Annotated in this window: 126 protein-coding genes and 1 tRNA gene (1 of these 127 cut by a window edge); 40 read left to right on the top strand and 87 right to left on the bottom strand. The window is 67.4% G+C overall.

The window, feature by feature from the left end; translation table 11 throughout:
- Nucleotides 1-454: the 3' portion of a sodium:solute symporter family protein gene (locus tag ACN8HC_RS14805; RefSeq protein ID WP_490075606.1), read on the top strand. It extends 1073 nt beyond the left edge of the window; only the last 454 of its 1527 coding nucleotides appear in the window; its start codon lies beyond the left edge, outside the window; the stop codon is at nt 452-454.
- A 77-nt stretch (nt 455-531) separates the two neighbouring features.
- Nucleotides 532-1308: an enoyl-CoA hydratase gene (locus tag ACN8HC_RS14800; protein WP_490075605.1), complete on the top strand. Its 777-nt coding sequence runs from the start codon at nt 532-534 to the stop codon at nt 1306-1308.
- A gap of 3 nt (nt 1309-1311) precedes the next feature.
- Here ACN8HC_RS14800 and ACN8HC_RS14795 read toward each other — a convergent pair whose 3' ends face one another.
- Nucleotides 1312-1830, bottom strand: coding sequence for a MarR family winged helix-turn-helix transcriptional regulator (locus tag ACN8HC_RS14795; RefSeq protein ID WP_490075604.1), 519 nt, complete (start codon nt 1828-1830; stop codon nt 1312-1314).
- Nucleotides 1831-1942: 112 nt separating this feature from the next.
- Here ACN8HC_RS14795 and ACN8HC_RS14790 point away from each other — a divergent pair, with 112 nt between their 5' ends.
- The 3 genes from ACN8HC_RS14790 (at nt 1943) to ACN8HC_RS14780 (ending at nt 3408) form a co-directional block, all read left to right on the top strand.
- Nucleotides 1943-2788: an aminotransferase class IV gene (locus ACN8HC_RS14790; RefSeq protein ID WP_490075603.1), complete on the top strand. Its 846-nt coding sequence runs from the start codon at nt 1943-1945 to the stop codon at nt 2786-2788.
- Nucleotides 2789-2798: 10 nt separating this feature from the next.
- Nucleotides 2799-3248, top strand: coding sequence for a TIGR02611 family protein (locus ACN8HC_RS14785; protein WP_490075602.1), 450 nt, complete (start codon nt 2799-2801; stop codon nt 3246-3248).
- An 86-nt stretch (nt 3249-3334) separates the two neighbouring features.
- A tRNA-Val gene (locus ACN8HC_RS14780) sits at nt 3335-3408 on the top strand.
- Nucleotides 3409-3601: 193 nt separating this feature from the next.
- Here the strand turns inward: ACN8HC_RS14780 and ACN8HC_RS14775 are convergent.
- From ACN8HC_RS14775 to ACN8HC_RS14650, 26 genes are all read right to left on the bottom strand, one after another.
- Entirely contained in the window at nt 3602-4126 is a 525-nt protein-coding gene (locus ACN8HC_RS14775) for a hypothetical protein (RefSeq protein WP_490075601.1), read from the bottom strand.
- On the bottom strand, nt 4119-4616 hold the full coding sequence (locus ACN8HC_RS14770) for a hypothetical protein (protein WP_490075600.1): 498 nt from the start codon (nt 4614-4616) through the stop codon (nt 4119-4121). Before ACN8HC_RS14770 ends, ACN8HC_RS14775 begins: the two co-directional genes overlap by 8 nt.
- Nucleotides 4616-5590, bottom strand: coding sequence for a hypothetical protein (locus tag ACN8HC_RS14765; protein WP_490075599.1), 975 nt, complete (start codon nt 5588-5590; stop codon nt 4616-4618). Before ACN8HC_RS14765 ends, ACN8HC_RS14770 begins: the two co-directional genes overlap by 1 nt.
- Before the next feature lie 63 nt (nt 5591-5653).
- Complete coding sequence (locus tag ACN8HC_RS14760; RefSeq protein WP_490075598.1) at nt 5654-6058, bottom strand: hypothetical protein; 405 nt, start codon at nt 6056-6058, stop codon at nt 5654-5656.
- Nucleotides 6055-6495, bottom strand: a complete 441-nt coding sequence (locus tag ACN8HC_RS14755; RefSeq protein ID WP_490075597.1) for a hypothetical protein — start codon at nt 6493-6495, stop codon at nt 6055-6057. The genes ACN8HC_RS14760 and ACN8HC_RS14755 overlap by 4 nt, the downstream gene beginning before the upstream one ends.
- Nucleotides 6492-8144, bottom strand: coding sequence for a hypothetical protein (locus ACN8HC_RS14750; RefSeq protein ID WP_490075596.1), 1653 nt, complete (start codon nt 8142-8144; stop codon nt 6492-6494). The genes ACN8HC_RS14755 and ACN8HC_RS14750 overlap by 4 nt, the downstream gene beginning before the upstream one ends.
- Nucleotides 8145-8153: 9 nt before the next feature.
- Nucleotides 8154-8354 (bottom strand): hypothetical protein, encoded by a 201-nt coding sequence (locus ACN8HC_RS14745; protein ID WP_490075595.1) that lies wholly within the window; start codon nt 8352-8354, stop codon nt 8154-8156.
- A gap of 8 nt (nt 8355-8362) precedes the next feature.
- Nucleotides 8363-9112, bottom strand: coding sequence for a hypothetical protein (locus ACN8HC_RS14740; protein WP_490075594.1), 750 nt, complete (start codon nt 9110-9112; stop codon nt 8363-8365).
- Entirely contained in the window at nt 9112-10089 is a 978-nt protein-coding gene (locus ACN8HC_RS14735; RefSeq protein WP_490075593.1) for a hypothetical protein, read from the bottom strand. Before ACN8HC_RS14735 ends, ACN8HC_RS14740 begins: the two co-directional genes overlap by 1 nt.
- 161 nt (nt 10090-10250) lie before the next feature.
- Nucleotides 10251-12641 carry a phage tail protein gene (locus ACN8HC_RS14730; RefSeq protein WP_490075592.1) on the bottom strand — a complete coding sequence of 797 codons (2391 nt, stop codon included), beginning with the start codon at nt 12639-12641 and terminating at the stop codon, nt 10251-10253.
- Nucleotides 12638-16591: a phage tail tape measure protein gene (locus ACN8HC_RS14725; RefSeq protein ID WP_490075591.1), complete on the bottom strand. Its 3954-nt coding sequence runs from the start codon at nt 16589-16591 to the stop codon at nt 12638-12640. Before ACN8HC_RS14725 ends, ACN8HC_RS14730 begins: the two co-directional genes overlap by 4 nt.
- 153 nt (nt 16592-16744) lie before the next feature.
- Complete coding sequence (locus tag ACN8HC_RS14720) at nt 16745-17110, bottom strand: hypothetical protein (protein WP_490075590.1); 366 nt, start codon at nt 17108-17110, stop codon at nt 16745-16747.
- A gap of 8 nt (nt 17111-17118) precedes the next feature.
- The gene (locus tag ACN8HC_RS14715) at nt 17119-17469 is read right to left on the bottom strand and encodes a hypothetical protein (RefSeq protein ID WP_490075589.1); all 351 of its coding nucleotides are present in this window, start codon (nt 17467-17469) and stop codon (nt 17119-17121) included.
- Between the two features lie 99 nt (nt 17470-17568).
- Nucleotides 17569-18378 (bottom strand): phage tail tube protein, encoded by an 810-nt coding sequence (locus ACN8HC_RS14710; RefSeq protein WP_490075588.1) that lies wholly within the window; start codon nt 18376-18378, stop codon nt 17569-17571.
- 70 nt (nt 18379-18448) lie between these two features.
- Entirely contained in the window at nt 18449-18898 is a 450-nt protein-coding gene (locus tag ACN8HC_RS14705) for a hypothetical protein (RefSeq protein WP_490075587.1), read from the bottom strand.
- Nucleotides 18898-19221 carry a hypothetical protein gene (locus ACN8HC_RS14700; protein WP_490075586.1) on the bottom strand — a complete coding sequence of 108 codons (324 nt, stop codon included), beginning with the start codon at nt 19219-19221 and terminating at the stop codon, nt 18898-18900. The genes ACN8HC_RS14705 and ACN8HC_RS14700 overlap by 1 nt, the downstream gene beginning before the upstream one ends.
- Nucleotides 19218-19583, bottom strand: coding sequence for a hypothetical protein (locus tag ACN8HC_RS14695; protein WP_490075585.1), 366 nt, complete (start codon nt 19581-19583; stop codon nt 19218-19220). Before ACN8HC_RS14695 ends, ACN8HC_RS14700 begins: the two co-directional genes overlap by 4 nt.
- Nucleotides 19580-19780, bottom strand: coding sequence for a hypothetical protein (locus tag ACN8HC_RS14690; protein ID WP_490075584.1), 201 nt, complete (start codon nt 19778-19780; stop codon nt 19580-19582). Before ACN8HC_RS14690 ends, ACN8HC_RS14695 begins: the two co-directional genes overlap by 4 nt.
- Nucleotides 19781-20005: 225 nt before the next feature.
- A complete protein-coding gene (locus ACN8HC_RS14685; protein ID WP_490075583.1) occupies nt 20006-20344 on the bottom strand; it encodes a hypothetical protein in 339 nt (112 codons plus the stop codon).
- Nucleotides 20337-21284 (bottom strand): phage major capsid protein, encoded by a 948-nt coding sequence (locus tag ACN8HC_RS14680; RefSeq protein WP_490075582.1) that lies wholly within the window; start codon nt 21282-21284, stop codon nt 20337-20339. The genes ACN8HC_RS14685 and ACN8HC_RS14680 overlap by 8 nt, the downstream gene beginning before the upstream one ends.
- Nucleotides 21285-21298: 14 nt before the next feature.
- Entirely contained in the window at nt 21299-21658 is a 360-nt protein-coding gene (locus tag ACN8HC_RS14675) for a capsid cement protein (RefSeq protein ID WP_490075581.1), read from the bottom strand.
- Nucleotides 21651-22910, bottom strand: a complete 1260-nt coding sequence (locus ACN8HC_RS14670) for a head maturation protease, ClpP-related (protein WP_490075580.1) — start codon at nt 22908-22910, stop codon at nt 21651-21653. Before ACN8HC_RS14670 ends, ACN8HC_RS14675 begins: the two co-directional genes overlap by 8 nt.
- Nucleotides 22894-24177: a phage portal protein family protein gene (locus ACN8HC_RS14665; RefSeq protein WP_490075579.1), complete on the bottom strand. Its 1284-nt coding sequence runs from the start codon at nt 24175-24177 to the stop codon at nt 22894-22896. The genes ACN8HC_RS14670 and ACN8HC_RS14665 overlap by 17 nt, the downstream gene beginning before the upstream one ends.
- A 17-nt stretch (nt 24178-24194) precedes the next feature.
- A complete protein-coding gene (locus ACN8HC_RS14660; RefSeq protein ID WP_490075578.1) occupies nt 24195-25718 on the bottom strand; it encodes a terminase large subunit domain-containing protein in 1524 nt (507 codons plus the stop codon).
- Nucleotides 25675-25980 (bottom strand): hypothetical protein, encoded by a 306-nt coding sequence (locus ACN8HC_RS14655; protein ID WP_490075577.1) that lies wholly within the window; start codon nt 25978-25980, stop codon nt 25675-25677. The genes ACN8HC_RS14660 and ACN8HC_RS14655 overlap by 44 nt, the downstream gene beginning before the upstream one ends.
- A 92-nt stretch (nt 25981-26072) precedes the next feature.
- On the bottom strand, nt 26073-26264 hold the full coding sequence (locus tag ACN8HC_RS14650; RefSeq protein ID WP_490075633.1) for a hypothetical protein: 192 nt from the start codon (nt 26262-26264) through the stop codon (nt 26073-26075).
- Between ACN8HC_RS14650 and ACN8HC_RS14645 the strand changes: the two genes are divergently transcribed.
- Nucleotides 26232-26627, top strand: coding sequence for a hypothetical protein (locus ACN8HC_RS14645; RefSeq protein WP_490075634.1), 396 nt, complete (start codon nt 26232-26234; stop codon nt 26625-26627). The genes ACN8HC_RS14650 and ACN8HC_RS14645 overlap by 33 nt on opposite strands.
- A 456-nt stretch (nt 26628-27083) precedes the next feature.
- On the opposite strand, the gene ACN8HC_RS14640 is transcribed toward ACN8HC_RS14645, so the two are convergent.
- From ACN8HC_RS14640 to ACN8HC_RS14505, 28 genes are all read right to left on the bottom strand, one after another.
- Nucleotides 27084-28025 carry a hypothetical protein gene (locus tag ACN8HC_RS14640; protein ID WP_490075576.1) on the bottom strand — a complete coding sequence of 314 codons (942 nt, stop codon included), beginning with the start codon at nt 28023-28025 and terminating at the stop codon, nt 27084-27086.
- The gene (locus ACN8HC_RS14635; protein WP_490075575.1) at nt 28022-28213 is read right to left on the bottom strand and encodes a hypothetical protein; all 192 of its coding nucleotides are present in this window, start codon (nt 28211-28213) and stop codon (nt 28022-28024) included. Before ACN8HC_RS14635 ends, ACN8HC_RS14640 begins: the two co-directional genes overlap by 4 nt.
- Nucleotides 28210-28443, bottom strand: a complete 234-nt coding sequence (locus tag ACN8HC_RS14630) for a hypothetical protein (RefSeq protein ID WP_490075574.1) — start codon at nt 28441-28443, stop codon at nt 28210-28212. Before ACN8HC_RS14630 ends, ACN8HC_RS14635 begins: the two co-directional genes overlap by 4 nt.
- Nucleotides 28444-28588: 145 nt before the next feature.
- Nucleotides 28589-28864 carry a hypothetical protein gene (locus ACN8HC_RS14625; RefSeq protein ID WP_490075573.1) on the bottom strand — a complete coding sequence of 92 codons (276 nt, stop codon included), beginning with the start codon at nt 28862-28864 and terminating at the stop codon, nt 28589-28591.
- Nucleotides 28857-29150, bottom strand: coding sequence for a hypothetical protein (locus ACN8HC_RS14620; protein WP_490075572.1), 294 nt, complete (start codon nt 29148-29150; stop codon nt 28857-28859). The genes ACN8HC_RS14625 and ACN8HC_RS14620 overlap by 8 nt, the downstream gene beginning before the upstream one ends.
- Nucleotides 29147-29602 (bottom strand): XF1762 family protein, encoded by a 456-nt coding sequence (locus ACN8HC_RS14615; RefSeq protein ID WP_490075571.1) that lies wholly within the window; start codon nt 29600-29602, stop codon nt 29147-29149. Before ACN8HC_RS14615 ends, ACN8HC_RS14620 begins: the two co-directional genes overlap by 4 nt.
- Nucleotides 29602-30501: a hypothetical protein gene (locus tag ACN8HC_RS14610; protein ID WP_490075570.1), complete on the bottom strand. Its 900-nt coding sequence runs from the start codon at nt 30499-30501 to the stop codon at nt 29602-29604. The genes ACN8HC_RS14615 and ACN8HC_RS14610 overlap by 1 nt, the downstream gene beginning before the upstream one ends.
- The gene (locus ACN8HC_RS14605; protein ID WP_490075569.1) at nt 30486-30707 is read right to left on the bottom strand and encodes a hypothetical protein; all 222 of its coding nucleotides are present in this window, start codon (nt 30705-30707) and stop codon (nt 30486-30488) included. Before ACN8HC_RS14605 ends, ACN8HC_RS14610 begins: the two co-directional genes overlap by 16 nt.
- Complete coding sequence (locus tag ACN8HC_RS14600; protein ID WP_490075568.1) at nt 30704-31240, bottom strand: hypothetical protein; 537 nt, start codon at nt 31238-31240, stop codon at nt 30704-30706. Before ACN8HC_RS14600 ends, ACN8HC_RS14605 begins: the two co-directional genes overlap by 4 nt.
- 101 nt (nt 31241-31341) lie before the next feature.
- Nucleotides 31342-31677, bottom strand: coding sequence for a hypothetical protein (locus ACN8HC_RS14595; RefSeq protein WP_490075567.1), 336 nt, complete (start codon nt 31675-31677; stop codon nt 31342-31344).
- A gap of 95 nt (nt 31678-31772) precedes the next feature.
- Nucleotides 31773-32105 carry a VRR-NUC domain-containing protein gene (locus ACN8HC_RS14590; protein ID WP_490075566.1) on the bottom strand — a complete coding sequence of 111 codons (333 nt, stop codon included), beginning with the start codon at nt 32103-32105 and terminating at the stop codon, nt 31773-31775.
- Nucleotides 32102-32266: a hypothetical protein gene (locus ACN8HC_RS14585; RefSeq protein ID WP_490075565.1), complete on the bottom strand. Its 165-nt coding sequence runs from the start codon at nt 32264-32266 to the stop codon at nt 32102-32104. Before ACN8HC_RS14585 ends, ACN8HC_RS14590 begins: the two co-directional genes overlap by 4 nt.
- 4 nt (nt 32267-32270) lie before the next feature.
- Nucleotides 32271-33557, bottom strand: a complete 1287-nt coding sequence (locus tag ACN8HC_RS14580) for a replicative DNA helicase (protein WP_490075564.1) — start codon at nt 33555-33557, stop codon at nt 32271-32273.
- Entirely contained in the window at nt 33554-34441 is an 888-nt protein-coding gene (locus tag ACN8HC_RS14575) for an LvrA C-terminal domain-related protein (RefSeq protein ID WP_490075563.1), read from the bottom strand. The genes ACN8HC_RS14580 and ACN8HC_RS14575 overlap by 4 nt, the downstream gene beginning before the upstream one ends.
- Nucleotides 34441-34647 carry a hypothetical protein gene (locus ACN8HC_RS14570; RefSeq protein ID WP_490075562.1) on the bottom strand — a complete coding sequence of 69 codons (207 nt, stop codon included), beginning with the start codon at nt 34645-34647 and terminating at the stop codon, nt 34441-34443. Before ACN8HC_RS14570 ends, ACN8HC_RS14575 begins: the two co-directional genes overlap by 1 nt.
- Before the next feature lie 67 nt (nt 34648-34714).
- Complete coding sequence (locus tag ACN8HC_RS14565; RefSeq protein ID WP_490075561.1) at nt 34715-37246, bottom strand: DNA methyltransferase; 2532 nt, start codon at nt 37244-37246, stop codon at nt 34715-34717.
- The gene (locus ACN8HC_RS14560) at nt 37243-37449 is read right to left on the bottom strand and encodes a hypothetical protein (protein ID WP_490075560.1); all 207 of its coding nucleotides are present in this window, start codon (nt 37447-37449) and stop codon (nt 37243-37245) included. The genes ACN8HC_RS14565 and ACN8HC_RS14560 overlap by 4 nt, the downstream gene beginning before the upstream one ends.
- On the bottom strand, nt 37446-37691 hold the full coding sequence (locus ACN8HC_RS14555; RefSeq protein ID WP_490075559.1) for a hypothetical protein: 246 nt from the start codon (nt 37689-37691) through the stop codon (nt 37446-37448). The genes ACN8HC_RS14560 and ACN8HC_RS14555 overlap by 4 nt, the downstream gene beginning before the upstream one ends.
- On the bottom strand, nt 37688-38281 hold the full coding sequence (locus ACN8HC_RS14550) for an MmcB family DNA repair protein (RefSeq protein WP_490075558.1): 594 nt from the start codon (nt 38279-38281) through the stop codon (nt 37688-37690). Before ACN8HC_RS14550 ends, ACN8HC_RS14555 begins: the two co-directional genes overlap by 4 nt.
- A 52-nt stretch (nt 38282-38333) precedes the next feature.
- Complete coding sequence (locus ACN8HC_RS14545; protein ID WP_490075557.1) at nt 38334-38636, bottom strand: hypothetical protein; 303 nt, start codon at nt 38634-38636, stop codon at nt 38334-38336.
- A complete protein-coding gene (locus tag ACN8HC_RS14540; RefSeq protein WP_490075556.1) occupies nt 38633-39205 on the bottom strand; it encodes a hypothetical protein in 573 nt (190 codons plus the stop codon). The genes ACN8HC_RS14545 and ACN8HC_RS14540 overlap by 4 nt, the downstream gene beginning before the upstream one ends.
- Nucleotides 39202-39654 carry an HNH endonuclease signature motif containing protein gene (locus ACN8HC_RS14535; protein ID WP_490075555.1) on the bottom strand — a complete coding sequence of 151 codons (453 nt, stop codon included), beginning with the start codon at nt 39652-39654 and terminating at the stop codon, nt 39202-39204. Before ACN8HC_RS14535 ends, ACN8HC_RS14540 begins: the two co-directional genes overlap by 4 nt.
- Before the next feature lies 1 nt (nt 39655).
- Nucleotides 39656-40477: a YqaJ viral recombinase family protein gene (locus tag ACN8HC_RS14530; protein ID WP_490075554.1), complete on the bottom strand. Its 822-nt coding sequence runs from the start codon at nt 40475-40477 to the stop codon at nt 39656-39658.
- Nucleotides 40477-40629: a hypothetical protein gene (locus tag ACN8HC_RS14525; protein WP_490075553.1), complete on the bottom strand. Its 153-nt coding sequence runs from the start codon at nt 40627-40629 to the stop codon at nt 40477-40479. The genes ACN8HC_RS14530 and ACN8HC_RS14525 overlap by 1 nt, the downstream gene beginning before the upstream one ends.
- Nucleotides 40626-40790 carry a hypothetical protein gene (locus ACN8HC_RS14520; protein ID WP_490075552.1) on the bottom strand — a complete coding sequence of 55 codons (165 nt, stop codon included), beginning with the start codon at nt 40788-40790 and terminating at the stop codon, nt 40626-40628. The genes ACN8HC_RS14525 and ACN8HC_RS14520 overlap by 4 nt, the downstream gene beginning before the upstream one ends.
- Nucleotides 40787-41479, bottom strand: a complete 693-nt coding sequence (locus ACN8HC_RS14515; RefSeq protein ID WP_490075551.1) for a hypothetical protein — start codon at nt 41477-41479, stop codon at nt 40787-40789. The genes ACN8HC_RS14520 and ACN8HC_RS14515 overlap by 4 nt, the downstream gene beginning before the upstream one ends.
- Nucleotides 41476-41709, bottom strand: a complete 234-nt coding sequence (locus ACN8HC_RS14510; RefSeq protein WP_490075550.1) for a hypothetical protein — start codon at nt 41707-41709, stop codon at nt 41476-41478. The genes ACN8HC_RS14515 and ACN8HC_RS14510 overlap by 4 nt, the downstream gene beginning before the upstream one ends.
- A complete protein-coding gene (locus ACN8HC_RS14505; RefSeq protein WP_490075549.1) occupies nt 41706-42125 on the bottom strand; it encodes a DUF7666 domain-containing protein in 420 nt (139 codons plus the stop codon). Before ACN8HC_RS14505 ends, ACN8HC_RS14510 begins: the two co-directional genes overlap by 4 nt.
- Here ACN8HC_RS14505 and ACN8HC_RS14500 point away from each other — a divergent pair.
- A complete protein-coding gene (locus ACN8HC_RS14500; protein ID WP_490075548.1) occupies nt 42097-43197 on the top strand; it encodes a hypothetical protein in 1101 nt (366 codons plus the stop codon). The genes ACN8HC_RS14505 and ACN8HC_RS14500 overlap by 29 nt on opposite strands.
- A gap of 48 nt (nt 43198-43245) precedes the next feature.
- On the opposite strand, the gene ACN8HC_RS14495 is transcribed toward ACN8HC_RS14500, so the two are convergent.
- The 6 genes from ACN8HC_RS14495 to ACN8HC_RS14470 form a co-directional block, all read right to left on the bottom strand.
- The gene (locus ACN8HC_RS14495; RefSeq protein WP_490075547.1) at nt 43246-43455 is read right to left on the bottom strand and encodes a hypothetical protein; all 210 of its coding nucleotides are present in this window, start codon (nt 43453-43455) and stop codon (nt 43246-43248) included.
- The gene (locus ACN8HC_RS14490) at nt 43452-43613 is read right to left on the bottom strand and encodes a hypothetical protein (RefSeq protein ID WP_490075546.1); all 162 of its coding nucleotides are present in this window, start codon (nt 43611-43613) and stop codon (nt 43452-43454) included. Before ACN8HC_RS14490 ends, ACN8HC_RS14495 begins: the two co-directional genes overlap by 4 nt.
- Before the next feature lie 67 nt (nt 43614-43680).
- Nucleotides 43681-43905, bottom strand: coding sequence for a hypothetical protein (locus tag ACN8HC_RS14485; RefSeq protein WP_490075545.1), 225 nt, complete (start codon nt 43903-43905; stop codon nt 43681-43683).
- A gap of 1 nt (nt 43906) precedes the next feature.
- Nucleotides 43907-44689, bottom strand: coding sequence for a hypothetical protein (locus tag ACN8HC_RS14480; protein ID WP_490075544.1), 783 nt, complete (start codon nt 44687-44689; stop codon nt 43907-43909).
- A gap of 65 nt (nt 44690-44754) precedes the next feature.
- Entirely contained in the window at nt 44755-45522 is a 768-nt protein-coding gene (locus tag ACN8HC_RS14475) for a hypothetical protein (protein WP_490075543.1), read from the bottom strand.
- Nucleotides 45519-45776, bottom strand: coding sequence for a helix-turn-helix domain-containing protein (locus ACN8HC_RS14470; RefSeq protein WP_490075542.1), 258 nt, complete (start codon nt 45774-45776; stop codon nt 45519-45521). The genes ACN8HC_RS14475 and ACN8HC_RS14470 overlap by 4 nt, the downstream gene beginning before the upstream one ends.
- Nucleotides 45777-45955: 179 nt before the next feature.
- Here ACN8HC_RS14470 and ACN8HC_RS14465 point away from each other — a divergent pair, with 179 nt between their 5' ends.
- On the top strand, nt 45956-46501 hold the full coding sequence (locus tag ACN8HC_RS14465; RefSeq protein WP_490075541.1) for a hypothetical protein: 546 nt from the start codon (nt 45956-45958) through the stop codon (nt 46499-46501).
- A gap of 177 nt (nt 46502-46678) precedes the next feature.
- Here the strand turns inward: ACN8HC_RS14465 and ACN8HC_RS14460 are convergent, their stop codons facing one another.
- The 4 genes from ACN8HC_RS14460 to ACN8HC_RS14445 all read right to left on the bottom strand — a co-directional run bounded on the left by ACN8HC_RS14460 (nt 46679) and on the right by ACN8HC_RS14445 (nt 51140).
- Complete coding sequence (locus tag ACN8HC_RS14460) at nt 46679-48043, bottom strand: tyrosine-type recombinase/integrase (protein WP_490075540.1); 1365 nt, start codon at nt 48041-48043, stop codon at nt 46679-46681.
- A gap of 65 nt (nt 48044-48108) precedes the next feature.
- Nucleotides 48109-49506 (bottom strand): tryptophan-rich sensory protein, encoded by a 1398-nt coding sequence (locus ACN8HC_RS14455; RefSeq protein ID WP_490075539.1) that lies wholly within the window; start codon nt 49504-49506, stop codon nt 48109-48111.
- Between the two features lie 3 nt (nt 49507-49509).
- Nucleotides 49510-50241, bottom strand: coding sequence for a CPBP family intramembrane glutamic endopeptidase (locus ACN8HC_RS14450; protein ID WP_490075538.1), 732 nt, complete (start codon nt 50239-50241; stop codon nt 49510-49512).
- Between the two features lie 5 nt (nt 50242-50246).
- Complete coding sequence (locus ACN8HC_RS14445; RefSeq protein WP_490075537.1) at nt 50247-51140, bottom strand: MerR family transcriptional regulator; 894 nt, start codon at nt 51138-51140, stop codon at nt 50247-50249.
- 61 nt (nt 51141-51201) lie between these two features.
- Here ACN8HC_RS14445 and ACN8HC_RS14440 point away from each other — a divergent pair, with 61 nt between their 5' ends.
- Genes ACN8HC_RS14440 through ACN8HC_RS14390 form a run of 11 tightly spaced genes read left to right on the top strand, consistent with a single transcriptional unit; the run spans nt 51202 to nt 60869 of the window.
- Complete coding sequence (locus tag ACN8HC_RS14440; protein WP_490075536.1) at nt 51202-51609, top strand: deoxyribodipyrimidine photo-lyase; 408 nt, start codon at nt 51202-51204, stop codon at nt 51607-51609.
- Nucleotides 51564-53018, top strand: a complete 1455-nt coding sequence (locus tag ACN8HC_RS14435; protein ID WP_490075535.1) for a cryptochrome/photolyase family protein — start codon at nt 51564-51566, stop codon at nt 53016-53018. Before ACN8HC_RS14440 ends, ACN8HC_RS14435 begins: the two co-directional genes overlap by 46 nt.
- A gap of 40 nt (nt 53019-53058) precedes the next feature.
- Nucleotides 53059-54144: a polyprenyl synthetase family protein gene (locus ACN8HC_RS14430; protein ID WP_490075534.1), complete on the top strand. Its 1086-nt coding sequence runs from the start codon at nt 53059-53061 to the stop codon at nt 54142-54144.
- A complete protein-coding gene (locus tag ACN8HC_RS14425; protein WP_490075533.1) occupies nt 54141-55094 on the top strand; it encodes a phytoene/squalene synthase family protein in 954 nt (317 codons plus the stop codon). The genes ACN8HC_RS14430 and ACN8HC_RS14425 overlap by 4 nt, the downstream gene beginning before the upstream one ends.
- Entirely contained in the window at nt 55091-56755 is a 1665-nt protein-coding gene (gene crtI / locus ACN8HC_RS14420; RefSeq protein ID WP_490075532.1) for a phytoene desaturase family protein, read from the top strand. Before ACN8HC_RS14425 ends, crtI begins: the two co-directional genes overlap by 4 nt.
- Nucleotides 56752-57105 carry a lycopene cyclase domain-containing protein gene (locus ACN8HC_RS14415; protein ID WP_490075531.1) on the top strand — a complete coding sequence of 118 codons (354 nt, stop codon included), beginning with the start codon at nt 56752-56754 and terminating at the stop codon, nt 57103-57105. Before crtI ends, ACN8HC_RS14415 begins: the two co-directional genes overlap by 4 nt.
- A complete protein-coding gene (locus tag ACN8HC_RS14410; protein WP_490075530.1) occupies nt 57102-57443 on the top strand; it encodes a hypothetical protein in 342 nt (113 codons plus the stop codon). Before ACN8HC_RS14415 ends, ACN8HC_RS14410 begins: the two co-directional genes overlap by 4 nt.
- Nucleotides 57444-57448: 5 nt before the next feature.
- Complete coding sequence (locus ACN8HC_RS14405) at nt 57449-58798, top strand: cytochrome P450 (RefSeq protein ID WP_490075529.1); 1350 nt, start codon at nt 57449-57451, stop codon at nt 58796-58798.
- A complete protein-coding gene (locus tag ACN8HC_RS14400; protein WP_490075528.1) occupies nt 58795-59943 on the top strand; it encodes a glycosyltransferase family 2 protein in 1149 nt (382 codons plus the stop codon). The genes ACN8HC_RS14405 and ACN8HC_RS14400 overlap by 4 nt, the downstream gene beginning before the upstream one ends.
- Complete coding sequence (locus ACN8HC_RS14395; RefSeq protein ID WP_490075527.1) at nt 59943-60440, top strand: glycosyl-4,4'-diaponeurosporenoate acyltransferase CrtO family protein; 498 nt, start codon at nt 59943-59945, stop codon at nt 60438-60440. The genes ACN8HC_RS14400 and ACN8HC_RS14395 overlap by 1 nt, the downstream gene beginning before the upstream one ends.
- Nucleotides 60441-60470: 30 nt before the next feature.
- Nucleotides 60471-60869: a VOC family protein gene (locus ACN8HC_RS14390; RefSeq protein WP_490075526.1), complete on the top strand. Its 399-nt coding sequence runs from the start codon at nt 60471-60473 to the stop codon at nt 60867-60869.
- A 13-nt stretch (nt 60870-60882) separates the two neighbouring features.
- Here ACN8HC_RS14390 and ACN8HC_RS14385 read toward each other — a convergent pair whose 3' ends face one another.
- Nucleotides 60883-62043, bottom strand: coding sequence for a WD40/YVTN/BNR-like repeat-containing protein (locus ACN8HC_RS14385; RefSeq protein ID WP_490075525.1), 1161 nt, complete (start codon nt 62041-62043; stop codon nt 60883-60885).
- Nucleotides 62044-62256: 213 nt separating this feature from the next.
- Between ACN8HC_RS14385 and ACN8HC_RS14380 the strand changes: the two genes are divergently transcribed.
- The 3 genes from ACN8HC_RS14380 to ACN8HC_RS14370 all read left to right on the top strand — a co-directional run bounded on the left by ACN8HC_RS14380 (nt 62257) and on the right by ACN8HC_RS14370 (nt 64773).
- Nucleotides 62257-62631 (top strand): YciI family protein, encoded by a 375-nt coding sequence (locus tag ACN8HC_RS14380; RefSeq protein ID WP_490075524.1) that lies wholly within the window; start codon nt 62257-62259, stop codon nt 62629-62631.
- Between the two features lie 23 nt (nt 62632-62654).
- Nucleotides 62655-63923: an RNA polymerase sigma factor gene (locus ACN8HC_RS14375; protein ID WP_490075523.1), complete on the top strand. Its 1269-nt coding sequence runs from the start codon at nt 62655-62657 to the stop codon at nt 63921-63923.
- A gap of 115 nt (nt 63924-64038) precedes the next feature.
- Nucleotides 64039-64773, top strand: a complete 735-nt coding sequence (locus ACN8HC_RS14370) for an alkaline phosphatase family protein (RefSeq protein WP_490075522.1) — start codon at nt 64039-64041, stop codon at nt 64771-64773.
- Between the two features lie 252 nt (nt 64774-65025).
- Here the strand turns inward: ACN8HC_RS14370 and ACN8HC_RS14365 are convergent, their stop codons facing one another.
- Nucleotides 65026-66699: an HNH endonuclease signature motif containing protein gene (locus ACN8HC_RS14365; protein ID WP_490075521.1), complete on the bottom strand. Its 1674-nt coding sequence runs from the start codon at nt 66697-66699 to the stop codon at nt 65026-65028.
- Between the two features lie 119 nt (nt 66700-66818).
- Between ACN8HC_RS14365 and ACN8HC_RS14360 the strand changes: the two genes are divergently transcribed.
- The gene (locus tag ACN8HC_RS14360; RefSeq protein WP_490075520.1) at nt 66819-67610 is read left to right on the top strand and encodes an LLM class flavin-dependent oxidoreductase; all 792 of its coding nucleotides are present in this window, start codon (nt 66819-66821) and stop codon (nt 67608-67610) included.
- 140 nt (nt 67611-67750) lie between these two features.
- Here ACN8HC_RS14360 and ACN8HC_RS14355 read toward each other — a convergent pair whose 3' ends face one another.
- A complete protein-coding gene (locus ACN8HC_RS14355; RefSeq protein WP_490075519.1) occupies nt 67751-67918 on the bottom strand; it encodes a hypothetical protein in 168 nt (55 codons plus the stop codon).
- Between the two features lie 119 nt (nt 67919-68037).
- Entirely contained in the window at nt 68038-68934 is an 897-nt protein-coding gene (locus ACN8HC_RS14350) for an SGNH/GDSL hydrolase family protein (protein ID WP_490075518.1), read from the bottom strand.
- A 229-nt stretch (nt 68935-69163) separates the two neighbouring features.
- Here ACN8HC_RS14350 and ACN8HC_RS14345 point away from each other — a divergent pair, with 229 nt between their 5' ends.
- Both ACN8HC_RS14345 and ACN8HC_RS14340 read left to right on the top strand, forming a co-directional pair.
- Nucleotides 69164-70198 (top strand): NADP-dependent oxidoreductase, encoded by a 1035-nt coding sequence (locus ACN8HC_RS14345; RefSeq protein ID WP_490075517.1) that lies wholly within the window; start codon nt 69164-69166, stop codon nt 70196-70198.
- 89 nt (nt 70199-70287) lie between these two features.
- Nucleotides 70288-70560 carry a DUF4242 domain-containing protein gene (locus ACN8HC_RS14340; RefSeq protein ID WP_490075516.1) on the top strand — a complete coding sequence of 91 codons (273 nt, stop codon included), beginning with the start codon at nt 70288-70290 and terminating at the stop codon, nt 70558-70560.
- Here ACN8HC_RS14340 and ACN8HC_RS14335 read toward each other — a convergent pair.
- Nucleotides 70557-73499, bottom strand: a complete 2943-nt coding sequence (locus ACN8HC_RS14335) for an ATP-binding protein (protein WP_490075515.1) — start codon at nt 73497-73499, stop codon at nt 70557-70559. The genes ACN8HC_RS14340 and ACN8HC_RS14335 overlap by 4 nt on opposite strands.
- Nucleotides 73500-73651: 152 nt before the next feature.
- On the opposite strand from ACN8HC_RS14335, the gene ACN8HC_RS14330 reads away from it, so the two are divergent.
- Nucleotides 73652-75016: an FAD-binding oxidoreductase gene (locus ACN8HC_RS14330; RefSeq protein WP_490075514.1), complete on the top strand. Its 1365-nt coding sequence runs from the start codon at nt 73652-73654 to the stop codon at nt 75014-75016.
- 20 nt (nt 75017-75036) lie between these two features.
- Here ACN8HC_RS14330 and ACN8HC_RS14325 read toward each other — a convergent pair whose 3' ends face one another.
- From ACN8HC_RS14325 to ACN8HC_RS14315, 3 genes are all read right to left on the bottom strand, one after another.
- Nucleotides 75037-76995, bottom strand: coding sequence for an aconitate hydratase (locus ACN8HC_RS14325; RefSeq protein ID WP_490075513.1), 1959 nt, complete (start codon nt 76993-76995; stop codon nt 75037-75039).
- Nucleotides 76996-77094: 99 nt separating this feature from the next.
- Nucleotides 77095-78258, bottom strand: coding sequence for a glycosyltransferase family 4 protein (locus ACN8HC_RS14320; RefSeq protein WP_490075512.1), 1164 nt, complete (start codon nt 78256-78258; stop codon nt 77095-77097).
- Entirely contained in the window at nt 78255-79544 is a 1290-nt protein-coding gene (locus tag ACN8HC_RS14315; protein ID WP_490075511.1) for a cytochrome P450, read from the bottom strand. The genes ACN8HC_RS14320 and ACN8HC_RS14315 overlap by 4 nt, the downstream gene beginning before the upstream one ends.
- A 176-nt stretch (nt 79545-79720) precedes the next feature.
- Here ACN8HC_RS14315 and ACN8HC_RS14310 point away from each other — a divergent pair, with 176 nt between their 5' ends.
- The gene (locus ACN8HC_RS14310) at nt 79721-80743 is read left to right on the top strand and encodes a serine/threonine-protein kinase (RefSeq protein WP_490075510.1); all 1023 of its coding nucleotides are present in this window, start codon (nt 79721-79723) and stop codon (nt 80741-80743) included.
- Between the two features lie 127 nt (nt 80744-80870).
- Nucleotides 80871-82853 (top strand): threonine--tRNA ligase, encoded by a 1983-nt coding sequence (thrS, locus tag ACN8HC_RS14305; RefSeq protein ID WP_490075509.1) that lies wholly within the window; start codon nt 80871-80873, stop codon nt 82851-82853.
- Nucleotides 82854-82939: 86 nt separating this feature from the next.
- On the opposite strand, the gene ACN8HC_RS14300 is transcribed toward thrS, so the two are convergent.
- A complete protein-coding gene (locus ACN8HC_RS14300; protein ID WP_490075508.1) occupies nt 82940-84181 on the bottom strand; it encodes a tetratricopeptide repeat protein in 1242 nt (413 codons plus the stop codon).
- A 94-nt stretch (nt 84182-84275) separates the two neighbouring features.
- Here ACN8HC_RS14300 and ACN8HC_RS14295 point away from each other — a divergent pair, with 94 nt between their 5' ends.
- Both ACN8HC_RS14295 and ACN8HC_RS14290 read left to right on the top strand, forming a co-directional pair.
- Nucleotides 84276-85535: an AAA family ATPase gene (locus ACN8HC_RS14295; protein WP_490075632.1), complete on the top strand. Its 1260-nt coding sequence runs from the start codon at nt 84276-84278 to the stop codon at nt 85533-85535.
- Nucleotides 85536-85777: 242 nt separating this feature from the next.
- Entirely contained in the window at nt 85778-86047 is a 270-nt protein-coding gene (locus ACN8HC_RS14290; protein ID WP_490075507.1) for a MarR family winged helix-turn-helix transcriptional regulator, read from the top strand.
- Between the two features lie 245 nt (nt 86048-86292).
- Here the strand turns inward: ACN8HC_RS14290 and ACN8HC_RS14285 are convergent, their stop codons facing one another.
- Both ACN8HC_RS14285 and ACN8HC_RS14280 read right to left on the bottom strand, forming a co-directional pair.
- Complete coding sequence (locus tag ACN8HC_RS14285) at nt 86293-86706, bottom strand: VOC family protein (protein ID WP_490075506.1); 414 nt, start codon at nt 86704-86706, stop codon at nt 86293-86295.
- Between the two features lie 91 nt (nt 86707-86797).
- Nucleotides 86798-88489, bottom strand: a complete 1692-nt coding sequence (locus ACN8HC_RS14280; RefSeq protein ID WP_490075505.1) for an MFS transporter — start codon at nt 88487-88489, stop codon at nt 86798-86800.
- Between the two features lie 195 nt (nt 88490-88684).
- Between ACN8HC_RS14280 and ACN8HC_RS14275 the strand changes: the two genes are divergently transcribed.
- The 3 genes from ACN8HC_RS14275 to ACN8HC_RS14265 are packed head-to-tail and all read left to right on the top strand — an operon-like array spanning nt 88685 to nt 92075.
- Complete coding sequence (locus ACN8HC_RS14275) at nt 88685-89482, top strand: glycosyltransferase (protein ID WP_490075504.1); 798 nt, start codon at nt 88685-88687, stop codon at nt 89480-89482.
- Nucleotides 89479-90972 (top strand): D-glycero-beta-D-manno-heptose 1-phosphate adenylyltransferase, encoded by a 1494-nt coding sequence (gene rfaE2 / locus ACN8HC_RS14270; RefSeq protein ID WP_490075503.1) that lies wholly within the window; start codon nt 89479-89481, stop codon nt 90970-90972. Before ACN8HC_RS14275 ends, rfaE2 begins: the two co-directional genes overlap by 4 nt.
- Nucleotides 90969-92075 carry a glycosyltransferase family 9 protein gene (locus ACN8HC_RS14265; RefSeq protein ID WP_490075502.1) on the top strand — a complete coding sequence of 369 codons (1107 nt, stop codon included), beginning with the start codon at nt 90969-90971 and terminating at the stop codon, nt 92073-92075. Before rfaE2 ends, ACN8HC_RS14265 begins: the two co-directional genes overlap by 4 nt.
- On the opposite strand, the gene ACN8HC_RS14260 is transcribed toward ACN8HC_RS14265, so the two are convergent.
- The 10 genes from ACN8HC_RS14260 to pcaH all read right to left on the bottom strand — a co-directional run bounded on the left by ACN8HC_RS14260 (nt 92045) and on the right by pcaH (nt 102381).
- Nucleotides 92045-92503 (bottom strand): MarR family winged helix-turn-helix transcriptional regulator, encoded by a 459-nt coding sequence (locus ACN8HC_RS14260; protein ID WP_490075501.1) that lies wholly within the window; start codon nt 92501-92503, stop codon nt 92045-92047. The genes ACN8HC_RS14265 and ACN8HC_RS14260 overlap by 31 nt on opposite strands.
- The gene (locus tag ACN8HC_RS14255) at nt 92500-93372 is read right to left on the bottom strand and encodes an amidohydrolase family protein (protein WP_490075631.1); all 873 of its coding nucleotides are present in this window, start codon (nt 93370-93372) and stop codon (nt 92500-92502) included. Before ACN8HC_RS14255 ends, ACN8HC_RS14260 begins: the two co-directional genes overlap by 4 nt.
- 17 nt (nt 93373-93389) lie before the next feature.
- Entirely contained in the window at nt 93390-94895 is a 1506-nt protein-coding gene (locus ACN8HC_RS14250; RefSeq protein ID WP_490075500.1) for an acyl-CoA synthetase, read from the bottom strand.
- Nucleotides 94892-95833 carry a 3-hydroxyacyl-CoA dehydrogenase NAD-binding domain-containing protein gene (locus ACN8HC_RS14245; RefSeq protein WP_490075499.1) on the bottom strand — a complete coding sequence of 314 codons (942 nt, stop codon included), beginning with the start codon at nt 95831-95833 and terminating at the stop codon, nt 94892-94894. Before ACN8HC_RS14245 ends, ACN8HC_RS14250 begins: the two co-directional genes overlap by 4 nt.
- Nucleotides 95830-97830: an acetoacetate--CoA ligase gene (locus tag ACN8HC_RS14240; RefSeq protein WP_490075498.1), complete on the bottom strand. Its 2001-nt coding sequence runs from the start codon at nt 97828-97830 to the stop codon at nt 95830-95832. Before ACN8HC_RS14240 ends, ACN8HC_RS14245 begins: the two co-directional genes overlap by 4 nt.
- Complete coding sequence (locus ACN8HC_RS14235; RefSeq protein ID WP_490075497.1) at nt 97827-98621, bottom strand: crotonase/enoyl-CoA hydratase family protein; 795 nt, start codon at nt 98619-98621, stop codon at nt 97827-97829. Before ACN8HC_RS14235 ends, ACN8HC_RS14240 begins: the two co-directional genes overlap by 4 nt.
- Before the next feature lie 76 nt (nt 98622-98697).
- Nucleotides 98698-99834 carry a bifunctional 3-oxoadipate enol-lactonase/4-carboxymuconolactone decarboxylase PcaDC gene (gene pcaDC / locus ACN8HC_RS14230; protein ID WP_490075496.1) on the bottom strand — a complete coding sequence of 379 codons (1137 nt, stop codon included), beginning with the start codon at nt 99832-99834 and terminating at the stop codon, nt 98698-98700.
- Nucleotides 99831-100964 carry a lyase family protein gene (locus tag ACN8HC_RS14225; protein ID WP_490075495.1) on the bottom strand — a complete coding sequence of 378 codons (1134 nt, stop codon included), beginning with the start codon at nt 100962-100964 and terminating at the stop codon, nt 99831-99833. Before ACN8HC_RS14225 ends, pcaDC begins: the two co-directional genes overlap by 4 nt.
- 38 nt (nt 100965-101002) lie before the next feature.
- Nucleotides 101003-101578 carry a protocatechuate 3,4-dioxygenase subunit alpha gene (gene pcaG, locus ACN8HC_RS14220; RefSeq protein WP_490075494.1) on the bottom strand — a complete coding sequence of 192 codons (576 nt, stop codon included), beginning with the start codon at nt 101576-101578 and terminating at the stop codon, nt 101003-101005.
- A complete protein-coding gene (gene pcaH / locus ACN8HC_RS14215; RefSeq protein ID WP_490075493.1) occupies nt 101575-102381 on the bottom strand; it encodes a protocatechuate 3,4-dioxygenase subunit beta in 807 nt (268 codons plus the stop codon). The genes pcaG and pcaH overlap by 4 nt, the downstream gene beginning before the upstream one ends.
- A 123-nt stretch (nt 102382-102504) precedes the next feature.
- Here pcaH and ACN8HC_RS14210 point away from each other — a divergent pair, with 123 nt between their 5' ends.
- From ACN8HC_RS14210 to ACN8HC_RS14200, 3 genes are all read left to right on the top strand, one after another.
- Nucleotides 102505-103251, top strand: coding sequence for an IclR family transcriptional regulator (locus tag ACN8HC_RS14210; protein WP_490075492.1), 747 nt, complete (start codon nt 102505-102507; stop codon nt 103249-103251).
- A gap of 70 nt (nt 103252-103321) precedes the next feature.
- On the top strand, nt 103322-104491 hold the full coding sequence (locus ACN8HC_RS14205; protein ID WP_490075491.1) for a 4-hydroxybenzoate 3-monooxygenase: 1170 nt from the start codon (nt 103322-103324) through the stop codon (nt 104489-104491).
- Between the two features lie 100 nt (nt 104492-104591).
- Nucleotides 104592-105080, top strand: coding sequence for a GNAT family N-acetyltransferase (locus ACN8HC_RS14200; protein WP_490075490.1), 489 nt, complete (start codon nt 104592-104594; stop codon nt 105078-105080).
- Here the strand turns inward: ACN8HC_RS14200 and ACN8HC_RS14195 are convergent.
- Nucleotides 105070-105513 (bottom strand): nitroreductase family deazaflavin-dependent oxidoreductase, encoded by a 444-nt coding sequence (locus ACN8HC_RS14195; RefSeq protein ID WP_490075489.1) that lies wholly within the window; start codon nt 105511-105513, stop codon nt 105070-105072. The genes ACN8HC_RS14200 and ACN8HC_RS14195 overlap by 11 nt on opposite strands.
- Before the next feature lie 89 nt (nt 105514-105602).
- Between ACN8HC_RS14195 and ACN8HC_RS14190 the strand changes: the two genes are divergently transcribed.
- The 4 genes from ACN8HC_RS14190 to ACN8HC_RS14175 form a co-directional block, all read left to right on the top strand.
- Nucleotides 105603-106145 (top strand): HIT family protein, encoded by a 543-nt coding sequence (locus ACN8HC_RS14190; RefSeq protein ID WP_490075488.1) that lies wholly within the window; start codon nt 105603-105605, stop codon nt 106143-106145.
- A gap of 29 nt (nt 106146-106174) precedes the next feature.
- The gene (gene pgsA, locus ACN8HC_RS14185) at nt 106175-106810 is read left to right on the top strand and encodes a phosphatidylinositol phosphate synthase (RefSeq protein WP_490075487.1); all 636 of its coding nucleotides are present in this window, start codon (nt 106175-106177) and stop codon (nt 106808-106810) included.
- Nucleotides 106807-107700, top strand: coding sequence for a phosphatidylinositol mannoside acyltransferase (locus ACN8HC_RS14180; protein WP_490075486.1), 894 nt, complete (start codon nt 106807-106809; stop codon nt 107698-107700). Before pgsA ends, ACN8HC_RS14180 begins: the two co-directional genes overlap by 4 nt.
- 8 nt (nt 107701-107708) lie before the next feature.
- The coding region (locus ACN8HC_RS14175; RefSeq protein ID WP_490075485.1) for a glycosyltransferase family 4 protein at nt 107709-108829 on the top strand (1121 nt) is incomplete at its 3' end.

Here is a 108829-nt window from a genome sequence, read left to right as displayed (position 1 = left end):
CAAGCCACTCTTCCCGAAGGCGTCCGAGGCGTCGGCCAGCCTGGTCGCGAAGGCGTCCGTCCCGGTGGTCGCGCTGGTCTCGCTGTTCCTGCTCTTCCAGGGTGGGCAGGCGATCGTCAACCTGCTGCTGCTCGGCTACGCGTTCGTCACCCAGCTGCTGCCGTCGATGCTGGCCAGTCTGCTCAAGAGGAATCCGGTCAGTTCGTGGGGCGCGACCGCCGGCATGGTGGTCGGCGCGCTGCTGGTGACCTGGATGTCGCTCGACAGCTCGATCTACCACAAGGGCATCACGACCTTCGGCATCCTGCCCGGGCCGTTGCAGCACATCGCGATCGGCATCGTGGCCCTGATCGCCAACGCCATCGTGATGATCGTGGTCTCGGCGCTCACGCCGGGCAGCAGGCCGGCTCCGGAGGGAGATGCGAGCGACGAGGTGGCCGCGGTCACCGTCTGACCGTGACATGATCGTGGCTGCGGCTCCGGCCGCAGCCACGAAACCGGTTCGTGAGCAACGCTTTCCAAGGAGTGACGGTGACCGACTTCCAGACGATCCTGGTCGAGCGCAACGGGCGCACGGCGACAATCACGCTCAACCGCCCCGAGGCGCTCAACGCGCTCAACTCCGCGGTGATGACCGAGGTGGTCGCGGCGGCCGAGTCCCTGGACCAGGATCCGGAAGTCGGCGCCATCATCCTCACCGGGTCCGAGCGCGCGTTCGCCGCCGGCGCGGACATCAAGGAGATGGCCGACAAGACGTTCGCCCAGGCGTATGGCGACAACCTCTTCGGCGCCTGGGAGCGCCTGACCCGCGTCCGCACGCCGATGATCGCGGCAGTCGCGGGTTACGCGCTCGGCGGCGGCTGCGAGCTGGCGATGCTCTGCGACCTGATTATCGCGGCCGACACCGCGAAGTTCGGGCAGCCCGAGATCACGCTGGGCGTCATACCGGGCATGGGCGGCTCGCAACGACTCACCCGCGCGGTCGGCAAGGCCAAGGCGATGGATCTGGTGCTGACCGGCCGGCAGATAGGTGCCGAGGAGGCCGAACGGTCGGGGCTGGTGGCGCGCGTCGTGCCGGCCGACGGCCTGCGGGCCGCGGCTCAGGAGGTGGCGGACAAGATCGCCAGCATGTCGCTGCCGATCGCCATGATGGCCAAGGACGCGGTCAACGCGGCGTTCGAGACGACGCTGGCCGAGGGCGTGCGGTTGGAGCGGCGGTCCTTCCACGCCGCGTTCGCCACCGACGACCAGAAGGAAGGTATGGCGGCCTTCGTCGAGAAGCGCGCGCCGAAGTTCACCGGGTCCTGAGGCTCACCACTCCGAAGGTTCCGCGAAATCGCCTGCTTCCTGGCGTAACCGAGCCAGGATGCGCAGCAGGGGACGCAGGTCTTCGCTGTCCAGGCCGGGGTCGCTGAAGAGCGTCTTGTTCAGTTGCTCGGTCGCGACCAGGGCGAGTTCGTGCCCTTCGGCGGTGATCTCGATGAGCGTCGTGCGGCGGTCGGTCGGGTGCGGGGCGCGGCGTACCAGGCCGACCTTCTCCAGCCGGTCGACCGCATTGGTGACGCTGGTCGGATGGACCTGCAGCCGTGCGCTCGCCTTGGCCATCGGCAGTGCGCCGGTGCGGGTGAAGTGCAGCAGGGTGAGCAGTTCGTAGCGGGCGAAGGTCAGGCCGAGCGGCCGGAGGACCTCCTCGGCGCGCGCGATGAAGATCTGCTGGGCCCGGATGACCGACGTGATGGCGGCCATGCCGTCGGCATACGCTCCCCATCCGTGGGCCGTCCACTGGCGGCGCGCCTCGGCGATCGGGTCGTGGGGGAGCGAGCTCGGCATACCGCAGATTGTTTCATCACTGCCCGGTGCGGCGTCGTGGCGCTGCGGCATCCGGACCAGCGGGTCCCCACCCTGGTGCCGAGTGACAGGATGAAGTCACCAATCTCGAGCGATGCGGAGGCGGACAATGGGCGTGCGGGTGTGGGTCGACGGGGAGTTGGTCGACGACAAGCCGAGCGTGCGAGCACTGGACCACGGAATCACTGTCGGCGACGGCGTTTTCGAGACGGCGAAGGTCGTCGACGGCAAGCCGTTCGCGATCGACCGCCACAACGACCGGCTGGACCGCTCGCTGCACGGCCTGGGGCTGCCGTCGGCCGATCGCGCTCGGCTGCAGGAAGGTTTCGACGCCGTCCTGGCCGAGCACCTGGACTTCGGCCGCCTGCGTTACACGGTGACGGCCGGCGAGGGACCGCTGGCCTCCGACCGCAGCAACGGCCCGCTCACCTACATCGTCGCGGCGATGCCGGTGGACCGTCCCGCGCCGACGACCAAGATCGTCGTGGTGCCGTGGACGCGCAACGAACGCAGTGCGGTCGCCGGGCTCAAGACCACCTCGTATGCCGAGAACGTCGTCGCCCTCGCCGCCGCCAAGAAGGAAGGCGGCTCGGAGGCGATCTTCGCCAACACCCGCGGGGAGCTCTGCGAGGGCACCGGCTCCAACATCTTCGTGGTCGTGGACGGGGAACTGCTCACGCCGAAGCTGGAATGCGGTCCGCTTGCCGGCATCACCCGCGCGCTGACGATCGAATGGAGCCGCGAAGCGGGCATCCCGGTGCGCGAAGAGGTGCTGCCGATCGACGTCCTCGACACCGCGGACGAAGTCTTCATCACCTCCTCGACACGCGACGTGCAGGCCGTGCATGCCGTGGGCGACCGCGAGCTGACCGCGCCGGGACCGGTGACGGCCGCTGCTGCCGAAGCGTTCGCGAAGGCGTCGGCCGCGGGTCGCGACTGATCGGTCGCCGATGGTCACACCGGTGCCGGAGGAGCAGGTGGAAGACGTCGAATCCGTAGAGGTGCACGAGCGATTCGCCTGGCGGCCCAGAATTCGTGCCAATCCCACGGCATACCTCTTCTATCGGGTGGGAGTGGCCGCCGCCGGCGCGGTCGTCATCGCGGCGGGCATCGTGTTGTTGCCGCTGCCCGGGCCGGGTTGGGTGATCATCTTCGTCGGGCTGGGCATCTGGGCGACCGAGTTCGCCTGGGCCAGGCGACTGCTGCGCTTCGCACGGGAGAAGGCGCGACTGTGGACGGCCTGGATGGGGCGACAGGGGTGGTTTGTCCGCGGGCTCGTCGGATTCGCCATCGTGCTGCTCGTCGTGGCGTGTTTTTGGCTGGTCTTCCAGGTGAGCGGGGTGCCCGGCTTCCTGCCGGACAGGGCCGACGAGTGGCTGGGTCGTGTGCCGGGGTTGTGAGTCCACCCGATTATGCGCCGGTGCCCGCCGTCGGCTAATGTTGGCGCTCGCAGCACGGACCGTATGACGGCCTCGTCGCGGCGCCCGGATGTGTAGCTCAGCTGGTTAGAGCGTTCGCTTCACACGCGAGAGGTCAGGGGTTCGAGTCCCTTCACATCCACCCGGAATTGCAACGCTAGAGCGAGTCGAGGTCGCTGAATTACCCAAGCGTTACCCTGCACGAAATGACGAAAGCGCCCCTCGCCTCCGAATAGGCGAGGGGCGTTCGTTCGCTGGGGACGCTCACTCGGGGTCCCAGATGACGGTGATGCTGTCGAGGTCCATGGTTCCTCCTTCCGGTGGTCGGGTGGCGGTCACCACCAGGGCGGCACGTCGCGTTCTTGGATGACCGCGCGTAAATCGTTGGGTGTGACCCGTGACGGGTCCTTGGTGCACAACGGGATTCCGGCGCGGGCGTAGCACACGGCCACGAGTTGCGAGCAGATCACCGTGTGCGGGTCGTTGAGCCTGCCCCGGACCCACCCGGAGTGGAGGCCGAGGGCGTCGAGGCCGATGGCGAGGTCGTCGCCCCAGCCGTACGGGGTGCCGATGAACTGGCGCGCCTGGGATGCGAGGTTGTCGCGTTGGGCGTTCGTGAGTGGTGCGTGTGACCAGAGCAGCCGGGCCGGCCGGGCCGGGTCGTAGGAGTCCAACTGCACGTACCCGGCGCCGTGTGGTCGGGCTTCGATGCCGCGCCCCTGGTCGACGCAAATGAGGGCGTGGTACGCGGGGCCGCGGGTGACTAGCTCGATGAGTGCGGCGCCCCAGTTGCGGTCCTGGACGGCCTGGGCGAGGGTGCCGCAGACGACGGCGAAGTCGCCGGGGCGTGGCTCAGGCACTGGCGTCCACGGCCGCGGTTGCTGCGGCGGCCCGTGCGTTGTTCTGGGCGTTGGACTGAGCGCGCACGGTCTCGATGGCGGCCTTGAGTTGCGCCTTCACCGGGTCCTCAGCCGGCGCAGGTGCAGGCTCGGGCGCAGGTGCCGGCTCCGGCGCGGGTGCCGGCTCCGGTGTGGTGTCGGCTGCGATCGTCGCGTCATCGATCGGCGCATCCGTCGGTGCGGCGGCGTCCTTGAATGCGGCGCGATCGATGCGAGGCTTCACGTCCACGTAGACGGTCCCGGCCTTCACTGCCGCCGATGCCTTGCCCTTCGCGTTCGGGGTCACCGACGCGCGCACGATCAGGCCGCCGATGATCGGCACGACGGCGGTGATGACCGCGACCAACTGGTCCTGGGTGTCGGTGCCGATGATCCCCAGCGTGGCAGCCGCACCGACGAGCGCGACCAGGACGGACGTGACGACGGCGGGTTCGTTCTTGAGCTTGTTCATCAGAACTCCTTGCTTCCGGATTTGGCGGCATTGAGCGCGCGCTGGAGCGCCTGCACGCCGGATGACGGGTGCGACCACACGCCGTCGATGGGTGTGCCGAGGTGGCGTTGCACGGCGGCGGTGGTGTGTTGCTTGGCGGTGGCGTGGGCGGTGTTGTCGAGGTCGCACACGCCGTCCACGACGAGCTTGTTGCCGTTCTCGTCCCGGCAGCCGATCCGGTTGAGGTAGGTCTGGACGGCGACGATCAGGTCGTGGCGGCCGGTGTGGGTGCCCATGACGGCGGCCCACCGGTTGACGGTGTTCTGGCCCAGGTACCCGTCGACGGCGAGCTTGCTGGGCGTGGGCTTGGGTGCCGGGTTGGCGCCGCGCATGGCCGACCACAGGTCCATGGTGTGCGGCCACGTGCCGGGGTCGCCGTGCACGTCCGGTTTCGGTGCGTGCTGGTGTCCGAGCCATCCGGAGTAGCCATTGAGCGCGGCCTGCGACAAGCGCACGCCGTTGTCTGCCCACGCCGACTTGGGGTATGCCTCCCAGGTGACGGACGACTGGATCGGGATGGCGTTGGCCTGCCCGATGATCGCGAGGGATTCGGCGATGTAGGCGAGTTCGTCGGCGCCCATCCGCTCCAGGTAGTAGGACTGCATGCCGTACTTGATGGCGTAGGCGAGGTCGCAGAACCCGACGATCTCGATCTGGACGTAGGCGTCGTTGTTGGCCATGGTGGCGCGGGAGGCGATGTCGGCGGGGACGTGCTGGTAGCGCCGTTTCCGCCACGGGTCCACGGTGAAGTTGGGGTTGACCCGCCCGCCCTGGTAGGCGGGCAGGGACGATCCTTCAGTGGAGTGGATGAGCCCGCGGTGGCCGCTGATGGGTTGCGGTCGTCCGTTGGTGTAGGCGCACGCGTAGCCGAATCTGCTTGTGTACGCGTCGAATTGATGCGTGTTGCGGGTGAACTCGTTGAGCCACTTGGGCATGACGTCTCCTTGCTGGTGCTGGCATGGGAAAGCCCCGGCCGGATCGGTCGGGGCTGTGACGGTTCAGGGGTGGCGGTCGTCGTCGTCGAGGGTGTCGGCCCATCCGGGTAGCCCGGTGAGCCAGTCGGGGCGCCTCGGTGGTGGGGGTTTCGCGCCGCCGTCGATCCAGCGCCAAAAATCCCGGATGTGCCGGACAGCGCGCGCCATCTGCTGCTCGAGGGCTTTGATCGCGTCGTCCTGGCCGCGGGAGTGTGCGCGTTCGGTGCCGAGGTCGGTTTCGAGTGACTCCACCCGTTTCTCGGCGGCGGTGAGCCGGTCCTCCATGTTGGCGAGGGTCCGCCACGCTGCAGCGCCCGGTATTTCGGTGCTGGTGTCCTGGGCGGAGCGGTTGACGTGGCGTGCGGTGAAGAACCCGACGACGAGGGCGCAGAAACCGCCGATTGCGGTCATGATCTCGGTGAGGCTCACTGGTCGGCCCCCTTCTCGAAGGTGGGCATTTCGACCGGTTCACGCCACCCCGATATCACCAGGATCAGGGCGAGGATGCCGTAGTTCACGCACCCGGACAGGACCAGGACGAGCAGGGCGCGGCCGGGTGTGCCGTTCAGGGCGGCCTCGACGGTTCCTTCGGCGACGGCGACGGCAACGAAGAACGCCATCACGTACACGGCGGCCCAACCGGCCGCGTCGTGCCCTTGCCGGCGGAACGCGGCCCAGACCGCGACGAGGCCGCTGACCGTCCACCCGGCGCACTGCAACTGCCAGCCGTGGGACAGGACCCAGAAGTGCGGGACCGGGGTGTGCGTCAGCCAGGTGAGCGCGGCCTCGCACAGCCACATGACGCCGAGGATGAGCAGGGACGCCCCGCGGCGGCCGAGACGGTGACGGGCCGGGTCAGTGTTCACTTTGCCACCCACCCTGTATTACCGGTTCCAGACTCCTTCACCCACAACGTCGACCCCGCAGAACCGTTATTGCACAAGTAAATCGACCCGACAGCCCCCGTCACAACACCATTGGGGGAACCAGCACCACTACTAATCGACGGAGACGATGAGGTCGGGCCAATGAACACCGAAGCCGGGTTACTTCCGGTGACATCCTTGAGGAACAAACGGTTCTGCCACATGTAATGGTCACCGGTCGCCGCCTGATGCCCCACGCCACCTTTGCCCAGCCACAACGACCCGTTTCCAGTGACCGACGCGGTATAAAACCGTGGCCCGTTAGCAGTCGAGTCCGACTCCCAAGACGACGCAGAATGAACCACCCGCAGATAGGAGTCGCGCCACGAGTTGGTGGTGGTCCCGGAGTTATCGATCACCGCAGGATCAGAGGCCGCCGACACCGACCCGCGCAGGTCCACGTCCACATAGTTCACGCCCGACGCGAGAGTGACATTCTTCCCCCGGTATCCCTTCACGCCGCGGATCGAATTGTACGATTGGCGCACATCCACCCCGGTATCAATGCTGTTAGTGCTCCCCCCGTTCCCAGGGATCACACCCGTGATCGTGTTGCCACCGATACCGCCAGTGGACGACCCGGTGTTGTTCAGCCGGATATAGGATGTGCCCGAAGCGCCTGATTCCTTGGCGCAGTCAAAGAACTGAATGTCAGAAATCGATGTCGAGTGCCCGCCATGGGAGATGAGCGTACCGCCGTTCGGGACGTGCAAATTCTCGAACCACCATGAGTCGATGTGGTTGTAATTGTCTGGATAGGTTGCGCCGCCCGAAATTACGATAGCGCCCGAGGGCCCAACGTCACCGGACGCCAACTGTGATCGGAAACCAAAACCGCGGAACCTGTTTCCGTTGCATTCGACCGCCCGGAAGTACGGAACGTCATTCGAGTTAGCGTCGACCGGCGTGTTGAAGATGATCCGGTCGAAATCCGACAGGTAACAGGACGAACCGTTTCCGTCTGAAAGATCCAGGCATGGACCTCCCGTCCCCTGGATGGATATGTCACTGAACGTGGCGGAACTCATCGATTTGATTCTGATTCCAGCATTATTCAAGGTCGGGTCAGGTTGTCCGCTCCCGACGACCTGGAAATGCCCGTGGAACGCCTTGCACCCTGCCCCAGGCTGTGGAGTTACCCAGCCGGTGAAGTCGATGACCGGGCCGCTCTGACTGGACGCGTGGATCACCGTCCCCGACGGTGACGAGGAACTGCTTCCGTGGGAGCCGTCACCTTGGATCATCACTGATTTCCCCGCCAGGGAAAGACCAGCACCCACGTCATAGGTCCCGGCCGGCAGATAGAGCACGGTCCCGACTCCGCGTGCCTCGGCATCCGATAACGCTGCCAGGATGGAAGCACTCGAAAATCCGTAGTTCGCTACGTTGACGGGCTGCTTCGGGCGATCGGTGTACCGGGCATCCAATGCCGCCTGAGTCTGCGACCCCGAGGCGATGATCGGCGCGATCGTGGCATCATTCGCCGTCAACGACTGCACGGTCGCCGCGGCAAGCCCCTGCTCCAGGTTGTTCAGCGCGGTCGAGTCGAGCTTGTCGTGCCGTGACCAAACATGCGGGGTGTACGTCATCGAATACCCTTACTGTGCGTTCTGGACGGCGGCAAGAATGGTGGCGCGGGACCCGCCAGCGGCGAGGAACACCGATGCAAGAGAAGCAGCCTGATTCGGCAAGCTCGCAAGATTCGACCGTCGAACCTGCTCCGTCGAAATAGCCGACCCCAAAGACGCGAGATCAGTATCCGAAAGCGTCGTCACGTCGACACCGACAACAGTGGTCACGTTATCTCCTAGTAGGGTGCGGCAGGCATCGGCTTATAGGCGGGAATCAACAAACACCACCAGTTCGACGGGGCCTTCGTGCCGTAATAGAACACTTGCCCGTCATTCGGGGAAATCCACCCGCCGATGACGTCTGTCGGGTCGGCACCAATGAACCCGTTCCAGAACTGTTCACTTTCGGGCCAGTAACCGTCGGGCATTTGCAGGATCGCCGTCTGACCGCCCGTCAGCGACGCCATGCCCGTGTTCGACATCATGCCCTTGAAATGCACCATGCCCGATGAGTCGAGCATCACTTGCGGGTCAAAACCGGCACCGTACTGGTCATCCGGGCGTTTCGCGAAACCCGAATTGATCGGCACGTCAACCCAGGCTATGTCACCGCCGGCCATACCCAACACGATGACGTTACGGCCCTGCAACTGCACCCACACGCGGCTGTAAGGCAGCATCCCGGTCGGGTCGATCAACGTGTCCGGCACCAACGGCAACGGCAGCGTGTCGCCGTCGAGGATGATCGACAACGGGGACGGGTTGACGACGGTCGCCCAATGGAACCGTGTTTCGACAGGTGAGCCGGCCGCGATTATGCCACCATCAGGGGCCGGCGCCGAAGGAACCGACATCGTCGTCCCCGGCGGACGGGTGACCGGGCCAGTATGGAAACGCGGATCAGCTGGTATCGACAGGGACGACCCCGGCGGCCGCTTCAGACCCGGCGGAAACGCGATCGGGCCAACATTGTTGAAGCCTCCCATCAGATCACCGCCTCCGAAAGGTTCGACTGACACATACCGGCCGGGTCAAGTGCCGTCGTCGTCGACGTCACATAGCAGAGCATGTCGAAATCGCCCCGCGAATCCGTGAACTGCACAGCCTGATTCATGCCCAGTGTTGGCAGCCACAGGTGCGAGATCGTGAAAGTCGACGTTACGGACATTGCCTGCGACATCAACATCAGCGCCTGCGAGTCGAGCGCGGCCTGCGACGTTGCTTGCAGGCTCGAATTGACCACCCACCGGCCAATCTGTGACGGTGCCGGGTTTGGGTTAGTCGCGACCGACGTGAGCGCCAGATTCGTCCCATCACCTTGCGCGATCGCCAACAAGAATTGTGGTATGCCGTACACGTCACAGTTGCGCGTGTAATCCGGTGACATCAACGAATCGCCGGGGGTGTCACTGAACGGGTTACGGCCGGTGAACAACGGGACACGCTGCGACGCCACCACATACGGCGTGCACTGGTACTGACCCGCACCATTGCACGACAGCGAGAAGTACCCTGACGCCGCCAAAAGGTCGTTGATGATCTGCAGGGTCGACGTGCCCAACGTCCACGCCATCGCCTTCACCAGCGACTCACTGTCCGGTTGGATCGCTTCCGTTGTGCCGCCCGCACCCTCGATCAGCGAGCAGACGGTGCCGATGACGTTTGCGCCGGCCGGCACCGCATAGGTGACCGGGTTACCGTTCGTGTCGGTCGGGATGTTCGTGTCCAACACGCCCAGCTTGTCGGTGAGCTGCACCGCCCACGACCTGCCGAAATCCGTCCATGTCTCCTGCGGTGCCGCCGGGATGAACACGCCCTGCGGGTACTCGGTGCCGTTGCCGGACGGGTCGGTCATCGTCAACACGGGACGGACCCGCACGTCAGTCCAGTCGACACCCTGCCCCAGGTCGGTGACGGTGATCGACCCCGACCCGTGGACCGCCGACGTCGAATCCTGCTGCACAGACCCACCCGGTTGCACGCCATCCAACGAACCGATGAGCCCGTCGCTGGTGTCGAGCAGGTCGAATCGGAACGAGTTCGCCCGCGGCTGCCAGAGCAGGTCGTCGGGGGTGAAAACCGGTGGCCCAGGGTAGAGCGCGTCAACCGTCTGGGGGAGCAGCATCAGCCCACCCCGCCGATCGTGTTCGGCCCCCACTGCTCGGTGAAGTTGTCTTGCGTGACGGTGAAAGACAGATCGGACCGGCCCGGGCGCGGGTCACTGACTTGCATGTCGCCGAGGTGCCCGAAGATCCGCCGCCCGGTGTAGTCCCGGTAACAGATAATCTCCGCCTCATCGGACATGTCCAGCCAGTCCGTCCCCGGAGAATCCCACACATAGTTCGGTTCAAGCGTCGGGTCTTTCGGTGTCATGGCCGAGGCGGTCACGGACACCACGCGGCTGCGGTTCTTGCCGAATTGAGCTGTCGGGTATGCCGTGCCCATCATCGGGACGGCGGCGCGCGAACCGGACCGCGTCTCCGACGTTGTCGTGTTCGTCTGGGTCGCCACAAGGTTGGAGAACGAGTCGCCCCATGAGACGAAGATCCAACCGCTGACCCACGGCAAACCGGACCCGTCCAACGTGCCCTGCGGTGTCGTCAGCGTGATCAGGTCATTGGCCCGATAGGCAGGCTCCGCGCTGATGCTGGTGATCCGGTATGTGTTGTCACCGGCAACGGTCGGCAGTGGGTCGATGAAGTCGACTGGCAACGTCAGGTCGGGTGCGAGCATCACCCACGTGTTGCCGCCGTCAAGGGACCGCTCGACGCTGGCCCCGACCGCGACGGTTTCGCCCGCCGCGGGTGTGCCGGCATCCAAGCTGATCAGCGCCGTACCGGTGAGCGGCTGATACGAGACGTCAGCGATGGTGGCAGCGGGTACCGAGAATGCCGGCGTGAAGCTGAGCGTCGCCGTTGTGACAGCGCCCAGCGCGCACGTCACCGTCAAGGTCAGGGTGTAAGCCTCGCCGTTGCCGTAGTGGGCGGGCAGCGCAACCGATGTCGCGGTGGTGCCATTGATCTGGTCAATGACGTTGCCGCTGGAATCACTTACAGTCACATCGAATTGGGACTGCGGCGACGACTCGGCCTGAGAATACGTCCACGCCGCCGTCAGGTGCCCGGTGGTGGGCGCCGCAACCGGTGACGTGATCGTGACCACCGGAGCGGATACACCCGTGAATGTCAGCGCATTCGACCACGGCCCGAAACCGGCCGACGCGACGCCCTCGTCCTGCACCTGGAGCTGGTACGTCTGCCCATTGGTGAGAGTCCCCGCCGGGAGCGTGTAGGAGGTGACGGTCGACGCCTGATTGGTGACCAGCGCCGTCCACGTCGATCCGCCGTCGGTCGAATGGCGGATCGAGAACGCGGACATGTCTGCGCCGTCGCCGCCGTCGTGGTGCGCCCAGGTGATCGTGTTGGCTTGGGATAGGTCGGGCGGTGTGCCAGCGCCGATGCTGAGGTTGTCCGGTGCGAGGGGCGCGACGATCGTGTTGACAGTGTTCGACGTCGCCCACGTCGAGAACAGGTCAACATCATCGAACGTGCCCGCCACGTGATGCGCCCGCACCTGGTACGTGTTCGAGCCCGCGCCCGGAGCGGTGTCTGTCCACCCCGTCGATGATGGCGACAGGCCAGTCTTCACGGACGCGTAAGCACCGCCATTGACGGACCGGTACACCTCGACCGTCGTCGCGCCGAGCGTGTAGCTGTTCGGGGTCCACGCCACGATGATCGACGTGCCATCGGAGCTGACGTGCGCCTTCACCGACGACGGGGCGGCCGGGATGCCGAACAGGTAGCTGCCCGATGGCACCGCCACCCATGCCGACACACCAGCGGAGTTGATGGCCCGGACGCGCGCCTGCCATGCCCGGTTAGCGGTTCCGAACGGTGTCGCGTACTTCGTCGCGCCGCCGGTAGTGGTGTACGACCCCGCCGACCCGTACCCGGTGAGCGTGGTGCCGTCCCACCGGGCAAGCTGCACCTGCATCGACGAGTACGGTGCGGCCGCAGTCGAATGCCGCGTCCACGACGTCACAACCGTGTCAGACGACCCCGACCCGTCACCCTGCCAGCCCAACGCCACGCCGGACGGTGCAGCAGGGGCCGCGAACGGGCGGGCCGGGATGTTCGTCGTCACGATCTTGTACGGCGACGACCCGTTCGAGGAGCCCGCGATCGACGCACTGAAACTGGCCGTACCCGGTGAACTTCCGTACTCGCTCGACCCGTACGTGTACGTGAAGGTGCGGGTCGCGACAAGGTGCGCTTTGCCGTCCGGGCCGCCACTGGTCCCGAAATTGTTGAAGAAGGTAGCCGACCCCGAGATCAGGCCGCCACCGAAATTGATCGTCTCGTTGTCGCTGTACCAGTAGTAGTCGCCCACGTAGTAGTTGATCGTGGCAGTCGCCGTCGACGACGAATTCGACACCGATGACCATGACACGTCAATGCCGACGCGGATTCCGTTGCCGGACACCATGTCGTACGGGGACCACTGGATGCTCACGCGAGGACCCCTCCACTGCGAGCCGTGGCCCGATTGCTCATAGTCGCCGCCATTGCCAGTTGCGCGTCGTGCTGCGCCGCGCCGTGGTAAGTGCCCTGGTACGAGCCGGCCATCACCGCGTCCGCGATCCGCTGCACGTCGGCATCAGACATGCCATGCTCATCAGCGCGAACAAGACGCTCCGGACGCCCCAGACGGTTGTCCACCACGTTCCGGCCCGGCGCCAGAACACCGCCATGATCGAACACCGGGACGGAATCCACCACACCGCCGCGGGCGTAACCCCAGTGCACGTGATTCCCGTGCTCCGCGACAGTCACCGACGGCTGCGGGTACCAGTGCCCGTCGTAGATGCCCATGTTCCCGAACGCCGGCGTGTACAGCAACTGCGTCATCGGGCCCGCGCCATAGTTCGCCGCGATCCACCGCGCAATCGTCTTCAGCAACGGCACCGACCCGCCGATGTCGATGGCGCGACCGATCGCGTGCATCGACTGCTGACCGCTCCCGGCGACGATCGCTCCGGGACGGTACGCCGACGTCAGGACCGCGCCCGGGAAGTGCGAATGGATCTGCTCCCACTGCCAGCGCCACCCCTTGCCGCCCCCGATGTTGCCCGTGCTGCCAGGGCCACCAGTCCCACCGAGACCGACAGCACCCAGGATGCTCTTACCGATCGAGCTCGCCATCGACTTCAGGCCACCATCGGCGACCTGCGCTGGCCACGAGTTCCCGATGCCGCCCAACAGGTGGCCGATGATCCGCTCCACGGCCTGCACTGGGTGCGCCAGAATCTCCGCCGCATCCTTCGCCGCATTCCACGCACCGGACGCGACACTCCCGATCGTGTTGCCGATGTTCCCGATGATGCCGCCGATCGAGAAACCGCGCTGGTACGGGCCGAGCGGCTTTCCCGACAGTGCGGCCGCGTTCACCGCGAACAGGCGGGCCCGCTCGTACGGGTCGCGCATCGCCTCGGAGACGTAGACGCCCTCACCGCGGCGCATCGGCACCATCTGGTCATCACCTTGGTGCACCCGCGACATGCCCGGCAAGATCCCGCCACGCGCCATGCCATGCGTGCCCGGCTGGTGGCCGCCACCGTGACCAACCGGCGCACTGCTGCTACCACCGGTGCTGATCTTCGGGATCATCGGCAGCCGCAGCTTCACGCCCGGCACCGACGACATGATGTTGTTGAAGCCCTTGATGAAGTGGTCGTCGATGAACCCGATCACGACGTTGATCGGCGACGCGATCACCGACACCAGCCCGTGCCAGGCGTCACCGATGCCGGACACGGTGTCGGAGAAGGCCGTCTTCAGGTTCTTGATGATCGACTGGAACGCGGAGATCACCGGGTGAATCTTCGAGGTGTACACCTGGTGTATCCCGGACCCGATCGCGTTCCACGTCGGGTGAATGACGCTGTCCCATAACCAGTTCGCCCAGTGGCCCATCGTTTTGAACCCGGAGATGATGAAATCAAGGTACGGCTTGACACCCTTGTTCCACAGCCACCCGGTGAAGTCACCGATCTTCTGGAACGTCGGCTGGATCGCGCTCGACCACAGCCACTTGCCCCAGCCTCCAACGGTTTTCAGGCCGTAACTGATCCCGTCCAGGGACGGCTTTATCGCGACCTTCCACAACCATCCACCGAAGTCGCCGATCTTCTGGAAGAACGGGTGAATTGCGCTGTTCCACAGCCACATCACGCCCCAGCCGACCAGCTTCCACTCCGCAAGCCACAGCGCGAAGATCGGACCGAGCACGTACCCCCACAGGAACTTCCCGGCGGCCGCAATGAAATCGAACGCCGGTTTGATCGCCATCTCGTACAGCCAGGTCGCCCCGGCACCGACCGCGGATATGCCCGCCTTGACCCCCGACCAGGCTGATTCGAGCGTGTGCCACACCCACAGGCCCGCGTTGCCGAGCGCGTGAAACGTCGAATCCAGTGCCGGCCACGCCGTTTTCTGCCACCAGTCGACCACAAATGAGATCGCAGTCTTTATCCCGGACCAGGCAGCATTCACCGCGTCGCGGAACCAACCGACCTTGTTGTAGGCGATCACAAGACCAGCGGCCAACGCTGCGAGACCAATCAGGATCAGCGTGATTGGGTTCGCATCCATGGCCGCGTTGAAAGCCCACACCGCCACCGAGGCCGCGAGTAGTCCGCCGGCAACCATCGCCAGGCCCTTGACCAGTGCTGGGTTCTTCTGCGAGAAACTCATCACCGCGGTGACGCCGTTCGCAATACCGGTCGTCATCTTCGTCAGGGACGGCAGGAACGCCGTCGCCATCACCATGCCGGCGTTCTTGATCGAGTTCTTCATCCGGTCCTGAGCAACCGCCGCCGTCTGCTGGGTTGCCTTCCATCCTTCGACCTCGTGCGCGTTGTCTGCATAAGACTTCGAGATCGCATCGGTGCGCTTCTTCGTCGCCTCCGCAGATGTACCCGTCAGCATCAGGGCAGTGTTGAGGCCGGTCGCGCCACCCATCATCTTCTTCATGGCCTCGGAGTACGTTTGCGACCCCGGCAGGCCCTGCTTGATGGCGTCGTTGAACCCGGTTGCCCTCTTCTGCAACGTGGCCCACTGGCTGATCTGGTTGTACTGCTCCGGCGCGAGGTTCTCCTTGGCCTCCTTGATCCAGTCCTTGTACGACTCCGACCCGTTCTTGAACGAGGTGGCAAGCTTCTTCGCTGCCGGCGAGAGGGCGTTGTACATCTGCTCAGCCGACTTCGCCGCCGACGTCGACGTGTAGAACGTGTTCAGCAGCAACTTGCCCGACGGCCCCATTTTCTTCAGGACCGTCTCGGACAACTGCTCGATGGTGCCCTGCAGGCCGCGCTTGCCCAGGTGGGTTGCCACATCCTGTGATGAGATCCCCAACGAGCCCATTTCCTTGACTGCCACCGCGTTCGGGGCAGATAGGGACCGGATCGAGAACGCCAGCTCTTGCGTCGCCTCCTGCGCGCTCGTGCCGTGCGAGGTGAGGGTGCCCAGGTCGCCGGCAATGTCCGCGAAACTGATGTGGTTCGCGGCCGCGATCGGCAACACCGTCGACAACGACCCGGCGAAGTTCTGCATCGACGTCTTCGACTGCGCCGCAGCGGTTTTCATCTCGTTCATGACCCGCACCGACTTGTCCGCGGACAGGCCGTAGGAGTTCATGATCGACGTCATCGCGTTGGTGACGGTTCCGAGGTCGGCGTTCTCCTCCTTGGCACCCTTCGCTGCGGCGTCGAGGATCTTCAGCCCGCTCGCACCCCGGTACCCGGCCTTCTCGATCGTGTACATGCCCTCGGCGAGCTGGTCCGTGGTGGTGCCGGTATCGTTTGAAATGTCAACGATGCCCTTGCGGATGATCTCCAGGTTCGACTTGGTCTCACCCGCAGCCGTCACCAGGACTGAGGTCGCCTTCTGGAACTCGGTGGCGCCCTTGATGGATTCGCCGGTGAACTTCGCCAGCTCGAACGCACCGAAAAGGCCAGCCATGCCACCGACAGCCTTCGCGAAGCCACCCAGCTTCGACGTCATCGAGGTAGCACCGCCCGAGACCGTCGCAGCCACAGCCCGGAAACGGCCGCCGGCAGTTGCGGACGCCGTGCCCATGCCCGCCGTAATTGCAGCCGCGCGCTGCTGCGCAGCCGACAACTCCGTCGACGCCGCGCCCGCAACCTCCGCAGCAGACGCCGAACGACGCTGCGCGGACGCCAACAACTCCTCCGCGCGCGCCATCTGCGACGCGGATGCGGTGCCCTTTTCCCGCAACTCTGCCAGCCGTTGCGCCGCGACACGCTCTTTCCCGTTCGCGTCCGCCAACTTCCGGGACGACGCGACCATCTTCGCGTTTGCCTTTTCGACCGCCGCCGCCGCCGCCTCGGCCGCCGCCTTTACCTGCGCCGACATAGGAGAGATGCCGGTGCGGATGGCACGCATCAGTGCAGTCGAGAACGACTCACCCGTTTCCCGGCCACGCGCCGCGACACCCGAAACTGACATTCCTGCACGGAGAGTCGCCTTGAATCGACTCATGTCCGGCAAAACGGGCATCCAGACGGCACCAGACTCAATAGGCACGGGTTCACCGCCTCACGTGTTCAGTTGGGGCACAACATTTTCCGCGAACCAGTCACGGGCCTGCACGGTCGCGGCAGCCTTCTCGGCCGCCTCACGCTCACGCTCCGCACGCTCCCACGGCCGCGGCATACCCGGCGGCATCTCCGGAACCGGATCGCCCTCGGCAATGTGCGCCCGGGCGTAATCCCAACGACCCCACAGGGATTGGTCGTAGACGGCCGCGAGCAACTCCTGTACCTGCGTCCACGCGTACAGGTGCTGCACAAGGATGCGGAGAGCGTTGAGCGTGATCTCACCGCGAGCGAACTCGGCGAACGGGTCCCGAGGCGCGTACTCCTGACACAGGGCAGCGCGCGTGTCTTCGGGCCATTCGCCCATGAGCCCGCTCAGGTGGTAGGGGTCCCCTCACCCGGTGTCTCACCCGACATGCGGTCCTGTTCACGCTTGATCGCGTACATGACGTACATCGACTGCCCGCCGGCCTCCCGGAACCGTTCCCACGATCCCTTGCCGTTGCGGGCCTCGATCATGACCTTCGCGATCTCGATCTGACCCTGCACACCGTCCAACGCTTCAACGGCGTCATCGGGTTGACCCTGCGGGTGGTAGACGAACCACTCTTCGCCGTCGTCGGACTCGAACACCTTCAGGTCGGCGAACTCTTCCCGGATCATCGCCTCAAGCTGGGCGCGGCGGTAGAAGTTGTCCTCGTTCTTTTTGCGGAGTGCAGCAGGCATGGAGATTCCTTTGATTCGTGATGGTTTCGGAGATTCCAGGGTGGTGACCGGGTGGCGGCGGGAATCTCCGGATTTTCGCCGCCACCCGGCGTTTCAGAGTCAGGACAGGCGCGTCCAGACCACGGTGCCGTCGGTGACAGTGCTGCCGACAGCCGGGTTGGTCGGCGCAGTCGAACCGGACGTGCCCTGAGTGGTGCACTCCAGCACCGCACCCGAGTTCGTCACCTCGTCGTTCACGGAGTAGGCGGTGGTCGCTGCCCACGCGTTCAGCCCGGCAGACCCGACCAGTTTCGCCATGCCCGGCCCGTTCAACGCGAGTGCGTAATCGGTGCCGTACGTCGAGTCGAGGTTGCAGTTGAACGTCGCATCCAGCTGGTACGACGTTGACCGGGCCACCGTCTCGTCACCCTGCGCCGACAAGATCCCGTTCGGGACGATCTGCGCCATGGTCACGTTGTAGTTGGTGTCTCGTGCGATCACGATCATCCGCCGCGGCGGCTGAATCCCGCTCGCGTCACGCTTGTTCGCGACCCCACCCACCGTGAACTTGGCGGCCGCGGCCGCGAGAGTCAGTCCCTCACGCAGCGCGAACGTAACGAGGTTGAACTCCTCGAACTTGCACTTCAACGTCACCTGATCGTCCGTCACATCCGTGCGGATCGTCGCCAACGTCTGCCACGCCTGCTCGTTGTCCACCGACAGCGACCGTGACCGGGTGATGCCGTCACTGGTCAGCAGGCCACCTGACGTGTACCCGGCCGGGATCGTCAGGGTGCCGTCGGCGGCGATCAGCCCGTCAGGGTCCGGCGCGGTGGCGGTCTGGTCGGCGAACAGGATGCCGCCGACCTGAAACTTGAGATCCGCCTGCGCGTTGAGAGCCTGGAGCGTCTCGACTGAGGTTCCAGTCATGTTCGTTACTCCTCCATAGGAAAAGCCCCCTCGGCGTGTCCGAGGAGGCTTGCGGTTGTTGCGTTTTGCGTCAGGCGGTCGCCTGTGCGCGGGCGGAGATTCCATACGTCGCAATCACACGACGCAGAGATGGGTTGGTGTGCTGCACGACACCCATGCAGTTGACGAGCCGCACGTCATCGAACGTGCCGACGGCTGTTCTCTGGGTTCGGGCGCGCATCATCCACGCGTGCGCCTGGTGGTACAGCGTCCACGCGTCGGCGCGGGTCGCGCCGTAGCACTGCAGGTCGACCATCATGGACTCGGTGACCGAATCGCCACCGATTCCCTGACCGGAGGTGACGGCGTTGACCAGCACCAGCGGCAGCATCATCGACGCGTCCGGGCTATCAGTGCCGAACGTGGTATTCGTCTCGGTGCGAATATTCACGCCGGGCATATTCGGCTTCAGCCAGGAAATGGTGAGCGCTTCCGGGTCAGGCCAAACATCAAGCCCGCCAGTCTGATACGGGAGAGTCATCACATTCCGACATCCGGCCAGAGCGGCACGCCAGCAGCCTTGCCAAGGATCCGGGCCGCCTCGGTGCCGGTGTCGCCGAACTCGACCGCCGTCGCGTCCGGGTGGTCGATCACGACCGCGATCTGCCCGCGACCCCTCGGCCGCACGCTCGTCACCGTCGTCGCGTCCGCCAGCTCCGGGTGACCCGACTCGACAGCGATGCGCTTCGCTTCCTCGGCGATCTTCTCCGCAAGCGCCTGAGCCGCCTTCGACTCCATCGCGAGCTGCGAAATCTCAGCGATCTGCTGATGCGTACCACCAATGAACCGGACCATCTCACTCACCCGCTCCAACGCTTCAAGTACGTCTCCGCGAACCCATCGCCGTAGTCGTCCGGCTCCCACGTCATCACGTCACCGTCGACCTGCAACTTCAAGCCGCCGAAATCGATCTCATCCGTGGGACGCACATCCGACCCGTACGGCATGAACAGCCGCCACTTCGAGATCACCACGTCCTCGGTCGGTGTCTGCGCCTCCGACGTGTTCCGCGCCACGAACGGTTGCACGTTGCACCCGTCGATCGGGGTCCTCGTCGGCGCACCCGGGACCGCGTTGCCGTACGCGTCCTCATCCCCCGACGGGTTGGCACGGACTACGATGATCGTGTCGTTGCCCAGCGGGGAGCCGTCAACGTCGCCGCTCATAAGTAGTAGGGGTTCGCCGGACCCCACCCACCCCACGGATACGCCGGGTCCGGCCAGCACTGCGCCGCCGGGAATGACCCCTGCGGCAAACCGACCGTGTTGTACCGGGCGCGCGCCGCAGACAGGATCGCCTGCCGTTTCGCCAACTCGGTCGGCTCCCACGCTGTGACCACGCCGCCGGTTTGGCGTTGCGTCATCGACTTCGGGTTATTGACGTAGCAGAGCGCCGAAAGCTCTAGGCACCATGACCGGAGATCCTCCGGGATGATGTCCCCGAGGTCAGTCGTCGGCCACGGGTCCATCCGGGTCTCCGCGAGCAACCAGCCCTCAGAGATCCGGATGGACGCCGTAGCCCGAGCATCGTCGAGAGTGCGACCCATCCACGTCCCGAGATCGTCGGGGGCGATGAGCGGCATGCCCGGTCAGCCCTTGAACCGCTCGACCAGCTGGTCCTTCGTGGACGACTCAGCCTCGTCCTGCGGGACACCCTGGGAGACGGCGTACGTCACCCACTCATCCTTGGATGCTACCTTCGCGGGCACCTTCGCGGACGGCTCCGGAACGCCAGCGTCGGCGCGACCCACGAGACCAGCCGGGGCCGGGTCTGCCTCGACCACTAGGCCGAGGTTCAGCAGGTGCTCCAGGTGCTTCTCGGCGGCATCCTCGGGGACCGCCGACCCGCGCAAACAGGTAGCGGTGGACCCGTCGGTCCGGTCGACAAGCGCCATCGGTGCGGCAACCACGTACCCCACGTCAGACACCCACCTGTGCGGTCGTCAGCAAGCAACCAGCGCCCGGCTCCACAACCATCGGCGCACGCACCAGGCGAGACTGGACGACCACGCCGTCCTTGTCGTCATCCCGGAACCGCTTCGCCTCCACGCCGCCGGAGTCACCGTCAGGGTCAGCCGACCCCTGGTAACCGCCGCCGAGGTTCTCGAACGCGATCGACCCGAGCATCGTGGAGTCCGCCACGACCGCAGAAATGCCCGACGGCATGTTCGTGGTCTTCAGATACGACACGCCCGCGATCCGGGCCATGTTCCCCGACGAGATGACGTTGTTCGCCTGCTCGCGGGGCATGTAGTCCAGCACCGCGGCGCGGGAGATCGCGTACACGAACGCGGTCGGGTTCATCGCCACCACGTTCGCGGTGTAACCCTTGTTCTGCGAGTCGATCTGCGCACCGGCGAGACCGATGTCCACGAACGGGTTCGCGGTGCCGGTGTTCCATGCAGCGACCACGTTCTGGGTCTGGGTGACCTTCGACGCAACAGCCGCCAAGGTCAGACCATCCGCCTTGAACACGAGCGTGTTGGCGATCTTGATCAGGTTCCGCATGACGGTGTCGATGCGGTTGTGGGCGATGGCCTCGTCGCTGATGATGGTCTTCAGACCATCCTTCAGCGGCTTCACCGTCGCCAGCGTGCCCGGCGTGGTCTCCGTCAGCGGGTACTCTGCCAGCGGGGCCACCGTCGCCGACTGCGAGTCCGCGAAGATGTTCTCCGCGATCTCGTAGATCGTCGCACCGGTTCCCGTCAGGTCGACACGGCCAGTGAGCAACCGGTGCCCGATGAGGCGCTGCTGCACGATGGTGTTCAGCAGCCGGTAGATCCGTCGCGGGTCCGCGACGAGCCACTGAACGGTGATCGCCTGACCATTGATGGTCGGGATCGGGAAATCGTAGGTGGTGTCAGGCATCTCCTGGTCTCCTGTCAGAACCGGAGGACCGCGTCGACCAGCGCGCCAGAAGCGGCGGCTGACCAAGCGTCCCCGATGTAGAGGTTGGCGTTGTCGGTGCCCGACACCCACGGCGCGACGGTGCCGCCCGCGGTGGCCTTGAGCGGTTGACCCGCGGTCACGGCCGCGCTCGTCTTGAGACGCTGCACGCCCTCACGGATGACCGTGAAGGGCGCCCCGGCCACGGCGTCCTGGCCGGCGACACCGGCCACGCACGAACCGGCCGCAGCGACCGCACCGTTCACGTCGACCAGCAGACCGCCAGTCACACCGCCGGTGCCGGCAGTGAAAGTGACACTGTCGCCGGGGAAATACTTCGGCAGGTAATCAGCCACGGAGGAACGCCTCCTTCGTCAGGCCGGTCATCCGGGCCAGGGCGCTCGCCTCGGCGTCGTTGATCGGCTGGTCGGTTGTGTCGTCGTCGAGACCGACAGCGGTCCCGAGTTCGTTGACGGGGACGAGACCCGGTTCCAGGGAGTTGAGGGTCGTCTCCTCCTCCGGGTCCGCCTGCAAGCGGTTCAGCCACGCTTCCCGGCGGGCCGGGGCGATGCGGCCGGTACGGACCGCCTCGTTGACGACCTGCTCCCGGTGATCGGTCTCCTGCTGCAGTCGAGCTTGGTGCCCGGCCTCAGCGTGCGCACGCAGCTCGTCCAGTTGGGCGGCGTCGATCGCGACGACCCCTTCCGGCAACTGCGTGGTGTTCTGCGGTTCCGCCCGCTCGTCGAGGGCCTCGTCCACGGCGGCGAGGATCGTCGCCTCGTCCGCGTCGTCGGCCAGACCGAGCTTCTGCCGCAGGGTTGCAGTCGATTCGTCGCTGAAAGCCACGATCGTGCTCCCTTCCTTGTCGGTTTCCTTGGTCCCGTCCGCGGATGCGGCAGCGGGGGTATCGGTGCGCGCGTTGCGCGGCGCGATGGGTGGTGCGGGCGCTTTGGAGCGGCCCGCGTAGTTGAAGATCGACAGGTCGAACCGGTTCTTCGTCGACGTGTCGCCGGTTTCCTTGGCCTGCACCTTGTCGGCCAGGCCGGCGTCGACGGCCTCCTGCGCCGAATACCATGTTTCGGCCTTCATCGCGGCGCGCCAGTCCTGCACGGTGCCGCCGGCGCGTTCGGCGTAGATCGACGCGATATTGTCACTCATCGTGTTCAGCCGGTCAGCGAACTCGGCCATGTCGTCCGGTCCGCCGATCACCAGACCCGACGCGTCGTGGATCATCAGCTCGCTATTGCGTGCCATGGTGATCGTGTCGCCCGCCATGGCGATGAACGACGCCGCGGACGCGGCGATCCCATCGACGGTCACGTTCACGGTGGCGTCGTGGTTGCGCAACGCGTTGAGGATCGCGATCCCGTCGTACACTTCTCCGCCGGGAGAGTTGATGTGCAGGTTGATGGTTCCGACGTCGAGCGCGCCAAGCTGGTTCGCGAAATCCTGTGCGGTGGTGCCCCAAAAACCGATCTCGTCGTACAGCATCACGTCAGCGGACGCGCTGGCATTGCCCGTCGCTTTGTTCACGACGATCCGACACCAGTCGTCCCCGGCGCCCTCGCGGCGGTGGCGCATCATCATGCGCTCATGCGGATTGGGCATCGTTTCCTCCTGCAGGGTCGGCTGGGACGGGGCGCGTCTCCGGGTCGGGCATCGGCAGCCCATACCGCAGGCGCACGAACTGCTCCAGCGGGAAGTCGGGGGATAGGACGCCCGCCTGGGCGAGCATCAGCAACGCTTGCGCGGTCGCGTCATGCTGGGCGCCGATGTCGTCACACACCAGCCGCGGCGCCGGCTCATCCGGACCCCAGTTCAGGGTCACGATGTCCTCGATGACATGCCGGGTCACCACGTCACAGACGTGATCCGCGATGGTCTGCAGCGACATCGCAAAGAAGTCCTGGAACGTCGACCCCAGGTTGTAGGAACCGGTCGCGCTCGACGTCTGCGTGCCAAGGTTCAGGAAGTGCGCCAGCATCGCGCGAGCGATCTGCTGGTCGTGGTAGTTGATCGGCTCCATCGCGTTCGGGATGGTGCCGGTAACGCCCATCAGCGAGAGCTTCGAACCGGCCGGGATCGCGGTGCCCGAGTTATCACCGGATCGAATACTCGTGGCCGTCTTCAACCCGGCGTCGATGTCTTGGCCGTTCATCTCCAGTGACCCCTCATACACCGGGATGCCCATGCCGTTCCGGTCGATCGCCTGCGCCTGCACCCGCAACAGGCGGTCCTTGATCAACCAATGCTTGTACGCGGGCCGCAACAATGACGTGCCGAACCAGTTAGCGCCCTCCATCTCGTGCACGTACGCAACGAGACGACGAACCGGGATCGTGGTCGACATCGACCCCGTCGCCAACGGTGCGATCTGCTCGATCGACACCAGGCCGCCGTCCGAGGCGACGTTGATCGCGTACAGGGTGCGCGGCATCCGTGGTGACAACTTCGCCAGCCGGGCCTGCCCCGTCGAAACGTCGTAGACCTGCTCGAAAAACATGTGCCCGTACCGCAGCATCAGCAACGCCTGCCGGACGTGGTCGTTCCATGAGAACGGCGCTCGTCGCCCGGTCGCCGCAGCCGGGTCACGACCCACCACCGGCAACCCGAGATCCTCCGACACCAGCCGGATGACCTCCTCGGACGCGCCGGCCGGGTCCACCCGGTACTGTGCGCGCCGGATCGGCAAGCACACGGCGCGCATGATCGCCGACACCTGCGAGTCCTCGCGGTACATCTGGTCGTAGATCCGCAGGTTGTTCGGCCACAGCAGTGCTGCGGTGATCTCGTCGGCGTCATACGAGCCCTGGTAGAAGGTCTGGCCGTAAGGGTTGACGTAGCCGATCTCGCGAGTGGGGACACGTTGCGCCATATGGTCACGCCCTCCCTTCAGAATCCTGCGGTTGCCAGATCGTCGGCCCTCACGGCGGTTGATGTCGCTGATGCCTCACGTTGCGGGGTGACCAACCTCCGCGGTGGCCGGTAACACTTCGCGTAGCCGTACCGGGCCAGCGTTGCCGCCACCAACGGCGTGATCTGCGCCTTCCCGCGCCGGTTCCACGCCCACGCGTCACCCAACTTGCGGGTATCCGCAGCAGCTACCGCGGCGTTCAATGCCGGGTCGTCCAGGTGCGCTAGCAGGCCAGCTTCAGCGTCGTCGTAGAAGCCACCGCACGCCTGCCCCAGCTCGGCCGTCGTCGTCATCGTCGGCTCGATGCCCTCAGCTTCGAGCGTCGTCTGAAATGCTGCCGCCGCGGACGCTCGATCAATCACCAAAGCGACCGGGTCGTTCGCAAGAACCAACTCCGTCAGCACGCTCGGAACCCATCCGAGGCCGCCGCCGGACGCGACGATCTCCACCTGCATCCGGCCCACGTCCGTCACGCCGGCCACCGCCACCGATGCAAACCGTCGATCCGGGGACACGTCAACGCCGATCGCGACCGTGCCGACAATCGTCGACGATCGGGGAACCTTCAGCGATCCCCACTTGGGCAGGACTCGCTCCGCGTCCTCTTCATCCCAGACGCCCATGCCCTCGCGGACGAACGACTCCGGGCCAAGCTTCTTACGCATCCGCATGATTGCTTCGAGGGGCGTGTCATCCGGGAAAGACGGGTTCGCCTTCGCGATCTGCCGTAGATCCTCGTCGCTCAGGGGCCGCGGCGCCGGTGTCGGCGTGTACCCCGGATCGGCACCCATCTCGACCCATGCCGTGTCGTCATCTTCGCCGGACAACGCCTCCGAACGCATCCGCGTAAAAACCTCGGACGGGTTCTCCGGCTTCGGGGGCGTCCCCATGTACAACTGCAGTGCGCCCGTGTCCTGGCGCGATTGGTTCGTCGCCGGCACCATGTCGTCGAGCGCGTTGTCCGTGAGGATCTGCGCCTCATCGAAGATGAGCACGTCGACCTCGTCGAAACCACGACCGAAGCCGCGTTCACGAGCACCAAACAAGATCCGCGACCCGTTGCGGAACTCGATCGCGCCCTCACCCGAACCGAGAACCGTGCGCAATATGTGGGGGGCTATCTTCTTGCGCCGCGCGAAACCGCGCATCTTCTTGAACGTCTCTTCGGCAGTCCGCAACCGGTGCGCCGTCCAGATCACAGTCAGGTTCGGTCGCAACAAACACAGCGCGAAGATGATCGCGCCGACCAGGAACGTCTTTCCCACCTGGCGAGGGATCGACAATCCCGTGCCGCCGACCGTCGCCGCATACTTCCCATCGGCGCGCTTCGCCAGAATCAACTTCCCGACTGGGACCTGCCACGGCCGGAACCTCACACCAAGATCCGCACACTTCGCCGCCACCGCCGGCCAGCCCGTCGAGACGATCCCGGCCGGCGCGACCACATGACGTGCGAACTCAGAGAGCTTCGGAGCTGAACTCCTCGTCGGCGACCGCTGCATTCTCGGCCTCCTCCTGCCGAGCGGCGGCGTCGAGAGCCTCGATCTCCTTCGCGATGTCCTGCAGCCGACGCGTCAACGCGGCGAGATCACGAGGCGGGCAATTCGGATCCGCAACAGCCTTCGCTATCCGCGTGCGCATCGCGACAAGTAGTTCGCGATGGTCCCCAAGTTCGGCAGCTTCCGAAACCGTGAATTTCCTTTCAGGAGAGCGGGTTTCATCATCCTTGACCGCCCGAATAATGGTGTTCTGTCGACGCGCCATGACGAAACCACCCCCGGATTGGCGTTGGAAAAAACGAAACGGATAGAAAACGTGACCACCGGCGGCGGTCAGTTCGTTGGCTCGCCGGATTTTTAGGCGGGGGTGTCTTTGGTAAACCAGTCGCGCGACGTGACGCCGGCCGTCCACGAGTTCGTGTCAGTCGGGACGCGCGTTCCGTTTCCGCGTGATTCGTTGCACCATGCGTGTAGCAGCCGGTCAGCTTTGGTGCCGCCGAGCGATCGTGGGATCGAATGGTCTGCTTGCAATGGTTGCGTTTTGTACATTGGTTTGCCGCAGTGTTCGCAGAGGTCGCCGTCGTGGTGTTTGGCGAGGAGTGCGCGCCGTTGCTTCTGGTGCTGCCAGCCGAGGCCGCGCTGGGTGGTGGTTGCCATCGGCACTCACCGCCTATTGACGTCGTGGCTACCATTCGCCTCATGGGACGAGACAAGAAGAGCCATGACCTGTTGCTTGCTGAGAACAGGTGGACGAGCGGCCGTAAGGATCGCCGCAACGCTGAGCGTGCGGTTGAGAACCTGGATCAGAACGACCGGATCATCGGGTTGTTGACTGAGCAGAATGCGTTGCTGTCACGGCAGAACGAGATGCTCGACTTCCTGTGTCGCAGGATTGACCCGCCGCGCATGTGAGGTTTGTCCTGCAATCATATCCATGGACGACGGCGCGGTGCTCGTGACACAAGGGCTTGATTGGGAACTGCTTCCCGCACTCGGGACAGTCCCAGCCGCACCAGCAGCGACCTGGGGTCACACGGTCACACTGAGCGCAGTCACGACGAACCCCTTGCCGGATCGCCGCAGCCTTGATGCGCTCGCCATGGTGGTGGCACACGAACAACGGTTCGTGGGTGCCCTTGCGCAGCGCATAGGCGGCCTGGCATGGGCATCCACAGTCGAGGACTGGGTTAGCCATGGTGTCGCTGGAAGGTGATGGTTGTTCGCTGGCATGACCCGCACCAGCCGGACGCGCGGACGTGGAAGCACCGGACGCACACGTAGAAGGTCACGGTCACCTCCGGGTATGAGAAACGCGCGGCCTTCCCGTGATCTTGGGAATAGCTCCGCGCGTACGCGCTCAGCGTAGCACTAGCTCGCAGCGTGTTTGTCAAGTAGGTGCCGCCTCACCTTCTCGGCGCGTCGTTTGTCGCGGCGCTCCTGCACGTCAACGACGACTGCACGAACTTGCCCGATGCGATAGACGGCAACGATGTGCGGTTGCCCATCGCGGCCGTACTCGCGTCGTGATCCCATCCTCGTCAGCAGTCCGTGCCCCGCATATTCGCGGATGCGGCGTTCTGTGACGTCGGCGCCAGCGAGCTGCCGCAGCAGCCGGGATATCTCTTTCGCGGTGCCGAGGTAGTCGTCGACGCCCTGCATCAGCGTCTTGCGGCGCTCAGCCACGTCGTGGGTGATCCCGCACCGTGGGCACGCGACCGTGTCAGAGGTGATCTTGTCGGCGTCGAGGTACAGGGATTCGGTGCACTCGCCGTCCTCGAACTCGGCTTTGCACTCACCGAGGAACAGCTTGGGCGGCGGGTTGTCGAACAGCCGGTGCAGGTCGCCGACCATGCGCCCGATGAGCGCGAACGTCTCACCCGCGGTCTCCTGGTGCCGGATGCGGTCGACCTGCGGGATGAGCCAGGGGGCGATCTGGTGCGGCGCGGGATTGTCGGGCAACCCGGCGCCCGCACGATCGCCCATCAGCTCGCGCGCGATGCCCACGAGCGCGTTCTGCACCCGGTTGGCGACGCGTGACACTCGCGGGTCGAATCCGAGCGCACCGGACGGCCGGAATGTGGGTGACGCCGCGTGCGTCAACGTCTGGTTGTCGTCGGTGCGCCACTTCCTGGCCGGCTTGGACGCGCCCAGGTTGGACACGTCCCAGTTGGACCGGACCTTGGCGCGTTTTTCGTCCAACGCCGCGGTGAGGTCGGCGATGTGGGTGAGGTTCGCGCGTGCCGTCCGGGTGCATTCGTGGCAGGCGTACGCGTCGCCGCATGGTCGGGTGCAGTCGCAGACGTTGGTCACTTGCGGCCTTTCGCTCGGAGGTCTTCGGTGCGGTAGAAGAATCGGGGTGACCGTGACAGGAGTTGGTTGATTTCTTCGCTGGTGGTGGCGCGCAGTAGCCGGCGGGTGTAGCGGGCGTTGCGGGCGGCTTCGATGGCGAATTGGATCGTGGCGAGCGACATTGCGAGCGCGAGGATGTTGGCGATCACGTGTGGTCCTTTCGGCTGACTCCTTGTTCGTCTGCGCTCAGTCGGTGCCAGTCGCAGCACCACGTTTCGATGATGTCTAGCGTCTGCAATGAGCCCCACGCTTTGATGTCAACGCTGCTGCAATGCGGTTCATGGCCCGGCTCGGGTTCATCCTTGAGTTGCGCGCGCCTGATCCGCCCGAGCATCTGCGCGTGGCCTGCGCGTTCGTCGTCGGCGCTGAACTGGTTCATTTGCGATCCTGGTTTCCGAGGATCGCGGCCCCCGCGAAGAGCGCCACAATGCCCGTGAGAAGCCACTGCCACCATTGGCCGGGCAGCCATATCGCAGCGAGTGCGGCGAGTACAGCGACGGCAACGAGGGTGTATCCAAGGGTTTTCATGAGTCCTCCGATGGTCCGGCGAGCGTGTAGTCGTCCTGTGTGTCTGGCTTGTTCGCGGCTCGCTGGATCGCTTTCAGGAGATCCGCGTATGGCTTGAGCGCTTTCTTGATCGGCGACCATGCCTCGGGCAGGTTGAGCTGGTCGTTGACGGTTGCCGCCTTGTGTGGCTGGTGCGCTGGCAGCGTGCCCTCAGGTGTCCGGCCACAGTGGTGCTCGGATGGTGTGCGGGTGATCTCATGGCAAAACTGGCAGTTTCGGTGCAGGTCATCCACGGCCGGGCTGCTTCCATGGGTTGATGACGTCCCGGTGTGTGTCGGGGATGACGGGGTTTGCGGTGCGGTGGCCGTCGTCCCATGCGTCGGCGAGGGCTTCACGGACCACCGGAATCAGGGCGATGGTCACGGTCACGTCGGCGTGTGCGCAGGCGTTGACGTCGTGCAGCCAGCCGGCGTGATGCTCGGTGCAGTACGACGTGAAGTGGTCGTCCACGACGCGTTCGCATCCCTCGCGTGCCATGTACGCCTTGGTGAGCTTGTCGCGCAGGTCGTCGTCACTCATGACGCCTCCCACAGCGTGCGTTGCACGCGCTCGGTTCCGCGAAGTATGCGGGGACGTCCGGGCATGTCCCATCCGGCACGGGCTGGTCGTTCGGCGACTACCTGCCAGCCAGCTGCGCGGAGGCTCGCACCCGACTCGCCGGATTGGGTGTAGGTGATGAGCCGGCGGTATCCGAGCGCTTTCGTCGCCCGCCATGCAGCGCCATACAACATGCTGTTGGCGTTCCGTGCGTCACCGTCGGTGACGACACACGTGCGGTTCACTTCGAGCGTCCAGCCGTCGTCGTAGTGGCGGGCAACGGGTCGGCCAACGGATGCAACGCCGACGATCTCAGCACCGGACGCGACCGCAAGACAGAACTTTGCACCCACTGGTTTCGGGTGGTGCCGGTGATGGCGCTCGACAAACTCCTGCACATCAGCCCACACCGCGGGGACGAGTACCAGGCCCATCACTGCCCACCCCCGTCGAGCGCGGCACGGAGTTCGTCGATCTCGACTCGCAGCGTGTCGGAGAGTGCGCGATCCCACTCGTCGGCCAGTTCCCGCACCCGTGCGACCGTGGCCCGCAGCTCGGCGTTCTCCTTGGCAATCACTTCGGCACCATCGACTGGATACTTCTCGTAACCCTCGACGGTTCGTTCCAGGCGACAGATGACCTTGTACTGTCGTTCCACTTCGGCTTCGGCGCTGCGTCGTGCATCCTCAGACCTGAGCCACAAGGCGTGAGCGTCTGCGTAGTGCCCCCGGAAGTGGTCACGTGCGGCACTAACGCGGGTGAGCGTCTTGCCTAGGTCTGCCAGTAGCAATTCGCATGCTGCGATCTTCTCGGGCTCCCGGTCTGCGGGGTCGCAGTGACAATCGCCTACGAGTGCAGTGAGTCGGGCAACCTCGGCCTCGGCGCGCTCAGCACGTTCACGCTCTTTGCCGGCCGCCCATGATGAGACGAACTCGTCCGGGTTGGTCAGCAGCGCCTCGTCGGCCAGTGTCTCGGCGATGGGCCGGACCTTCGCACGGATTCTGGCGCGATCGTCCTCGGTCGCATCGCGCCATAGCGGCCACTCTTGATTCGGCCCCTCCCAGGACATGCGGGCGATGATCTCGACCGCTCGAGTGACCGCATCCTCGTCCCGGCCTGCGGGGTCGGCCAGCAAGCCAGCGTCGGCCAACCGTGACACGAGCCGATCAGCGAAGGGCCAGCTCGCCTCGTCCTTCGGCGGCTGGTAGCCGCCGTCGATCGCACACCCGTAGATGGTGTCCACGAGCGGCCGCATGACCTTGGCTGCTTGCTCGATGACCTCGTTATCCACGGTGTCGGCGGGGGTCTTGTCAGTGGTCATCGGTCGCTCCATTCGGCGATGCGGCCAGAGGTAGGCCAGCGGTGTGGTCCGTCGTGTCCCTTGTCGAGACAGCAGCGGTAGAACTCATGCCCGTTCAGGCGTTGCGCGCGCTCCGGCATGGGCTTGGTCGAGTCGGCGTTGCAGCAGTGGCCGAGCTTGGTTTTGAGCGCGTCCACGATCACGGCCAGCGGGTCATCGGCGGGGTTCTCGGCGTTCACCGGCGGGCCTCCGTTACGTCGAACACGCCACGCATCGCGTAGCTGACACGGATGCCGGTTCGGTGCGATGTGCGCCGGAGGTGACAGCGCTTGCAAACCACTTCGCACTTGGCAACCTCGTCTGCGATCTGCTCGTCCGTGTAGATCCCGGTCTGGCGAATTGCCTGGCCGATCGTGAAGAGCTTCCGAAATTCCGGCAGGTGATCGAATTCGAGGATGCGCCAGTCTGTCTCGCCGCAATCGGTGCAGCCCATCCGAGACTTGTAGTCAGTCCAGTAGGCTCGCCGCTCCGCGCCGGTCATCCCATTGGGAGTGAGTCTCTCGGCCGGCTTGGCGGTACGTCCTCGCCGCGCCACGGCGGCCTTCTCCTTGGCGCTGGCGTCCCGGCGCTCGCACTTGCGACAGTCGGAGTGAAGTCGAGAATGCTCCTCGCCGGATTTCACGGTCCACCGATCGATGGTGAACTTCGCCGCCGGAAGTAGTTGTCCGCAGGTGCGGCAACGGTGGAGCGATGGAAGTTGGGTAGGCTTCATGCCCAGCCCCTCTCTGCCGTAATCAGATGAGTGGGTCAGGCCTCGGGTCGGTGTTCCACCACCATCCGGGGCCGCTCCAATTATCGCACAGGTGTCCGGCATTAGCAGTCGCCTCGACTCGTGTCATGGGTTTCTTCAATTGCTTGTGCGGGCCGCTGGCGGACGTTCTCGCCGCCGACGTCCGATTCCTCGCACCGGCACGTCTGCGCCTCACACGCGGCCAGGGAGACACCACAGGAGCGCGAATAGCCAGTAGTCGGCGCGTACACGTCCCCGCCGGCAGCCCACACGGTCTCGGGGTGGTAGTCGCGCACATGCTGGCGGCCTTCGCGGAGTGCGCCTTGCTGGGTGGCGGTCGTGTTCCAGACGATCCGCTCGAACTGGTCGTAGGTGACGCACTCGGTGCAGCGCCACTGCCAGCCGGTGATCTGCCGCATCTCCACGTCGGGAGCGGGCGCGAGGAGACCCATTAGGCCGGGATCTTTGACGAGGCACTGACCGAGAGCTCGACGCACCTTGATCCGTGGCCCTCTCATGACGTCCTCCCGCTGATGGCGTGGATCTCGCGTTGAATGACGGGCCACTGGTCGGGTCGCCAAACCCTGGCATTCGCGCCGGCCCGGTTGAGCGTGTCCAGCCACCTGTTTTGCTCAGCCGAGAGCACACCGCGGGGCGCTTTCAACTCGCGGAACAGGACACCTCCAGGGCCTGCGATCACCAGGTCACAGAAACCCTTGCTTCCCTGCAGCGGTGTCGCCCACTTCCCGGACTGCATCCGTGCGGGGCGGCAGTGGTGGACGAGGAGGCCGTGGAGTTGGGCGAGGTCGATGACGGCGCGTTGCAGGTCCGCCTCCCGGGTCATCATGCGGGCACCTGCAGCAGTTCTTCCACGTCGGTGCAGTCGCGGCACAGGGATGGTTTCCCGCGGGTCGCACGGTAGGCGCGGATGATGCCGCACCGGGCGCACACGTAGCGGGGGTGTTTGCCGTGGCTGAGGTCACGGACGGGGGTTCTGGTGCCTTTCACGGGGTCACGCTCCTAGCGCGTTGGTTGGGGTCCACTGCTGGTCTTCGATGCGGAAGTGCTTGCCGACGAAATCGAGGTCGAACCGGGTTTGCGGGCCGTGCCGGTTCTTCGCGACCGTCACGTCGAGCACACCCGGTGTCTCGTGCACGTCACGGTGCATGAGCAGCACCACGTCCGCGGCGGCCTCGATGCCGCCGGACTCGCGAAGGTCGGCCATGGTCGGTGCCTTGTCGGCCCGGGCTTCGATGCCGCGGTTGAGCTGGGCGAGCGCCAACACCGGCACGGTCAGGTCCTTCGCAAGCTCTTTGAGGCCCTGCGCGATCGCGTCGACCTGCACCCGGCGGTCGTTACGGGGCGCATCTCGGGGCGGCTTCACCAGCGACAGGTAGTCCACGACCACGAGCCCGACGGGCGCCGTCCGCTGGGCGGTTCGGACCCGCGCCCGGATCTGCGCCAAGGACAGCGCGGACCGGTCATCCACCACCAGTGGGAGGGCGGCAATGTCGCCGGCCGCCTGGGACAGGCGCTGGTAGTCGGCCTCGAACAACGCCCGGTGCTGCATCCGCTCGGCGTCCACTCCACCGACCGCGCAGAGCATCCTCTGGTAGAGGTCGGCCTTCGGCATCTCCAGCGACACCATGACCGCCTGGTGGCCGCGTTGGGCGATGTCGAGCAGGGCGCAGACCCCGAGCACGGTCTTGCCGATCCCGGGCCGTGCGCCGGCCACATACAAAAATCCGGGTGACCACCCGCTGATTCCCTCGTTGAGTGCACGCCACGGTGTGCGGGTGCCGATGGGCCGATCGAGCGCTTCGATGGCTGCGGCGACGGCTTGGGCGTTGTCCAGATCGGTGTCGTCTTGGCGGGCGAGCCGATCGAGGGTCGCGCGGGCGGCGTCCAGGGTTTCGACCGCGTCGCCGTCGAGGTCGGCGAGCGCCACCAGCTGGTCACCAATGGAGCGGATCTGCCGGACGGTGGCGGCGTCCCGGACTTTCCCGGCGTGCCACAGCGTGGACGACTGCGACGTGCCGACCGCAGCATCGGCCAGCTCGTGGAGGTAGACCAGGCCACCACAGGTGCCGAGGTCGTCTCCGAGCGCGTCCGCGACGCCGATGGTGTCTGCGGGCTGCCCAGTGGACGCCTGCCGGTCGATGGCGTCGAAGATCAACTCGTGCCGGTGGTCGCGGAACATGTTGCTGGTGAGGGTGTCGGTGGCGGCGTCGATGCAGGCGGGGTGAGTGAGCATCTGCCCGAGCACTTGCTGTTCGTGGATGGTGACCTGCCCGCTCATGACGCACCACCGGATCGGGATGCTTGTGCTTCGGCGCGGATCGCGTCCCAGTTCTTCGGGGCGGGCAAGTGGGCGTACGGGTGGTCGGTGGCGTTGCTGGTCTCGAGTTCGTCGAGCCAGCGCTGCCCATTGAGCCAGGTCGCCGGGTAGGGCACGAACTCGTCGCCCTTGGCGCTGAGGGTTGGGGCTTGTGCTCTCAGTGCGTCGAGCAGTTGCTTCGCGGATGCGTGCTTGCGCGCGGCTCGATATGCCTTCATCGCCTGGCCCTTGCCGCGCTTGCGTGGGTAGGCGAGCCACCATTCGTCGAACTCGGCGTAACGCTCCTTGTCGCGTTGTCGGATTCGTTCACGCTCACGAGCTTCGCCGTGGAGTTCGTCGTCATCTGGCTCGCGCTCGGCGTCAGCCGAGGCGCAAGAAATACCTGATCCCCTGATCCCCTGATCCCCTGTTCCAGGCGCGTAGTTTTCGGACACCTTCGGGAGCCCTCCTGAAACCTTCGCGAATGTGGCCCGGTCAACGGCTTCGGAATACTCCAAAGTGCCGTCTGGCCTGCGGAAACGTCCCCGCGATGGTTTGTCGATGCGCTGCCGCTCCGACCATCTATCGACATACAGGAGTTCTTCGCCGGAATCCTCATATCGGACGATCAGACCAAGCTCGGCGAACGTGTCGAGAGCCTGAGAAAGCCTTCGGAAGGTTTCAGGAGCACTCCTGAAAACGTCGCGAGGGAATGCATCTGCGGCGAAGAGAGTGACGTCGTCCTTACCTACTCCGTTGTCGTCAACGTAGGACTCGAGTGCTTTGAGGACGTGCCTGTCCGCCCACGACAACTCGGCGATCGTCTTGGACCGGTAGAACTCCGGCTTGGTGGATCGGATGCGCACTATGCGGCCCTCGATTCCGTTGGTGGGTATGCCCGCGTCCATGTCCGCCCGCAGCTGGCGCACCGGTAGTGGCAGCGGTAGGACATGCCGGGCGTGGTGGACGGAATGCACGCGTCGGGTGGACAGGTGTTGCCGCAGTCGCACCCGTCGGCGGTGGCCATCCAGGTGGCGAAGATCTCGCCGATGGTCTGCGGCTTGTCGGTCATGATTTGCCGCCCTGGTACGGGCACCGGTCGCACGCGAGGAACGGGCAAAACGGGGAACAGGGCTCGGTCATGACGCCTCGATCAGGTCGAACAAGCTCGGCATCGTCGCCTCGCGGTCGAACGCTTTGAGGTGCGCGACGCCGTCCATGAAGTAGCCGGTGTTGAGCTCGGCCGCCCGGCCGCGACGTCCCTTCCGCAGTGCCCGCAACGGCACGGTGAACAAGCCGCCGAACGGGTCGTACACGAGGTCGCCGGGGTTGCTGTAGCGCTCGATGAGCCGGTCGACGATGTCGAACTGGAGCGGGCAGACGTGCATCGCGAGATTGCGGCGTTTCTGGTCGCCGTTGAGCGTGAGCATCCGGTTGACGTCGTGCCACACTTCGGGGTGCCAGGAGCCGGGCGCGAGGCTCATGAACGTCGCGGGGAGTGCCCCTCGGACGTCGAGCTGCTCACCGATCCGGATGTGCGTCTCGTAGTCGTAGACCTGCTGCAGCGTCTGCTGGGTGAACAGTCGGGACCGCTGCTCGACGGGTAGTGCGGCGAGTTCTTCCGGCGTCAGTGGCCGGTCACCGGAGGACCGCCAGAACGCGTGCGCGTCGACCTGCCAGCGCGCCCGTGAGTAGGAGGCCTTGTCTTTGGTGACGGGCTGGTCGGCGTAGCCCTTCTCACGGTTCGTCTGCGGCTTGTGGAACAGCAGGATGTACTCCGGTGACCCGACGCCCATCTTCGTGCCGTCTTTGCACTGCTCAGACCAGCCGAGCCGGTACGTCTGGTTGTTCTCCCGGACGACGTCGGTGACGACGGTGATCATGCCGAGGTAGTCGAACCCGTGCTTGCGGCCGTGGAATAGCGCTTCGGCGTGGAACGGTGACACGGTCGGGACGCCGGCGCCGGTGACGTTTCCGAAGTTGATGCGGTCCTTGACGTGGCAGGCGTAGATCCGGCCGGGCTTTAGCACCCGCAGCAGTTCCGGGGTGAGGTAGTCCATCTGCGCCCAGAAGTGGCCGTTGTCGTCGGTGTGGCCGAAGTCGTTGTAGTTCGGGGTGTACTCGTAGTGGTTGGAGAACGGGATCGACGTCACGATCAGGTCGACTGATCCATCTGGCATGTCACGGGTTTCGAGCACGCAGTCGTTGTTCGCGACAACCCAGCTCCCGGTGTTCTCGCTGCGAGCTTCGATGCGTTCGACGCCCATCGCGCGAGTGAGGGCCTGCGCGATCGCGTCAGGGTCGAGCCCGTAGGTGCGGATGACGTCGGTCATGGTCGAGGTCAGCTCCTTGTGCTGGGTCCACTTCTCCCGCAGCGCTTGCACGACTTCGCGTTCGGTTTCGGAGTGGATGAGGTGGGCGGTGCATGGGTGGGTTTGGCCGAAGCGTTGGATACGGTGCACGCTCTGGATGAGGTCGTTGAACTTCCACGTGAGGCCGACGTAGATCGCGGTGTGGCACTGCTGCAGGTTCATGCCCTGGCCGAGCATCACCGGCTTGCCGATGAGCGCGAACGTGTCCCGGTTCTTCCACGCTGCGAGTCGTCGCTCGACTTCGTCGGCGTCGAGCGACCCATACACCGACGAGTACCTCAGGCCGAGTCCGTCGAGGGCCTTCTCGATCGCGCGCTGCTCGTCGTTCAGGTCGCACCAGAGGATGACCTGCGAGTCGTCGCGCTCGCGGTGCTCGCGGACCAGCTCGGTCAGCTTCGCGACCCTCGCCGGCAACGAACGCCGCTTCTCCGTGGCCGCGTCCTTCAACGACAGCGACACACCGCGCACCAGGTGCCCTTGCCCGTCACGATCGACCTGCGGGTCGTCGTCGAGCACCGGATCTACCTCGTGCCACTGCACGTCCAGGTCAGGCAGGTCATACCCGGTGGCGTCGTGGCCGAGGTCGGCCGGGGACTGCACGAACGCCGCCCACGTGTTGAGCCACAAGTGGAACTCGTCCCGCTTGTGCGGGTACAGGGTGAGGTTGTTCGCCTGGGTCGAGTCGCGTTGGAAGAACCGGGTCAGGGCCTGCCCGGTGTCCATCACGCCGAGATACCCGGCGTAGTGGATCAGCTCCTTGTACCGGTTCGGGGCCGGGGTGGCCGTCGCGACGAACCGGTACGGGACGCCGTCGAACAGGGACAGGAACGTCTGGTAGGTCTTCGACCCGTACGAGCGGAGCACGGAGGCCTCGTCGAGGGAGACGACGTCGAACAGGGTCGGGTCGAGGCGGCCGTCGCGGATGGACTCGTAGTTGGTCAGGTAGATGCCCTGGCCGTCGAATTCCTCTGTGCGGCGAATGAATCGGACATCCAGGCCCAGTTTGCGGGCGTCGTTCTTGAACTCGATCCGAACACCGAGCGGGCAGACGATCAGCCCGGCCGCGGCGTGCGGGTTGATGTGCTCCATTGTGAGCCGGAGGGTCTCGAGTTGCATGATCGACTTGCCCAGCCCGAACGCACCGAAGATCGCGCGCCGGCCACCTTTCACAGCCCAGCGGACGATGTCGCGCTGATGCGGCTTCAACAGCGGGTGCAGCTCGTCGTCGGCCACGTCGAAACCGCACGCGGTGTCGAAGTTGACCTTCTGGCGGAGGAACTCTTCGTAGCTGAGTGTCACGGTTCCACCTGCACTTTCCGCCGCGCGTCGAGCACGTACGCGTCCCACAGGTCGGCGTCTTTGGCGCGGATGAGGATCAGGTCGGGCCCGTCGCTGGCGTGTTCGATGTGGAGGTGCCCGAGGATGATGGACCGGCGGCCGTGCTTGTCCTGCCAGGTGACGCGGCACCCGTAGTCGTCGCGGGTGAGTTGCCCGGCCCTCATGATGCGAACCGTCCTGCCGTGTCACGGGTTTGCGGCCCGCGTGGTGTGGTGTCGCCGACATACGAGACGGTGCCGCGGCCGTTGGGTTGCCACAGGGCCGGGTCGAGCACGGCCGGTGACTCGTCGTGTACGTAGTCGTGGGTGGGCATCCCGAGGCATTCCCGGCACATGAGGGTGTCGAGTGCGAGGCGGCGTTTCCGGTGGCAGATGCGGCACAGACGGGCGTGCTGGGAGAAGGTCACGACCCACCGCCTTCGATCTGCAGAGACTCAGTGGCGTGCTGGTAGCGCTCGCGCCACCGGTCTGCATCGCGCCTCGCGTACTTCACCGATCGTTCGAGTTGGCCGCGCTCCATTTCGGTCATGCCAACGTGGTTTGTCTTCTGGATGGCGCGCGCGAACGCTGCGAGGAATGTCCGGGGCATCGGCTTCGGATTGAGGCGGGGCGCGTTCACGGAGGTTCGCAGGCCAGTGCGGCCCACAACCATGAGTCCCCAGTCGGCAGGCAGCTCCTCACGCTTGACCATTCCGACATCCGGCACCGCCAGCCACCAGCGGTCGCAATACTGCTTGAACTCTTCAGCTTTGGCGGGGTGCTTGAGTTCGCGGAGCCAGTCGGACCGGCTGACCTTCACCTCGACGCCGTGAAGCACGAGCCCAGCGGATGGCCAGAGGTCGAGCGCCATGAAGTCGGCCGTGCGGAGCGCGTCGAATCCGGCGTGTGACCGGACGTGCTCGGCGACGGCATACCGGATGCTCGCGCCTTGGCTCATCCCGCCGAACCTTTTGGCTAGCAGGTCGAGCATTGAGCGCTCGGTGTGTTCGGCAGTCATGACGCATCACTCGCCTTCGATGTGCAGAACGGGGCCGCGAGGTAGACCCGCATCAGAGGTCACCTTCCCCAGTGGCGTCATCGGCGATGACCTCGACGACGTGCTGGGCGAACTCGGCCGGCACCCGGACGACCGCTTCGGGCTGCAGCGGCTCGAACGCGGCACGGGGCACCTGGACGCGGACCTTGACGACCACCGCGCCGGGGATCGGCTTGGCCGGCTTCTCCGTGGTCATGCGCACAGCGGTCGCCTCGCTGCGGGCGGGGTAGTAGCTGCCCCACGGGCCGGACCTACGGGGCACGATCTGCAGGTAGCAGACGGCTTCTCGGTAGCCGTCAGGGAGGCTGCTTCTCATGCCTGCTCACCGCCGTCCGTCGGCTGGGCGTCGAGTTCGGCACCACGGGCTGCGAGCGCGTCCATGATCTGCTGGTTCAGGTGGCCAGCGTCCTTCGCTGCCTGCCAGATGCGGTTGAGTGCGGCCTTGTCTGTGGCTGCCTTGATATGAGCCGCGTAGTCAGGTGGTGGGGGAGCGTCAGGGAGCGGTTGGACCTTCCAGATGCCAGCCTTGCCGCGCCCGGTGAGCATCGGCACGTCGATAGGTTTGTCGATGTGGCTCAGTTTCGAGATGCGTGTTCCGCCGGGCTTTTCCTTCCCGAACGTCACGTTAGGGTCGCGGTACAACTCGACGCGCCGGCCAGCCCATACAGACGAATCGCGGGACCAGCAGTGCGCCAGGACGCGGCGCATCCCCTTGCTTGGCCTCCAAGGCCGGGGGAATTCGACTAAGTGCACGTTGATCGGCTGGTCGTCGTTGTTGCGGGTGACCTTGTCGATGGTGAAGATGCGCGGCCCGTCGATGAGGTCGATCGCGTCGAGCTGGTCGGAGGTTGGTGCAAGGGTGTCGCTGATGTCCAACGTGATCACGCCTTCTTATTCTTGTGGTAGGACGCAAGGCTGTTCTTGCGGCGGCAGATTCGGCAAACTCGATACCCGGCCGTGTTTACGAATGTGTTCTCAGCGGTGTACTGGTGCCCGTTGCGACAGTGCGTCTTTGGCTGCTTGATAATGGTTGCTCGTCGCTGGTTCTCTGCTGGAGTCACTGCTTCAAGGTGATCCGGGTTGACGCAACGTCGGTTGCGGCACAGGTGGTCCAGGTGGAGTCCGTCGGGTATTGGACCAACGAATTGCTCGTATGACCAACGGTGCGCGTAGACCTTGCCATGCGATGTTCGGGCGTGCCCTTCGTAGAAGTAGCCATATCCCTCGCCGGCAATCCCTCCGAGCCATTCGATGCAGCCGTTATCGCGTTGTTCGATTTTCGACAGGAAGCGGTCCACGGCCGGCCGAATCACGTACCCACGTGGGAGCGCCATGTCACGCCACCTCAATCTCGTCAAGGTCCGGTATCCGTTCCGTCTTCGGGAGATTCGCGGTTGCTGCGGCGTAGTCCTTGACGATGGCCCGGATCTGCTCTTCGGCCGTGCATGCCGCCTCGATGATGGCGTTGAACCACTCCTCATCCGGTTCTACGCGGCGCGTCCAGAGATGCATTCCGTTACTGAACGAGATGAAGTCGATCCACTTACGGCCACTGACGAGAAGGCCGCATTGAAGCTGGGCCATGTTGTACTCGGGAACTTCGCCTGCGAGCACTGTCTGCACCTGAACCTTCGCCCGGCGTGACTTAATCTCGATGAGCCCGTCATCACCGACAAGCCCGTCGGGGGAGTAGCCGAGCGTGAAGCCCCACTTGTCTTCGGTCATGAACCCGAGTTCGACAACTTCACCAAAGTTCGCGGCGTAGGCATCGCGGGCGAATGGTTCTTCCTCGACACCGCGCCACATGTCACCCGAAACCCACATGGGCTCAATGTGTTTCGTGATCCTTTCGGCGGCTAGTCCCATGATGAGGCCGCGTGCAGTGTCGTTGTCGGCGGTGACGAGCCGGGCCGGTTGTGACATGGCAGCGAGCGCACGTCCGGGGTGCACGGTCTTGACGGGTGTTGGTGTTTTGTGGGTCAGGCTCATGCAGGTGACCATGGGTCCGGATTTGCAGTCGGGGCAGCGGAATTCGATCGCTGGTGGTTGCTGGCTGGTGATGAGCGCACCGACGGTTGATGCGGTGATCAGGCCGCACCGTGCAGCAAGCCACTCGTCGGATCGCTGCTCGAGCTCCGGGAATTCGTGGAGTGCCATCAGTGGTGCCTCCGTGGCGGGTCGTCGGGGAAGAGTTCGGCGAGGTCGGCGTCGTCGGGTTGCCAGTCGCGGTCGTCTGGGGCGTGGCGTCGCTCGGTGCGTTCTTCCTCGCGCAGGTCGTAGAACGGGTCGTCCCACACGTCGCCGCTCATGCCAGCCACCGCCCTTGCAGCTTCTCCCCGGCGTGTTGTGCCCGGTGGCACGCGCGCTGCCAGTCCACGACAGCGCACACGACCCCGGCGCCGATGGTTGCAAGCGCGCCACCGGCGAAACCCAGTGCGGCGTACCGCGTCAGGCGCAGGGCGATGGTCACGCCACCTTCCCCTTGCCGCGTTTCGTGTCCTTGATGGGCGTCTGCTGCTTCGACTCGCGGAACGCCGCCCACTCGGTGAGGTCACGCGTCTGCCAGGGTTCGACGACACGGTCCGTCGGCGTTCTCTGAGGCATGACCGCGCCAAGGAAATCCTCGGACCGGATCACGAGCAGACTGTTCGCGCCAGTTGGGTGCAGGGTCATCCGTGGCAGATGCTTGAAACGAGAGAGCAACTCGGGGTTGAACGTCATCGATTCGCCGGACTCTTGGCTGATCTTGTCGAACAAGCCGCCGACGTTCGGGTACTGGGCGTTGTAGAGGGTGAACGTCATGCGGGTGTCGAGGATCAGCCCGTCGAGGCCACCGGACGATTCGACGGTGACGCGGTCGTCGCTGAACGTGAGGGTCAGCTCCGGGTTTTCGCGGCGGCTCCGTTTGAACAGGGACAGCATTTGCCGCACAACGGTCCGGTCGATGTTGGCGCGCAGTGTTTTCGGCGCGGTCACGTGAACCTTGCGGACACCGATCGTGTAACGGTCGGTCGCTGCGGAGGTGACGTGGTCACCGTGGCCGTCGAGGTGGACGCACGCGAGGATCGGCAGGGAGTGGTTCGAGTCCACGAATGGGAGGACGTCGCCGAGCAGGTCATGCAGTTGGGATGTTTTCAGGGTGAGGGTGCTGGTGGTCATAGCCCGTCTCTTTCATGGTCGTAGGGTTCGGGTTGCGGGTCGAGTTCCGCTGCGATGCGGGCGAATTCGTCGTCCACGAACTGGTCCTCCACGTCGAACGCGAGGAACACGGGCTCAATGGACTCGATGCGCCCGCAGTCCTCGAACTGCCGGTTGACGCGACGGAACACGAACGCGAGCCCGACCACGCACGCGACGACCACGCCGGCCGCCAGTTCGCCGGCGGTCATGACCGGTCACCACCGATCGGGCGCATCGCCTCATCCACTTCGCGCACAACGCGGCACGACGCAGACTTGATCTTGTCGCCGAGTGCCACGAACTCCGCTGCAGGGATGGTGCATTCGAGGAAGCGCGGCTCGCTGGTGCCGTTGTAGTACTTCAACGCGTGCGCCGGGGTTGCGCCGAAGTGGAGCCCGTTCCCGCAGAACGACCCGGGGTCCCAGTCGGGGCACTTGACCGTCTTACCGATCGGGTACTTCGTCGGCTGGTAAGACTGGCCGGCCATCAGGTCGGCGTCGACGGCCTTGTAGACGGTGATCCGGGTCTTGGTGCGTTTCGGGCCGTAGTAGTCCAGCCATCCGTCGGGAGTGTTGGTTTCGATGTTGGTGACGTCGATGACGTGCCCATGGCCGGAGAGTTTCACTGATGCGGAATGTAGGTACACCGCAACGTATTTCGTCGCCCTCACCGTGCTGGAGCCGTACGCCCTCACCGTGCTGGAGCCGGTCGCCCTCACCGTGCTGGAGCCGGTCGCCGTCACCGTGCTGGAGCCGGTCGCCCTCACCGTGCTGGAGCCGTACGCCCTCACCGTGCTGGAGCCGGTCGCCGTCACCGTGCTGGAGCCGGTCGCCCTCACCGTGCTGGAGCCGGTCGCCCTCACCGTGCTGGAGCCGGTCGCCGTCACCGTGCTGGAGCCGGTCGCCCTCACCGTGCTGGAGCCGTACGCCCTCACCGTGCTGGAGCCGGTCGCCGTCACCGTGCTGGAGCCGGTCGCCCTCACCGTGCTGGAGCCGGTCGCCCTCACCGTGCTGGAGCCGGTCGCCGTCACCGTGCTGGAGCCGGTCGCCCTCACCGTGCTGGAGCCGTACGCCCTCACCGTGCTGGAGCCGGTCGCCGTCACCGTGCTGGAGCCGGTCGCCCTCACCGTGCTGGAGCCGGTCGCCCTCACCGTGCTGGAGCCGGTCGCCGTCACCGTGCTGGAGCCGGTCGCCCTCACCGTGCTGGAGCCGTACGCCCTCACCGTGCTGGAGCCGGTCGCCGTCACCGTGCTGGAGCCGGTCGCCCTCACCGTGCTGGAGCCGTTCGCCGTCACCGTGCTGGAGCCGGTCGCCGTCACCGTGCTGGAGCCGTACGCCCTCACCGTGCTGGAGCCGGTCGCCGCCACCGTGCTGGAGCCGGTCGCCGTCACCGTGCTGGAGCCGGTCGCCCTCACCGTGCTGGAGCCGTACGCCCTCACCGTGCTGGAGCCGGTCGCCGTCACCGTGCTGGAGCCGGTCGCCCTCACCGTGCTGGAGCCGGTCGCCGTCACCACCAGCCACACACCGGCGGGCGACGAAATATCAATTAACTCCACCCGATCCTTGATCGCAGCGTCGAGTTCTTTCTGGGTGGTCACAGTGCGGACAGTCATGGCCGGTGCTCCTTGTAGTCGCCGTGGGTGTGGTGTCCGGCCGCCATGTCCGTCAGGAAACGGCGGGTCGGGCCGTCGAGGATGAGTTGCGCGAGACGGGCTGCGGTGGCCCGGTCGGCTGGGGTGGGTTCGGTCATGACGCCCGCCCGTTCATTTGGGCCAGGAGCGACAGGAGTTGGGACTCGTCTGCGGTGATCCCGGTCGTCAACTGGGCGCGGTCGCTGAACCCTTGCTGCACGTTCCGCAGCTCGTTGACGATCGTGTCGCGCCACACCCACCGCTGGAACCGGTCGTGGTCGGGGGCGAGCAGCGCGCCTCGGGGGGTGGCGTGGTAGATGATCATGGCGTCACCTGCGCGGCCGGGAGTGCGAACGGGGACGGCGGCACGCGCAACCCGAACGGGCTCGGTGCGTCGGTGCGACGCGCCTCCAGGTAGGCGCCGATCTGCGCCGGGGTCAGGACGCGCGGCTCGTGGGGCGGGTCCGGTACGATGGGGGCCATCGGAACTCCTTGATTGGTTGGGTGTTTCGGTTCGCCCGTCGGGTCACGTCCGGCGGGCGCTTGCGTGTCAGGCGATGCGGCGCTTCTTGCGGCCCGCCGTGATCCGCCGACCGGGTCGCTCACCACGCACCCACGCGTCGAGGTCGCGGGAGTCGATGCGCCAGTGACCGCGCCCCTTTGGCGTCTGCTGCCGGTAGCCGACGAGCGCACCGGAGGCCAGCGCCTTCTGGATCTCGCTGATGTCGTGTTGACTGGCCTCGGCGGCCATGCGCGTGGTGAGCCAGGTCGTCATGTCAGCGCGGCTCCGGGATGCTCTTGTCCTTGACTGCCTTGAGGACGGTCAGGCGGTCGCCCTTGCGCCAGTAGTTCCACGCGCGGATCGTGTAGCTGATCTGGTCGACCATCGAGAGCCGAATTCCCTTCGCCTCCGCGTCTCGAAGCTTGAGGAGCAAGGTGTTTCGCGGGTCGCCTCGCCCGGTCGTGGCGTTGTTGACCATTGCCTCGAAGAACTCCGTGGCGTCTCCACCGTCAACTTCGGCGAAGACCATCCAGCAGTAGGCGATGACCGTGGGGTTCATCGGCAAGCTCATGAACGGGTATGTGGCAGATACAGCCACCTCCACCTCGGGGTGCGAGAGGCGGTATTCGTCAATTTCACTGTTCGAATACCCCGCCCCGTTTCGCGGATCGCCCTGACCGCCGTCTAGCACCAAGCACAGTCGCGACAGCGACGCGACACGGGTGTAACCGTGAACGCCAAGGAGTTTCAGTGCGTCGGATGCGGACCTCTTCGCGCCCGCGTCGATCACCTTCTGCGCTCGGGGGTCTAGACCCCTGACCACGAGCAGCATGACCGGCTTCTTGGCTCTCACAATCGCCATGAGGCGGTGCTGACCGTCGATGAGCTTGCCGGTCCGGTCGAACTGGATGGCCTGTCCGGTGACGATCCAGTTGTCGGCTTCCATGTCGCGGCAGAACATCTTGACATTGAGTGGTCGGACGTTCCGGTTCTTCTCGTTGACGCTTAGCCACTCGGCGGCCATCGTGGGCGTGACGATGGTGAAGTCGGCGGACAATTTGCTGGTGACAAGCGAGAACACGTTGTCCTCGCTGGGCTGTGCGGACATGCGGTATCCTTCGGTTAGTTGGGAAGATCCCCGAGTAGCGCGGCCAGGCGCTCTTGGGCTTGCACGAGGTAGCTGCGGTTTTTCGTGGCTACCTCGTTTTTGTTGCGCTCGAAACGGTCGTCTCCATGGAGCCGTTCGAGTCGTTCGGTGACCTTCTGCAGGTCGTAGGTGGCCTTCCAGAACGCGTCAGTCAGGGGCGCGCGCTTGGGCTTGCTCGGCTCGGGCCGCGTGTACGTCTTGCCGTCCAGGCCAGTGACCGAGCGGGCGGGAGCCGGAAAAGGGAAGGACTCGACCGCCTCGCTCGGTTTGGTTCCCGTGTCGTCGGACGTTGCTGCGTCCTCGGCGGGAAGCTCTTGGTCCAGGTCGGTCTGGTCGGTCACGTAGTCGTCGGAGACTTCGCCGGTCTCGGTGTTGACCAGCGGCTCGGGGTCAGGTGTCAAGTCCTTGACACCTGAGGACAGATCCGAGCGCACCGTCTCGTGTGACGTGCCGACGACGGGTGCGATTGCCCGCGTGGACATGCCCGCCTCGGTCAGTTCCTTCACGACTGAGCGCCGGACCTCGACCCCGAGGCGCTGCAGCGACCCGCCGAAGCGGTCGGAGACGTATGCGGTGGGGGAGTTGTATCCGAGGGCGATGTCGTCGCGCTTCTCGATGGCCTCGCGGATCATCGGCATGACGGCCGCATAGTTGTCCGCGATGCTGTCCAGCCGGAGAGTGATGCGCTCAGCACGACGCTCGGCGGCGGCCTTGTCGAACTCGATGACCTCGCCGGTGCTCATGCCGACACCTGCATTCCGGTCGCGCCGTGGGGGTTCGCCATGAGCACGCGGCGGTCGGTGATTGCGAGCGCGGAGAGCAGCGCGTTGAACACCTTCGGGCTGACGCGCTGGCTGTGGCCGAGTTCGATCTTGGCGATGTATGGCCGCTGCACTCCGACCGTTTCGGCCAGGTCAGCGACTCCGATTCCCGAGCGGACGCGCAGCTCGCGGAGCGCGTATCCGTTGACCTCGACGGTCGTCTGTGTGGTGGACATGAGAACAGTTAAGCATAGCTAGGAACACATCGCAACAGATCGCAACGAGGAACTAAAAGCGGGCCTGACCTGCGGAACCACAACGGTGTGGTTTGCGCAGGTCAGGCGCATGTTCTAGGGGTGTTCCTGGGTGGCTATAGATGTTCCTAGGCGTATCTGTCACGCTGTGCGATGTGGATATGACAGACGACGATCGCGAACGAATCGGCCGATCCGTGGAGGTGCACCGGAGGGCAAAGTTTGGGACAAAGTCAGCCGCCTACCGCAAGGCCGGGCTTAACGCGGCAACGTGGGATCGGGTCGAGCTCGGCGAAGCGGTGAGAGACGACCGGCTCGCAGCCGCACTCAAGCTCCTATGGCCAGAGAGCGGCGGTGACTGGCGCCGGGTGATCGCCGACATGGATGACCGGATGGCGAAGATAACGACATCCCGCTACCCGATCTTCGGGGGCAGTTGGGAAGACCCTGACTACCTCGGAAGCGTTGAAGAGTGGATCGAAGAGCTACAAGGCCGTATCGAAGTCCTCGAAGCGGCCGTATTTAAGGGAGAAGATGGTGATGATGAACAACGAGACGCCGCCCCCAATAACCATGCCCCGGTGAGCGGGGCACAGGACGCCGGACCTATGACGCCTCAGGTAACTGAGACCGGTAGCGAGACTCTCCATGGAGGCGTTGAAGCACGCAGTCGGCGGCCGTCTGACGGTCCACCCGACGGTCAATGAGCAGAACACGAACATCGTGGACGATGGTCACACGATGGCCGAAGTCCTCCATCGGCACGACCCGCCAGCCAAGAATGGAGATGGCATCGAGCGGGTCGTGTGTGGTGGTCATTCGGGTTCCTCCCCATGTGGTGTGCTGTGTCATATCATGCAGCCCTGGTATGACACGCCATGCCGCTACCCATCGGTAGGTAGGTCACGGTTCAGTGTCGGGCGGGCGTCGAGCTGCGAGGGCGCTGGGATGGCATCCCGCATGGCGGCGAACTTGGTGAGGGAGTCGTCCTGTACATCACCGATCATGCGGCCGTACACGCCGAGGGTGGTGGCGATGGAGGCGTGGCCGATGCGGGTCTGCAGCTCGGGCAGCGGTGTGCCGGCCATTGCATGCCACAGGACGTGGGTATGGCGGAACCAGTGCGAGGACAGGTGGGGCAGGCCAGCCACGGCGGCTGCCTTGTCGATGGCGTGCCGGAAGTTATGGTGCTGCCACGGGCTGCCGTCGCGGCGGGTGAACACCAGCGCGTTGTGTGGTCGGCCGGTGATGCGTCGGCGGACGGAGCGTGCGGCGTCGGGGTCGATCTTGGTACGGCGCATTGAGTGCTGCCGCTTGCCCTCCAGCTTCGCGATGACGGTGCCGCCCTTGACCTTGCGGCCCACCTGATCCATGGAGACGTACATTGGTGAGCGCGGCCCATAGTCTTCGACGGCGGCGACCTGCAGGGCGATCGACTCGCCGATGCGCCACCCGGAGGAGACGAGGAACTCGGCCAAGTCGGCAGCGTCGGGGTCCAGTTGCTTCAGTGCGGCATGCAGAGCCTGGTACTGCATCGGCATCAGGCCCTTGGGGTTCGGCTTGATGCGCTCGGGCAGCTCGATGTGACCCTTGCATGGGTTGGCCGCGATGTAAGCGCGTCGCGGGTCGGCGGCGTAGTCCATGATCTGGTGCAGCAGCGCGTGTCGGCCCCGGATTGTCTTCGGGTGCAGCTTGGCGGCTTTGTTGGTGCGGGTGTTGCCGATCTTGCCGGACACCATGCGTTCGACCCAGGCTTGTACGTCCTCGGTGCTGATGGTGTCGATCGGGAGGTTACCGAGAGTGGGGGAGATGTGCGTCTCGTAGTGCTTGGTGTAGGCGTCGATGGTGACTTCTGAGCGCACGTAGTCACGTTTCCAGGTCAAGAATTTGGCGGCTACCTGATCCAGGGTGGGCGCGTCGTCGGCGGTCTCGCCCTTGTCGTCTTCGAGGTCGGCGAGCGCCCGGACTGCGAACCGTACGCCGTGCAGTTCGATCTGGTCGCAGAACCATTGCGCGCGGCCGAGGTCGAAGAACGTCTCGCAGGTAGATCGGCCACCGAGGCGGTAGCGGACCCGGTAGACGACGGTGCCGTCTTTGCGGGTCTTGGGCAACGGGTTCGGCATCGCAAGACCTTCCTGGACGTGGGGAACGTTACCCAGTTTTACCCTGTTCGCCCTGTTACTTACCAGTGTTGCTCGGGTGTAGTTCCCAGCAATAGGGCCAAATTTGGTGCTATCACTGGCATCCATGGTAGCAGTGTCAATCTTTCGAGTCCCTTCACATCCACCATTCAAGAGCGGCGTCCGGCCGGCGCTCAGCGCCGGCGAGAGTTACGACGCGCAATCGACCCGCTCAGGGCCGTCGCGAAAAGGCACCAGCCGGCGTACAGCCCGATGGCGGCCGCCTTGCCCCGGCCGGTGGCGCCTACCCGTCGGGCCAGGTCGACCGAACTCGCTGTCAGCACAGCGCATTCCGCGGTGGCCGGCCACAGCCGCCGACCTCGGAAGAACAGCCCGGTCCAGCCGACGTTGAGCACCATGTTGGCCATCAGCGCCTGCTCCAGTTGCCGGCTGCGGACCGGCCGGCCGCTCTCGGCGAGCTCAGTGCTGGCGCTGGCGGTGGCCACCGCCGTCGTGGCGTAGAGGATCGTCCACACGGTCGGGAATGCGGCCCGCGGGGGTTGCCAAGAAGGCAGGTGAAGAGCGCGGTACCACCGCGAATCAGGTGTCGCGAGAAGCGAACCCACGACCGCGGCGGAGCCGGCGACCGCCGACGTCCGAGCCAGTGTGCGGCTCCACCGGTGGGGGTCGAGGTCGGTGACCGCCGACCGGATCGCCTCCGCGAAGCCGGTCCGGCCGTGCGGGGGAGGGCCGATCAGCTCCAGCACGTCGTTTTCCCGGCAGAGGGCCTCGTGCACCAGGCTGCCGACCAGCGGGCGCGCGATGCCGGAGGAGATGGGCGTCACGACCTCGACCCACAGACCGGCGAGGCGCGGCGTGAGCACCGGCACGCTGATGATCCGCCGCCGGCGGAGACCGACGAGCGCGGCATACCGCTGCATCATCTGCGCGTAGGTCAGCACCTCCGGCCCGCCGATATCGAAGGTCCGGTTGGTGTCCGCGGGCAGCTCAGCGGCACCGGCGAGATAGTGCACCACGTCCGCGACGGCGATCGGCTGGATCCGGTTGTCCACCCAGCGCGGCGCGACCATCGCGGGCAGTCGCTCGGTCAGGTGCCGCAACATGTCGAACGATGCCGAGCCGTTGCCGAGCACAACGCCCGCCTGCAGGACCACTGCCGGGGTGGGGCGGGCCAGGAAGATCTCTCCGACCTCGACCCGTGAGGCGAGATGGTCCGACAGCGCGCCGTCGGGGTGGAGGCCGCTGAGATAGACGACCCGCGCAATACCTGCTGCGGCTGCTGCATCGGCGAAGGTCTGCGCCATCGCCCGATCACGTTGCCGGAAATCCCCCTGGCCGTCCATCGAGTGCAGCAGGTAGAACGCGGTCTCGACCCCGTCCAGCGCGCGCCGACAATCGGCCGGCCGCGACGCATCGCCCTGGACGACCTCGACCTTGCTCGACCACGCCTGTCCGGCGAGTCCGGAGGCATGACGGGTGAGCACCCGAATGGTGTGCCCGCGCCGCAGCAACTCCGGGACGAGCTGTCCGCCGATGTAACCGGTCGCTCCGGTCACCAGCACGACTGCCATGGTTCAACCTCCTGTGGGTAGGACGAGCGGCAGCAGGAGCAGCATGCCCAGCGACCAGATCAGATGGGTGATGATGGGTGCGAGGATGCCGCCCGTGACGCGGCGCTGCAGGCCGGTCAGCAGGCCGAGCGCGGCGGCAGCAAGCACCAGCAGCGGGATGCCGCTGCCGGCGGTGGCGATGGTGTAGACGGCCGTGCTGATCAGCACTGGGTAGCGCCGCCCGACCGCGGCATACAGCGTCCCACGGAAGTAGATCTCCTCCGCGACGCCGTTGGCGGCGGTGATCAGGGCGATCGCCGGCAACGAACCCAATCGGGCGTGATCCAGCAGTCGCACCACCGGATCACGCAGCGCCGGCACGCGAGAGACCAGCAGGCCGCCCGCCAGGAAGATCACCAGTAACAGCGCTCCCAGGGCCAGCGACTGCACCACCGGCCGGGCCTGGTCGGAACCGGCCCGGGTGTGCGCGCGGCCCAGGTGCAAGGGGCCGGAAAGGAAACCGCCGGCCGTCCAGACGACGGCCAGCGCGGCAGTGGCCAGATAGAACGAGCGATCGCCCGCCGGGATGCGCAGAGCCACACTGAGCAGCGCTGCACCGACGACCAAGGTCGCCAGCGCCACGACCCTGCGGCGGCGGAAGGCCGCATCGCTCTCCCGGTGATCGCGCGGCACGGGCACGACCAGCGCCGCCCGGACGAACGACCGGACCTCTCGGACGGGGTTGATCGATGCCACCGTCGTCACCTGTCCGTATGTCGACGCGGGGTCGCACCACGGTGAGTCAGTGCGGCTGCAACCGTCTGCGCCGAGGTTGTGAGGGACGACGTCAGGGGGATGGCTCCGCCGACGCGATGAGCCTCCCGGCCACCGACATACACCGTGTCGATGCCGGCGGTAGCGAGCGTCCGGACCGCAGCAGCGGCCGGCTCGACATCGGATCCGCAGGCGACGCCGAGTACGGCGGCATCCGGTTGCCACACCTCGGCCAGCCGGGCCCAGCAGGCCTGAGGCACATCCGCGCCGACGTACAACACCTCAGTGCCCAGGCGCTGCAGCAGCAGCGCGAAGGCGAGGGCCGGCAGCTCATGTCGGCTCGCGGCGGGCAGGCCGACCACCACGCGGGGCCCTCGAGCCGGCGTGGTGTCGAACAGCGTGGACAGCTTGCGCATCACTGCGGCGCTGATCAGATGCTCGGAGACCACGTCCAGGCCGCCGGACTCCCAGGATCGGCCGACCTCGTGCATGCTGGGCACGAGCCAGGCGTCGACGGCAGTTTCGATCGACGTGACCGCGAAGGCTTCGTCGAGGATCCGACGCAACGCGTCATTGTCCAGAGCCGCACCCGCGCGCGCCAACGCTGTCACGTCCTGAATCGGGGCGGGCGGCACGGTCGGCGATGGGTCTGACTGGTGGCTGACCGGGGTGGCCGCCAAGTGGGCCGCTCGGCGGGGCGGAACGCCCGAGTCGACCAATGCGCGCATCCGCTGGAGCGTCTCGAGGTCGTGCTCGTCGTACTGCCGATAGGAGGACTCAGTGCGGCTCGGTCGGACGACGCCGTAACGATTCTCCCAGGCGCGCAACGTCACTGCGGGTACGCCGGTGAGTTCGGCGACCTCACCGATCGTGTAGGTCATGGCTGGAGCTTACCTTCCACATAAGATTGTACAAAGGCCGGATTCTGCGTAGGGTATTCGCATGGTTACCGCAGGACACCTTCCGAGCATCCTGTGGCTACGACGCGACTTGCGCCGGACGGACCATCCGGCGCTCAGCGCAGCGGCGCAGGACGGTCCGGTGCTTCCGCTGTTCATCGTCGAACCGCGGCTGTGGCGAGCTGCGGGTCCGGTCCGCCGTGGCTGGGTCGCTGCCAACGTGCTCGCCGCGCGCGACGCGTTCGACGGTCGCTTGTGCATACGAATCGGCCGGCCCGAGACGGTGCTGCGCGCCCTGTGTGCCGAGCACGATGTGGCGGCCGTGCATCACACGAGGGAAACGACGCCCTGGGCTGTCCGCCGCACGACCGGGTGGCCGCAACCCTGGGCGAGCGAGGCATCGACATGGTGGCGACCGGTACGCCGTACGCCGTCGGCCCCGGGCTCGTGACCCGCGAAACCGGCGCCCCCTACAAGATGTTCACACCGTTCTCCCGCGCCTGGCGCTCGCACGGCTGGCCCGCGCCCGCCCCTGACCTCCACGGTCTCCAGCTCGCTGCCGCCGCGGACGATCCGGAGGCGCTGAGTGCACTGGAGGAGGCGGTGCATCAGTGTCCGGTGCCGCTCCCCGACGCCGGCGAGAACGCCGCCCGACATCAATGGGAGCAGTTCCTGCAAACGTCGCTCGATCGGTACGACGAGGATCGCGACCGCCCGGACCTCGACGGCACCAGCCGGCTGTCGCCGTACCTGAAGGTCGGTGCGATCCACCCGCGCACCCTGCTGCACGACCTGGGCACGCGCCGTAGTCGGTCCGCCGACCGTTTCCGCACCGAACTCGCCTGGCGGGAGTTCTACGCCGACGTCCTGTGGCGCGCGCCCGAAAGTGCCTGGCACGACATGACGTCGGGTATGTCGGCCCTGTATGACGGCCACGGCGAAGGAAGCGGCGACGAGGACGTCGACGAGCTGGTGCGCGTGTGGCGGGAGGGCAGGACCGGCTATCCGTTGGTCGACGCAGGGATGCGGCAGTTGAATGCGACGGGCTGGATGCACAACCGCGTTCGTATGGTGACGGCAAGCTTCTTCACCAAGGATCTGCACCGCTGGTGGGCTGAGGGCGCGCGCTACTTCATGGAACACCTCATCGACGGCGACCTCGCGTCGAACAACCACGGCTGGCAATGGGTCGCCGGCACTGGCACCGACGCCGCTCCGTTCCACCGCGTGTTCAACCCGGTGCGGCAAGCAGAGCGGTTCGACCCGGACGGCGACTACGTGCGCGAATGGGTGCCGGAGTTGCGACACCTGACCGGGGCAGCGGTGCACGCACCGTGGAAGCACCCGGAGGGTCATGCGCACGGTTACCCCGCGCCCGTCGTCGAGCACGACAGCGAACGACGCGACGCACTGGAGCGCTACGAGCACGTGCGAGCCGCCAGGACCCATCACGACAAGGAGCACCTCATGCAAGCCACTTCGTCCTCTTCTCACGCGAATACGACCGCCCTACCCGCGGGTCGCTTCCTGGTCCTGGACGAGGAGTTCGTTGCGTCCCTCGATGCCCGCCAACTGCAGAAGTACCTCGACGCGCTGACCCGAGCTGCGTCAGGGACACACGCCGACGTCGGTGCGCTGGCACAAGTCCTGGCCGACGAGTTCGACCGCCTCGATATGCCGATGCCGCCCGTACAGGTCAAGATGATCGCTGAGCAGCTCTTCGGAGTGCAGGACGCCAGGCTGGACATCGCGACGACAGGCGGTGTCCTTCTCGCGCAAAAGGACGGCGTCGTGGGCGTGCCGGAACGACGAGGCTCGGCTGCAGATCCCGAGCATCCGAGCCGTCCGCTCATCAGTTGACCGACACCATGGATGTGGAAAGCCGCGAGGAGGCACAGCAGTGAATCGTGAACCAGGCGAACGTGCGACAGCGGCGAGCACGCGTCGACGCGGCCGCCTCGACGACGAGCTGGACCGGTTCGTTGCCGATGGCCTCGTAGGCGCTGCCGGGCACAGCGCCGACACACAAGAGTTGTGGCGTCAACTCGGTCACGCCTGCCGTGGCGGCAAGAAGCTTCGCTCGGCACTCCTCTTCGCAGCCTACGACTGCTGCGGAGGCCAGGATCTCGACGTCGTATGCCGGATCGGCGCAGCTGTGGAGTTGCTGCACACGGCATTGGTGATCCATGACGATGTCATCGACCGGGACGTCGTACGCCGAGGATCGAGCAACGTGTCGGGCGCTTTCGCCGATCAAGGGCGCACTCGCGGAGCTACCGAGGACGGTGCGGTCACCCTCGGCATGGCCGCCGGGGTACTCGCCGGCGACCTCGCCCTCGCCCGGGCAATACAGCAGGTGGCACTCTGCGGGACAGATGTGGAGACAACTCGGAAGCTACTGGCCCTCGTGGAAGACGCCGTCCGGGTCAGCGCCGCCGGCGAACTGGACGACGTGGCCACGAGTGTCTGCCGTACGTTCACGGTCACCCTGGAACAGATCTTGGCTGTCGCCGAGCAGAAGACTGCGTGGTATTCCTTCCGACTCCCGCTGCAGGCGGGCGCCGTCCTTGCTGGTGCCCCGAAGGAGATCGTCGACCAGTTGGCGACGGTCGGCCGGCTCGCCGGAATCGCGTTCCAGCTCGCCGACGACCTGCGCGGTGTGTTCGGCGACGAGGCCGACACCGGCAAGAGCGCGCTGGGCGACCTGCGCGAGGGGAAGGCTACTGCGCTCATTGCACACGCTCGAACCACCACCGCGTGGGACGCGATGTCCGCTCACATCGGGGACCCGGCGCTGACCCCGGCCGCCGCAGCGACCGTACGTCACCTGCTCGAAACGTGCGGGTCACGGCGCTTCGTCGAAGACCTGGCCGAGGACTCCCTTCGGCAGGCTTTGGACACCGCGGAGCGCATCGGCCTCGATGCGCCGCTGCTGGCCGAGCTCGGTCGGCTCAGTCGACGAATCATGCGGAGCACCGCCGCATGAGGCAGGCGGCCACCATGTGGGAGCTGATGCAGCACGGGGAAGCACGAGTCGCGCGCGCAGCGGATTCCGCTGAGCGGCGAATTTACGATGCGGTGGCGCAGGACGCCGCCGCGCGCATCATCAACGCCTACTCATCGTCGTTCGGCATGGCTTCGAGGCTCCTGAAGTCACCGGTGCGAGCCCACGTGCGCAACATCTACGCCCTGGTCCGCCTCGCCGACGAGGTGGTGGACGGGCCGACCGGGGTGGATTGTCCCGAGCATGCCCGCGTCCTGCTGGACCGGCTGCAGGCCGACACCGAGGATGCCCTGAGCTGCGGCTACAGCACCAACCTGATCGTGCACGCGTTCGCTTGCACCGCGCGGCAGTGCGGCATCCAGACCACCCTGATCTCACCCTTCTTCGGGTCGATGCGGACCGATCTGTCGGTCCGCGAGCACGACGCCGACAGCTTCGGGAGCTACGTGTACGGCTCGGCGGAAGTCGTCGGTCTGATGTGTTTGCGGGTCTTCCTCGCGCCGTCGGCACAGGCTCGTTCGTCGGTCGCTGATCTCGTCGCCGTCCCTTCGTATGACGAACTCTCGGACGGAGCACGCCGGCTCGGCGCCGCGTTTCAGAAGGTCAATTTTCTGCGCGACCTGGGCGATGACTACTTCCTGCGCGGACGAAGCTATTTCCCGGGCATCGATCCGCAACACCTCGCCGAAGCCGACAAGCAGCGCATCCTGGATGACATCGACGCCGATCTGGACCAGGCAGCGACCGCCATCCGTCAGCTGCCCACCAGCAGCCGTCGAGGTGTGGCCGCCGCCCACGCCGTGTTCGCCGAGCTGTCTCACCGGCTGCGCACGACACCTGCGGAGCAACTCATCCGACGGCGGGTTCGAGTGTCCGGCCCCACCAAGCTGCGACTCGCACTCGTGGCGGGCGCTCGGCAGGGGCGCAGGTGACCAGGCCGCGCAAGGTCGTCGTCATCGGCGGTGGCGTCGCGGGCCTGGCATCTGCGGCGTTGCTGGCCCGCGCAGGGTTCGACGTCGAATTGCACGAGAAGAACGCAACGCTGGGCGGCCGGGTCGGCAGCTGGACCCGGGACGGATTCCACTTCGACACCGGCCCCTCCTGGTATCTGATGCCGGAGGTCTTCGAGCACTTCTTCCGGCTGCTCGGCTCAACCGTGGACGAGCAGATGATGCTCAGGCGGTTGGATCCGGCATACCGAGTGTTCTTCGAAGGCGATCCGCAGCCGCTCGATGTGCACTCCGGAACGGCTGCGGTCTCGGCAGCCTTCGACAAGATCGAGCCAGGATCGGGTCGCCGGATCTGCGCATATCTGGAGTCCGCCGAGGCGACCTACGATCTGGCCATCCGGCGCTTCCTCTACACGACCTACGGCTCGATCCTGCCGTTGCTACGCCGCGACGTCGTGAGCCGGCTCGGTCAGCTCGCTCGGCTGCTGGTGCAACCGCTCGACCGCTTCATCGCCGGTTACGTCCAGGACCATCGGCTGGCGCAGATCCTCGGTTACCCGGCCGTCTTCCTCGGAACGTCGCCGTCCTGCGCGCCCAGCATTTATCACCTGATGAGCCATCTCGACCTCGTGGACGGGGTGTTCTACCCGCAGGGTGGCTTCCGCACGCTGGTCGAATCGCTGACCGCACTCGCGCAGGCAGAAGGCGTCAAGATCCACACCTCCTCGCGAGCCACTGAGATCCAGACCCGAGCGCGCCAACGTCGCCGGGGCAGTGGCGATCGGCGCGCGCTCGAGGTGCAGGGAGTGAGTTTCGCCGCCGCGGACGGTCCGGTCACCGTCGATGCCGACATCGTGGTGGGCGCTGCAGATCTGCATCATCTGGAGACCGAACTCCTGACCGGTGCCGCGCGCAGTCGTCCCTCGGCGTGGTGGGCCAGGCGTGATCCGGGACCGGGAGCGGTTCTGGTGCTGCTCGGGGCCCAGGGGCCACTGCCGCAGTTTGCCCACCATTCGTTGTTCTTCACTCGGGATTGGGAGAAGCACTTCGACGCCATCCGGCGACCGGGTCAGGCCATTCCCGACCCGGCATCGATCTATCTGAGTCGAACCACCGCCAGTGACCCGGCCATGGCGCCCGAAGACCACGAGAGTCTTTTCATCCTCATCCCGGTGCCCGCCGAATTGGGGATGGGACGTGGTGGTGTCGACGGCGGCGGCGACGCCGCGGTCGAACGAGTCGCCGACGCCGCGATTCATCAGGTCGCTACGTGGGCCGGAGTGCCCGACCTGGCCGACCGGATCGTCGTACGCCGTACGATCGGGCCCCGGGACTTCGCGGACGACGTCAACGCGTGGTGCGGCGGTGCACTCGGTCTGGCACACACCGCCCGGCAGTCGGCGTTCTTCCGGGCGCGCAACAGGTCGCGACGGGTGGCTGGTCTGTTCTACGCGGGCCACAGCACCCTGCCCGGCATCGGTCTGCCCATGTGCCTGATCAGTGCGGAGATCCTGCTCAAGGCGGTCCGCGGCGACGACTCCACGGGCCCGCTGCCGACGCCGCTGCCGTTGCGAACGGAAGCCATGCCGGCCACGCCGGGCCGCAGCCAGTGGGTTCCGCTCCGCCGGCGGAGGCTCGGATGAGCCCGCGGCACCTGTCCTACGCCGGCATGCTGGCGTTCTGCCTCCTCGGCACCGTTCCACTCGACATCGGCTATGGGTTGGGTGTGCTGCGCCGACCGGTGCGGCTGGCGACGGCCATCGTCGTGGCGGCCATCCCTTTCCTCGCCTGGGACGTCTGGGCCACGCATGTCGGGCAGTGGCGTTTCGACCGGCGACAGACCTTGCCATGGCGGGTCGCCGGCCTCCCCCTCGAAGAGATCGCGTTCTTCGTCGTCATCCCGCTTGCTGCGATCTTGACGTATGAGGCCGTGTGCCTGCTGAGCGCTCGCCAGCAGCGAGGCACGACGCGACCCAGGAAGGAGTCGCGGTGACCTACACGGCGCTCGCCGTCATCGCCGTGCTCGCATCCGTGTGCGTCGACCGCTGGCTGGTGCGCAGCCGACTGACCTCCTCCAGGAACTGGTGGACGGCGTACGGCATTCTGCTGGCCTTCCAGCTGATCACGAACGCGTGGCTGACCGGACGCGGCATCGTCCGCTATGACGCCGGCGCGATCATCGGTGGAGCACGAGTCCGTTGGTGGGGCGATGGTCGGGTGTTCTGGGCACCTGTCGAAGATCTCGGCTTCGGCTTCGGCCTCGTCCTGGTCACTTGCGCCGTGTGGGACAGGTTGCGGCCGCACCACCGACGCTCCTGCGAGGCATCGTGAGCGGCATGGGGGCGAGGCTGCTGCAGGGACCGGTCGACGTCGGTGTTCCGGGCCCCACGACCAGGCAGATGATGACCGGGTTCCGGTCGATCAGGGCTGACCCGCTGGGCTTCCTGTGCCGGGCTCGCGAACGGTATGGCGACCTCGTCGCTTTCCCCGTGCCCGGCCCGCCGGCCCTGCTCATCAGCGATCCGGCCGATGTTCGCCGGGTGCTGCAGACAGGGGCGCGAACGTGGGGCAAGGACACCATCCAGTATCGGGCTCTTGCGCGGGTGACCGGCCCGGGATTGCTCGCCTCCGCACAGCCGAACTGGCTGACACATCGTCGATTGGCCGCGCCCGCGTTTCACCACCAGCGGCTGCACGAGCTGTCGGCCAAGGTGACGGACGCGACCGACCGCCTCCTGGGCCACCACCTCGGATCCGGTCGCGGACCACAGACCGTCGATGTGGCCGACATCTGCCAACGCATCGCGCTGGAGGTGGTGGGTGATGCCATCCTCTCCGCTGATCTTTCCGAAACGGCCCACCGATTGCTGGAGGCAACCGACACGGCGTCCCGACTCGTGGTCCGGCTGGGACAGTCGATCCTTCCCGAGCGGGTCCCATCCGTGGTGAACCGCCGGCTCGCCGCGACCCGGCGCAAGCTCGACGTCCTGTGTTTCGAGCTGGTCGACGCCCGTCGCACTGCAGGTTCGCATGGTGCGGACCTGGTCGGCTTGCTCATCGACGGCGGACTGTCGGACCAGGCGATCCGCGACGAACTGGTGACCATGATCATCGCGGGACACGAAACGACCGCGGCCGCGCTGTCCTGGACGCTGATGCTCCTCGCCGAGAACCCGTCGGCCCAGGACCGGGTGCGCAGCGAGGTCGGCCGACTCACGGGTCCAGTGCCGATGATCGGCACCCGCTCGGCTGTGCCGTGGACCCGGGCCGTCATCGACGAATCGCTGCGCCTGTACCCACCGGCTTGGGTGATCTCGCGAAGGTCGCGGGAGCCCGATGTGATCGGCGGGCGCGACGTTCCGGCCGGAACCACTGCCATCATCAGCCCGTGGGTGATGCACCGCCGGGCCGACGCCTGGCCCAGCGCGGAGGAGTTTGAGCCCCGGCGCTTCATGGCTGACGGTGTCTCTCGTGCAGATTATCTGCCCTTCGGTGCCGGACCCCGCCTGTGTATCGGTCGGGAGTTCGCGTTGGGCGAAATGGCGATCGTGCTGAGCAGGGTTGTGTCGGAGTTCCGTGTCGAACTGCCGGCCGGCTGGACCCGCCCCAGCCCTCAGGCGGACGTTGCCGTCCGTCCCGCCGGCGGCATGCCGCTGCAGTTGATCCCGGTGGCAGGCCGCTCATGATCGCCCTCGTCCTGATGACCGCACTGCTGTGTGCGTTGCTGACGGGCCGGTCGCAGTGGAGGGAACTGCGGTCGCTCCCTCTCCGTTCCGGGACCGCACCCGTCGCTTCCGAGGTCTCGGTCATCATTCCTGCGCGTGACGAGGCGACGAACCTGCCGCCCCTGCTCACCTCCTTGCGCTCACTCGCTTCACCAGTGCTCGAGATCATCCTGGTCGACGATGACTCCCGGGACGGCACCTACGAGGTTGCGCTGGCCGGCGGCGCGAAAGCCGTCACCACTCGCGTCCCGCCGGGATGGACCGGTAAGGCGTGGGCCTGTCAAGTAGGCGCCGACATCGCCGACGGTCGGCTGCTGCTCTTTCTGGACGCTGACACGGTCTTGGCACCGGATGCCGTCGACCGGTTACTTGTCAGGTATGCCGAAACGGGCGGCCTGGTGTCGGTGCAGCCGTATCACGAGGTGCCGACCGCCTACGAACAGCTTTCGGCATACTTCAACATCGTCTCGATGATGGGCGGAGGGGCATTCGGGCGGCGTACCACGACGCGGCCCGCGGCGTTCGGGCCGTGTCTGTTCACCGGGCGCACCGATTACGAACGCGTCGGCGGCCACGCCGCAGTCCGGACGAACATCCTGGACGATGTCGGTCTGGCCGGCGCATACGCGCGGCTCGGACTGCCGGTGGGGTGCGCCGTGGGGGAGGCGGCGGTGCGGATGCGAATGTATCCGCGGGGCGCGAGACAACTGGTCGAAGGCTGGACCAAGAACATCGCGTCGGGTGCTCAGCAGGCCGATCGCCGGGCAGCCGTGGCGGCCACCGTCTGGGTTGCCGCTCACTTCGCGGTCGCCGCCGGCTCGGCGGTCGCGGTGCTGCACCTCGTCGGCACCGGCCGGTGGGCCGGCACCGGACCGGGGTGGTTCTGGCCTGTCGCATGGCTCGCCGTCGCACTGCAGCTGCGGACCATGGTGCGTCGCATCGGCTCGTTCCGGTGGTGGACCTGGGCGCTGTTCCCGCTCCCGCTGATCGCCTTCGGTCTGTTGTTCCTGCGCTCGGCGCTGCTGACGCACGGGCGTCGATCCGTGGGCTGGCGTGGCCGGACCGTGGCGTTGACCCACGAGTGCCCCGTCGAGGACGACCGCTGATGCTCACCTTCGTGATGCCCCGGTCGGTCACGGTCGCCGTCGACGTGGCGGCGTGGGCGGTCTTCCACGCCGGAACCGGGTATGCCGCTCACCGCCTGAGCGAGAACCATCTCAGGGATGACGGATGGCTCCTGAGGCAACGGGCCTTCGAGGACGAAGGCCGTTGGTATCGCCGCAGGTGGCGCATCGACCGGTGGAAGGATCGGCTGCCCGAGGCGGGCGGGTTCTTCGAGGGAGGTGTCAGCAAGTCCCGCATTCCCGCACCGGCTGACGGTGGTCTGGTGCTCTTCGTCCGGGAAACGCGCCGTGCCGAACTCGCACACTGGTGGGCATTGGCCTGTGGCCCGCTCTTCGTGCTGTGGAACCCGCCTTTCCCTGCCGCACTGTTGGTCGGTTATGGGATCATCGTGAACGTTCCATTCATCGGCATACAGCGGTACAACCGATTTCGGTGCCAAGCAATGATCGCTCGGCGTCGCTCTCTTCGCTGTTCGTGACCGACGAGAGTGAGGTCTCCGATGCCTTCGGTGAGCGTGCGATACATCGTCCACGATGTCGACGAGGCGATCCGGTTCTATACCGAGGCGCTCGACTTCGCCGAGGTCATGCACCCGGCGCCCGCCTTCGCGATGCTCGCGCGGGGCGACCTGCGGCTGGTGCTCTCGGCTCCGGGTGGCGGACCCGGTGGTGGACAGGTCATGCCGGACGGAACGACCCCGATCCCTGGCGGCTGGAACCGTTTCGCCCTCGAGGTCGACGACCTCGACGCGCTCGTCGACCGGTTGCGATCCGGCGGTGTGCGGTTCCGCAATGACATCGTCGACGGCGTGGGTGGCCGGCAGATCATCGCCGAGGACCCCTCCGGCAACCCGGTGGAACTCTTTCAACCGACCATCGACGAGGCTCGGCTCGACCAGTCGTCGTAGTGCCGGGTGGAGGTCACCCGCCGGCTGAGTCGAGGACTTCGACCGCAAGGACCGTCGGCAGATGCCGGGCGATCTCCTGCCAGGTATCGCCCTCGTCGCGGCTGGCGAAGACCGACCCGGTGTTCGTTCCGAAGTAGACGCCTGCCGGGTCCTGGTGGTCGCCGCTCATTCCTTGGCGCAGCACCGTGAAGAAGCACGCCTGCTGGGGGAGGCCTGCGCGCTGCGCCTCCCAGGACGCGCCGGCGTCCCGGGAGCGCCATACGGCTGCGGCCGCGTCGGGCGGGAAGCGGCCCGCGGAGTCGTCGTTGAGCGGCACGGTCCAGAGCGTGCGCTCGTCGCGCGGGTGTGTCCAGAGCGGGAAGCCGAAGGTGGACGGTAGGCCGGCGGTGATGTTGTGCCAGGTATGACCGCCGTCCGCCGAACGCCATACGCCGTGGTGGTTCTGCTGGTAGAGCGAATCGCCGGTGGCGCGCTCGATGTGGTGGACACAGAACCCGGTGTGTCCCTCGGAGGCGGCCGCCGGGTGGGTGTTGCCCTCGCCGTCCGTGGGGTCAGCGAGGTCGTTGCGCCGTTCCCAGGTGACGCCACCGTCCTCGGTGGCGAAGACGCCGGCTGCGGAGATGCCGACCCACATCTTCTCGGGGTTCTCCGGGTCGACGACGATGGTGTGGAGGACGAGTCCTGCGGCGCCCGGACCCCAGTCCGGTGCGGACGGGTGATCGGTGAGGCCCTTGACCGTCTCCCAGGTCTCGCCGTCGTCGTCGCTGACCAGGAGAGTCGCCGGCTTGGTCCCGGCATACAGCTTCCCGCCGCCGCGGCCGAGCGACCACACCTGGGAGAAGTTGTCGCCGAACGGTGTCGGCGTCTCCGTCCAGCCGATCGACGCCGCGAACTCAGGGTCACTCGCGGCCCATTCGTCGACCTGTCCGGTGGTGAGTTTGGTGACGTTCCAGGTGTGTCCGGCGTCCTCGGAGCGCCATACACCTGCGCCGGTCCAGTCGCCACCGCCACCGGCCCAGATCGTGCCGGTGTCGGGGTCGCCGACGACGTGGTTGATCGGCCAGCCGTCGCAGTAGGGCCCGCGGACGGCCCAGTTCGCGCGAGCGGCATCGCCGTCCAGGATGAAGGTGCCCTTGGTGGTGCCCACCAACAGGTGGATGGGTGTGTCGGACATCAGCGTGCCTCTTCCTCGAAGCCGGCCCGGCGTGGACGCGGGTAACGTTCTATCTTCGCGATCCGGGGGCAGCGGGGCAAGACCTCGACGACTTCGCCGGAATGTCTTCGACATGATCCCAAAAATTCTCGAGCTGCCGATGTCGAAGAGCGCGATCATCGTTCGACGTACCTGTGACAAGCAAGACCGGCCAACCAAGTGGGAGTGATCGAAATGCCGCGTTTCATGGGATTCGTGCGGATGGAAGAAGGCGTCGGAACGCCGCCGAAGGCACTGTTCGACGCGATGGACGTCTACATCGGGGAGCAGGCCGCCAAGGGCGTATTCCTTGACGGCGGAGGGTTGTTCGGCACCGAGGACGCTGTCAACTTCATCTCCCGCGAGGGTGAGGTCAGCCGAGTGAACGGCCCGTATGCCGAGGCGAAGGAGGTCGTCGGCGGGTGGGCGATCATGCAGTACGACAGCATCGAGGACGCGGTCGCCGACCAGCAGGAGTTCGCCGAACTGCACGCGAAGCACTGGCCGGAGGTCACCGTGATCTCCACCCTGCGACAGATCTCCGACGGGCCGGACGCCCCCGCCGACTGAGCCACCGTCACTACGCTGGCCGCGTGCCGGCAGAGATCCGAACGGACGATCCACACGAGGTGATAGTCGCCGCGTGGCGGGCCGAATCGGCCCGCCTCGTCGGCGCTCTCACCCGCATGACCCGTGACCTCGAGCTCGCCGAGGATCTGGCGCAGGACGCACTCGTGGCCGCGCTCGAGCAGTGGCCGGACACCGGCGTGCCCGACAACCCGGGCGCGTGGTTGATGACGACCGCGAAGCGGCGGGGCATCGACCACTTCCGCCGCGCCGACGTTCATCGCCGCAAAGTCACGGAGCTGGGCTACGCCGGTGCCGGAGAGGAGGGCACGATGCCCGACCTCGACGACCAGGTCGACCACATCGAGGATGACGCGCTGCGGCTCATCTTCCTGTCCTGCCACCCGTCCCTGAGCCCCGAGTCGCGGGCTGCCCTCACGCTGCGGTTGGTTGGCGGGCTCACGACCGCCGAGATCGCCCGTGGCTTCCTCGTCTCGGAATCGACCATGGGACAGCGCATTTCACGCGCCAAGAAAACGCTGGCGCAATCGCGCGCCGAGTTCGAGCTGCCCACCGGGTCGGAGCGGACCAAGCGTCTCGATGACGTCATGGCGGTCATCTACCTCGTCTTCAATGAGGGGTATGCCGCCACCGCCGGCGCCGACTGGATGCGGCCCGAACTGGCGAACGAGGCGATGCGACTGGCGCGCATGCTGGCGACACTCGCTCCGGACGAGCCGGAAGTGCTCGGTCTGCAGGCGCTGCTCGAGATCCAGGGTTCGCGGATGCCGGCTCGGCTGGATGATGACGGCAGTCCGGTGCTGCTCGAGGCGCAGGACCGTCGACGCTGGGATCAGTTGCTGATCCGGCGCGGGCTTGTGGCCCTGCATCAGGCGGAACAGCTGGCGAGGCAGGGGAAGGCGGTCGGGCGGTACTTCCTGCAAGCATCCATCGCCGTACAGCACGCTCGTGCCCAGCGTGCTGAGGACACCGACTGGCGTCGGATCGCTGCGCTGTATGACGTCCTCGCGACCGCGGCGCCCGGTCCGGTGGTCGAAGTGAACCGGGCTGTCGCGCACGGCCGGGCGTTCGGACCGGATGCAGGCCTGGCAGTTCTGGACGCACTGCCGGCGGACGCGCTCGGCGACTCGCCCCTGGTGCCCAGCGTGCGCGGCGACCTGCTCGAGCGGGCCGGCCTGCGGGAACAGGCACGCGAGGCGTTCTTCGAGGCTGCCGGGCGGACCAAGAACGACGGCGAACGCGCGATCCTGCGCCGTCGAGCCGGGCTGAGCTGACGTCCGCGCCGGGAGTCGGTCAGCAGCGTGACCTCGAGGACATCGTTGACGAACTCCAGAAAACCCCTCAGGGTGGCTCCTGGTGGCACATCGCAGCGCGCGGCATGCTTGTCGGATGAAGGCTGTAGCGGCGGCGATCGGACTCGCGGTGGTGGCTGCGCTGACCGGCTGCACCTCGCCCCATCCAGCGGCGCAGTCACCGAGCCCGCCGCGGTCGACATCCTCGTCACTTCCGACCTCGCCCGGTGCGATGTCGAGGACGCCGGAACCCGCACACGTGGTCATCGTCGTGCTGGAGAACCACGCGTTCGGCGAGGTGCTGGGCAACCCGGAGGCGCCCTTCTTGAACCGTGTGGCCGCGCACGGTGCCAGCCTCACGCAGTTCTATGCGATCAGGCATCCCAGCGAGCCGAACTACCTCGCGCTCTTCTCCGGATCGACGCAAGGACTGTCCAGCGACGCGTGTCCGGTGCGCTACGCCGGCCCGAACCTGGCACGCTCGCTGCTCGACGCCGGCAAGACCTTCATCGGGTATGCCGAGGACCTGCCGGGGTCCGGGTTCACCGGCTGCCGCAACGGTGACTACGTGCAGCGGCACTGTCCCTGGATCAGCTTCACCGATCTGCCGGCCGATGTGAGTCAGCCGATGGCATCGTTCCCGAGCAACTACGCGTCGCTACCCACGGTCTCTTTCGTCATCCCGAACCTCCAGCACGACATGCACGACGGCACACCGGCACAGGCCGACCACTGGCTTCGAGAGCATCTGTCGGGGGTACGCGGACTGGGCAGCATCACACGACAGCCTGCTGGTCGTCACCGCGGACGAGGACGACGGCAGCGCCGGTAACCAGATCCCCGCGATCATCAGCGGAGCGGGCGTCAGATCAGGGCAGTACGGCGGCCAGTACACCCTCTACTCACTGCTTCGGCTTCTGGAGGACATGTACCACCTACCGCGGCTGGGCGCCAGCGCCGACGCTGCCCCGATCACCGGCATCTGGAGTTGAGTCGTCGTCACTGGTTTGTTGACGCCGCAACTGGATCCGGCCGCCGGCAAGGGTCGGCCAGTGGATTCGGGCGGTGCATCGTCCGAGGTCGGTCAGAACGGTGGCTTGGGGCCAGGGAGTTCCACGCGTATGTCGCCCGGGAACCGGTAGATCCGGAGATTGCCGCCTGCGCGTCGTTCGATGGCCCGGTCTCGATGCTCGTCCTGGAGGAGTTGCAGGTCCTCGAGGTCGGTGAACACATTGGGTATGACGTCGTGTTCCCGGCAGAGGGCCAGGCGGATGCCGAACTGCTGCTCTGCGCGGCTGACCCATGGCGGGCAGTGGTCGTCCGGTCGGTGGTGGTCGAACGCGGTGGTGCGTAACCGTCGGGTCAGCGTGTGCCAGGTGATGGAGGCATCGTCGTGTTGTCGGCTGGTCCAGAACCGGCCGGTCTTGGGGTTGTGATGACCGCGGTGCAAGGCGTGCAGGTTGTCGGGGTGCGTGGCACCGTCGGCCGGACGCATGGCGCCGGGTTGGTGCTCGACGTCGTGGTCCAGGTCGGCTTCGTACGCGGAGACGCCGCAGTCGCCAGGTGCCCGGCAGGTGTGATCGCGGCCCTGCACCAGCCGCGCCATACGTGCCGGTGCGCGATAGGTGCGTGCGGCGTCGATCACCTGGCCGCTGACGGGGTCGGTGACCAGGCGCGCCCAGGTCGACCCGGCTCGCACCGCCACGGCGCGGATCTGCTCGGGCGTCAGGAAACCCAGGCCGGGCACTTCGGCGAGGCCGAATGCCGCACCGCACCCGGCAGCGCCCGCGTGCTGTTGCACGACGTCGTCGGGCAGCAGCGCGGCCAAGGGAACGATCACGTGCAACCGGCCGGCCGGCGCATCACCCAGGTGTTCGTGGCCGGGGATGGTGCCGGCGATGAGGAGGTCGATCGCGATGTCGGCGCGTAGTTGAGCCAGTGACCGTTTGTCCCCGGCGGCCCGGGCTGCCTTGGCTAGGTTGGCGACGCGTTGTTGGGCGGCGAAGACGCGTGTGGCGTCGCCGGATGCCTGGAGGGTCGCTGTGCCGTCGCGCCCGGGGAAGGTGCACGCATCCCGTGCGTCCACGGCCTCGCGGTGTTTGCGTTGGCGGTCGGCGGCGGCACCGTCCACCAGGGCGAGTTGGCGTCGGACCCTGGCGCGAAAACCGGCATGCGACAACGGGACACCGGCCAGGCCGCCGTCGGCGGACGTCGTCCGGTCCGGCGGCGCGAGGAGTCGCCCGATGACCCGCCCGGCCAGCACCGGATCGAGGTGCGCGGTCTCGGCATACGCGATCCGCGCCCGCTGCCAGGTGCAGCCGCCGGCGCGGAGCAGACGGTGCGCCGAGCCGACGCGTTCGCGCATCGCGGTGGCGAAGCGGACCCGGTCTCGGGCCGCCGTCAGTGTGGAGCCGGTCAGCAACTGGATTTCGTGCACCACTGCGCGGCACGCGGCCCTGCGGTGCGCGGCCACCTTTTGCGCGTAGCGCGGGTCGTCGCGGTCGACGCCATGGTCGGCGGCGACGTCCTCGACCAAGGCCCCCGTCGCCTCCAACGAGGACGCGTCTGCGAATCCCTTGACCGTCTCGGCTGCCTGGACCAGGTCGCCCAGGCGCTCTCGGGACACGTCGCTCAAGGAGGTACGCCGGGCTTGCTCGGCGAGGTCGGTGATCGCGGCGATGACGGTGTCCGGCAACCCGGACACATCGACCAACCGCCCGCCGTCACCGGCCATGGCGGCATTCGCGTCGGAACACATCTCCGGTCACCTCCCATCCCGCGGTCGTTCCTTGATGTGCTCGATTCTAGAGGTGACCACCGACAACCTCCGCGGCGAAAACACCTGAGCGATAGAGGTTTCCGGGACATGATGGTGACATGCACACGCGCCGCGGACTCTTCGTTGCACCGTTCGATGTCCTTGCCGACCCGCGGGTCGTCGGCGACCTGGCCGCCACGGCCGAGGCGGCCGGGTGGGACGGGTTCTTCATCTGGGACCACCTGCAGTACGGCGACCGGGTGGATGCGATCGCGGACGTGTGGACCTGCTGCGCTGCTGTCGCCATGCGGACCGAGCGGTTGCTGTTCGGTCCGATGGTGACGCCGCTGCCGCGACGTCGACCGCAGGTGCTGGCCCGGCAGGCGGCGAGCCTGGCGGTGCTGTCCGACGGCCGGTTCGTGCTGGGCCTGGGCTTGGGCGACGACTGGGTGGGCGAGTTCAGCTCGTTCGGCGACGAGGCGGACCCGCGCGTGCGCGGACGAATGCTTGACGAAGGTCTCGAGGTTCTCACCTCGCTGCTGAGCGGCAGCCCTGTTGACCATGTAGGAGCTCATTACGTCGCCCGGAACGCCCGCTTCCTCCCAGCACCTGCGGTGCCGATCTGGCTGGCCGGACGGTTCGGCAATCGCGCGCCGATGCGCCGGGCCGCGAAGTATGACGGCTTCTTCGTCATCGGCTTGGAAACTCCCGACGACCTGGACGAAGTGACAGCTGCGCTCGCGGACCACGACCCGGCTCAGGGCTTCGACGTCGTGCTCGACCTTCGGCCCGAGCAGGATCCTGCCCCGTGGCTGGACCGCGGCGCGTCATGGGTGTTGACCCGGATCGGCCCGTTCGACATCGATCTCGCCGTCGTCGAGCGGATGATTGAGAAGGGCCCGGGTAACTGAAAGAGCCACAACGCGCTTGTCTTCCCGGTTGAAGTGGATCGCTCCGGCTAACCGGTGCCGGTCGTCGTCGTCCACAACACGAACTTCAGTGTGCGAACGTGGCGATGTGCGGCACGTCCTCAGCCCCCGGTTGGGCCCCGTCAGAGCCGTCCACGAAATCTCAAGTAGACGGCAGCAAATACAAGGACGACTCCGACGTTGACCATCAGCCGTGGCCAGAAGTGGTGCCTGAAGATCAGGACGTCCAGGGCGACGATGACGACCACCATCGCGATCCCCAAGAGCACAAGTGCTCCGTGTCTCTGCATGACACCCTTTTAACACTTGCAGTCATGGAACGAAGCGCAGCCGAGCGGCCCCGATGGTGCGGTGCGTCCCCTGACACCCATGCGCTGACGTGACCACGACCCGCCGGTGGGAGCACGTGTCAGTGGTGGAGCTGACGCAGAGCCTGCGTGGCCATGGCTGCCTCGCCGGTTGCGTTCGGGTGGACCGGGAATGCGTTGATCGGCCCGACTGCCGGCTCGATCCACCGCGTATTCTCCGGCTCACAGGCATCGTGGCCGACGGAGCTGGCCGACATGTCGATGTACCGCGCGCCGGTCCGCTGGGCAGCCTGGCGGACCGTGGCGTTGAGCACGCTCTCCTCGTGATTCAGCCAGGGGACGTCACCCATCGCGATCGGCATGGACGGGTAGCACGCCAGCTCGCCGACAGGGGGCAGGATCTGCGGGTAACCCAAGATCACGACCGTCGCGGCCGGGGCCTTCTGACGCACCGCGGTCAGCGCGGCGACGAGGTGGGGATACGTCTGGTTGGCGATCTCGTCGGTGAAGGTGCTGCCGTATTTCTGCTCGCACGGGTTACCCATGATGTCGGAGGAAGAGATGGTGGCGCAGCCGAAGAACGAGTCGACGAAGACGTTTTCGTCATTCCCGCCGATCGTCATGGTGACCAAGCGAGTGTGCTTGGTGACCGCGTCGAGCTGCGGGGCGACACCCGGCGCCTGCGAGGAGAAGAAGTCAGACGTCTTCGCGCCGCTGCACGTCACGTCGGTGAACGACGACGGCTTCGTCCGTGCAGCGATGTCGTGCGCGTAGTTGAGCGTGGACCGGCCGCACGTCGGCGGGGCGGTCGCGACGAGCGGTGTCACCCCGGCTGCGGAGGAGTAGCTGTCACCCAACGCCACGTATGGCGATGTCTTGATCGCGTGTCGATTCGCGGTCGGTGGCGTTACCTTCGCCGAGGCAGGGACGGCAACGCCGACCCCCACGGCCGTGGCGAAGAAGGTTGCTGCAACAACGCTGGCAATGCGACGCATCATGAACTCCGGTGTCCGGGAACAGCCACGAGCCGACCGCTCGCCCCGGGCCAGCAGGCACCGTTGGCACCCGAAGCTCAACGTAGCAACCCGCTCCCCGCCCGGCAATGATCGGACGAATGGGCCTGAGTCAACGCTGCGAACCCCGCGAGCCTGAGCGCGTACAGACGTGCTGGTTAGGCTCGGCGTGCGTCGCCGCGACGTGTCGGGCACAACTGGATTGAGGACGCAGATGACCACTTCGACGCAGATCCGGCTGGCGGCATACCCGGTCGGAATGCCGCAGGACAGCGACTTCGAGACGGTGACGGTCGACCTGCCGGCCCTTGCCGATGGCCAGGTGCTGCTGCGGACGATCTATCTGTCGCTCGACCCCTACATGCGGGGGCGGATGAGCACCGCCAAGTCGTATGCCGCGTCGCTGGAACTCGGGGACGTCGTTCTGGGCGGCACGGTGTGCGAGGTGCTGGAGTCGCGATCGGAGGGCTTGACGGCCGGGGACTTGGTGCTCGCCTACACCGGCTGGCAGACCCACGCCGTCGCAGACGCCACGCAGCTGCGCCGGCTGGACCCGGCGCAGGCACCGATCTCGACGGCGGTCGGTGTGCTCGGTATGCCGGGCTTCACGGCATACGCGGGCCTGCTGGAGCTGGGGCGACCGAAGCCGGGGGAGACCGTGGTCGTCGCTGCCGCCGCCGGTCCGGTCGGCTCGGCGGTCGGGCAGATCGCTCGGATCAAGGGCGCCCACGCAGTCGGCATTGCCGGTGGCCCGGAGAAGTGCCGAATCCTCCTGGAAACGTGTGGTTTCGACGCTGCGGTCGACCACCGGTCACCCACCTTCGTGGACGATCTGGCCGCGGCGACTCCCGACGGGATCGACGTCTACTTCGAGAATGTCGGCGGCGCGGTGACCGAGGCGGTCATCGAGCGGCTCAACCTCTACGCGCGAATGCCGGTCTGCGGGCAGGTCGCCGGATACAACGCAACCGAGCCGCCGCCCGGTCCGGACCAGTTGCCCAGGTTCCTGCGCAAAGTTCTCACCCTCAGTCTCTCGGTGCGCGGGTTCATCCAATCCGAGTTCGTCCCAACGCATTACGCAGCCTTCGAGCGTGACATGTCCGGCTGGATGCGCGATGGCAAGGTTCATTACGTCGAGGACATCGTCGACGGACTGCAGAACGCCCCCGAAGCGTTCCGCGGCCTGCTGACCGGCCGCAACGTCGGCAAGCTGCTCGTGCAGGTGAGCGAAGATCCGACCCGGCGCTGAGCCCTGCCCCGCACTGTCCGCGATTGCGGCACGCGGTCCGGCGTGGGTGGCTACGCTGGATGGACCGTTCGAGATGTTGGAGGTGCGCCATGCCGATCTTCATGGTGGAGCGGCGCTTCGCTGAGGAACTGGACCTCGACTCCGCCGGTGCGGACGGCATCAATCGGATCAACCTCGACGAGGACGTCCGCTGGCTGTATTCCTTCCTGTCCGCGGACAAGCGCAAGACCTACTGCCTCTATGAGGCGCCGTCGCCCGAGGCGATCCGGCGCGCTGCGACCCGAGCAGGGATTCCGGCGGACCAGATCGTCGAGGTGACCGACCGGATCCTGCCCGACGCCAGCCTCGCCTCGATCCGCTAGATCAGGTGGTGATCGGCGGCGTAACGAGCCGCCTGGGTGCGGTTCGCCGCGCCCGTCTTGGTCAGGATGCTGCGCACATGGTTCGCCGCCGTGTTCGCGCTGATGAAAAGTCGCGAGCCGATCTCGCGGTTGCTCAGTCCCGCCGCGACGAGCCGAAGTACGTCGAGCTCCCGGGAGGTCAGTCCGTCGTGCGGCGCGTCGCCCGGAACGGCCTCCAGCCAACGCAGCACTCGCAGTTGGCCGATCGGCATGGCGAGTTCTCGCGCCTCTGCTGCGAGCCGAGCGGCGCGCACCGGGTCGTCCCGGCGCCCGTGAAGCGCCACCGCGTGCCGGGCGAGGGTCTCGGCGACATGCACCGTCGAGCGCATCCGCCGATCCATGCTGACCGCCGAGCCGAAGAGGCGATCCGCCTCGGCCCGTTCCCCCATGGCTTCGGCGAAGCGCGCGAGATAGCGGTCCGCGCAGCCGAACGCCGCGACGAACTGGCCGGCGACGATGTTCCCACCCGCATACCGGCGCAGCGCCGGTGTCAGCGCACGCATTGCGTCGCTGTCGCCGAGGTCGGCGGCGGCGTCCGCCATGAAGGCCAGCTCGATCGGGAAGCGGGCGTCGGCGGCATACGACTCGACATCGCGCTCGAGGAGGGTGTGCAGGGTACGACGCATCCCGTCGAGCAGACCGAACTCGGTGTAGAGGGCAAGCAGTCCGGGCAACCAGTGGCCGGCATACCGCTCCCGCCCGGTGATCAGCGGACGCACCGCCTCCAGCCGGCCGCTCTCCCGGCGGATCATGAAGAGCTGCACGCTGTGCGGTCCGTCCATCGACTCGCTGTCGAACTCGCCGATCTGCAGCGCGGTGTCGGCCAGCCGCTCGGCCTCCTCGAAGTCACCGCGACGGAAGGCACGGCTCTGCATCATGCAGGTCGCCGTGTAGTCCATGAACGGCTGCCGGCCCGAGGTGGCAGCGGCTTGCTCCTGCCTGACGTATCCCTCCAGATCGGCCGGCCGCCCGGCAAGGTAGCTTGCCAACGCGCCGAAATGCGCTGCCTCGGCTAGTGATTCGTGGTCGCCGGCCTCCCGCGCCAGCGCGGTCAGTTCACCGACCCGAGCCAGCTGCCGATCGACAGTGCCGGGCAGTAGACCGTGCCACAGACCGGTCCGCAACGTGTGCACGATCGTTGCTCGATCGCCGGTGCGACGCGCCATCACCATGGCGTGCTCACCGAGCGACTCGGCCCGGTCATGCTGTCCGGCGAAGGCCAGTGCGCGGGCCAGTGATCCGGTCGCGCACACGCGTCGGACGTCGTCGTCCGCGAGGCCGGAGTCGGCGAGCGCCGCGGAGAGCAGCTCGGCGGCCCGTGCATCGATGGACCCCGGACGCCAGTTGGTCTCCTCGAACCCCATCGCGGCCTGCAACCGGGTGAGGGGGTCCGGCATACCGGCCAGGCGGTCGTAAATCTCCCTGGCACGTGCGAATTCGCTTGCCCGGACATAGTTTCGCGCCGCGTCGAAGAGGGCCGCTGCCACCTCGTCGGGGCTGGTGCCTGGCAGCCCGGCGGCCCGCTCGAACCATCCGGCCGCGTCCTCGTAGGCGAGGCTGTGGGCAGCCTGCCGGGCGGCGAGGGTGGCGTAGCGGTACGCCTGGTCGCGATAGCCGAGCAGGTGCGCGCGAAGGTAATGGTTCGCCAGTCGCGGATAGCGGTCCGGCATGGTCTCCACGCCCCGGTCCAGCGCCCGTGCGGCCTGGGCGTGCAACATTTCGAGGCGGGCCGCGGGCAGGCGGTCGAGGAGGACCTGACGAGTCAACGAATGGGTGAATCCGTACCACGTCGCCGGCTCGTCCAGCAGCTCGATCAAGCCCGCCGAGACGGCGGCATCGAGCGCGTCGACACTGCGAGTGTGGTCGAGGACACCGGCCGTCACGAGCGTTGCAATGTCGAAGGTGTCTCCGAGAACCGCTGCCACCTGGACGGTCTCGTGCACCTGCCGGCTCAGGCCGGCCAGTCGCGCGCTGATGGTGTCGGCGATGGATGCCGGCACGCCGCGACCGTCGCGCAGCGCGGCCACGCCGCCACGGCGCTGCACATCGGTCCACAGCTCATGGAGGAAGAATGGGTTGCCGCCCGTGCGATCACGCAGGATGGACGCCGGCTGCCGTGCCGCTCCCGGTGAGATCCCTGTGCGCTCGCTGACGAAGTCGGCGATTGCGGCGGTGTCGAGGCCGCCCAGATCCAGCCGGTGCACGCCCTCGAGTCGATGCAGATCGGCCAGGTGCTCGCTCAGCTCGGCCGAGCGGTCCGGAGCCGTGGTCCGGAAGGTCGCCATCAGCAACAGGCGAGTGTCGACGGTGGCGTTCGCCACGTGCTTCAGCAGTGCGACGGTCGGCTGCGTCGCCCAGTGCAGATCGTCGAGTATGACGGCCAGTGGTCCCTCCTCCGCGAGCCGTCGCAGCAGCATCGCCAATGCGTCGAACAGCTCGCGTCGTACATCCCCGGAGGTATCCGACACTTTCGGCGACCGGTGCCGGGCGGCCTGCACCGAGAGTCTGCTGATGTCGTAGGGGAGTCCCGCGAGCAGTGGACAGACCTGGTCGCTGCAATCGGACGGCTCCTCGTCGGGGTGTATGCCGGCACAGCACGGCGCGTGCTCGAAGAGGTGGTCCAGCATCTCCACCACGGGCTGGTAGGGCACCCCTGCGTCCTTGCCGGCGGCCGCGATCAGCACCGGGATGCCGTGGTCGTGCAGCGCACCCGCGACCTCGGTTGCGAGACGGGTCTTACCGGCGCCCGGCTCTCCGCCGAGGAGCACGACCTGACCGTCGCCCTCCTCCACCCGCGACCAGATCCGCTCGAGCTCTTCGAGGTCGTGACGTCGCCCGACCAGCCGGGACCGACGCGCCACCTGGAAGCGTCGTGGCAGCGGTGCCGAAGACCACTCCATCCCTGATGCTACCGCCGCCGACGGCGGGCACCTGGTCAGATCTGACTACCGGGGAACGGCCGCAAATGGGCCAGTTCAGGTCATGACAAGGGTTGTCGCAGCGGCGACTCTGGAGGTCGAGCACTGCACGACGACGAGTAAGGAGCGCGCTCATGACCACGATTCCGGACCTGAGGACGGCGGGAGGCGTCGTACACCGCGATGACCCCGACTACGACGCGGCGCGCAGCGTCTACAACGCGATGATCGACCGTCATCCGGCGGCAATCGCCTACTGCCGCAATGTTGCCGACGTCCAGGCCGCGCTCGCCGACGCTCGTCGGTCCGGGCTCCCGGTGGCGGTGCGCGGCGGCGGCCACTCGGGTCCGGGCTGGGGCACCATCGACGACGGGATGGTGATCGACCTGGCCCCGATGTCCGGGATCCAGGTCGATGCCGGTGCCCGGACCGCCGTGGTGCAGGGCGGGGTCACCCTGAGCTCGTTCGACGCGGCGACGGCGGCGCACGGTCTGGCGACACCGACCGGTGTGGTCGGTTCGACCGGCATCGGCGGACTGACGCTGGGTGGCGGGCACGGTTACCTCTCCCGCAAATACGGACTGACCATCGACAATCTGCTGTCCGCCCAGCTCGTGCTGGCCGACGGTCGCGAGGTGACCGCTTCGGAAGACGAACACCCCGACCTGTTCTGGGCGATCCGAGGCGGGGGAGGCAACTTCGGGATCGTCACGTCGTTCACCCTGCGGCTGCACCCGGTCACCGAAGTCGTCTGCGGACCCACCGCGTGGCCGGCCGCGGCCACGGCCGACGTCCTGCGGTGGTACCGGGACTTCCTGCCTGACGCGCACGAGGACCTCTACGGCTTCTTCGCAACCCTGACGGTGCCGCCGGTCGCGCCGTTTCCCGAGCCCTTTCACCTGCACAAGGCATGCGCGATCGTCTGGTGCTTCACCGGCGATCCGGCGGACGCGGCCGACGCCCTGGCACCGGTCCGCGAGTTGCAGCCGGCGTGGGACGGCACCGGCACGGCGCCGTACACAGCATTGCAAGCGACCTTCGACGGACTGTTTCCACCTGGGCTGCAGTGGTACTGGCGCGGCGACTTCTTCCGGGACATCCCCGACGAGGCGGTGGAGTTGCACAGCCGGTTCGGCGAGGAGGCGCCGACGCCGCTGTCGCAGATGCACCTGTACCCGGTGGACGGTGCCGTGCACCGGGTGGGCGCCGCCGACACGGCGTGGGGTCACCGCGATGTGAACTTTTCCCAGGTGGTCGTCGGCGTCGACCCCGACCCGGAGAATGCCGCCGCGATCAGCACGTGGGCGAAGGATTACCACGACGCCGTCCATCCCTACTCGGCGGGCGGCGGCTATGTGAACTTCATGATGGACGAGGGACAGGACCGGGTCCGAGCCGGCTACGGCGTCAACTACGACCGGCTCGTCGAGGTCAAGGACACCTACGACCCCGGCAACGTCTTCCGGGCCAACCAGAACATCCGCCCGCATCAGCAGTGAGCTCAGCGCACCCCTTGATGTCAATGAATCTGCTGACGCCGCAACGGGATCCGGCCACCGGCGAGCACCATGTCGACCTGCCGCGGCGACAACCGGTGCCGCAGCTGGTATGACGTGCCGCTTCTGGAATTGACCGCCTCGACCGTGTCCCCGGCCGACAGTGCGTCGTGCAGTCCGTCCAGGACCAGCGTGTCACCCAACTGCACGTCGTCGTAGTCGCCGGCGTCGGCGAACTCCAGGGCGAGGATCCCGAAGTTCGCGAGGTTCTGCCAGTGGATCCGCGCGAACGACTTCGCAATCACCACGCGCAGGCCGAGGTAACGCGGCGCGATGACGGCGTGCTCGCGGGACGAGCCCTGACCGTAGTTCTCGCCGCCGACGATGATGTGGCCGCCCTCGTCACGCAGCGCCGTGGCCCGCTCGACATACTCGGGATCGACTGCGTGGTAGACGAATTCGGAGATCTTCGGGATGTTGCTGCGATAGGGGAGCACCTTGGCGCCGGCCGGCAGGATCTCGTCGGTGGAGATGTTGTCGCCGACCACCAGGCCGACCTGCGCCTCGATCCGGTCGGGCAGTCCGTCGAAGTCGGGCAGCGTGGAGATGTTCGGTCCCTTGACCAGTTCCACCTCACGCGCCTGCTCCACCGGCAGCGGCTCGACGAGCATCGCGGTGTTGACGCTCGCGTGCTCGGGCAGCTTCGGGTGCGGGTAGTCGATCCCCTTGTCCTTGCTGAGGTCTCGCGGGTCGGTGATCACCCCGGTGAGCGCGGCAGCGGCCGCCGTCTCGGGGGAGCACAGCCATACCGAGTCCTCCGGGGTGCCGGACCGGCCGGGGAAGTTGCGCGGCATGGTGCGGAGGCTGTTGCGCCCGGTCGCGGGAGCCTGACCCATCCCGATGCAGCCAAGGCAACCGGACTGGTGCACCCGTGCGCCGGCGCTGATCAGGTCGAACAGCCAGCCGCCCTTGGTCAGGCCCTGCAGGATTTCCCGCGACGTCGGGTTGATGTCGACCGAGACGGCCGGCTCGGCATACCGGCCTTTCAGGGTCTCGGCGACCACGGCGAAATCCCGCAGACCCGGGTTGGCCGAGGATCCGACCACCACCTGCGACACCGGCTCGCCGGCGACCTCGCGCACCGGCACCACGTTGCCGGGGGAGGACGGCCGGGCGATCAGCGGCTCCAGGGCGGACAGGTCGATCTGCTCCTCGATGTCGTATGACGCCCCGTCGTCGGCGACGATCTCACGCCACACGTCTTCCCTGTCCTCGGCTGCCAGGAACCTGCGCACCTCGTCGTCGGAGGGGAAAACCGTTGTGGTTGCACCGAGTTCGGCTCCCATGTTGGCGATGACGTGACGGTCCATCGCCGTCAAGTGCGCCAGGCCCGCACCGTGGTATTCGACGATCCGGTTGACGCCGCCCTTCACGTCGTGCCGGCGGAGCATCTCCAGCACGACGTCCTTGGCTGACACCCAGTCCGGCAACTCACCGGTCAGCTCGATGCCCCAGATCTCCGGCATCCGCAGAAAGAGCGGCTCGCCGGCGAGCGCCATGGCGACGTCCAGCCCGCCCACGCCGACCGCGAGCATGCCGATCGCGCCGGCCGCGCAGGTGTGTGAATCGGCCCCCGCCATCGTGGCCCCCGGCCGGCCGAAGCGTTGCTGGTGCGTCGGGTGCGAGACGCCGTTGCCCGGGCCGGAGAACCACAGCCCGAAACGCTGGGCGGCCGAGCGCAGGAAGGCGTGGTCGTCGGGATTGCGCGCGTCCTCCTGCAGGAGGTTGTGATCGACATACTGCACCGCGACCTCGGTCTGCACCCGGTCCAGATCGAGCGCTTCGAGCTCCAGCATCACCATGGTCCCTGTCGCGTCCTGCACGAGCGCTTGATCGACGCGCAACGCGACCTCGGCACCGGGCGTGAGATCGCCGTCCAGGAGGTGGTCACGGATCAGCTTCTGTGCGACGTTGAGCGCCATGACGCTCCTCTCCGGCCGGCCGAATGGAGGCGCTCGGCCTGATCGGGTCTTTCCACCGTAGCGCGGGCAGCTCGCCAGCCGGCATCGGCGGGAAGGTGCTCAGTCGTGGTGGCGACGCCGCCGCCGGCGGCCGCCGAGCTCGCGCCGGGCGCGTTCGTAGAAGTCGTAGGTGGCGCGCATCGCGTCGTCGAACGTCACGGCCGGGCGACGCGCCCGGGTGCTCGCCTTGAGCCGTTCGACCCGGTCTGCGTCGACCAGCAGCTTGGCCAGGTTGTCGACCATGTCGTCGGCGTCGTCGACGAGCAGTCCCTCGACCCCCGTCTCCACGAAGTCGGCGAGTCCGGTGAAGGTGTAACCGACGACCGGCACTCCGGCACTGCGGGCCTCCAGCGCCGCGATGCCGAATGCCTCCTGCCGGGACGGAGCCACGAAGAGGTCCGACTCGTGCAACAGCGCACGGATCTGCTCGGGGGTCCGGTGACCGAGCAGGTCGACCCAGGACCCGAGACCGAGCTCGTCGATCTGTCGCTGCAGCTCGTCGTGCCGCGGTCCGGCACCGACGATCGACACCGACACCGGGGTGCCGACCGGCACCTTCGCCTTGACACGGGCGAGGATCTCGATGAATTCGTCGATGTGCTTGCGCTTCTTCAGTCGCCCCACGAGCACCACCCGGAAGTCCGGGTCACCGGCTCGGTGCAGCGACGGAGCGACCGGCGCCCACCAATCGGTGTCGACCAGGTTGGGCACCACCGACACGTCCCCGCAGCGTGGATAGACGCGCTTGATGTGCCCGGCGATCATCGTGCTCACCCCGGAGTAGGCGACCCGCAGCAGGCTCGGCCCGAAGAAGACGCCGCTCACGAAACGGTGTGCGGCTGCAACCTTCCACCACACCGAGTGGACGGTGACCGCCACCGGTATGCCGCGACGGCTCGCGGCTCGCGCGACATAGATCGCGATGGGGGAAGCGACGGTGAAGTGGGCGTGCACCACGTCGACGTCTCCGCGATCGAGGACCTCGGCCACCATCGTGTGATTGAACGACGGGAAGGCGATCGTCATCCACCGCGTGCGCAGGCCGCGGTGTACGTCGAGGTCACCGCCCTGCTCGCCGTCCTTGTTGACGGCGGTGATGATCGACACGTCGTGCCCGTCGGCGCGCTGCGCCTGGGCCAGCGCCTCTACCTGACGCTCGATGCCGCCGACGTCCGGTGCGAAGGAATCGGCCGCGTGGACAATCCTCAGCGGGGTGGTGCTCATGCGACGTCTTGACCTGCGGACCCCGGGCGCAGTCGGACGGGGAGTGACTCCACGCCGTAGACGATCGACAGGTCACGGAACGCCAACTGCTCAGGAGGTATGGCGAGCGCCAACTCCGGGAACCGCTCGACGAGGCCGAGGAACGCGGCGCGCAGCTCCATCCGGGCGAGCTCGGCACCGACACAGCGATGGAACCCGTGCCCGAAGCCCAGATGCGTCGGCCGCTCGACGTGGGGGTTGAGCGTCTCCGTGTCCGCTCCCAGCGCGCCGTCGCGGTTGGCGCCGGAGAGAGACACGATCAGCACGTCACCCTGCTTGATCTGCTTGCCGTAGAGCTCCATGTCGTGCTTGGCGAAGCGGGGGAAGGTGATCTGCACGACCGACAGATAGCGCAACAGCTCGGCCACGACCGCATCCACGTGGTCGCGCTGTCCCGCAAGGGCATAGCTGTCGGGGTCGCGCAGCAGCGCCAGCGTGCCGAGGGACAGCATGCTTGCCGACGTCTCGTAGCCGCCGGTGAACACGCCGTCGGCGAGTCCGCCCAGGTCCTCGTCGGTCACCTCGTCGCCGAGCTCGCGGATGATCTGCCCGATGAGCCCCTCGCCCGGCTCTCGGCGCTGCCGGCCGACCGACTCCTGCAGGAAGGCGCGCGACTCCGACATCGCGCCGAACACGCCCGCACCCCCGGTCGAGATGTCGAACCGGGCGTGCCCGAGCTTGCGGAACGGCTCACGATCCTCGACCGGCAGACCGAGCAGCTCGCAGATCACCAGGAACGGGATCGGGAACGCGAACTCGGTGACCATGTCGACCACCGGGCCGGCTGCCTCCATCGCGTCGAGGCGCTCCTGGACGACTCGGTCGATCACCGGCTGCAGCCGGGTGAGGCGACGCACGGTGAACTCGGGGGTGAGTATCTTGCGCAGCCGGGTGTGCTCGGGTGGGTCGGTGAACCCGAGCCCGCCGATGGTGACGTCGCTGCCCATGCCGAGCATCGGGCGGATGTCGGTGCTGTAGCTCGTGGTGTCGGCGAGGACGGTCTTGGCTTCGTCATACCCGGCCACCAACCACACATTGATGCCGAAGATGCGCCGCATCCGGTGAACCGGCTCCTCCTCGCGCAGCTGTCCGAGGGCCGGCAGCGGGCCCATCCCGTCGCGCCGCAGCGGCATCGTGAGCTTCTTAGGAAGCACGGGCAGGCCGGCGAGCCCGGAGGACCGGCCGGCGGCGGCCGTCGACATCAGACGTTGCGCAACCCATCGACGGATCGAGGTCGTCGCGTTCACCGTGGTTCGTCTCCCGAGTGTGTAGGGCGAGCCCATGCGACGGATGCCTGAGCCCGCGCGGAGCCACCACACAGTAGTGGGCTCACGCCGTTCAGTCCTCAACGGTAACCGACAAGTAGCGCGGTGCGCCCGCGGCGCGCGCACACTGCGGCAGCCCGGCGGTTAATCTGTCCGACGTGATCGTTGGAGCCCAGTCGGGCGCGGATGCCCAACCACGGTTCGGGCATTACCTGCTGCACGAGGTGATCGGCACCGGCGGGATGGGACAGGTGGCTCGCGCCACCGACACCCGGCTGGGCCGCGACGTCGCGCTGAAGGTGATGCATCCGTCGACCGCCACGGACGACGAATACCGCGCGCGCTTCCAGCGGGAGGCGGCGATCGTCGCGCGGCTCACCGACCCGCACGTCATCCCGATCCACGGCTACGGCGAGATCGACGGCCGGCTCTATCTGGACATGCGGCTGGTCGAAGGCCGCAACCTGGCGCAGCTGCTCGAGCGTGGACAACTCGAGGTGTCGCGCACGCTCGACCTGCTGAGTCAGATCGGCGACGCGCTCGATTCGGCGCATCGGGCGGGCCTCGTGCACCGGGACGTGAAGCCGTCCAACATCCTCGTCGACCCGAAGGGGTTCGCCTACCTGGTCGACTTCGGCATCGCGGCGAGCACGACGCAGCAGGATCTCACGACGGCCGGTCAGGTGGTGGGCAGTGCGTCATACATGGCGCCGGAGCGGCTGCGGCCCGGTCCGCCGCCGGACTCGCGCAGCGACGTCTATTCACTGGCGTGCGTGCTCTATCAGGCGCTCACCGGCAGCAAGCCGTTCGTCGCGGACGAGCAGCTGCAGCTGGTCGCCGCGCACCTGCACGAGCCGCCGCCCTCGCTGCGGCGCCACCGGAGTGATCTGCCGGACGCGCTGGACCGGGTGGTTCGCTCCGGTATGGCGAAAGACCCGGCGCAGCGGCCCGCGACGGCGCCGCAGCTGATGGACGCGGCCCGCTCCGCCATGCACCAGGCGCGCTCGTCCGTGACCCCGGCGCCGCCACCCCGCCCGGTCGCGCGCACCGCGCTCCCGAGCGTTCCGCAGCCGAATCGGCCACAGCGGCAAAGCACTTCACCCCGCGCCCTGTGGGTGATCGCCGCGTTCATGGGGCTGCTCTGCGTCGGTGTGATCGCCTGGGCGGTGGCGGTCAGCTGAGCGCTTCCTGGCGATTCGCGCCAGCCGGGCACGACGATGCGGCCTGACGTCGCGTGAGGGTCAAGCGATAACCTGACGCAGCCCGGCGTGTGTCGCCGGGCGCTCGCCATACCGAAGGAGAACACCCGTGTCAGTAGGTCACGCCGCACCCACCGCCGCCGTAGGCCGACGGGTCGAGCAGGCCACGACGGGCACCGAACTCTTCAGCGACGATCGGGGCATCGTGGCGATGAAGGTCGACGGGGAACTGCAGGACCTCTTCCGCGAGATCCCGGCCGGCGCGCTGGTCGAGCCGGTGCCGGTCGACTCGCCCGACGGCCTCAATGTGCTGCGGCACTCGACCGCACACGTGCTGGCCCAGGCGGTGCAGCAGCTCAACCCGGACGCCAAACTGGGCATCGGCCCGCCGATCACCGACGGGTTCTACTACGACTTCGACGTCGACACCCCGTTCACGCCGGAGGACCTCAAGGCCCTCGAGAAGACGATGCAGAAGATCATCAACGAGGGCCAGACGTTCCAGCGCCGCGAGGTGAGCGACGACGACGCCAGGGCCGAACTCGCCTCCGAGCCCTACAAGTTGGAGCTCATCGGGCTGAAGTCCAAGGCCGGCGATGCAGCCGAGGGCGCGGACGCCGAGGTCGGCGAGGGCGGGCTGACGATCTACGACAACGTGCGGCGCGACGGCACGGTCGCCTGGGGCGACCTGTGCCGGGGGCCGCACCTGCCGTCGACCAAGCTGATCGGCAACGCCTACAAGATCATGCGCTCGGCGGCCGCCTACTGGCGCGGCTCGGAAAAGAATCCGCAGTTGCAGCGCATCTACGGCACCGCGTGGCCGAGCAAGGCCGAGCTGAAGTCCTACCTCGACCGGCTGGCCGAGGCGGAGAAGCGCGACCACCGCAAGTTAGGCGCCGAACTCGACCTGTTCAGCTTCCCCGAGGAGCTCGGGTCGGGCCTGCCGGTGTTTCATCCCAAGGGCGGGGTCATCAAGCGGGAGATGGAGGATTACGTCCGCCGTCGGCACATCGAGGAGGGCTTCCAGTACGTCGGGACGCCGCACATCTCCAAGGACGGGCTCTTCCACACCAGCGGCCACCTGCCCTACTACGCGGACACGATGTTCCCGGGCATGTCGCTGGAGGGAGCGGAGTATCGCCTGAAGGCGATGAACTGCCCGATGCACAACCTGATCTTCAAGTCGCGCGGCCGCTCCTACCGCGAACTGCCTTTGCGCTTCTTCGAATTCGGCTCGGTCTACCGCTACGAGAAGTCCGGCGTCGTGCACGGGCTCACCCGGGTGCGCGGTATGACGCAGGACGACTCGCACTCCTACGTGACGGCCGAGCAGGCGCCTGACGAGATCCGCCACCTGCTGAACTTCGTGCTGTCGCTGCTGCGCGACTTCGGGCTGGACGACTTCTACCTGGAGCTGTCCACACGCGACACCGAAGGCGACAAGAAGGACAAGTTCATCGGGTCCGACGAGCAGTGGGAGACCGCCACCGCAATCCTGGAGCAGGTGGCCACCGAGTCGGGGCTGGAGCTGGTTCCCGACCCGGGCGGCGCCGCGTTCTACGGACCGAAGATCTCCGTGCAGGCGCGCGACGCCATCGGCCGGACCTGGCAGATGTCGACCATTCAGTACGACTTCAACCAGCCGCACCGGTTCGGCCTGGAGTACCAGGCCGCGGACGGCAGCCGGCAGGAGCCGGTGATGATCCACTCGGCGAAGTTCGGGTCGATCGAGCGTTTCCTCGGGGTGCTGGTCGAGCACTACGCGGGTGCGTTCCCGGTGTGGTTGTCACCCGTGCAGGTGCTCGGCGTGCCGGTGGCCGAGGAGTTCGCGCCATACCTCTCCGGTGTGCTGGACCAGTTGCGCGCCAGAGGTGTTCGCGTCGAGCTCGACGAATCCGACGACCGCTTCCCGAAGAAGATCCGCAACGCCAGCAAGTCCAAGGTGCCCTACGTGCTGATCGCGGGGGAGGACGACCGCTCCGCCGGTGCGGTGTCGTTCCGCTTCCGCGACGGCTCGCAGCGCAACGGGGTGCCGGTCGCCGACGCCATCGCCGAGATCGAAGAAGCCATTCGCGACAAGCGGCAGGTCTGAGCTGGGAACTTCCTGACAGCCCGGCGAGTTGGACCGACTGCAGCCCCCAAGGACTCGAGGCCCTGGGGGCTGCGCCACGTCGCGGCCTAGGCGGCCGCGATCGCCTTCCACCGCAACACCTCCGCGAGCCAGCACGCGGCGCCGACAAGTGCGCCGACGACTGCGACGTCGGCGAAGAACGCGCTGCTGAGGAAGGCCGACCAGCATGCGGCGGCCACGAGGAGAACGCCGGCCCCGTGCGCGGCAACCACCCACGTCCGCAGCACCGGTAGCGCGCGGTGGGCGTGGCCGGCAGCGATGCCCCAGCAGATCGCAACGACCGCGCACCACAACGGTTCCGTGCGGTGCGCGGCGAGGCCCCACACCACACAGCTGACGATCACGGCGAGGTATGCCGCGTACCCGGTCGCTGATCGGCGCACGACGGACGGCAGCAAATCTCGGTGGCCGTCCATACAGACGAGGAGGTTCATGATCGGGTCGATCGACCACGTGGCGAAGAATATGGCGACGATCCCGATCTCTGCCTCGGTAGTGGCGCCGGGCGCTACGGAGACGACGAGCAGCAGACCAATCAGTGGCCATGTCCGCCAGAGCAATGTGATGCGCCGATCCCGGATGTTACGAGTTCGGATGCTGCGGATCAGCCAGCGATAGATAGGGTTTCGGGACTTGAGCACCTGTGCGTAGGCGGCGCGATTGCGCGCATCGAGCGGCCTCAGCCGCATCGCCTCCCGGCTCGACGCGACTGCCTGCTGAGACCGGCCATCGGCGGACTCGAGCAGGCCGGCGACTCGATGCGCCTCGGCGTCGTTCGGGTCGAGTCGGAGGGCTTGGGTGACCAACTCTCGAGCCTCGGAATGCTGCCGTAGCCGCAGGTGGGCTATCGCCAGAGCTGTCAGCGGACGGATGTAGCTCGGGTTCAGCTCGCGTGACTTGTGAAGTTCCTGCATCGACTCAGCGACCTGGCCTCGGTTGAGGAGGACGAGTCCGAGCTGGCCATGAGCGTCGGCACTGCCCGGGGCGACAGCGACCGCGCGACGCGCCGGACCAATCGCACCAGGGTGGTCACCGAGACCGACGAGCGCGGCGCTGAGGTGCAGCAGCGCGACCAGGTTGTCGGGCTCGAGGGCCAAGGAGCGCTTCGCCTCGTCGCGAGCGTCCTCGTGCCGTTTCTGCTGCAACAGCGCCCGCGCCAGTTGGCGATGCAGGCGAGGGTCGTCCGCGGCACGCAGGAGGGCGGCGCGCAACATGGTCTCGGCTTCCTTGGGCCTGCCGAGAGTGAGCAGCGCGTTCGTCCGCTGCAGGACGCTGTCGCAGTGCGTCATACCGCCCCCCTTCTGCCGAAGACAGATTATCGCGACGGTTGCAGCGATTTGCGAGTTCCGTCGAACTCCCACCGGCTACGGTTGCAGCGTGTCGATGGATGCAGTGATCGAGGCCCTGCGTGCGACGCTTGCCGCGGACCCGCGGAACAACGCCGTGCGAAGTCACCTGGCGAAATTGCTGCTCGACGAAGGGCGGCCGGCAGAGGCGCTGGCCGAGGCCGGGACCGTGTTGGCCGCGACACCCGCCGACGTGCCGATGCTGCGCCTGGCGATGGCGGCTGCGGAGGCCGCGGGCGAGGTTGAACGGGCGGCGGCATACCGGCGGCTCGTCGACGTGCTCGATCCACCGGTCACGGCACCCACCGCATTGGCGTCCGGGCCGCCGCCGGATGACGACACGGCGGCCGTGGTGCCCGACACCGCGGCCGAGATGATCGACGGCTGGCAGGACACCGACGCCGTCGAGGAACCGACGTTCGGCGAGTTCAGCCGGGCGCGACTCACGTTGCAGGACGTCGGCGGCCTCGCCGAGGTCAAGAAGCGGTTGCGTCTGTCGTTCCTGGCACCGATGCAAAATCCGGAGGTCCGAACGCAATTCGGCAAATCCCTGCGGGGCGGCCTCCTGCTGTGGGGGCCGCCGGGCTGCGGAAAGACGTTCATCGCCCGGGCACTCGCCGGAGAGCTGGGTGCCAACTTCTACGAGGTCGGCCTCGCCGACGTCCTCGATATGTATCTCGGCAACAGCGAGCGCAATCTGCACGGAATCTTCGAGTACGCCCGCCGGAACTCTCCTTGTGTGTTGTTCTTCGACGAGATCGACGCGCTGGGCCAGAAGCGCTCGCAACTGCGCCACAGCGGCGGGATGCGCGGAGTCGTCAACCAGCTGCTGACCGAGCTCGACGGCGCGTCGACGACGAACGACGGTTTGTTTGTTCTCGCGGCGAGCAACCATCCGTGGGACGTCGACTCAGCGCTGGTGCGACCTGGCCGCTTCGATCGTCGGGTGTTGGTGTTACCACCCGATCTGGAGGCGCGAGAAGCGATCCTGCGTCTACACCTGCGGGACAAGCCTCAGGACCGGGTGGATTTTGGGAAACTGGCCCGTACCACCAGCGGCTTCTCCGGCGCCGACCTGGCACTGGTCTGTGAGCAGGCGACTGAGAGCGCCATGGACGCGTCCCTGGAGTCCGGCACTTTGCGCCCGATCACCCAACGTGACCTCCTCGACGCGATCGGCCAGAATCGCCCGAGCATCAGCGAATGGCTTGAGACGGCGAGGAACTACGCGCTCTACAGCAACGACTCGGGGCTGTACGACGAACTCGCCGCCTACCTGAAGCGACGGAAGTCCTGAAGCTTGCACATTCCTGCATTGTCGGGCGCGGCCTCGAGCCGGCCGGGTGGTTCAATGCGGCTCTGACCCACCACGATCCCGAGCCGCCGCCAGCCCTGCTGTTGTATGTCATCAAGCAACTCGAGCTCGTCAGCCGGTCCGGCTCGATGCGGTGCTGAAGGGTTACGGCGTGACCGCGCTGCAGTACACCGCCCTTAGCGTGCGCGAGCGGACGCCCACCATGTCGTCGGCCCACCTGGCGCGTGTCGTTCGTGCGGGCGCAGTCGACGGCCGACCTGGTGGGCGCCCTGGAGCGGCGCGGGCTGATCGAACGCCAGGTCGATCCGGACAATCGTCGCCGGCTGGTCATCGCGATGACCGACGCGGGACGGGCGTTCCTGGCGACATACGACCCGCAGGTGAGCATGCTGGAGGACGAGATGCTCGCCGGTTTCGGCCCGGAAGAGCGCCGGCAGTTGCGGGATCTGCTGATTGCCAGCCGGCGGGACCTGGCCGCACCGCGCGCGCCGTGAATCCGTCACGCGGAGCGGCTGACTCCTCATCCCCGTCGAGCACCGCATCCGACCCGAAAGCCGCGAGTACCAACGCGTGCTCGCATCCAGGTCATCGCAACGTGCGTCGGGGCGGGAAAGTCATGGGTGACCGCCGGTTGTGGGGTGTCTGCCGACGCTAGCTCGGCCTCCGGCCTGAGCCGAACGGGCGCCGATACGGACGGTTACGTATGCCGCGGTCCGTAACCATCCGTATCGTGCGAACCTCAGCTCGGCGCGATGTCGACCATCCAGGAAACACCGAAACGGTCCACCAGCATGCCGAATTCGTCGCCCCATGCCTGCCTCTCCAGCGGCATCGGGACGTTGCCGCCGTCGCTGAGCCGGTCCCAGTAGCCGCGCAGCCTCTGCGCGTCGTCACCGGACAGGCTGAGCGTGCCGTTGGGGGAGGGCTGCATCGCCTGCGGGGCATCGGCCGCCATCAGTTCGATGCCGTCCGGTGCGCTCAGCTGGGCGTGCATGATGTGCTCCGCGTCCGCCGGGTCGATCTGCTGATCGACCGGATTGAACTCGGCGAACGTGTTGAGGTGCAGATCGCCCCCGAACACCTCCTGGTAGAACTGCATCGCCGCGCGGGCATCGCCACGGAAGTTGAGGTAGGGGTTGAGCTGGACGGTCATCGGCGGCTCCTTCATCGGTGAAGAGTGGCGGCCGGGCCGGCCGCCACTCCAGGACACCAGTGCACACCGACAACGGTGCTGAGGGGAAGGCTCAGACCTCCGCGACGACTGCCTGCGGGTCGGCGTCCTCGTTCACCCCGAGGGCGTGCTGGTGAGTGCGTCCGCCGAGCAGGACGGCCGCGATGACGGCCGCGGCCAGCGCGGATATGCCGCACACCAGGTAGCCGATGGCGTAACCGTGCGACAACGCATGGAACGCAACGTCTTTCAGCGGGTTGAACGGCTGCAGCTTGCCGTCCGCCCCCGGCACTTGCGCGGGCACGGCGTTCTGCCCGAGCGGTCCGGACTTGACCGCACCGACCGCGGCCTCGACTGCCGGCCGCTGCTGCGCAGGCACGTGCTGCGGCGCGGCGTAGAAGGCCGCGAGGGACTTCTGCAGGCTGGGCGACGCCGCGATCTTCGCGCTGATCCCGTTGGCCGCACTGGTCAACGCGATGGCGCCGACGATGGCGGGGCCGAGGGTCAGGCCGAAGTCGCGCAGCATGCTGGTGGCACCGCTCGCCATACCGGCCTTCGACGTGGGCACGGTGTTGACCGCGACGACGGTGATGGCCGTGACGGCGGTCTTGAACCCTGCACCGACTACGAGCAGCGGCACGGCGACGGCGGCGATCCCGAGATGGGTGGCGGGTATGGCGGCCAGCGCCAGATCGCCGATGCCGATCAGCGCCATACCACCGGCCAGCACCCAGCCGGGGTTGATCCGCTGCAGCATCTTGGTGCTCACCGGGAAGAGCACCACGCCCATGATGTTGAGCAGGATGAACCCGATCGAGGTCTTGAGCGGCGAGTAGTCCTGGATCGCGGACAGCCGGATGCTGGTCGCGTATGCCGTCCCGAGGTAGGCGAACATGCCGAGCACCGTGACGATCGCGGACACCGTGAACATGCGACTGCTGAACAGTTCCAGGCGGATCAGCGGCTTGTCGACACGGAACTCGACGACCACGAAGATCGCCAGGAAGATCACGGCGAGCACGAACGCACCGACGACCTGGGCGCTCGCCCAGCCGTCCTCGGCGCCCTGGATGACGCCGAACAACAACGCGAAGATGCCGATCGCCACGGTGATCTGACCGGGCCAGTCCAGCGAGCGACCGGCCGGCGACGACGACTCCTGGGCGGCGGTCAGCGTGACGACGGTGCTGATGATCGCCAGGACCGCCATGGCGAGGAATGCGTAGCGCCAGCTGGCGAATTCGCCGCCGGAGTGGTGGATCTTGGCCAGCAGGCCACCGATCAGCGGTGACATGAAACCGCCGGCGGTGAGTGCCGCTGCCCAGATCGAGATGGCGTGTGCGCGATCGTGCACGGTGTGCGTGCCCGCGGCCAGCATGGCCACCGAGGTGGGGAAGATCGCCGCCGCACCGGTGCCGGCGATCACCTGCCCGGTGAGCAGCACACCGGTCTTGCCCTCGGGCGTGAAGAACGACAGCAGGCCGCCGATCAGGACGAGCACCGACCCGATGGCGAGCAGCCGCTTGCGACCGAAGAGGTCGCCGACGACGCCGAAGGACAGCTCCAGCAAGGTGACCGGGACCATGAACGCGTCCGAGACCCACGTGAGCGTGGTGGACGAGGTGTGCAGGTCCTGGTTGATGTAGCCGTTGATGACGGCCGGGATGCTGACGCCGACCTGCGCCAGGAAACATGCCGTGATCGCGGCGATCAGCGTGCCCGCGGTCAGTTTCGGCAGCGATGAAGGGGTGGAGGTCTCGCTCATCCCAGGAGCGAACCACCGGCGACGTGTCGCCTGCATCACTCACGTTCCACTGGCCGGAAGAATCGGTAAAGTTTCCTGTCGATGTGCGTATGGCGCTCTGCAGCGGGTTAGGCCGGCAGCCCGGACGGGTACGGGCTCTCCATGCCCGACGCCCGTGCCACCCGCTCTCCGCACCGGCGCACGACGGAGAACGCGATGGATGTCCTGATCCCGACCTTCACGCGTCCCGACGCCCTGGCGGTCACCCTGTCCGGCCTGGCTGCCCAGGAGCATCGTTCGTTCCGTGTCGTCGTCAGCGACCAGTCGCCCCGGCCGGTGCAGGACCACCCGCTCGTCCTGGCGATGACCCGGGTCCTCGGCCAGCACGGCATACCGACCGACTTCGACCATCATCTGCCGCGGCGCGGAGTGGCCGAGAACCGGCAACACCTGCTCGAGCTGGCCGACGCGCCGTTGGTCCTCTGCCTGGACGACGACGTGTGGCTGGAGCCGTGGGCGCTGCACCGTCTCCAGACAGCGATCGACGAGACCGGCTGTGGCTTCGTGGGATTCGCCGTGCAGGGCCTGTCCTACCTCGCCGACCACCGCCCGCACGAGCTGGCGTCCTTCGAGGTATGGCGGGACGGCGTACGGCCCGAACGGATCCGCCGAGGAGACCCGGCCTGGGATCGTTACCGCCTGCACAACGCCGCCAACCCCACCCACCTCGCGCAGCGATTGGCGCTCGCAGACGATGAGTGGTGCGCCTACAAGGTCGCGTGGATCGGCGGCTGCGTCCTCTACGACCGGCAGGTGCTGGAGGACACCGGTGGATTCACTTTCTGGACCGAGCTGCCGAGCGAGCACGCGGGGGAGGACGTCGTTGCGCAGCTGCGGGTGATGGAACGTCGCGGAGGTGCCGGGCTGTTGCCCAGCGGCGCCGTGCACCTGGAACTGCCGACCACGGTGACCAACCGCGAGGTCGAATGCTACGACGCGGTGGGATGGCAATGAGCACAGAAGAATTCGCCGGCGAGGTGAGCCGCGACGAGCTGCCGCAGTCGGTCTTGCGCCGGTTCGCCGAGTTGCGCATGGTCGTCGTCGGCGACGCCGTGCTGGACCTGTGGATGTATGGCGCGACGAACCGGCTGTGCCGCGAAGCGCCCGTTCCCGTGGTCGAGGTCGGCAACGTCGACCTCGCGCCCGGCGCCGCCGCCAACTGTGCCGCGAACGCCGCAGCGCTCGGCGCGAACGTGCAGTATGTCGGCCTCGTCGGGGACGACTGGGCGGGCGACGCGCTCGGCAGCATCCTGGCGCGACGGGGCGTGCGGACCGACGGCCTCATCGTGCACCGGGGCGGGACCACCCTGACCAAGCGGCGAATCATGTGCGGAGAGCACATGATCGCCCGTTTCGACTCCACACCCGGCCGCTGGCCCGAGCCCCGTCTGGCCGCCCTGCGCGATGCCTTCGGCGCCGCCGTCCGGGACGCCGATGTCGTGGTCGTCGCCGACTACGGCGGTGGGGCCCTGGCAGATCCCTTCCCGCAGCTGCTGCGAAGGCTGCGCGACTCGATCTGCGGTCCGGTCGTCGTCGACGGCCACGAGTTCGCCCGATGGCGCGTGTGCCGGCCGACGGCGATCACACCCAGCCTCGCCGAGGCTGCGGCGCTCGCGGACCTGCCGGCCGAGACCGACCGGGCGGTGGTGGCGCTGCAGCAGTGCGCCGACGAGCTCACCACCCGTGCCGGCTCGGAAATGGTCGTGACCACCCTGGACGCCGCCGGCACGATGCTGGTCCGGCCCGGCCGTGGGCCGCACCGGACTCGGCCCGCGGAGGTGGCGACGCCGCACCCGTGCGGTGCCGGAGACACCTACACGACGGTCTTCGCGCTCTCCTTGGCCGCCGGTGCGGACGCCACCGTGGCCGCCGACCTCGCGCAGTGCGCGGCGGATGTGGTGGTGCGGCAGCCGGGGACGGGCTGCTGCACCCCGGCGGCGCTGAGCGCGCGGTTCGCCACGCGCACCGGCGTGGTCCGTGACCACGATGCGCTGGCACGGCTGGTGGCGGAGGAGCACGCCGCCGGCCGCCGGATCGTCTTCACCAATGGCTGCTTCGATGTGCTGCATCTCGGGCACGTCGAGTATCTCCGCGAGGCTCGCCGGCTCGGCGACGTGGTGGTCGTGGGGGTGAACAGCGACGACAGCGTGACCCGGCTGAAGGGTCCGGGCCGGCCGGTCGTCGGCGAATGGGAGCGCGCCTCCCTGCTGGCCGCGCTCGAAATGGTCGACCTGGTCACCATTTTCGACGCGCCGACAGCGGGCGAGCTCATCGAGCGGCTCCGTCCCGACGTCTACGTGAAGGGCGGCGACTACACCCCGGAGATGCTGTCCGAGGCGGAGCTGATGGATCGCCTCGGCGGTGAGGTCGTGACCGTCGGCTATCTGCCGAACCATTCGACCACTGAACTGGTCGGGCGGATTCAGGCGGGGCAGCCGCGGTGAGCGGCAGGCCGCAGGGCGTCATACCGGAGGCGCGCCGTATCGGGGTGCTACGCGCCAACGGCATCGGGGACTTCCTGATGATCGTGCCCGCCCTGGATGCCGTCCGGCGCACCTACCCCGAGGCGCGGCTGACCGTGCTCGGCGACCAGTGGCTGCCGGCGCTCCTGCGCGGGCGTCCCGGGCCGTGGGACGAGGTGGTGGTCGTGCCGCACTTCCCCGGGCTCCGGGGGATCCCCACCGACCAGGAGCCGGGGGAGGACCTGCCGCCGTTCCTGGACCAGCACGCCGGCCGGTACGACGTGCTGCTGCAGCTGCACGGAGGCGGCGCCACCAGCAACCGGTTCGTCCGGCTGCTGCAGCCCCGGGTCAGCGCGGGCGCCCGCACTCCCGATGCGGCACCGCTCGATCGGTCGATCGGCTACCTCCCGGGCCGGCCGGAGGTCCTCCGCTGGCTCGAGGCGGTCCGCCTGATCGGCGCCTCCGGACCTGCCGAGCTGGCCGAGCTGCGGCCGCGGCTGACTGTCACCGACGCCGACCTCGCCGCGTCGGGGATCGACGCGGACCGGGATCCGTTCATCGCCATACATGCTGGAGCTCGTGACCCCCGGCGGCGGTGGCCCGCGGAGAAGTTCGCGCAGCTGGCTGCCCGGCTGGTCGAACGGCGGAACATGGACGTCGTCCTGGTCGGTGGTCCCGAGGACGTGGAACAGTCCGCCAAGGTGCGGGCGATGTGTCCAGTGGAGGTCGAAGACCTGACCGGGCGGCTGTCGTTGTCCGGGACGCTGGGTGCGCTGCGTCGCAGTGCCCTCCTGGTGGGCAACGACTCCGGAGTGCGGCACCTGGCCATCGCGGCGGGGACGCCGACGGTGGGGTTCTTCTGGATCGGGAACGTGCCCAGCTTCGGCCCGCTCGTGGGCACCTGTGACGAGGTCCTGATCGCCGGTCGGGTGACGTGCCCGGTCTGCGGAGATCCGCAGATCGGGTCGCGGTGCCCGCACAACGAGTCGTTCCTCGACGAGATCGGCGTCGAGGCGGCATACGACGCGGCCGAGTCGCTCCTGGGGGACGCCGGTCAGCCGGTCGCCCAGCCCGCAGCGTCCTGAGCCAGTCCGCGCCGGCACGCCTCAAGGGTATGCCGCAGGCCGGCCGCGTCCTGGTCCGGCACGGTCGCCAGCATGCGGGTTTCCAGGTCCGCGACCCGGGGACGCAGCCGGTCCAGCAGCCGTCGCCCCTCGTCGGTGAGCGCGATGACCAGCCGGCGTCGGTCGTTCGGATCGCGATGCCGCTCGATCAACCCACGGTCCAGCAACGCGGTGACCATGTCGGCCATGCTCTGTGCGGTGACGAAGGAGTTGCGTGCCAGGTGTGCGGCCGTGAGGTCGGGATGCCGCTCGAGCACCGTCAACGACGTGTATTGCAGCGCGGTGAGGCCCTCCGGCCGCGTCAGCTCGTCGAGGCCGGCGCGCACGGCGAGTTCCACCTGCTTGATGAGGTAGAGCAGGGTCGGCGGCTCCGGCGTGCGCTTGCTCATCGCGAACCCAGACCCAGCACGCGGATCGCGTTGTCCTTCAGGATGCCGGGCAGCACCGACGGGTCGACGCCCAGTTGCTCGAAGTCGGCGATCCACTGCTCCGGCGTCAGGAGCGGATAGTCGCTGCCGAAGAGCACCTTCTGCCGCAGCATCCGGCCGGCTGCGTGGACCAGCTCCGCCGGGAGGTACTTCGGCCGCCAGCCGGAGAGGTCGATGAAGACGTTGGCCTTGTGGGTGGCCATCGAGATCGCCTCGGCCTGCCAGGGGACCGACGGGTGCGCGAGAATGACGGTGAGCTCAGGGAATTCGGCGGCGACGTCGTCGAGCAGCAGCGGATTGGAGTAGCGCAGCTTCAGCCCGCGTCCGCCCGGCAGACCGGCCCCGATGCCGTTCTGGCCGGTGTGGAACAACGCCGGCACGCCCAGCTGCTCCAGCGCTGCCCAGAGCGGCCGGTATGCCGGGTCGTCCGGCGAGAAGCCCTGCAGCGACGGGTGGAACTTGAAACCCCGCACGCCATACTCCTCGACGAGCAGCCGCGCGCGCTGGACAGCGGCGGCGCCCTGCAGGGGGTCCACCGAACCGAACGGGATCAGCACGTCCGCATGCGCGGCGGCCTCCTGCGCGATCTCCTCGCTGGAGAGTGCCGGATGACCGGTCGCGGTCGTCGCGTCGACGGTGAAGACGACGGCCGCCATACCCGCCCGGCGGTAGCGCCCGGCGAGATCCGCCACGGTGGGCGTGCGCGGTTCGTCACCCTTGAAGTAGGCGGCCGACGCGTCCAGCAGCTCCTGATCGAGTGAGAAGTGACCGTGACCGTCGGCTTCGACGTGCACGTGCACGTCGAGTGCCGTGATCGCGTCCAGGTCGATGGCGGGCTGGTAGCGGGTCACGGATTCACCTCTCGCAATGCGGATTTGAGCAACTTACCGGACGCGTTGTGCGGCAGCTCGGGCAGGAACACGACCGACTTGGGCAGTTTGTAGCGGGCGAGCAGCCCCGCCAGGTGCTGCACGATCGACTCCTCATCGGCGCTCGCGCCGGGCCGAAGGACGACGAATGCACGCCCGACCTCACCCCACGTCGGGTCCGGTATGCCGATGACCGCCGCCTCGACGACGTCCGGGTGCTCGTGCAAGGCGCCCTCGACTTCCGCCGGATAGACATTCTCGCCGCCGGAGATGTACATGTCCTTCAGGCGGCCGACGATGCGCAGGTAACCCTCCGCATCGACGGTCGCGAGGTCACCGGTGTGCAGCCAGTCGTCGGCGAACGCCGCCTGGGTGGACCGCTCGTCGCGCCAGTAGCCGGGTGTCACGTTGGGTCCGCTGACCTGCACCTCACCCGGCGTCCCGGGCGGCACCTCGACCCCGAGGGGGTCGACGATCCGCACGTCGCTGAAAAAGCATGCCGTTCCTGCGGATCCCAGTTTGCGGACACCGTCTGCGGCACGCAGCATGGTGGTGCCCGGCGACGCCTCGGTGAGGCCGTAGCCCTGCACGATCATCAAGCCACGGTCCAGCCAGGTGTGCAGCAGTGACTCGGGGATCGGCGACCCACCGCTGAGTGCGCTGCGCAGGCTGCCGAGATCGGCAGCCTCGAAGCGCGGCTGTTGCGAGAGTGCGAGATACATCGACGTGACACCGAACAGCAGTGTCACCCTTTCGGATTCGATCAAGTCGATCGCACGGGTCGGGTCGAATCGGGCCTCGAGCAGCGCGGTGCCGCCCTTGAGGATCGTCGGGAAGAGCACCTGGTTGAGCGCGGCGGTATGGAACAGCGGCGCGGTGACCAGTGCGATCTCGTCGCTGCCGAGATCGACGTCGACGAGCAGGTTGGCGACGTTCCAGATGACGTTGCCGTGGGTGAGTTGGACGCCTTTCGGGCGGCCGCTCGTGCCGGAGGTGTACTGGATCATGAAGAGGTCGTCATGCCCGATCGACTCGTCGACCGGTGTCTCGTCGACCGCTTCGAGGGCGGTCAGGCCGGCGCCCGCAGTGCGCGTGAACACTTTTGCGGGCAGGGCCAGCTCGGTGATCATGGCCATCGCATCGTCCGAGGCGAGCGTGTCCTCGACGATGACGAGTGCTGGCGCGCTGTTGCTCAGCACATAGCGCAGCTCGGGGGCGGCGAGCCGGGTGTTCAACGGCACGAAGATCCCGCCGACTGCGGCGGTCGCGAACATCGCCGCCACCAGCTCGACCGAGTTGAGCCCGAGAAAGGCCACCCGGTCGCCGCGTGCGACTCCTCGTGCGACGAGCCCGTGCGTCAGTCGGGTCACCTGCAGGTCCAGCTGCCGGTAGGACACCCGTTGCCCGTCCTGCACCAGAGCGGTCTTGTCCGGCGTCATCCGAGCGCGTCGCCGGGGCCACGAGCCGAGTCCCTGGTCCTTCATCGGGCATCACCGGTGCTGCCGAGTCCGAGCCGGTCCTTGAGCGCCAGCAGCTGCCGCAACGCCTGGTCCCGGCGCCGCCGCACCTCGTCCTCCTGGCCGCCCAGCTCGGCGTGGACGCCGGTGACGAGCTGCTCGGAGAGCTGAGGGCTGAGTTCGGGCTCGCCCAGGTCGGCCCACCAGTCCACCATCGGCGGGCCGAGGTGTTCGAGGACGTGCGCCATACCGTCCGGTCCGCCGGAGAGATGCTGCGTGGCGATCGGGCCGAGCAGCGCCCAACGCAGTCCCGGACCGTTGGACACCGCCAGGTCGAGGTCGGCGACGCTGATCGCACCGCGACCGACCAGGTCGTAGGCCTCCCGCCAGAGCGCCGCCTGCAGCCGGTTCACGACGTGCCCGGGCAGTTCCGCGTGGACCTGGATCGGCCGGCGGCCCAGACCGCGCAACGCCGTCATCGCGGTGTCGACGGCTTCCTGGCTGGTCGACCTGCCACCGACGACCTCGACGAGCGGAACCAGGTGCGGCGGGTTGAACGGGTGCGCCACGAGCACGCGCTCGGGATGGTGGCAGGCGCCCTGGAAGCTGCTCGGGCCGAATCCCGAACTGCTGCTTGCCAATACGACATCCGAATCAGTGGCGGCATCCAACGCGGCGAAGAGTTCGCGCTTGAAGTCGAGCCGCTCCGGGCCGGCCTCGAGCACCAGGTCTGCACCGGGGGCCGCGGCGACGGCGTCATCGTGCACCGTCAGTCGGTCCGCGGCACCGTGCGGTGCATCGAGATCGGCGAGGTATGCCGCGACCGTGTGGGCGGCCCGATCCCGAGCCGGCGCACTGGGATCCACGAGCCGCACGCCTACCCCGTGCGCCAGGGCCAGGGCCGCCCAGCTGCAGCCGATCGAGCCGGCGCCGACGACCGCGATCGTGCCGAGATCGCCCCTCATGGGTTTGCCTCGCGGCGTGCGGCCGCGTAGTCGACATACGCGTCGATCGAGCTCGGGTCGGCCAGTGCGTCCGGGCTGACCACGTCCGTTGCGGCCGACCCCTGCAGAATGCGCTTGACCGGGACCTCGAGCTTCTTGCCGGTGAGGTTGCGAGGGATCGACGGGACCTCGACGACCCGGTCGGGCACGTGCCGGGGGCTGAGCGCGGTCCGCAGTGCGCCGGACACACGCCGACGGAGCTCGTCGGCCGGCACGGACTGCGTGGTGGTCACGAAGAGGATCAGCTCGCCGTTCCCGCCCGCCGGGTCCTCGAGGTGGATGACGAGGCTGTCGCGCACCTCGGGCAGTTCCTCGACCACGCGGTAGAACTCGGCGGTGCCGAGCCGGACACCGCCGCGATTGAGCGTGGAGTCGCTGCGACCGGTGACGATGCAACTGCCGTCGGGCTGGAAGACGATCCAGTCGCCGTGGCGCCATACCCCTGGGTACGTGTCGAAATAGGTTGCGCGCAGGCGGCTTCCGTCATCACCCCAGAAGCCGACCGGCATCGACGGCATGGGGGAGAGGATGACGAGTTCGCCGGGTTCGCCGACGACTTCGTCTCCGTCGAGGTCGAAGGCGTGCACGTCGACGCCGAGCGCGCGGCCGGAGATCATGCCCGCGCGCACCGGCAGAAGGGGGTTGTTCTGGACCAGGCCGCTGCACACGTCGGTGCCGCCGCTGCCCACGTTGAGCTGCACTCTGTCGCCGAGCTGGTCGCGGATCCAGCCGTAGCCCTCGGGCGGGAGCGGGGCGCCGGCCGACCCGACGGTGCGGATCTTCAGGTCCAGTGCGGTCAGGTCCACGCCGGCGGCGCGGCAGGCCATCACGAAGCCGGGGCTGGCACCCATGAGCGTCGCTCCGGTCTGCTCGGCGAGCCGCCACTGCCAGGCGAGGTCCGGGTGGCCGGGATCGCCGTCGAGCAGCACGATGGTGGCGCCGACGAGCAGCCCGGAGACGAGCGCGTTCCACATCATCCAGGCGGTGGTGGAGTACCACAGCATCACGTCGCCGGGACCGAGATCCCAGGAGAGCGCATGGTTCTTGAGGTGCTCGAGCACGATGCCGCCGTGGCCGTGCACGATCGCCTTCGGCTTGCCGGTGGTGCCGGAGGAGAAGAGCACGCACAGTGGATGGTCGAAGGGAACAGGCGCGGTGTCGGGGATCGGCTCGGTCACCGCGGCGATCGCGTCGGACCACGACTGCGTGTCGGGTACGCGCCAGTCGCCATACTCGATGTCGAGAACCGTTCGGACGCTTGGCAGTTCCGCTCTGATGGCCGCGATCTGGTCCCTGCGGTCGATCGGCTTGGCGCCGTAGGAGTAGCCGCCGGCGACCAGGAGCACCGTCGGCTCGACCTGCCCGAACCGGTCGATGACACTGCGCGGCCCGAACTCGATGGCGCAGCTCGTCCAGATGGCCCCGAGCCCGGCGGCGGCGAGGAAGGCGACGACGGCCTCCGGTGTGTTGGGCAGATAGCCCGCCACCCGGTCGCCGAGACCGACGCCGAGGTCGTGCAGCACACGTCGGGCACGGGCGACCTGGTCGCGCAGCTCCTGCCAGGTGAGGTCGAGGTCGCCGCGGGTCTGCGACCGCCCGAGTATGGCGGGCGCGTCGTCCGCGCTGGGGCCCTTCAGCGCCTGCTCGGCGTAGTTGAGCCGGGAGCCGGTGAACCACTTCGCGCCGGGCATCACCCGCTGCTCCAGGACCGCCTCCCGGCAGCCGTGGTCGGTCACGTCGAAGAACTCCCAGATGGCGGCCCAGAACGCCTCGAGCTCGTCCACCGACCAGCGCCACAACTCGTCGTGGCCGGCCAGCTCGACACCGCGCTCGGTGCGCAGCCAGTGCAGGAAGGCGCCGACCCGGGTGCTGTCGAGGACGTCCGCCGGCGGGCGCCATACGACCTCACCGGTGTCGATGCCGCCGGTTTGCCTTGCGACAGCGGGAGTTTCGGTCATCGGTCCGTCACCTTCTCCGCCCGGCCGTCGAGGAAGGCGCGCATGCGCGCCTTCGCGTCGTCGCTGCCCTGCGCGATGGCCGCCATCATCGCCTCCATGAAGTAGCCCTCCCGGGGGTTCGCCTCGGCGATTCGCGGCAGCGCCTGGATGATCGCGTAGTTGCTGGTCGGGGCGTTGGTCGCGATCTGCCGGGCCAGTTCGAGCGCCTTCGCGGCGCCGGTGCCGTCGTCGACCACATATTGCGAGAGCCCCGCGGCGAGGCCTTCGGTGGCGTCGTACCGGCGACCGGTGAGCATCAGATCGGCCATCCGGGCGACGCCCATGAGGCGGGGCACGCGCACCGACCCGCCGCCACCGACGAAGATGCCACGCATCCCCTCCGGGAAGGCATAGAACGTCGACCGTTCGGCGACCCGGATGTGCGCGGTGGCGGCGAGCTCGAGGCCGCCACCGATGACCGCGCCCTTCAGCGCCGCCACCACCGGCACCGGTCCGAACGCGATGGCGTCGAACGCGCGGTGCCACATCCGCGAATGCTGCAGTCCCTCAACGGTGTTCCGTTCGGTCAGCTCACCGAGGTCGAGGCCGGCGCAGAAGTGGTCGCCGGCCGCGTCGAGCACGACGGCGCGCACGTCGGGCGGCAGGTGCGTGAAGAAGCGCTCGATGCCCAGCACCGTCTCGTCGTCGAGAGCGTTCCGCTTGGCCGGGCGGTTCAGCGTGAGGACCGCGACACTGTCGTGCAGCGTGGCGGACAGGGTGTCGGGCAGGTCGGACATGTCGGGCAGCGCCACCGTGAGCTCCTAATAAACAGGTTTCCTGTCTATTAAACCAGTCGGCGGCAGCGCCGACAAGGGCGGCGGTCGACGGTTACAGCTCCTGCTGCAGGACCTGCGCCGCGATCTTGTAGGCGGTGTTGGCGGCCGGCACGCCGCAGTAGATGGCGGCGTTCAGGATGACTTCGCGGATCTCCTCGACGGTGAGCCCGTTGGTCCGCGCGGCGCGCACATGCATGGCGAACTCGTCGTGATGACCGAGCGCGATGAGGGCGGTGAGCGTGATCATCGACCGGCTCCGGCGGTCGAGCTGTGGCCGGGTCCAGATCTCGCCCCAGGCGTAGCGGGTGATGAACTCCTGGAAGTCCGCGGTCAACTCGGTAATGGCCGCCGAGGCGCGCTCCACGTGGTCGTCCCCGAGGACTTCCCGGCGCACGCGCATGCCGGCGGCGCGGGGGTCCGTCCGCGGCGTGGCAGTTCGACTCAGCTGACCGCGGATGAGTTCGGCTGTCTCCGTGGGCTGTTCGACGGGCGGAAGGTGCGCGGACCGCTCGAGCACCACCAGCCGGCCGTGTTGCACCCCGTCGGCGATCGCCCGCAGCGATGCGGGCGAGGTGACCTGATCGGCGACCCCGGCAATCGCCAGGACCGGTGCCGTGATGCGGGCCAGCTCGGCACGGGTGTCATGCCGGGCGAGTGCCTCGCAGACGGCCGCGTATGACGCGTCGTCGATCCCCGCCAACGTCTCGACCAGCCGGGCCTGTGCCGTGGTGAGGACCTCCGGCTCGAAGAACCACCGTCCAGGAGTGGCGGGGATCAATGCCTGGGTGCCCTCGGCGCGGACCAGCGTCGCGCGGTCGTGCCAGCCGTCCGGCGTGCCGATGACGGCGCCGGTCGCCAGCAAGGTTGCGGTGCGGACCCGGGACGGATGACGCAGCAGCAACTCCAGGCCGACGGCTCCGCCGACCGAGTCCCCGGCATAGTCGAATTCAGCGCCGGGAGCATCCGCCGCGATCGCGTCGGCCAGCTCGGAGAGCGTGAAACCAGTTGCCGGAGCGGATGATCCGTGTCCGGGCAGGTCCCAACCGACGACGTGGCGCACGTCGGTCAGCTGAGCCGCTGTCTCCGCCCACAGGGTGCGCACGTCGGTGCCGAGGCTGGGCCCGGCGACGAGCAGCGGTGCGTCGGGCGCTCCACCGAAGTCGGTCCAGCTGAGCTCGGGCACAGTCATTGCTGCTCCTCCAGGAATCGCTCGGCGCGGCTGACGGTCGCGTCGACGAGTCGGCCGGAGGAGCCGAGGTATTGGCCGAGCGTTTCCGCCCTGGCACCGAGCTTGCCGGCCTCGGCCAGCAGGTCGCCCGCGTGCGCTTCGGCGTTGACGCGCATCCGCGGACCGTCGACGAGCAGCTGGTCGAGCAGGTCGGCGGTGCGCGAGGTCGTCGCGATCGCGGAACGGGAAAGCTGCGCAAGGGCAGGCCATTCCGCGTGCCAGCCGCCGTCGGCGCGCTGATCCATCTGGGCAGCCGCGGCCGTGTGCAGCGTTGCGCCATACGCCGGCGCCGCGAGGGCAGCGGCGTGGATCAGCACGGACAGCACCGGGTTGTGCTTGTGCGGCATGGTCGAGGACCCGCCGCCGGTGCCCTCGCGCAGTTCGCCGATCTCCGGCCGGCTCGCGGTGAGCACGTCCCGGGCAATGTGCCCGCACGCGTCGTGCACCTCGACCAGCGCGTCGCCGAGCCGGGTCACCGGTGCGCGAGTCGTGTGCCAAGGCAAGGCGTTCGCCAATCCGAGCTGGTCGGCGAGCGCACCGCCCGGGTCCGCAACATCCTGGGTGCTCGGGCCGGCGAGCGTCCCCGCGGCACCACCCAGCTGCACCGGCAACGCGCGGCGCTGCTGCGCCAGTCGAGTGGCCGCATCGAGCAAGCCCTGCAGCCAGGTCGAAGCGACGAGCCCGAAGGTGGTCGGGACGGCCGGCTGAGTCAGCGTGCGCCCTGTGCGCACGTCATCGCGGTGCGTGCGTGCGAGCTCCGCCAGCCGACCGATCGCCCGCCGCGCACCGTGCTCCGCGTCGGCGACAGCATCGCGGGCGCACAGCATCAACGCGGTGTCCAGCACGTCCTGCGACGTCAGCCCCCGATGTATGGCGTGCGCCGTCTCGGCGTCACCGGCCGCTTCCAGCCGGTGCCGCAGCAGTCCGACGAGCGGCACCACGGGGTTGCCGGCCTCCTCGGCACGCGCGGCGATCGCGGAGATCCAGTCATCGGACACGTGTTCCGCCATTCCGGACGGCCGGCGGCCGCGCACGACCAGCCAGCCGTCCTCGACCCGGACCATGGCCGCGAGCAGGGCGCGATCGGTCATGGCGGCACCCGCGCGCTCCGCGCCCGGATCGAGCAGTGTCACGCCTGGTGGCCCGGGTAGGACAGGAAGACCGTCTCGCGTTCGCCCTGCAGCACGATGTCGAAGCGCAGGGCGCCGCCGTCCTCCCGCGCGACCAGCGTCGCCCGCTCGGCCTCGGGAAGGGAGGTCAGGAAGTCGTCCGACGCACCGGGCAGGTAGGCCCGGGTGAAGAGCCGGTTGAGCAGGCCGCGCGCGAAGACGGCGATCGCGAAGAACTTCGCGTCACCGCCGGGCTGCACGGTGGTGAAGCTGTAGGCGCCGGTCGCGTCGGTCGGGCAGCGACCCCAGCCGGTGAACTCGTGCGGGTTGCGGTGCAGCGAGCCGGGCCGCTGGACGACCGCACCGCCGGCGTCGGCCTGCCAGATCTCGACCAGGGCGTCCGGCACCGGATTGCCCCTGCCGTCCAGCACCCGGCCGGTCAACCGCACCGCGCCGGGATGGCCGAACGGCACCAGCTCGGGACCGCCGTCGAAGGGCAGGGCGTAGCCGAAGAACGGCCCGACCGTCTGGCCGGCGGTCGGCGGCAACGCCTTCGGCGACGCGGCGGACAGTGCCGTCACGGTGTGCTGCGTCATGCGTTCTCCTCGAGCTGCGTCTGCTGCGAGCCGGTCAGCACGATGTCCCACCGGTAGCCGGTGTTCCACTCGTGACTGGTGACATTGTGGTCATAGGTGGCGATCAGCCGCCCGCGCGCCGCCTCGTCGCGGACCGACTGGTAGATCGGGTCGAGATCGAAGAGCGGGTCGCCGGGGAAGTACATCTGGGTGATCATCCGCTGCGTGAAATCGGTCCCGAAGAGCGAGAAGTGGATGTGCGCGGGCCGCCAGGCGTTGCGGTGGTTCTTCCACGGGTAGGGCCCCGGCTTGATCGTCTGGAACCGGTAGCTGCCGTCCGGGCCGGTCAGGCAGCGCCCGACACCGGTGAAGTTCGGGTCGATCGGCGCGTGATGCTGGTCGCGCTGGTGGATGTAGCGCCCGGCGGCGTTCGCCTGCCACACCTCCACGAGCTGTCCGGCGACGGGACGCCCGTCGCCGTCCAGGACGCGTCCGGTGACGACGATCCGTTCGCCGATGGGGTCGCCGCCGTGCTGGATGGTGAGGTCGGCCTCGAGCGGAGCCACGTCCTGCGGACCGAAGCACGGAGCGTAGATCTCGACGCCCTCCGGGTCGGCGTGCCGCAGGTCCTTGGTCGGGTGCCGCAGGAGGCTGGACCGGTATGGCGCGTAGTCGAGCCGCGGTTGCACCTCCGCCACACCCGCCGCCGCATAGTCGGCGCGGCCGTGCGCGATCTCTGCGGAGATCTGCTCCTGGCTGGCCTGCGCGGCATCCAGCACTTCTCGCTCGGCGTCGGTCTCGGCGACGTTGCGGGCCTCGGTCATCTGGTGGAGCTCCCCGGTGTGCAGTCGGTCGGTCGAAATTCACCGTATGGCGCACACCGCCCAGGATGGCAGCCTACGCTTTCACTGAGTGAAAGAACCGCACTGACCTGAACGGAGTGGGCGATGGCCGGAGGCACGTCCACCGCCGGCGCGAGCGTGACCTCACGCGCGCTGGCGTTGCTGGCTGCCTTCGACGAGCACCATCGGGTGCTGCGGCTGAGCGAACTGGCGACGCGGGCGGGCCTGCCGGTGCCGACGGCCCATCGTCTGGTGGCCGAGCTGACCGAGTGGGGTGCGCTGAGCCGTCGACCGGACGGTCGCTACCGGATCGGCCGGCGGCTCTGGGACCTCGGCATGCTCGCCGCCGTGCAGGCCGACCTGCAGGAGGTCGCCTCGCCGTTCCTGCACGACCTGTATGCCGCGACGCTCGCCACCGTTCATCTGGCGGTGCGCGCCGACGACCAGGTGCTCTACATCGACCGGTTGGGCGGCCATTCCTCGGTGCCGGTGGTCAGCACGATCGGCTCCCGGCTGCCGATGCACGCGACCGGCGTGGGCAAAGTGCTGCTCGCCTACGCACCCGAGGACATCCAGCGCCGGGTGCTGTCCGATCTGACCCGCATCACCCCGCACACGATCACCGAGCCCGGGCGCATCCACCGGCAGCTGGCTCGCGTGCGCGAGGAGGGGTTCGCTGTCACCAGCGAGGAGATGAGCATGGGGGCGGCCTCGGTCGCGGTCCCCGTGCTGAGCCGCAACGAGCGGGTGGTGGCGGCGCTCGGTGTGGTGGTGCCGCCGCGCAGCCGGGACAAGCCGCAGCTGGTCGCCGCGCTGAAAGTCGCGGCGCAGGGCATCCGGCGTAGTCTCTGAGCACCGCCTGGTTCCGCTCAGCGGAAGCTACGGCTGTCGCCGGACGCGGCTCGCGAGCACAATCTGCCGCATGCGAACCCAGGTCGCCATCATCGGCGCGGGCCCGGCCGGCCTGCTGTTGTCCCATGTGCTCGCCGGGCGCGGGGTCGAGTCGATCGTCATCGAAACCCGTTCCCAGGACTACGTGTTGGCCCGCATCCGGGCCGGCATCCTCGAGCAGTCGTCGGTCGATGTGCTGCGCGCCGCCGGCCTGAGCGGGCGGCTCGACGCCGAAGCGCTGCCGCACCGCGGCATACACCTGCAGTGGCCGGGGGAGCGGCACCAACTGGATTTCGTCGACCTGGTCGGCCGGCACGTCTACGTCTACGGACAGACCGAGGTGACTCACGATCTGGTGGCAGCACGGGAGGCCGCCGGACAGCAGCTGATCTACGGGATCACCGACACCGCCGTGCACGACATCCACACCGAGCGGCCCAGCGTCACCTTCACCGACGAGGCAGGCGCCGCGCAACGGATCGAGGCCGACGTCGTGGTGGGCTGCGACGGCTCGTTCGGGCCGAGCCGGCACGCCATCCCCGAGTCCGAGCGTGTCACCTGGGCCCGCACGTATCCCTATGCGTGGCTGGGGGTGCTGGCCGACGTCGCGCCGTCCACGGACGAGCTCATCTACGCCTGGCACCCCGACGGTTTCGCGTTGCACTCGATGCGCTCGCCGAAGGTCAGCCGCTTCTACCTGCAGGTCGAACCGGGCGAGGACCTGGCCGTCTGGTCCGACGACCGGATCTGGACGGCGCTGGCGACGCGACTCGGCGACGGTGTCGACTGGTCACTGGCGACCGGACCGATCACCGACCGCAGCGTGCTGCCGATGCGCAGCTTCGTGGCGTCACCGATGCGGTCCGGACGGCTCTTCCTGGCCGGCGACGCGGCGCACATCGTGCCGCCGACCGGTGCCAAGGGACTGAACCTGGCGATCGCGGACGTCAGTCTGCTCGCCCCCGCGCTCGCCGACCTGGTGGCCGGGGACGAGCGGCGGGCGGACAGCTACTCGGACCGGGCCTTGGAGCGGGTATGGCGCTGCACGCACTTCAGCTGGTGGATGACCACCATGCTGCACCGCGCGGGCGACGACTTCGACGCGCAGCTGCAGTTGTCCCAATTGCGTTGGGTGGTCAACAGTTCCGCCGGGGCGGCCGGGCTCGCCGAGAACTACGCCGGGATCCCGCTGGAGCTGTGAGCCGGCATACGGATCGATACGTTTCGGCCCATCCGTAACGATCCGTATCACTGTGGGCGGCTTCCACCTCGGCGCGGCGGAGTCTGCGAGACTCGCACTCGTGAGCGACGACCTGGACGACGTCCGCATCGAGCGCGCGACCGCAGAGGACGCGTTGGTGCTCGCCGGGATGACGCTGCGCTGGGACCTGGAAACCGGAGCACCGAACCGGCCCGGCTTCCTCGACGAATTCGCCTCGGCCTGGCTCGCGCAGGGCGACGCGCGACCGGCGTGGATCGCCCGGCGCTCCAACGGGGACCCGGTCGGGTTCGTGCTCGGCATTCTGGCCACCAGTCTGCCGAGCCTGCGCCGCCCGACCGGCGGCTGGCTGCACATCAGCGGCTTCTACGTCGTGCCCGACCTGCGCGGTCGCGGGCTGGGCGAGCGGCTGATGCGGGAGGTCGTCGACTGGGCGACCGGACACCGGCTCTACCGGGTGCAGCTCAACGCAACCGATCAGGCGCGCGCCTTCTACCGGCGGGCCGGCTTCGGCAGCCCTCAGGACACGCTCATGCAGCTGGTGCTGACCGACCGGCTGCCTACGAGTTGACCGCGGGTTCAATGAGGAAGACTGGGATCTGCCGGTCGGTCTTGGTCTGATATTCGGCGTAGGGCGGGAAGGCCGCGACAGCGCGCTCCCACCACTCCTCGCGCTCGGCGCCACTGATCTCACGAGCGACGCCGTCGTGCCGGGTGGTCCCGTCCTGAACCTCGACCTCAGGGTTGGCCTTGAGGTTGTAGTACCACGCAGGGTGCTCGGGCGATCCGCCCTTCGAGGCCACCGCGGTGTACACGCCGTCGTGCTCGACCCGCATCAGCGGCACCCGACGTAGCTTGCCCGACTTGGCGCCGCGCATCGTGAACACGACCACCGGCCTGCCCTGGATGTGAACGGAATCCGTGGTGCCGGTCTCGTCGATCTTCGCGAGCTGGTCCTTGACCCAACCGGTCTTCTCCTCGGCGTATTCACCCTGCAACGGCATGTCTTCTCCTCGCTGTGTCGAGCGCTGTCATCGAAGGCAACCACCGGCGGACGGCGGTTGTTCCGTCGGCACCGCCTACGATCGCCGGTATGCCGCAGATCGAGCCGGAAGCCGACTTCGCCCGGGTGCCCGATGGTTTCCAGCGCCTGTGGACACCCCACCGGATGGCCTACATCCAGGCCGACAAACCCGAGGACAGCGACAACGGGGCGTGCCCCTTCTGCGCCGCGCAGGCCAGAACCGACAAGGCAGCGCTCATCGTCCACCGGGGACGCACGTGCTACGTGATTCTCAATCTGTTCCCCTACAACCCGGGACATCTGCTGGTCTGTCCCAACCGGCACATCCCGGCATACCTCGACCTCACCGACGAGGAGACCGCCGAGTTCACCGCGCTCACCAAACAGGCGATCCGGGCGCTCAGAACGGCGTCGGAGCCGCACGGGTTCAACCTCGGCATGAACCAGGGCGAGGTCGCGGGCGCCGGAGTGGCCGCGCACCTGCACCAGCACATCGTGCCGCGGTGGGCCGGCGACTCCAACTTCCTGCCGATCATCGGCCAGACCAAGGCACTGCCGGTGCTGCTGGAGGACACTCGCGAGCGGCTCGCCGACGCCTGGCCCGAGGACTGAGGCCGACCCACCGGTAACCTGGCGGCACCATGCTCAACCGTTACGCCCGGGCGGCGATCACCAAATTCTTCGCGCCACTGGCCAAGCTGCTGCTCCGGCTGGGCATCTCGCCCGACATCGTCACCGTCGTCGGCACCCTCGGCGTGTGCGCCGGCGCGCTCGCGTTCTACCCGCGTGGCGCGTTCTTCTGGGGCACGGTCGTCATCACGCTGTTCATCTTCTCCGACACGCTCGACGGCAACATGGCGCGTATGTCGGGCCGCTCCAGCGTCTGGGGCGCCTACCTCGACTCGACTCTCGACCGGGTCGGCGACGCGGCGATCTTCGGGGCCCTGGTGCTCTGGTATGCCGGGGACGGCGACAACCTGGTGATGGCCGGGCTGGCCCTGGCCTGCCTGATCCTCGGCATGGTGGTGTCCTACTCCAAAGCGCGCGCCGAGGGCCTGGGGATGACCGCCAACGTCGGGATCGCCGAGCGGTCCGAACGACTCGTCGCGGTGCTGGTGACGACCGGGCTGGTCGGCATCCCGTGGCTGCACCTGCCCACCGCGGTGCTCGGCGTCGTGCTCGCGCTGATCGCGATCGCCAGCTTCGTCACGGTGCTGCAGCGCATGCTGACCGTGCGCCGTCAAGCACTGGGCGGAGCCGGAGAGCTTCCCCAGTGACGCTGCGCGACCACGCGGAGGGTCTCGCCTACCGGGCCGCCTGGCGGGTGGTCTGCCGGATGCCGGAGCCGGTTGCCTACGGGTTGTTCGACCGGATCGCGCGGGCGATGCACCGGCGCGGTGGCCGCGCCGTCGAGCAACTGCGTGCCAACTACGCCACCGTCCGGCCCGAGCTCGACGCTGCGGCGCTGGATGCGCTGGTGCTGGAGGGCCTTTCGTCATACCTGCGCTATTGGTGCGACGCCTTCCGGCTGCCCCGGGAGACCCCGGAGACGCTCACCGACCGGATCCGGCTGACCGGTCATTACCCGGAGGCGCGGGCGATCATCGATCGCGGTGAGCCGCTCATTCTCTTTCTCGGGCACCTCGGCAACTGGGACCACTGCGGGGCCTGGGCGACCCATTACTTCGCACCTGTGACGACCGTGGCCGAGCGGCTCAAACCCGAGTCGGTGTTCGACGCGTTCGTCGAGTTCCGCGAGGCGCTGGGCATGCGGATCCTGCCGCTGACCGGCAGCAACGACGTCTATCTGCAACTGCGCCAAGCGGTTTCGCGAGGTGGTTTCGTGCCGCTGCTCGCCGACCGCGACCTGACCCGCACGGGCGTCGAAGTCGCGCTCTGCGGGCACCGCATCCGCGCGGCGGTCGGGCCGGCGCGGCTGGCGCTGGAGACCGGCGCGGCGCTCTTCCCGCTCGCGATCAGCTACGAGCCGATCGCCGGCCGCGCGGCACACCGCGTCGTGGCGCGCTTCGGGCCGCAGGTGGTGCCGCCGTCCGACGGCGCGACCGACCGGGTGCGGGCGATGACCCAGCAGTGTGTCGACTCGCTGGCGGAGACCATCAGCGAGCGCACCCAGGACTGGCACATGATGCAGCGGGTGTTCCTGTGAGGATCGGCATGGTCAGCCCTTACGCCTTCGACGTCCCCGGAGGTGTCCAGTTCCACGTGCGGGATCTTGCCGAGCACCTGCTCTCGCGGGGCCACGACGTGCGGGTCCTCGCGCCGTCCGACGAAGAGACCGAACTGCCGCCCTACGTCGACTCGGCGGGCCGAGCGGTGCCGGTGCCCTACAACGGATCCGTGGCGCGGCTGCTCTTCGGCCCGGTCACCGCCGCAAGGGTCGGCCGGTGGATCGACCGCGGCGAGTTCGATGTCTTGCACGTGCACGAGCCGTTCTCGCCGAGTGTGTCGATGCTGGCGATGATGGCCGCTGACGGTGCCGTGGTCGGCACGTTCCACTCCAGCACGATGCGGTCGCGTGTGCTGCTGACCCTCATGCCGTTGCTGCAGCCCCAGCTGGAGAAACTCAGCGGCCGGATCGCCGTGTCGCGCGAGGCGTTGCGGACCATCCATCGGCACGAGGGTGCCGCTGACGCGGTCATCATTCCCAACGGGGTGTATGTCGATCGCTTCGCGTCGGCGCCCCTCGTCCCGCACTGGCAGGGGAGTGTGGAGCGGCCCACGATCGCGTTCCTCGGCCGGTTGGAGGAGCCGCGCAAGGGACTGTCGGTGCTGCTCGACGCGATGCCAGGGCTGCTGGACGCGATCCCCGGACTCCGGCTGCTCATCGCCGGACCGGGTGATCCGGGGGAGGCCCTCCGGCATACGGCGGACCACGTGCGGGCGGCCACCGAGTTCCTCGGGATGGTGAGCGAGCCGGCCAAGGCGTCGCTGCTGCGGTCGGTCGACGTGTATGTCGCGCCCAACACCGGCGCCGAGAGCTTCGGCATCATCCTGGTCGAGGCGATGAGCGCGGGCGCGCCGGTGGTGGCCAGCGACCTGCCGTCCTTCGGCGACGTCCTCGACGGTGGGAGCGCGGGGGCGTTCTTCCGCACCGGGGATCCGGCGTCGCTGACCCACACCGTGCTCGCAGTGCTGCGCGATCCGGCCCTGCGGTCGAGGCTGGCGGCGCGGGGCGCCGTACGGGCCCGGGAGTTCGACTGGTCCCGTGTATCGGCCGACGTGATGGACGTTTACGAGACCTGCCGGGCCGCGCGACCCGGCGGTGTGCAGTCGAC

Source organism: Flexivirga sp. YIM B11880 (assembly GCF_058148645.1).
The sequence above is the reverse complement of the archived record's forward strand: the minus strand, read 5'-3'. Positions and strand labels throughout refer to the sequence as shown.

Coding starts and splice junctions, on each gene's coding strand:
- ACN8HC_RS14380 (WP_490075524.1), top strand. CDS start 62,257: ATGCCGCGTTTCATGGGATTCGTGCGGATGGAAGAAGGCGTCGGAACG.
- ACN8HC_RS14460 (WP_490075540.1), bottom strand. CDS start 48,043: ATGGATGCCAGTGATAGCACCAAATTTGGCCCTATTGCTGGGAACTAC.
- ACN8HC_RS14355 (WP_490075519.1), bottom strand. CDS start 67,918: ATGCAGAGACACGGAGCACTTGTGCTCTTGGGGATCGCGATGGTGGTC.
- ACN8HC_RS14345 (WP_490075517.1), top strand. CDS start 69,164: ATGACCACTTCGACGCAGATCCGGCTGGCGGCATACCCGGTCGGAATG.
- pcaDC (WP_490075496.1), bottom strand. CDS start 99,834: ATGACTGTGCCCGAGCTCAGCTGGACCGACTTCGGTGGAGCGCCCGAC.
- ACN8HC_RS14250 (WP_490075500.1), bottom strand. CDS start 94,895: ATGAAGGACCAGGGACTCGGCTCGTGGCCCCGGCGACGCGCTCGGATG.
- ACN8HC_RS14650 (WP_490075633.1), bottom strand. CDS start 26,264: ATGTACAAAACGCAACCATTGCAAGCAGACCATTCGATCCCACGATCG.
- ACN8HC_RS14655 (WP_490075577.1), bottom strand. CDS start 25,980: ATGGCGCGTCGACAGAACACCATTATTCGGGCGGTCAAGGATGATGAA.
- ACN8HC_RS14365 (WP_490075521.1), bottom strand. CDS start 66,699: ATGTGTTCCGACGCGAATGCCGCCATGGCCGGTGACGGCGGGCGGTTG.
- ACN8HC_RS14325 (WP_490075513.1), bottom strand. CDS start 76,995: ATGGCGCTCAACGTCGCACAGAAGCTGATCCGTGACCACCTCCTGGAC.
- ACN8HC_RS14500 (WP_490075548.1), top strand. CDS start 42,097: ATGACGTGCCCATGGCCGGAGAGTTTCACTGATGCGGAATGTAGGTAC.
- ACN8HC_RS14535 (WP_490075555.1), bottom strand. CDS start 39,654: ATGGCGCTCCCACGTGGGTACGTGATTCGGCCGGCCGTGGACCGCTTC.
- ACN8HC_RS14435 (WP_490075535.1), top strand. CDS start 51,564: ATGGTGGCGACCGGTACGCCGTACGCCGTCGGCCCCGGGCTCGTGACC.
- ACN8HC_RS14395 (WP_490075527.1), top strand. CDS start 59,943: ATGCTCACCTTCGTGATGCCCCGGTCGGTCACGGTCGCCGTCGACGTG.
- ACN8HC_RS14610 (WP_490075570.1), bottom strand. CDS start 30,501: ATGGAGCGACCGATGACCACTGACAAGACCCCCGCCGACACCGTGGAT.
- ACN8HC_RS14475 (WP_490075543.1), bottom strand. CDS start 45,522: ATGAGCACCGGCGAGGTCATCGAGTTCGACAAGGCCGCCGCCGAGCGT.
- ACN8HC_RS14335 (WP_490075515.1), bottom strand. CDS start 73,499: ATGGAGTGGTCTTCGGCACCGCTGCCACGACGCTTCCAGGTGGCGCGT.
- ACN8HC_RS14415 (WP_490075531.1), top strand. CDS start 56,752: ATGAGCCCGCGGCACCTGTCCTACGCCGGCATGCTGGCGTTCTGCCTC.
- ACN8HC_RS14550 (WP_490075558.1), bottom strand. CDS start 38,281: ATGACTGCCGAACACACCGAGCGCTCAATGCTCGACCTGCTAGCCAAA.
- ACN8HC_RS14590 (WP_490075566.1), bottom strand. CDS start 32,105: ATGATGACCCGGGAGGCGGACCTGCAACGCGCCGTCATCGACCTCGCC.
- ACN8HC_RS14260 (WP_490075501.1), bottom strand. CDS start 92,503: ATGAGCAAGCGCACGCCGGAGCCGCCGACCCTGCTCTACCTCATCAAG.
- ACN8HC_RS14300 (WP_490075508.1), bottom strand. CDS start 84,181: ATGACGCACTGCGACAGCGTCCTGCAGCGGACGAACGCGCTGCTCACT.
- ACN8HC_RS14695 (WP_490075585.1), bottom strand. CDS start 19,583: ATGAGCGGCGACGTTGACGGCTCCCCGCTGGGCAACGACACGATCATC.
- ACN8HC_RS14425 (WP_490075533.1), top strand. CDS start 54,141: ATGAGGCAGGCGGCCACCATGTGGGAGCTGATGCAGCACGGGGAAGCA.
- pcaG (WP_490075494.1), bottom strand. CDS start 101,578: ATGACGCAGCACACCGTGACGGCACTGTCCGCCGCGTCGCCGAAGGCG.
- ACN8HC_RS14545 (WP_490075557.1), bottom strand. CDS start 38,636: ATGAGAAGCAGCCTCCCTGACGGCTACCGAGAAGCCGTCTGCTACCTG.
- ACN8HC_RS14285 (WP_490075506.1), bottom strand. CDS start 86,706: ATGACCGTCCAGCTCAACCCCTACCTCAACTTCCGTGGCGATGCCCGC.
- ACN8HC_RS14770 (WP_490075600.1), bottom strand. CDS start 4,616: ATGAACAAGCTCAAGAACGAACCCGCCGTCGTCACGTCCGTCCTGGTC.
- ACN8HC_RS14385 (WP_490075525.1), bottom strand. CDS start 62,043: ATGTCCGACACACCCATCCACCTGTTGGTGGGCACCACCAAGGGCACC.
- ACN8HC_RS14710 (WP_490075588.1), bottom strand. CDS start 18,378: ATGACTGGAACCTCAGTCGAGACGCTCCAGGCTCTCAACGCGCAGGCG.
- ACN8HC_RS14295 (WP_490075632.1), top strand. CDS start 84,276: ATGGATGCAGTGATCGAGGCCCTGCGTGCGACGCTTGCCGCGGACCCG.
- ACN8HC_RS14205 (WP_490075491.1), top strand. CDS start 103,322: ATGCGAACCCAGGTCGCCATCATCGGCGCGGGCCCGGCCGGCCTGCTG.
- ACN8HC_RS14765 (WP_490075599.1), bottom strand. CDS start 5,590: ATGCCCAAGTGGCTCAACGAGTTCACCCGCAACACGCATCAATTCGAC.
- ACN8HC_RS14515 (WP_490075551.1), bottom strand. CDS start 41,479: ATGACCACCAGCACCCTCACCCTGAAAACATCCCAACTGCATGACCTG.
- ACN8HC_RS14665 (WP_490075579.1), bottom strand. CDS start 24,177: ATGGCGCAACGTGTCCCCACTCGCGAGATCGGCTACGTCAACCCTTAC.
- ACN8HC_RS14785 (WP_490075602.1), top strand. CDS start 2,799: ATGGTCACACCGGTGCCGGAGGAGCAGGTGGAAGACGTCGAATCCGTA.
- ACN8HC_RS14495 (WP_490075547.1), bottom strand. CDS start 43,455: ATGATCATCTACCACGCCACCCCCCGAGGCGCGCTGCTCGCCCCCGAC.
- ACN8HC_RS14690 (WP_490075584.1), bottom strand. CDS start 19,780: ATGACGCAACGCCAAACCGGCGGCGTGGTCACAGCGTGGGAGCCGACC.
- ACN8HC_RS14245 (WP_490075499.1), bottom strand. CDS start 95,833: ATGAGGGGCGATCTCGGCACGATCGCGGTCGTCGGCGCCGGCTCGATC.
- ACN8HC_RS14240 (WP_490075498.1), bottom strand. CDS start 97,830: ATGACCGAAACTCCCGCTGTCGCAAGGCAAACCGGCGGCATCGACACC.
- ACN8HC_RS14370 (WP_490075522.1), top strand. CDS start 64,039: ATGAAGGCTGTAGCGGCGGCGATCGGACTCGCGGTGGTGGCTGCGCTG.
- ACN8HC_RS14525 (WP_490075553.1), bottom strand. CDS start 40,629: ATGAGCGGCGACGTGTGGGACGACCCGTTCTACGACCTGCGCGAGGAA.
- ACN8HC_RS14680 (WP_490075582.1), bottom strand. CDS start 21,284: ATGCCTGACACCACCTACGATTTCCCGATCCCGACCATCAATGGTCAG.
- ACN8HC_RS14750 (WP_490075596.1), bottom strand. CDS start 8,144: ATGACGTACACCCCGCATGTTTGGTCACGGCACGACAAGCTCGACTCG.
- ACN8HC_RS14280 (WP_490075505.1), bottom strand. CDS start 88,489: ATGAGCGAGACCTCCACCCCTTCATCGCTGCCGAAACTGACCGCGGGC.
- ACN8HC_RS14445 (WP_490075537.1), bottom strand. CDS start 51,140: ATGACCTACACGATCGGTGAGGTCGCCGAACTCACCGGCGTACCCGCA.
- ACN8HC_RS14705 (WP_490075587.1), bottom strand. CDS start 18,898: ATGACTCTCCCGTATCAGACTGGCGGGCTTGATGTTTGGCCTGACCCG.
- ACN8HC_RS14405 (WP_490075529.1), top strand. CDS start 57,449: ATGGGGGCGAGGCTGCTGCAGGGACCGGTCGACGTCGGTGTTCCGGGC.
- ACN8HC_RS14465 (WP_490075541.1), top strand. CDS start 45,956: ATGACAGACGACGATCGCGAACGAATCGGCCGATCCGTGGAGGTGCAC.
- ACN8HC_RS14620 (WP_490075572.1), bottom strand. CDS start 29,150: ATGAGTGACGACGACCTGCGCGACAAGCTCACCAAGGCGTACATGGCA.
- ACN8HC_RS14670 (WP_490075580.1), bottom strand. CDS start 22,910: ATGCCCAATCCGCATGAGCGCATGATGATGCGCCACCGCCGCGAGGGC.
- ACN8HC_RS14225 (WP_490075495.1), bottom strand. CDS start 100,964: ATGACCGATCGCGCCCTGCTCGCGGCCATGGTCCGGGTCGAGGACGGC.
- ACN8HC_RS14510 (WP_490075550.1), bottom strand. CDS start 41,709: ATGACCGCCGGCGAACTGGCGGCCGGCGTGGTCGTCGCGTGCGTGGTC.
- ACN8HC_RS14595 (WP_490075567.1), bottom strand. CDS start 31,677: ATGCGGCAGATCACCGGCTGGCAGTGGCGCTGCACCGAGTGCGTCACC.
- ACN8HC_RS14275 (WP_490075504.1), top strand. CDS start 88,685: ATGGATGTCCTGATCCCGACCTTCACGCGTCCCGACGCCCTGGCGGTC.
- ACN8HC_RS14630 (WP_490075574.1), bottom strand. CDS start 28,443: ATGAACCAGTTCAGCGCCGACGACGAACGCGCAGGCCACGCGCAGATG.
- ACN8HC_RS14400 (WP_490075528.1), top strand. CDS start 58,795: ATGATCGCCCTCGTCCTGATGACCGCACTGCTGTGTGCGTTGCTGACG.
- pcaH (WP_490075493.1), bottom strand. CDS start 102,381: ATGACCGAGGCCCGCAACGTCGCCGAGACCGACGCCGAGCGAGAAGTG.
- rfaE2 (WP_490075503.1), top strand. CDS start 89,479: ATGAGCACAGAAGAATTCGCCGGCGAGGTGAGCCGCGACGAGCTGCCG.
- ACN8HC_RS14190 (WP_490075488.1), top strand. CDS start 105,603: ATGCCGCAGATCGAGCCGGAAGCCGACTTCGCCCGGGTGCCCGATGGT.
- ACN8HC_RS14715 (WP_490075589.1), bottom strand. CDS start 17,469: ATGCCTGCTGCACTCCGCAAAAAGAACGAGGACAACTTCTACCGCCGC.
- ACN8HC_RS14580 (WP_490075564.1), bottom strand. CDS start 33,557: ATGAGCGGGCAGGTCACCATCCACGAACAGCAAGTGCTCGGGCAGATG.
- ACN8HC_RS14195 (WP_490075489.1), bottom strand. CDS start 105,513: ATGCCGTTGCAGGGTGAATACGCCGAGGAGAAGACCGGTTGGGTCAAG.
- ACN8HC_RS14340 (WP_490075516.1), top strand. CDS start 70,288: ATGCCGATCTTCATGGTGGAGCGGCGCTTCGCTGAGGAACTGGACCTC.
- ACN8HC_RS14455 (WP_490075539.1), bottom strand. CDS start 49,506: ATGGCAGTCGTGCTGGTGACCGGAGCGACCGGTTACATCGGCGGACAG.
- ACN8HC_RS14725 (WP_490075591.1), bottom strand. CDS start 16,591: ATGCGTGCCATCCGCACCGGCATCTCTCCTATGTCGGCGCAGGTAAAG.
- ACN8HC_RS14530 (WP_490075554.1), bottom strand. CDS start 40,477: ATGGCACTCCACGAATTCCCGGAGCTCGAGCAGCGATCCGACGAGTGG.
- ACN8HC_RS14740 (WP_490075594.1), bottom strand. CDS start 9,112: ATGGGAGGCTTCAACAATGTTGGCCCGATCGCGTTTCCGCCGGGTCTG.
- ACN8HC_RS14720 (WP_490075590.1), bottom strand. CDS start 17,110: ATGGGCGAATGGCCCGAAGACACGCGCGCTGCCCTGTGTCAGGAGTAC.
- ACN8HC_RS14470 (WP_490075542.1), bottom strand. CDS start 45,776: ATGTCCACCACACAGACGACCGTCGAGGTCAACGGATACGCGCTCCGC.
- ACN8HC_RS14645 (WP_490075634.1), top strand. CDS start 26,232: ATGGTCTGCTTGCAATGGTTGCGTTTTGTACATTGGTTTGCCGCAGTG.
- ACN8HC_RS14360 (WP_490075520.1), top strand. CDS start 66,819: ATGCACACGCGCCGCGGACTCTTCGTTGCACCGTTCGATGTCCTTGCC.
- ACN8HC_RS14615 (WP_490075571.1), bottom strand. CDS start 29,602: ATGGGCCTGGTACTCGTCCCCGCGGTGTGGGCTGATGTGCAGGAGTTT.
- pgsA (WP_490075487.1), top strand. CDS start 106,175: ATGCTCAACCGTTACGCCCGGGCGGCGATCACCAAATTCTTCGCGCCA.
- ACN8HC_RS14490 (WP_490075546.1), bottom strand. CDS start 43,613: ATGGCCCCCATCGTACCGGACCCGCCCCACGAGCCGCGCGTCCTGACC.
- ACN8HC_RS14320 (WP_490075512.1), bottom strand. CDS start 78,258: ATGAGCACCACCCCGCTGAGGATTGTCCACGCGGCCGATTCCTTCGCA.
- ACN8HC_RS14790 (WP_490075603.1), top strand. CDS start 1,943: ATGCGGAGGCGGACAATGGGCGTGCGGGTGTGGGTCGACGGGGAGTTG.
- ACN8HC_RS14600 (WP_490075568.1), bottom strand. CDS start 31,240: ATGAAGCCTACCCAACTTCCATCGCTCCACCGTTGCCGCACCTGCGGA.
- ACN8HC_RS14570 (WP_490075562.1), bottom strand. CDS start 34,647: ATGACCGACAAGCCGCAGACCATCGGCGAGATCTTCGCCACCTGGATG.
- ACN8HC_RS14350 (WP_490075518.1), bottom strand. CDS start 68,934: ATGATGCGTCGCATTGCCAGCGTTGTTGCAGCAACCTTCTTCGCCACG.
- ACN8HC_RS14440 (WP_490075536.1), top strand. CDS start 51,202: ATGGTTACCGCAGGACACCTTCCGAGCATCCTGTGGCTACGACGCGAC.
- ACN8HC_RS14660 (WP_490075578.1), bottom strand. CDS start 25,718: ATGCAGCGGTCGCCGACGAGGAGTTCAGCTCCGAAGCTCTCTGAGTTC.
- ACN8HC_RS14210 (WP_490075492.1), top strand. CDS start 102,505: ATGGCCGGAGGCACGTCCACCGCCGGCGCGAGCGTGACCTCACGCGCG.
- ACN8HC_RS14330 (WP_490075514.1), top strand. CDS start 73,652: ATGACCACGATTCCGGACCTGAGGACGGCGGGAGGCGTCGTACACCGC.
- ACN8HC_RS14795 (WP_490075604.1), bottom strand. CDS start 1,830: ATGCCGAGCTCGCTCCCCCACGACCCGATCGCCGAGGCGCGCCGCCAG.
- ACN8HC_RS14485 (WP_490075545.1), bottom strand. CDS start 43,905: ATGACGACCTGGCTCACCACGCGCATGGCCGCCGAGGCCAGTCAACAC.
- ACN8HC_RS14560 (WP_490075560.1), bottom strand. CDS start 37,449: ATGAGGGCCGGGCAACTCACCCGCGACGACTACGGGTGCCGCGTCACC.